Source organism: Caulobacter sp. GW821-FHT10C03 (genome assembly GCF_059415485.1).
This window is the reverse complement of sequence record NZ_JBWKNI010000007.1, coordinates 1-94,786: the sequence shown is the minus strand read 5'-3', so window position 1 is coordinate 94,786 and position 94,786 is coordinate 1. Positions and strand designations below refer to the sequence as shown.

Here is a 94,786-nt window from a genome sequence, read left to right as displayed (position 1 = left end):
GGGCCTGGAAGTCGGCCCTGACCGACAGGTAGCCGCCCACCGAGGTGAGCACCGGGGCCTGGAAGTCGGCGCTGACCCACAGGTAGCCCGTCACTTCGTGGAGGTTGGCGTAGAGCGCGGCGTTGTCGGCCGTGATCGTCAGATTGCCTTCGTGCTTCTGGATGGTCATCGATCAGTCCTCGATGTTGGTGCGGTTGGCGGAGGAGGCGATATCGCGCTGCATGCCTCGGGCGACCCGTTCGGGGTTCACCTGGGCGGCGCGGAGAAATTGGGCGCGGGTCTGCTTGACGGTGAGGCCGTAGGGCTTGCCCAACTCGGCCATTCGCTCGTCGGAAACGGCGGCGATGGCGGCCTTGGCCAGTTCCAGGGCGTCGCGGTGGCGCTGGCGGGCCGCCTTCAGCCGGGCCTTCGTCGACCGGGCCTGTTCGGCCTTGTAGCGGTCAATCTCCGCGTCGATGTTCCCACGCTTGGACAGCGGGACGTTCAGGATCCCGTGGTCGAGGGCCATTACGCAGCCCTCCCGAAAGCCTGAACCGAGGCACCGGCCAGGGCGGCGGCGCGCATGGCGACACTGATGCTGTTGGCGGTGGCCTGGGCGCGGTCGGCTTCGGCCTGATCGCAGGCGGCGAAGACCTCCAGACCCTTGGCGGCGTATTCCTCCGCGCTGCGGCGGAGGCGCGCGGCCTTCTGGACATGAAGGGCGCGGATTTCGATGAGGGAGGGGGTGTAGGCCATGGGTCAGGCCGCCTTTTTCATGGCGGCCGCGGCCTTCTCGGCCGGGGTCATGGTGCGGATCACGCCGCCTTCTTCACGGACGATCACGACGCCCTGAGCTTCAAGACTGGCGGCCAGGGCCTCGGTCCGAGCCAGGGGCGAGTAGATCACGCCCATGCTGGCGTTGAAGCCGGGGTCCTTGCTCTGGTCGAGCGTAGCGGCCGGCGGCGCGGCGCGGCGCGGGCGGTTCAGGCCGAACGCGCGGTCGATCTGCGCGAGGGCGTCCTGCTCGGTCCGGGTGTTGGTGGTGCGCACTGGGTGGCTCCTGTCTCGGTGACAGGACCAAGTTCGCACACAGCGAACTCGTGCGCAACGATTAAGTTCGCAGAGGGCGAACTTTTGGCGCCGCTTGCCGAGGCTTGACCATCATGGCCAAACCGTCGGCAACCGCGGGCGGGCTGTCCCGAAACCTGGGGGCAGCCCCAAACCACAGTTTCGGGCGCTGGAATCGTTTGGCCGCCCGAGAGGCGGCGTTGTCATTGTCGCTAGTCCTTGGGAACGAGCTTGAGGACGCCCTGCCTCTGGCTCCGCATCTGCTGAGCCCAGGTGGAGATCTGTTCTTTGCCGCCGGCGGCAAGCCATTTGCGGCATAGCTCCTCATCGAAGACGTAGGCGCGCGTCTTCCCCAGGCTTGCCTGTCGCACGACCTTGCCTTGTTCGGCGTGCAGCTGTCGCAGGCGGTCGGAAACACGACGAGGCAGTCGGCGCAGGCCTTTCATGTCGGTCAGACCTGCCATGGCGACGACCTTGCCGGCCGTGAGGTCGTAGACGGTAGTCATCTGCAGTTCGGCGAACTTCTTCTCCACTAGCTGCATCACGGTCTGATCGACACTTTGGTTCAGAGCGACCGTTTTCTCGATCTCGGTGACCTTGTGCGACAGCATCCGAGAGATGCCGTCGATCCGGCGGATCAGTTCTAGTGTCGTGGCGTCAAGTTGAGCCGGCGCGGCCGCGCCTTCCATATGCGCCCGCACCACGGTGTTGCACCACATGTGGAATTGAGGGCTGAGATACTTGGCGTAGGCCAGAGCAATCTGCCAGTGGGCGAAGGTGGAGCCGCCCTTGCCGCGCTTCGTGGTCATAACCTGTGTATCGCTCAGGTTATGGGCCAACCCCACGGCCTCCACGAAGGCGCGACCTTCGAAGCGCGCCCAGTTAAAGGGCTCACGGTTCTCCATCGAGCCCGCCGCGCGCCACATGTCGGTGAGCGAGATCATCGCCCCCTTCTCATGGATCACGGCGCCGTTGAAGCTGAGGGCAGGCGCGTTAGCCGCGATCGGCTCAGGACCGGGCGCTGCGCGATAGTCGAAAGGCTTGGGGTCGTGCGCGCCCTCGGCGCGGCTTTTGCGAACCATCTTGGCTTCCAGTGCAGCGACAGGCTCGGGACTGTCGATCACGGTGGAGGCGGCCAGGTCGAAAGTACGCATCGAGCCCGACCGCCACCATCTACGGCGCCGAACTCGCCGCGGCCTGCAGTGAGACCACAAGTCGATTTGCACAAACGTCGGGTCGATCGCAAGCGCAGAACACATCGGCAACACGAGCGCGCCGCGCTTAGGTGAGAACCGATAGGTTCTTCTCTTAGATTCCCTGTCTCTGTCCCTGTCTCTGTCTCTTGGGATCTCAGCGGGATTTCCGCCGGGACCCCCGCCGAGATCCCGTGGCGATCCCATCGGGACTCCCCGTGGGCTCCCGTCGGGAGGTCAGTGTTATTGAATAGATTGGCTTTTTAGAATTTTGCGAGGACTTTTCCGTTCTGGTCGGGCGCTCGCGCGTCTCAGCCATGGGAAATGAAAACAGAATCTGATGCAGTTTCATCAAACAAATGTTTGATGCGATTTTCGGCTGAAAGTGTGGGGCGGGTTCACGCTGGCATGACTGGGTCACGCGGCTGTTTCAGCGCCTCGGATGATGATCCGGCGAGCCTGTCGCGGAGGCACGATTGCCGTAATCTCGGCTGCCCATCGCAGCCGAACGTCCGGAATGGTCGGGCCAGCGATCGACTCAAGATCGTAAAGGCCTGGCGCGGATCCGCGAAGAAGGCGCTTTACGAGAATCCGACCATCTTCCGTTTCGACTACGCAAGGGTAACCGAGCATGTCGGGTCCCGGCGGGGTGCGCTGGTGTTCGAAATAGATCAGTGAACCGTCTTCGGCGAAGGTGTGCATAGAGTCACCTCGCACTTCGAGGGCGACAGAATTGGACGTAGCACCAGGCGGCGGCGGTGCCATGTCCCAGTTGTCGTGGGCCGTGGTCATCACGACGGCCCCATCGGGGTTAGCGCCAACTCGCCCCATGACCCTGACTAGAGCCTCCGACGTACTGCGTGATCCGGAGCCCACCAACTCGCCCACCGAGACCTCGAGGGCTAGCGACAAGCGCTGGAGCATGGAGCCTGGTGGTATAGGGCGCTTTCCGCCCTCCAGATCGCTGACGTAGCCCTTCGACGTGTCGGCGGCGGCCGCAAGCTGATCCTGCGTCATCCCCTTAGCTTTGCGAGCCGCCTTTAGGTTGGCGCCGAAAACCTTTTGATCTTCCATGTTCGCAGTGTGCGAAATGGCGGCAGTGAAGTCGTCACGCTGACAGCGAACAATGCGCTTGTGTTGGAGTTCGCTGTGTGCGAACTTCCGACCCATGGTGAACCCTACAGACATTGCGGACCTGAGAGCGACCGACCTGTCGCACAAGTTGGGGCTGAGCAGGTCCTACGCATTTGAGCTGCTGAACAAAGGCAAGCGCCCCTCGCTGGAGGTGGCGGTGAAGATCGAGCGCGAGTTCGGTGTTCCTGCGGACGCCTGGATTGTCCGCGATGAGCGCGATGGTGCGGTAAGCCCCGAAGTGGGGGTCTGAGCAAATGGGTAGGACACAGAGCGGTCCCGCGCAGGTCGAGCTAGCTGGCCGTCGCTGGGCGTCTTTTGTTGCCCGATTAAAGCCTCAGCTGGCGACCATGTCCGCGCAAATCGCGCATGAGCCACACTTGGCGAGGATAAACATCCGCGCGACCGCATCGCGCCCTGACGGATCGGCAAGGGCTGCGAGGGCCGAGCGCTTTTCCGCCCGGCATTTGAAGCGCTCCCCCTCAATGGCGACCACCTTTTTGGGCGCAGGTGTGGCCAAGGCCTGCCGCGCGCCCGACGGCCGGGCAAATAGCGCGTTGATGCTGATAATCCCGGTCGCCATGCACTACCCCCAAGGTGGCAAGTGGTGCACGGGCTACCGTCAAGGTCAAGCTGCGGCGGGCGTTTTCCGGATCTCTCGGACGAGCGCCTTCACCCAGGCGCGCGCCTGCGCGCCGTCCGCCTCGCCAAGAGGTTCGGCCTCTGCATGGTCCAAGACCCGCAGCAGCGCCATGCCGAAGGCGTCGCGCGCCTGCGGCGTCTGCATTGAAAGCCACGCCGCCAAGACCATTGAGAGGGCTTGGAATTCCGGCGTCGGCTCGGGGGAAACCGGGCTGTCTGTCATGCCCGTTTCTTATCGCAACGGCGAAGCTTTTCCCCGCGCAAAGCATGGTTACCGGCTGCGACACGGTGTCATCGAACGCCGGTTGTTTTCGAAGCCGATGCGACGTTTCGTCGCTCACGTGGCGCGCGAGGCGTAGCCATGACCGGGGCGCAGTTCCAGTTCCCAACGCAGGCCGCGCGGATTGCCCCCCGCCGCGCGGGTCTTTGCGACACCAGCCGTTCGGCTGGTGACCCAGGCGCGCGGGCTCATGCCCCCCGGATGCTCGCGCGCCTACCCCTTTCGCGCACGGCGAAGCGCACGGATGGCTGCAACCATCCGCGCGCGTTCGATCTCGTCGTTCCTTCATCGGCTGGGCGCGATGTCCAAGCCACTCATCATTCCCGCCATTGCCGTGGCGCGATGATGATCCGCCCAGGCCGTCAGGCCCCGGGCGCAGTCCGGTCGCTCGAGCGCGACCTGTCGGTAGTCCACCGTCGTCATCAGAAGCTTGAGCGCTTCGCAGAAGGCCGCGTCGGCCGGCGTTTGCGCTCCAATCCCCATTCGATGGCCCTCCAAGCCACGTCCGCCCCTGTCGTGGAGCACGTCTCCTAATGGCATTGGCGGATCTGACTTTCATGGGGCCAGAACCCTACGAACCTCGCGAGCGGCTCGCGCACTACCTGCGCCGGGCCCTCAACGGCGAGCACCAGGCCAAGCGCCTGGCTCGCCAAATCGACTGCACGCCGAAGACGGCGGAGAACATTCTGAACGGCCACTGGCCGAACTCCCGGCACTGGGCCGCCATCGCTCGCAGCTTCGGCCGCGAAGTGATCGACGCGGTCTTTGCACCTGAGATCGACGAGACGGTCGCTCGCCTTGAAGAAGAGGTCAGAGCGCTTGAAAACCAGCTCCAAGAAGCGAGGGAGCGTCGTCGCAAGGTTGAGGGCGCTCGTCCTCATCTTCCGGCGGGTCTACTTGCAACTGAAGACCGGTCCGCCGCCCGACTGAGCGGCCGCCGGCCCATCGAAACGCGCGCCTTCCGCGGCGCCGACTGAAGCCCACCGCGCCGGGGGCTTCGGCCGGCGCATCAAGAGGGGGCAGCAATGTCCGACATCAAAGACCGGCTCCAGAAGATCGTCGCCGATCAACTGAGCATCACCCACGACAAGATCGTCGAAGGGGCCAGCTTCTCCAGCGACCTCGGCGCCGACAGCCTCGACAGCGTCGAGATCGTCCTCGCCGCCGAAGACGAGTTCGACATCGAAATCAGCGACGAGGCCTGGGACGGGGTGAACACGTTCGGCCAGGCCGTCAATCTCGTCTCCAAGCTGGCGGAGGCGTGACCATGGCTGACGACGCCATCCCCCACGCCGACGTTCTGAACTCCACCGCCCAGGGCCAGTTGAAGTCGATCATCGACCGGGTGAACCGGTTGGAGATCGAGAAGGAAGAGATCGCCGCCCAAATCAAAGAGGTCTACGCCGAAGCCAAGGGCAACGGCTTCGACGTCAGGGTGCTCAAGAAGGTGGTCCGCCTGCTGAAGCAGGACCGCGCCAAGCGTCAAGAAGAAGACGCGATCACCGATCTCTATCTGTCGGCCGTCGAGGGCGGCCTGCCGGCGTTCGAGCCGCAGACCTCGCGCGCCGAAGCGGATCCTGGCGCCGTCACCATTACCGTGACCACAGCGGCCGGCGCCGCCACGATCACGCCGGACGAACTGGCGGTGGGCGAGCGTATTCGCCACGGCGCCGATGCCGAACAGGCGCTCTACGACCAAGCCGTCGCCGTCATCAGGCGGGATGGCAAGGCCTCGACCAGCTACATCCAGCGCCGTCTTCAGCTGAACTACAACCACGCCGCCGCCTTGATGGAGCGGATGGAGCGCGATGGCGTTGTCGGCCCGCCCAATCACGCCGGCAAGCGCGAGATCCTGGTCGCAGTCGGCGAAGCGGCCTGACCATGGACCGCGCCGTTCTCCCCATCCTCATCGGCGATGGCGCCACGACCGGCGCGGTCCCCGCTCTTTTTTCATCGGGACGCCAAGTCTCGGGCAAGACGCCTGCCATCTCGAAACGCACTCGGTTGAGGTCCGTTCATAGCGGCGCCGTGACGAGGGTTGAGCGTTTGCGGCTGCGTTGGGCGGTGGCGATCTACTGCGCCGTCATGTGGGCTCTGCTGGCCTGGGTTTGGTCGTCCTTCTGGAGGGCTGGCCAATGATCATTGAGGCCGCCGCCTTTCTGGCCGCCATGATCGCCCTCTGGTTCCTGTTGGACCGGTGCGGCGACCTCATCGCCAGCCTCGTGATCCGCTGGCTGGAGCGCGTTCCATGACCCGGCCGCGCCCTGTCCTCACCCGCGAGCAGCTGATCGCCAGAGCCGTCGGTCGCAACGCGCCGCAGTTCGGTCCGGCCCTGGCGAAGGCGCGGGGCGACATCCATGCGCGCCTGGCCGCCGAGCTTGCCGCCAATCCCCCCAAGAGCCGGACCTAAGGCCGGCGCCACCCCAAGATTTGAGGTCAACATGACCCGCGTCATCCAACCCTTCGCGGTGCGCCGCGACGCCGCCCACAACCAAGTCTCCTTCCGCCGCAACGACCGGGACCGCCGGCCGGCCCGTGTGGTGCGCTTGCCCAATGACGGTCCCGAGCCGGACCGCCTGATCCGCGCCGAGGCCATCCGCCGGTCCATGGTCAAGCCCCATGAACTCGCCAGCGCGTCGCGCTTTGGCGAGCGCCGGATGAAGCTGCTCCAGGCCTTGAGCCGCGGCGCCTGTTCGATGGACCGGCTCGTCGAGCGGACCGGGATCGGCCGCGACAGCCTCAACGACCTGATCTCCAAGGCCAGCATCGCCGGGCTTCTGGAGAAGGACCGGGCCACCGGCATCGTCACCCTGACCGATGAAGGCCGCGCCGCCCTGCCGGAAGCGGTTCAATGAGCGAGCCCTACGTTTATCCGACTAGAGAGCCGGCGATCGGCAGGCAGTATGAGCGTGGCGCCGAGCCTGTCCACCAACTGCGCGCCGAGGCAGCCCATCGCCGCTATCTCCAAGCGTATGGCGAGGAGCGGGCGTCCGCGATCTTCCTGGGCCAGGACGCCGCGACCAGGGCCGATCTCGCCCGGTGGCGCGCTCTTGGGCGCGGTTGGGGCCTGGCAGCATGACCGCCTCCCACGAAGCTCGGGTGATCCGGAAGGTCGACAGCGAGCGTCAGCGCGCGGAGAAACGGGCCGAGGACGGCCTGCTCGGCGCCATGGTCGCCACCTGCCTGACGGGCCTGCTGGGCGCCCTGACACCTGCCCGCCAGCAGCGCGCCCTGGAGCTGCTGCTTGGCCGCGCCGCCGACCGCTATGTCGAGCTTCGTGGCGACGTGGAGGCTACAGGGTTCCTGGCCGGCCTGTCTGCCCAGCGAGGCCCCGACCTACCCGCGTTCAGCCTCAAGGCCGCCAAGCGCGCCCAGGCTGAACGGCTCTTCGACAACGACAACGGAGGGGAGGGGGCGTGAAGTCCGTCACCATCCACCACGGCGACAGCCGCGAGGTGCTGAAGTCGATCGCTGACGCCAGCATCGACGCCGCCGTCATGGACCCCCCTTATGCCTTCGTGTCGATCCAGAAGCGGTTCGGCAAGGAAGGCTCTGCCGAGGCTAAGAGCGACGGCGCCACCGGCGTCTATCGCCGCGCCTCGGCCGGGTTCATGGGCGAGGCCTGGGACACCGGCGAAACGGCGTTCGACCCAGAGTTCTGGCGGGAGGTGCTGCGGGTCCTGAAGCCTGGCGCTCATCTGCTGGCGTTCGGCGCCGGCCGCGCCGTGCATCACCTCGCCATGGCGATCGAGACTGCGGGCTTCGAGGTGCGCGACCGCATCGTCGAACTGATCGCGGCGGACACGCACGTCGTCAACTTCGTCGCCTCGCTCGACGATGAGCAGCGGACGCAGTTCCTGCGCTGCGTCGAGGACTCGCAGTTCGGGGGCGAACTGGCGTGGATCTTCGGGTCCGGCTTCCCGAAGTCGCACAACGTGCCGCCGCTGTCGGCCCTGGCTTCGGGCCAAACCTTCGAAGGCTGGGGAACGGCCCTCAAGCCCGCGATCGAGCCCATCATCATGGCGCGCAAGCCGCTGTCCGGGTCGGTGCTCGACGGCGTGCTCTCGCACGGCTGCGGAGCGCTCAATATCGACGCCTGCCGGATCGGTCTCGGTAGTGGCGGGCAGCGCGAAGGTGAGGTATCGGCCGATCGCCGCTATAGCGAGAGGGGCTCGACCAACTTCGCCCCAACGCCTGGCCCGCGAGGCGGTGACGCGCGCGGCCGCTGGCCGGCCAATGTCGTCCATGACGGTAGCGATCTCGTCGTGGCCGCCTTTCCAGATGCACCGGGTCAGCAAGCTCCGATTTCAGACAAGCCAGGACCAAAGACCAACGGCGTCTACGGAAAGATGACGAGGGAGGGCGAGGCCTCGGCCAGTCGTCGATACGAGGCGGAGGGCGCTACGAATTTCGCCGCCCTGCCGGGTCAACGTCGTGGCGACACTGGCTCGGCATCGCGCTTCTTCTACAGCGCTAAGGCTGACGCTGATGACCGCATGGGCTCCAAGCATCCGACGGTGAAGCCCATCGCCTTGATGCGCTGGCTGGTCCGAATGGTGACGCCGCACGGCGGCGTGGTGCTAGACGCCTTCGCTGGCAGCGGCTCGACGGGCGTGGCCGCCATGGTCGAGGGCTTCGACTCCATCCTGATCGAACGCGAGGCCAAGTACGTCGCTGAGATCGAACGCAAGGTCGCCTACTATCGCGGTGAGGGGCGGCTGCGTGACCAGGAGGTCCATCGCGCCACGCCACAGGCGGCCAACTCCGACGACCTCCCCCTGTTCGGAGGCGACGCCGCATGATCCGCGCGGAAAAAGCCTTCCTAGATCGCCTGGCCAATCTCGGCATTCGGCGGCCGGACCTCGCCGACCTCATAGGGGCGTCGCCGGGCGTCTTCTCGACGAGGCTCACCCATGAAATGCCGGCCCGTGACCGTGTGATGGCCGAAGCGGTGGGAGAGGCCGAGTCCTACTTTGCGATGTTGGAGGAGGAAAGCCACGCCGACGAGGCGCTCTTGGCGCACCTCATCGTTGCCGTGCGACGGCTGGCCGCCCGGCGCCCGATCGAGCCTTTGTCCGGCCTCCAGCCGCTCTTAGCCGAAGCCGCACTTGAGCGTGCCCCGCTGGAACTGATTCCTCCGGAGGAGCCGGCCCCGCTACCGGAGCCGCCACGGCCCCGATCTGTTCCCGACGGCATGTTCGACATCTTGAAGCGGGTCGGCCGCGCCTATGGCGTTTCGATTTCGCTTCTATCTGGCCCCGAGCGTAGCCGCGACGTCTCCGTCCCCCGCCAGCACGCCATGTGGCTGATGGTCCAGGCCGGCTACAGCCTGCCGCGTATCGGAAAGGTCTTCAGCCGGGATCACACAACCGTCCTGCACGGGGCGAGAGCACACGAAATGCGAACGGCGAAAGCCCTGAAGGAGGCGGCGTGAGTAGGCCCCTGACCCCTGCGGATTGTGACCTGCAGGACTTCCCTTTCATGCCCCTGCATGTGGCCCGGCTACGCGACAGCGACCTCGTCGGCGAGTCCGATCCTGAGGCCTGCTGGTATGCGGTCATGCTCTGGAGCGCGGCCTGGCATCAGGTGCCCGCCGGGTCGCTGCCGGATAGCGACGGCGCTCTGGCGCGGCTGGCCGGCCTGGGCCGGGACGTGAAGGCGTTCCGCAAGCATAAGGCCGCCGCCATGCGCGGCTTCGTGGTCTGCGACGACGGTCGGCTCTACCATCCCATGGTCGCCGAGCAGGCGCTCGTGGCGTGGCTGGAGAAGATCTCTCAACGCATTTCGAGCGGCGCCGGCAACGCCAAGCGATACAAACACGCGTTTGATGCTTCGCCGCTGTACGCGGAGATGGAAGCGGCCGTGGTCTTGCTTGAGGTGCTGAATCCCAAGTCCAAGACCATCGCCAAGGTGCGGCGCGCCCTTGCGGCTAAGGCGGTTGCGGCGAACGACGACCTTCCTGCCAGCACTCCCGACGATCTCCCGCCGGGAGCCCATCGGGACGCCGCCCGGACCCCGTCGGGATCCCAAAAGACAGAGACAGGGACAGAGACAGGGAATCTAACTGAAGAGGGTAAACCCTCTTCAGCGTTGGACGACCCGAACAAGACCGCCTGGGATCTCGCGACAACGATCCTGGTGGAGCGCGGCCGCCTGACCAACGCCAAGGCTCGCGCCTTCTTCGGCGGTCTTCTGGCCCGCAACAAGCTCAACGCCTCCGAGATGCTGACTGCCGTCGTCGGCTGCCAGGTCAAGGGCACCAGCGACCCCCAAGCCTACCTCACCCGCGCCGCGCAGATGGTCGTCCAGCGCCGCGCCGAAATCGCCCGTCATGCGGAGGAGCCCGCGTATGTCCAGCCTTCCAGCAACGCAAAACTCGAACAGCACCAAGCAAATCTTGAGCGGGCTATCGCTGGATCTGAAATCGCTGCTGGGGTCCGAGCAAATCGGAACCCTAGCGACTTCTGATATCGTGGAAGAGATTGTCAAATCGCCGGCGCTGCTGGCCGAATGCCGGGCGGCGCTGCCCGCGATCCGCGCCCGCGCCATCGAGCCACCGACGGACAAACAGCGCGAGGTGATCATCGCGTCGAAGTTCTCGACCTTCCGCCAGCCCCAGCGCTCGAAGACGGAATGGGCGTCGTTCTGGCTCGACTACCATCAGGTGCTCGCCGACGTCTCCGCCTCCGCCCTGGAGGCGGCGATGGACGCGATCCTCCACGATCCGGATATCGAGTTCCTGCCGAAGCCGGCGAAGCTCCGGCAGATCGCTCGCTCGACCGAAAACAAGGCCGTCAGGGCCTATGATCGCGCCCGGCAGGCCGTGGAATTCGAACGGCCGAAGCCGGCCCTGGAAACGCCGTTCAACTTCGGCGCCGTCATCCACCGCCCGCCGCCGCAGCCGAGCGCCGCTGAGCGCGAGCGGATCCGCCGTCAGGCCCGGGATTTCATGGCGAAGGACGAGGCGCGTCGGAAGCGGGAAGCCGCTCGTCGCCCCTCCATGCCCAGCACCGCCGGCGCCGCCGACGAGACAGGCCTGACGCCCGCCATGCGCGCCCATCTGGCCGCCAAGGCCGCGTCCACCAATCCCTAGCCCACCCATCCAGTCGGGGAAAATCATGATCCAACTGAACACCCAGGAGGCCAAGACCCTCCTCAAGCTCTTCGACGGCGAACGCCTCGATCCAGACGATATGGAACGCATGTCGGCCATCGGCCGAAAGCTCCAGAATCATCGCCACCTCATCAACCACTGTGAGGCTGTCGCCCATCCGGAACAGCCGAAGGAGCCTGCATGACCGCGACCAATCGCGAAATCCTGGCCATGAAGCTGGGGCGAACGAACCTCCATGGCTGTAGCGACCTAACCGACGCCGCGTGCTGGGATATCCTTACCCCGATGGGCCGACAACGGGCACTGGAACTGGCGGATGTGGCCCTGCGGGCGTTCACACCGGCGCAGCCGCAGGTCTTCCTAGACTGCGACGGCGTCCTGGCTGATTTCGACGCGTACGCCCTGGATTACTTCGGGATGCCGCCGAGGGCATATGAGGCAAGGATGGGCTCGGACGTGTTCTGGCGCATGCTGGAGGCCAAGGGCGACTTCTACCGCAACCTGCCCGTCATGGCTGACGCACGGGCGCTGTACGAGGGCGTCCGCCACCTCACCCCGACGATCCTGACCGGTTGTCCGCGCGGCAACTGGGCGGAGGCCCAGAAGGTGGCCTGGGCCGAGGAGCACTTCCCAGGCGTGCCCGTCATCACCTGCCGGTCAGCCGACAAGCGCGACCACGCGCGCGCCGGTGACGTCCTGATCGACGACTGGGCCCAACACCGCCACCGGTGGATCGAGATGGGCGGCGTCTTCATCACCCACCACTGCGCAGAGACGTCCCTGGCGGCGCTCTGGGCGCACTATCCGCAACTGCAGACTTCGAGGGCCGCATGACCCAGGACTATACCCTCAATGATCGCGACCTTGAGATGATCAAGGCGCACGTCCGGTGGCCTGTCGCCTTCAGTTCCGACCTGGCCGCCCTCATCAACGCCGTGCGGGAAGGCGAGCGCCCAGCATCACCCCAGCCAATGCCGGTGGTGCCCTGGCGCGAACAGGACGTCGTCTCGTCGATCAAGGAGCTTGAGGCTTGGGATGAAGCCGGCCTGCCGCTCAATGAGATCAAGAACTGGATGAGCTTCGGCGAGTCAGTCGCGTGCGTTCTAGGCCAACTCAAGTACCTGCGCGCCCAAGCCGACGCGAATGTAGTCGTCGACGCCCTGACCAAGGCCGAAGAACGAGGCCGGATCGCCGAGGTGCTGAACGATGGCAGCGGCTTCTGGCGCGCCTGCACCGGCTGCCAGGAAGGCGCAGATGGTCACGTCTCGGAGCGCGACTACCCCTTCAGTGGGACGTTCCGCTGCCAGCCCGGCGGCGGCTGCAGCGAGTGTGGCGGCCTCGGCGTGATCTGGGACGACACCGATTACGGCGACATGGCTGATGCGATGCTGGCCGACGACGCCCGTGACGAGGCGGTCGAAGATTTGGTCCGGGCGGCCTTAGGGTTCATCCCGCCGAACCTCTGCACCGACAATCCGAACGTCAGCGATGACCTAGTTGTGCCGATCGACGCGACGATGGGCGAGCTTCGGGCCTTAAAGGCGGCCGCCGTCACCGCCCAGAAGGCGGAGCTCTAGCGATGGCTGATCCGAACGACCACGCCATCACGGCGCTAGCCTGGACCCAAGCGGCGACCCGCAATCTCGGCGACACCGTCAGTGCCCTAGCTGGCGTGGGCTACAGCGTCGGCCGGGACATCGCGAGAGGGGAAACTGACTTCACTAGGGCGAAGGCGGCCCTCGATGAGGCCTGGACGAAGATCACCGACCACGCCCTGAAGAACATCGCCAGGGCACGAGAGGCGCTCAGCGCAGCGGAGGATGCGGCGATCGAGCAGGCCCGAACTGAGGAGGAGGCGGCGTGACCGACCTCTTCGAAGACCGCGGCGCCGAGTTCTCGCCATGCCGGACGTGGCGCTACCGCTTGTGGCGCACCTGGGACCGCACCCGAGCGCCGCTGGTCATGGTGATGCTGAACCCCTCGACTGCCGACGAGAGCGACAACGACCCGACGGTGGGCCGCTGCGAGGCCCGCGCTCGGCGCCAGGGCTTCGGCGGTCTGGAGGTGCTGAACATCTTCGCGTACTGCGCCACCGATCCGGACGACATGAAGGCGGCGGCCGATCCGGTTGGGCCGCTGAACGATGAGCGCCTGGTCGGCGCGTTCCGACGCGCCTCGTCGGCGGGCTTCGCCCTGCGGGCTGGCGTGATCTGCGCCGGATGGGGCGTCCATGGCGACTATCGCGGCCGGTCGCGAGAGGTCGCCCAACTGGCCGCCCGGGCCGGGGTGGTGCTCCAGTGCCTGGGCGTCACCGCTGCTGGTCACCCGCGACATCCGCTCTACCTGCGCAACAGCGCGCCGTTCATGCCTTGGGAGGGGCGGGGTGCGTGATCTGCTCATCGGCGCGGTGCAACTCATCGGCGTCTCGGCCATGGCCCTGATCACTGTGGCAACGGCCCGTATCGTCCTCGATCATCTAGGCCCGGAAGGGGTCGAGCGCGTCCGCGAGATGCGCAAACGGCTGGAGCGCCGCTTATGACCAAAACCTATGGAGGCGGCGCAGGCGGCGGCAAGACTGCGCGCATGGCGGCAATACAAGTTCAGGCAGCCACAGAGCAGGTCATCCTCGATCGAACGCCGCCTGAGATCGTGCTCTTCGTCAGCTACCACCACGCCATGAGCGCGGGCTTCAAGCGAGACCGGCGTCACCGCCAGAGCGACAACCTCGTGGCGTGGTGGCCCGAGTTGGGCGCCGACGCAGTGCGCGGCCCGTCGTTTGCCCGTGTCACGGTGACGGACGCCTTGCCGCGAGCCGTCTACGGCCGGCCCAACAGCCAGGAGGGGAGGGCCTTTCGCGAGGCCGTCCACTACCTGCGCGAACAGCTTCGCATCCCTCCCATGATCTGGATCGACCTCTGATGACTGAACCCACCATCATCATCGACGCCTTCGGCGGCAATTGCCCCGTTCAGGGGGAGGGCACCATCAACGGCAAGCCTTTCTACTTCCGCGCCAGGGGGCAGGCTTGGCGGCTGAACATCGGTGGCGATGTGGTCATGAAACCGGAGTGGTCCTATGGCGAGCCTTGGGGCGATGAGCCTTACGATGCCGGGTGGATGCCGCTGGAGACTGCCTTCGCCCTGTTCAGGACGGCTGCGCAGCGCTTCCAAGATCTGGCTTGACCTATGATTTGTGGTGACTGGCGAGGCGCTTTCAGTTAGGATGCCGTTTCTCCCGGCGACGATCGGCTGAGAGGTCTGGGTACACCAGGAGCGAGCAACGGGACCGCTCCGAACGGGTTCGATTCCCGCGTGGCCGATCAATCGGGCCGCCAGCGAAAGTTGGCGGCCTTCGCAAAACAACACCACATGCTGCGCCGATGTCTTGGGTAGGCACAACTGCTAGGTCGCTGGCGGCGGGTTTGGTAATCGTTCAAGCCTGACGGGGTGCGTCGGGCGCCCCGGCCTTTGCCGAGGCCCTTCATGACCACCCGCTGCCCCTCGCTTCCCGAAGAGCACCTTCGCGCCCGCCGCCAAGCCAAGCGCGCTGAGCTGGACCGCGCCAGCGCCCTGACGCCGAAGACTGGCTCGCCGCCTCAGGCTGTCTTCGACATGCACCGCAAGGTCCGCGCCGCCCGCCTGAAGGCTGACAGCCTGCGGATCGCCAACCCCAACCCCTCCCGCAAGATCCAGAAGGCGATCAAGGAACACGAGGACGAGGCCCGCCGCTGCGAGTTGCGCGCCAAGGAGTTGATGGACGAGTCCTCGGCTTCCACCTGGGTCCAGGCCGCCAATGACGAAACGGTCGCGCTGGCCGAGGCCCGGGGAGAGGTCGTGGAGCGAGGAAAGCGCGGCATCCGCATCCTGACCCGTGGCGGACTGGAGCAGGCCTATGACGCTGGCTACCTCGCGCCGGCCGATGGCGTGAAGCTGACGGCCGCCGATCTCCACGGCACTGCCCAGGCCTACCGATCCGCCTACGTGAAGACGTCAGGCCTCACCACGCCGGACCGCGAGCGCAGCGGCGCCGGAGATGGCGACGGCTGGCAAACCGCCCTTGTCGATGCGGGCAAGACGCTCGCCACGATGCGGCGCGGCCTCTCCAAGCTGGAAATCGAGGTGCTCGACCGTGTGTGCGGCCAGGACATGCGGGCGCGGGAGGCGGCGACGGTGTTGCGCCGGGGGTTCCCCAAGGTTCGGGCTGGGCTGCGTGATGGACTGCAGGCCGCGACCATGAGCGTCAGAGCTGAGCGTGCCGCCCGGCGTCAGATGCGGAGCATATCCGTAGAAAAATCATGATCGGTGCGGATAACCGGTTGACGATACGGATATCATCCGTATTATAGTCCTCACCGAACGGGGCACCGCCCCACCAGCGAGGACAAGCAGATGACCAGCGCCAACCCCACCATCGTCCGCTACGACGTCACCAACCGCCGGACGGGGAAGACGACCAGCTACAAGACCCGCGCCGCCGCCACCAAGGCGGCCGATCGGGCCGACATCGCCTACGGCGCCATCTGCTGCACGACGAAGGCGATCTGGTCGGACCAAGTCTGAAGGGTAACGAAATTCCGAGCCGCACGGTTGAAGCCCGTAGGAAAGTAGGCCGGCCCTACCAAGGGCCACGCCCGCGTGGTGCTCGGTTTGGGCGAGGGTCGGCTTGTGCCGGCCCTCGTTCTGTTTGAAAGAAGGGCCATGACTGGAGATGAACTGAAAGCCGCCCGCGCCTCGCTCGGCGAGAAATGGGGCTTGGGGCGCCCGCTCTTGATGAGCGAGATGGGCCGCGCCCTTCGTCTGGGCGGGCGGGACCCCGGCGAGAGCATTCGCGACTACGAGCGCGGCGCGACGCGGATCAGTGGGCCGATGTCAGTCGCCGTCGCTATGATGCTGGGTGGAGCTTTGCCGCCCGATGGCATTGAAGGAATTCGCAAGCAGGGCTGATTGACCTCAGCCGTTTTCATGATACGTTCTCGTTAACACGGCGCTCTGCGCCAAGGACGCTCCAGCCGCGAGGCTGGGGCGTTTTTCGTTTGGGGTTACTCCCCCGACTGCGCCGCTGGTCACGATCACTGAGCATCGCGACCCACATCCCCAGCGGACTCCAAGCCTCGTCGGCCTAGCGGTCGGCGGGGCGGCCCATTCGCCGCCGTAGCTCAGATGGTAGAGCGCCTGTCTCGTAAGCAGGGGGCCAGAGGTTCGAGTCCTCTCGACGGCACCACCCATTCGCCCGCCCGACGGTCCGTCCGCACCACGAACCTGCATAGCCAGGGACGCGTAACCGGTCGTGAGCGGGCGAACCCCTTCGAGGATATCCCGATGGCCGAGGCCGCCCCGATCTGCCCGCAGCAGCGCCACGCCGTCTTCCCGGTCCAGCGCGAGCACGTCGCGACTTGGGACGTTCACACCCGTGACGGCCACGGCAAGGAGACCTGCTCCTACTGCGGCAGCCTGCATCCCGACGCCTTCATGGCAGCCGCTGAGTCTGGCGCGCGGCTTGTCCCGACCGACAAGAGTTACAAGGTCTACATCGACCTGCCGCGCGCCGACGAGGGTGAGCCGGTCGTGGTAGGCATGGGCAACACCGAGCCGGGCGGGGCTTGGATCCGGGCGGCCGAGGAGCATCGCGACCTGATCGCCAAGACGTGGAGCGCCGGCGGCGCCGAGCGCGCCATCCAGCGTGGCGAGTGCATCATGATCGGCCAGCAGTCCGCGACCAATCAGCAGAAGTTCTACTTTGAGCACCTCAGCGAGGAGCAGAAGCGCCGCTTCGTCGACCTAATCAACGCGCGCGCTCTGACCTTCGCCGAGCCGGGCGGCTTCTACGTCGCCCCGTTCTTCGTCAGCTTCAGCAAGGCGGCCTGACGCCATGAGCGAAGACGTCCGTCAGGCCGAAGCTGACTTCGCCCAGATGATGGGCAACTTCACCAAGGCCCGCCCGCTGCGCCTGCCGCGCGACCAGTACGACGCCGTCCGCCGCGAGCCGCGCCTCGCCCAGTACCACGACCGCATCAAGCCCGAGCGCCACCTGTCGCGCGGCCGGGCCAGGATCTGACGATGAGCACCGGCGCCGCGCTCTGTATGGCGCTGCTGGCCGCCTATGCCGTCGTCATTCCGCTGATCGGGCTTCTGACCCACCACCCGCGCCGCCCGATCGGCGAGCGCCAACCCGTTTCCACCCCGACCCTGTGTGCGGCGCTGAGGCAATGGCCAGCGGAAGGGGAGAAAGCCTGAGGAGGCCCAGGTATGCCGGCCCCCGCACGACCCATGCCGCCCGCCGAGATCCTGGCGGACCCGCACGTCCACACCTTCGTTCCGGCCTCTGACCTGCCGGACTGGATCGCCGAGACCTTCCTCGATGAGTCCAGCAAGCTCTTCAATCCGGACCACGTCCACCTGAGGCACGCCACGGTGCGGTTCCTCTGGACCACGGTCCCCAACACCCGACAGATGCGCGTCACGCTCGGCCAGTGCGAACTAGGCCAGCCGCGCGCCACGATGGGCAAGTGGCCCAAGGTCCGGGCCGAGCTTCAGCTGCTGGGATGGTTCGGAGAGATCCCAGACTTCCTGATCACCCTCGACGCCAACTACTGCGCCCAGGCCAGCGACGCCGAGTTCTGCGCTCTAGTGGAGCACGAGCTCTATCACGCTGGCCAAGAGCGCGACGGTTACGGCCTGCCGAAGTTCACCCGTGACGGCCGGCCCAAGTTCGCCATGAGGGGCCATGACGTCGAGGAATTCATCGGCGTGGTCCGTCGCTACGGCGCCACAAGCCCCGATGTCAGAGAACTGGTGAAGGCCGCCAACACGCGGCCCGAGATCACCAGCGTCCACATCGCCCAGTCCTGCGGGACCTGCCAGTTGCGCGCCGCCTGAGACCTGAGGACAACCTGATGGCATCTCGCGGCGAACCGAAGCTGAACGACGTCTCGCGCGCCTTTGTCGTGCAAGCCCTGGCCATGTTTGACGCGCCCGGTGTCGTCGCGGCGGCGGTCAGGAAGGAATTCGGCGTCACCATCACGCCCCAGGCTATCGAGGCCTATGACCCGACTAAGCGGGCGGGGGCGAAGCTTTCGGAGAAGTGGAAGGCGCTCTTCGAGGCGACGCGCACGTCGTTCCTGGAAGACTTCGGCAAGATCGCGATCAGTCACCGCGCCGTCCGCCTGCGGGCCCTCCAGCGCATGGCTGAGTTGGCCGAGGGGCGAGGGCAAATCCAGCTCGCCGCCCAGCTTCTGGAGCAGGCCGCCAAGGAAACCGGCAACGCCTTCACCAACAAGCGCGAGGTGACGGGCAAGGACGGCGAACCGCTTCCGACCGCACCGCCAATCGCCATCTATCAGCTGCCCTCGAATGGGCGAGACTGACCGTAAGCCGATCGGGCCTCAGCCTGGTCCGCAAGAGATGTTCCTCGCGACGCCGGCCGACATCGCCATCTATGGCGGCGCGGCGGGCGGCGGCAAATCCTTCGCCCTGCTGCTGGAGCCTCTCCGGCATATGGGCAATCCCAACTTCGGGGCGGTCATCTTCCGGCGCACCACGCCGCAGATCCGCAACGAGGGCGCCCTGTGGGACGAGAGCGCCAAGCTCTATCCCGCCGTGGGTGGTGATCCGAAGGAGGGCGACCTCTGGTGGCGCTTCCCGGCCGGCTCGTCGGTCGCCTTCGCCCACCTCGAGCACGACAAGACGGTCCTGAACTACCAGGGCTCGCAGATGCCGCTGATCGGCTTCGACGAGCTGACGCACTTCAGCGCTAAGCAGTTCTGGTACATGGTCAGCCGGAACCGGTCGACCTGCGGGGTTCGTCCCTACATCCGAGCGACGTGCAACCCGGACGCTGACAGTTGGGTCGCCGAGTTCATCGCCTGGTGGATCAACCAGGACACCGGCTATCCGATCCCGGAGCGCGCCGGCGTCCTGCGCTGGTTCGTGCGGATCGGCGACAAGATTGTCTGGGCCGACAGCCCAGCGGAACTGGCCGAGCACAAGGATCCGACCGGGCAACCCATCCCGCCCAAGTCGGTGACCTTCATTGCCGCCAAGCTGACGGACAACAAGGCGCTGATGAGCGCCGACCCAGGCTATGCCGCCAACCTCATGGCGCTGCCGACGGTCGAGCGCGAACGCCTGCTGGGCGGCAACTGGAAGATCCGGCCGGCGGCCGGCATGTACTTCCAGCGCGGCTGGTGCGAAGTGGTGGACGCGGTCCCCGCCGCCTGCGAGGTCGTTCGCTACTGGGACTTGGCGTCAACCAAGAAGACCGAGGGCAACGACCCGGACTGGACCATCGGGGTCAAGATGGCCCGGGACCAACTCGGGTACCTCTACATTATGGACGTAATCCGGCTCCGCGAGGCGCCGCTGAAGCGCGACCAGACGATCAAGAACACCGCCTCCGCCGACGGTTACGGCGTGACGATTGGCTTTCCGCAAGACCCCGGCGCGGCCGGCAAGTCGGTCGTCAACTACCTGACGCTCGAACTGCAGGGCTACGTCACCAAGTCCGCGCGCGAGAGCGGCGAGAAACACATTCGGTTCGGCCCGTTTTCCGCCCAGGCGGCGGCCGGCAACGTCAAAATCCTCCGCTCTGCGTTCCGCGAGGACTTCCTGGCCGCCCTGGAGGGCTTCCCGGAAGCCGCGCACGACGACGACGCGGACGCCTGCAGCGGGGCTTTCAGCATGCTCGTGATCCCCGACGGCTCGCACCAGTTCGCGTTCGGCTGACCGCATGGCCTTCAAGGACATCCTGACCAAGACGCTGCGCCTGGGCCGCCGGCCGAAAGCGCCGCGCCGCGACACCCTGCCGTTCCCGCTCTGGCTCTGGCCCAACAGCCGAGGATCGAAGCGCCCGGTCTACAAGCCGACGCCGCGCAACCTGCGGGCCTTCTCCGAGACGCCGTACGCCCGCCGGGCCATCAATGCGATCAAGAACCCGATCGCGCGCCTGGAATGGGAAGTGGTGCCGATCCCGGGCGTGGAACTCAACAGCGAGCTTGAGCGCCAAATCGCCGTCGTGAAGGCCTCGCTGGCCAACCCGAACAATGACGACAGCTTCCGGTCCATGACCGAGCAGGTCGTCGAGGATATGCTCTGCGGCGCCGGCGCGATCGAGATGCAGCCCGGCGCGGACCGGATCTGGCTCTTCCCGACTGACGGCCTGGCCATCCAGGTTCACGTCGGCTGGACGGGCGAGCCTAACGAGGCCCGGTACTGCCAGACCTCTGGCTATGGCGCCTACAACGGCGTCGGCGTGAACGGGATCGACCTGCGCAACGACGAGTTGGTCTACATCCGCCCGAACCCGCGAACCTCCACGCCGTTCGGCCTGGGGCCGCTGGAGGTGGCGTTCACCACCATCGCCCGCCAACTGGGCCTGGACGAGTTCGCCGCCAACGTCGCGACCAACGCCAAGCCCTCGTCGATCCTGGACATGGGGGAGGGCGCGACACCGGAGCAGATCACGGCGTTCCGATCCTACTGGATCAACGAAATTGAAGGGCAGGGCACCCAGCCCATCATCTCGGGCAAGGGCGCCAAGGTTCACCGCCTCTTCCCCGAGGGCGACGACGCCCTTCACCCGCTGTTCCAAGAGTACCTGATCCGCACCATCGCAGCCTCGTTCGACCTCTCGCCTCAGAACCTGAACATCGAACGCGACGTGAAGGTGGGCAACGGCGAGACGGCCGAGTCCCGCGACTGGGACCAGGCGATCGTCCCGTGGGCGACCCTCTACGCCTCGTCCATCAGCCGCGAGATCATCCAGGGCCGCCTGGGCTTCAGCCAACTGTGCTTCCGCTTCCCGGCCATTGACGCCGAGGAGGAGGGCCCGCTCAGCGAGAACTACGCCCGCGACTACGAGAACAACGCCGTCACCCCGAACGAGTACCGCAAGCGCAAGGGCATGGCCCCGCTGCCCGGCCAGTTCGGGGACCTGACCAAGATCGAGGCCGACGCGCTCATCGCCCAGACAAGGGCAGAGCAGGCGGCCAAGGACCAACCCCAGAAAGGCGCGCCGGCCAAGCCCGTCGCCAAGACGAAGGACTGACCCGATGTCCCGCACCCTGCACACCGTCTCCATCCTGACCGGCACCACGCTGGCGCAAGAGGATCGGCTGTTCACCGGCCACTTCTCCGTGAGCCACGCCGCCGGCGGCAGCGCTGGCGCGGCGGTCACGGCCGCCTTCGTCGGCGCGCTCCCCGCCGCCTACAACGTCCAGGGCACCCCGAGCCAGGACGCCACGGTCTGGATCAGCGCCAAGACCCAGGCCGGCTTCACCGTGAACATCGCGCCGCGCCTGGCAGCCAGCACCCTGGCCGCTGGCACGGTCGATATCCGCATCACCGCCTAGGAGCCGCGCCCATGCGCTCCACCGAAACCTTCTGAGGCCCCGCCAATGGCCCGTCGAAAAGCCCAGGAAAAGCCCATGACCGACACCGCTGAAGTGGTCGAGACGGCCGAAACTGCCGTGGATCCCAACATCGCTCTGCTGGTGGCCGCTGGCCTGTCGGCGGAAGAGGTGGAGGCCATGTCCGCCGAGGATCGCGCCGCCATGGCGGCCACGCTGCCGCCGGTCGAAGCGGGCGCGGTCACGATCGGCCTGGACCCGGCCGCGCCCGGCGGCGACCAAACCGTCGTGGCCGAGGTCGCGGTGGAAGACGGCCAAGTCACCGAGGTTCGCCTGCTGGAAGACGATGAGGCTGCCGCCGTCTTGGTGCAGCTGCCCGAAGCGGAGGGTGTCGAGGGGCCGGTGTCGCACGCCTGTTTCGTCGACAGCCTGCGCGGCCTGGACGCGCTGGACGGCCACGTGATCTCCGCGCCCGGCCACCTCGAGCAACTGGACGTCCATACCGAGGAATACGTCGGCCAGATCCGGCGCCTGACCGGTGGCGACAAGGGGCTGATCCGCTACGTCCTGACGATGCTCGCCGAGCGCCTGGGCGTCTGATGGCTGGCCGCTACGTCGCCCGCTACCTGACCCCGGAGTGCGCGGCGGCGGTGATCGAGTGGGCGCGCGGCCAAGGCTTCGTGAACATCACGCCGGCCGACAAGCTGCACACCACCATCGCGCACAGCAAAGCCGACTTCGACCTGACGCCAGACGGCGGCGAGGTCCTCGTCTCCGGCGACGACCGCGACATCGTCCCCCTGGGCGACAAGGGCGCGATCGTCCTGCGCTTCCAGTCTGCGGCTTTCACCGCCCGCTGGAGCGAGGCCATCGCCGCCGGCGCCGTCTGGGACTTCGAAAGCTACATGCCGCACCTGACCATCGCCTACTGCGGCGAGCCGTCCGGCGGCCTCGACAGCGTCTCGCCCTTCACCGGCGACCTCGTCTTCGGGCCTGAGGTGCACGAACCCCTGAACGACAACTGGGTCGAGGAGAACGCCATGCTCGCTTCGGCCATGCACCTGGACGGCATCAGCGCCATGGCGCTCAACATGCCGGCCGTGGCCAACCACCCTAACCGCATGCCCTTCTCGGGCGTGCTGACGCAACTCGATGTGCCCTCGGACCGCGCCCCGCACGGCTCCAAGGGCAAGAAGGTGATCCTCAAGACCGCCGCCGCCAAGGCCGCGCTGCCCTCCCTGCTGGGGATGGGGGTCAACTTCACCGAAGACTTCGACGGCCACGACGTCACCGCGAAAATCGGGGTGATCACGGCCGCGACCGTCGAGGACGGGGCCATCCATGTCGATGGCTTCATCTACGCACGCGACTATCCCGCCGCTGCCGCCAGCATCAAGGCCAAGAAGGACGTCCTCGGGTTCTCCTACGAACTCGCGGACATCTACGCCAACGACGAGGGCGGCTGCTGGGGGATCACCCAGTGCGTGTTCACCGGCGCCGCCATCCTCCGCAAGGACAAGGCCGCCTACCAAAACACCTCGCTGGCTGCATCAGCGGATGGAGACCTCAACATGACCGCCGAAGAACTGGCCGCCGCCCTGGCGCTGGCCCTCAAGCCCGTGGTCGACGGCCAAGCCGCCGTCCTGACCGCGGTCCAAGCCCAGGCCGACGCCGAGACCAAGCGCCTGGCCGACATCGCCGCCGCCGCCGAAGCCGACGAGAAGGCCAAGGCCGATAAGGCCAGCGCCGACAAGATCGCCGCCCTGGAAACCCAGATCGCCGACCTGAAGGCCGCCGCCGACAAGGAAAAGCAGCCCGAGCGCAAGACGCACTCGCCGCAGATCGCCGCCCTGATGGCCAAGGCCGACCTGACCGTTCCCGACGGCGGAAAGCTGACGCTCGGTGCGGTCGACGCCGCCCTGGCCAAATCCAACCTGACCACCGTCCAGCGCATGCAGCTCAAGAACGAGCTGGATCGCAACGGCGCCCTGGCCGCCGCCTAATCGGCCGCCGCTCGCAACCCTGACCCCGAGAGGACATCCCCCGATGACGGCCACGGCCAAATTCGACTCGATGAACGCTGCGGCCGACTATCTCGGCAACGGCGCCATCCACGTGAACCTGTACGAGAGCGAGATCGCCGACATCGTGCGCCGCGGCAGCGTGGCCATCGACCGGTTCGACCACGTCCCCGCCGACGGTTCGCCGCACCGCTACTTCGAGCAGACCGCCATCGTGACCGGCGGCTTCACCGACAAGCAGAACATCAACCCGACCGCAGGCGGCCCGACCCGCGTCGAGCGCTCGGCGGCCCTGAAGGCGATCAGCGCCCAGTCGAACTTCGGTCTGTTCGACACCCAGGTCACGCAGCAGCAGGGCAAGTTCGCCTACGTCGAGGCCAAGGACGTCAACGACATCACCAACGCCTGTATCCTGACGGCCGCCGCCGCCGTCTGGACTGGCACCGACACGTCGCTGACCACCCCGACCACCCTGCAGTATGTCGGCCTCCTGCGGCAGATCACCAACCAGTACCAGATCGCCCTGGGCGCCTCGATCATCGACGGCCTGAAGACCAAGGTCGCGGCGATGATGTCGAACACGACCTACGCCCCCCGCCCGACGGCGATCTACATCACCCCGCTGCTGGGCGACATGATCGACCGTGAAGCCAAGGCGGCCAGCATCGACCTGGGCAAGGTGGTCGTGGCCGGCGTGACCGTCCGCGCCATCGAAACCCAGGCCGGCACCCTGCCGCTGATCGCCGACCCGTTCATCGCGCCGGCCACGGACAACAGCTACGGCTTCACCGCCCCCGGTTCGGGCAACTCGAACTACTTCGCGGTCATCTTGACCGAGCCGTGGATCGAGATGGGCTACGTCAATCCGAACGGCGACAAGAACCCGCAGCTGTTCCAACTGGGCCTGCTGGCCGGGCTGCAGAAGCAGTTCGTCGCGGTGTGGTTCAACAACGTGATCGCCAAGGGCGCTAGCTACGCCCACGCCGTCGTGGCCGTCACGCGCCCGACCGTCGCCGTCGGCTAAGCCTCAGCCACACAGCGCTGAACCCTCAGAAGGGCGGTCTTCGGGCCGCCCTTCTGCGTTTCGGAAGGTTCCGATGAAGATCTACCAGCAAGGCCCGCGCCAAGGCGTCTTCGACATGATGGTCTGCCCGGGCGGCCACGAGCCGGCCGAGTGCCCGAGCGACTGGTTCCGCGAAGACGGCTCGCCGATCGCTTTCAACGTCCACTTCGTCAACGGCAAAGCCGAGGTCCCGGGCAATCTGGGCCGTTACATGGTCAAGCACGAGATGGCGTTCCGCTCGCCGCTGATCCTGCCGGCCAAGCCGCAGTTGATCGCCGCCTGATGAACTACATCGCGCTCGCCGACGCTGCGGAGTGGGGGCTCGCCGGGGCGACCCAGCCGATGCTTGATGCGGCCACGGCGCTGGTGAACGCCTATCTTCGCCGACCCGAGGGGGTGGTGTGGGCGCCCGACGCGGCCGGCGCGCCCTGCTACATGGCCGGCCAGACGCCGAACCGCGCCCTCGCGTTGAGCCACGCGATCGTGGCCGGCCAGGCCGCTACCGTCACCGCTCCTCGCTGGGTGGCGAGCCAGGATCTGCTCGGCGAGGTCTTCGTGGTCGATCGGGACGACGCCGACCGGGTGGAGGCGCTCGTCGTTTCGGGCGTCACCGAAACCTCCATCACCTTCGAGCCGTCGGCCTTCGATCACGACGCCGGCGCGTCGTTGGAGGCTGGGCTTGTTCTGCTGGAGGAGCGTCATCTTCCGTCGAAGCGCCCGATCATGCGCATCACGCGCGGCCCGGCCGTTCGGTTGCTCTCTGGAAGAGGGCGCTATGGGTTCGGACGCCGCACGGACCAAGCGCTCGGCATCCCGGCGGACTACGGCCTGATTACCAGCCTGCAGTTCATGGGCGGCCCGCCGTCGTGGATCGGTTTCGACGTCCACCAGGCCAGCGTCAGTGACGCGACCGGTGAGGTGTGGATCCCGGCCGGCGTCTACGGCGCGTCCTTCACCGAGGTCCGGCTGCGCTACGTCGCCGGATGGTCCCAGGCGAACCTGCCGCCCGCCATCCTCAGCGCCACCGCTGCCGCCGCCGCTGCGATCCTTGATGCGCCTGAGATGACCGGCAACATCAAGATCTATCAGGCCGGCGGGACGAAGGTGGAGCGGTTCGCCGACGACCTCCTCGACGCCGCCAGCCGCGCCGCCCTTGAGCCCTATCGAGCCCACGCGTTCGGCTGATGTCGTTCCTCTATCCTCGAACCATCACCATCACGCGCCCCGCGCCCCAGGAGGGGGAGGGGGCGATCGGATACGGCGGCCAGACGCCGGCTATGGCGGCGCCCGTCTCCGGAGGCAACGAGTTGCCGGCGAGCATCCAACTTCGCCGTGAGGGCCAGAAGAGCCCGGTCGGACTGCCCGGCGATGGGACCGCGCCTTACTGGGACATCTTCATCCCGCGCCGCGCCGCCGCGCGCGGCCTCGTCAAGGCCCGGGACATCGTCACCGACGACCTCGGCGAGGTTTATCAAGTCAGCGCCCCCTACTGGGACAGCATGGGTCACCGGCTGCGCTGCATGAAGCTGGAGGCCTGACGCATGGCCGACCTGTCCGACGTTGAGAACGCTCTGCGCGACCTCATCGCGAGCACCCTCTACCCGACAGGCGCGCCGCCATCGGTCGTCGGCTCCGCGGTCGTGGTCTATGCCGGCTGGCCCGACCCGCAGACGCTGGACCGGGACAAGCTGGCCGGCAAAAGCCACGTCTCGATCTACCCCCGGAAAGGCGACCGCAACACCACCCGTCACGAAACGGGATGGCGCGAGGTCGGTCGCAACGCCGCCACTTACACCCTGACCGTCGCGGGCCAAGCCGTCACCGTCGGCGGGGCGGCGCCAAACCCCTACGTGCCGCAGAACATTGTCCTGATCGTCAACGGCGAGGCCGTCGCCTATCAGGCCACCGCCGGCCGTACCGCGGCCCAGGTCGCCGCCAGTCTCGCGGCGCTCATCACGGGCGCGACCGTCGCTGGCGCCGTCATCACCCTGCCAGCGACCGCGCGCATCGGCGCTGCGCGGGTCGGAGTGGTTGGCCAGGCCATGAAGGTGGTCCGCAATCAGGAGAAGTCGTTCCAGATCGTGATCTGGGCGCCGACGAACGCGCTACGGGTTGCCATCGCGAAGGCGATCGACCCGGTACTGTCCGATACGCCGCGCCTCGCTCTCGCGGACGGCTCGATCGGCCGCCTGACCTACCAGTCGTCGGAAGACAACGATTTCGACCAGCGCCAGGGCCTATTCCGGCGCGATCTGAACTACTCGGTCGAGTACGCCACCACGCGCGTCCAGACCTTCGAAGAGATCGTCGTCTCCCAACTGGAGCTGTTGCGGTCATTCGACCTGGTGACGCCCGGCGAGACCCTGCACCTCACCGCCTGAAACCCCCGCCAAAAGCGCCGCCGCTGGGCGGAAGCACCTGCCTGGAGGCCTGAATGACCATCTCCACCCAGGGGAACGTGAACCTGTCTGCGCTGACGGTTCCGGATCTCTATATCAACGTCCAACCGCCGCCGTCGGTGGCCCTGAATGGCGTGCCGGCCGACGTGATCGGCATCGTGGGCACCGCCAACTGGGGTCCGAAGAACAGCCCGACCATCGTCGGCAACCTGCCGGACGCGACCGTGGCCTTCGGCCCGGTCCAAAACCGGAAGTACGACCTCAACACCGCGGTCGCGATCGCCCAGATGCAGGGTGCCAACAACTACCGCTTGGTCCGCGTGACAGACGGGACGGACGTGGCTGCCACCGTCGCGGTGCAGTCCACCTGCCTGACGCTGAACGCCAAGTACACCGGCTCGCGGGGCAACAGCCTCCAGGCCTCGATCGGCCCCGGCACGGCGGCTGGCACCTACAAGGTCTCGCTGGCCCTTCCGGGTATCCTGCCCGAGACCTTCGACAACCTCGCCGCCGGCGCGACGGGCAACGGCATCTGGGTCGCCATCGCCAACGCCATCAACAACGGGGTTTCGGCCACCCGGCCGGCCTCGAACCTCGTCACCGCGACGGCAGGCGCCGGCACCGCGACTCCGGTGAGCGCCACCCTGACCCTGGCCGGCGGAACCGACGGCGCCACCACGATCACCTCGTCAGTGCTTCTGGGTGTCGACACCGCGCCGCGCACCGGCATGTACGCCCTGCGCGGCACTGGCTGCGCCCTGTTCATGCTCGCCGACTGCGACACGGCTGCCAGCTGGTCCACTCAACTGGCCTTCGGCCTGTCCGAGCAGATGCAGGCCGTCGGCGTCAGCCCGGCGAGCGACACCCTGGCCAACATCGCCAGCACCCAGACCAGCGACAGTCCGTGGCTGAAGGTCTGCTTCGGCGACTGGGTGTGGTGGACCGACACCGTCAACGGGATTACCAGGCTGGTCTCGCCGCAGGCCTTCTACTGTGGGCTGAAAGCCTCGATCGGTCCGCACCAATCGGCCCTGAACAAGCAACTGCTCGGTGTGGTGGGAACGCAGCGATCTTACGCCAATCAGCTGTATTCCACGGCCGACCTGACCGCGCTGGCCGCGGCCCGCGTGGACGTCATCACCAACCCGTGCCCGGGTGGTTCGTTCTTCGGTTTCCGCTTCGGTCGCAACACCTGCTCGGACGCGCCGCGCCGCCAGGACAGCTACACGACCCTGACCGACTACATCGCCGTCACGCTCAACGCCGGCGCCGGCAAGTTCGTCGGCCAACTGCTGACGCCCGACGAAATGCGCGAGGCCCAGAACACGATCGGCGGCTTCCTCCAGACGATGTGGGAAGCGGGCCAGATCGGCAGCGCCGACGGCTCGGTCCCCTACAGCGTGACCATCTCGTCGGGAGCGCCCGGCACCGGCACTCAGAAGGCCGTGGTGATGGTCCGCTACTACGACGTCATCGAGTTCTTCGTGGTCGATCTGACCGGCGGAGCCTCGGTCGTCATCCAATCGGCCGCCGCGGCCTAACCCCGACATTCGGAGATCCAAATGCCCGTGAACGGCTACACGGTCGGCAAGGACGTCTCGACCGACATCACCACCTCCTCGGGCGTGGTGCGCTGGAAGGTCAAGACCGGTTTCAGCGCCAAGGCCGAGTACAACGACCAGAAGATCAAGCGCCTAGACGGGATCGTCGATCACGTCGTCACGCCCGACGGCTGGAGCGGCACGCTCGATTTCGAACGGCAGGGCCCCGAGCTGGACGATTATTTCGCCCAGCTGGAGGCCAACTACTTCGCCGGACTCAACAGCCTGCCAATCACCATCACCGAGACCATCACCGAGCCCTCCGGCGCGGTCTCCCAGTACCGCTACACCAACGTGGTGCTGAAGTACGACGACGCCGGCGCGAAGACCGGCGACGCGACCGTGAAACAGAAGGTGGCCTGGTCCGCCTCGCGACGCCTGAAGGTGGCCTGACATGAGCGCTCAACCCAAACTCACCGTCATGACCGACGAGGTGCCGACCCCGTCACAGGTCGTCATCCAAGCGGCGGCCAAGGTGGTCGTCGTGACCGACGCCCTCGGGCGCTCGCTGAAGGTCAAGAAGCTGTCCGGCCTGGGCAAGCTGGACCTCTGCAAGATCCTGGGCGCGGACGGCGCGTCCAACCCGACCGTCATCGGTCCGTGCTCCATGGCCTTCTCGGTGCTGGAGATCGACGGCGAGCCTGTCATGCGGCCCAACTCGTGGGCCGAGATGCGCGCCCTGGTTGGACTGCTCGACGATGAGGGCTTGGAGGCGGTCGAGGCCGCCTACATCGCACACTGGGGGCCGCCGCAGACCGAGGGCGAGGCCGACGAGGCCCTAAAAAACGGGTAAGGCACGTCGATCTCGTCGAGCCGCTCTGGCTTGTAAAGAACGGCGTGCCCTACGACGTCGCGTTCAGTCTCGATGAGGGCGAGCGCCTGGCCTACTGCATCATCATGGGCCAGTTCGAAGGCAACGAGTGGGACTTCGACGCCCGGGCGTGGAAGGAGCGAACATGAGCGACTTTTCCATTCTGGGCTTCGTGTCCCATCTCACCGCCCTGGGCGCAACTATGACGGCCCGAGAGGTCGAGGGGCTGGAGGCCGCCGCCCGCCTGGTCCAGGACGAGGCGGTCAACTCCCTCGGGACCTACCAGCTCCAGAGCGGCCCGTTCGAGGCTTGGCAAGAGCTGGCCAACTTCACCAAGAACGACCGGGTGGCGCAGGGCTATCCGGAGAACGAGCCGGAACTGCGTAGTGGCGACATGGGCCGCAGCATCGAGCACACGATCATCACGCCTGGCCGCCAAGCCGAGGTGGGGTCGAACTCGCAGGTTCTGGAGTGGCAGGAACTCGGCACGGCCAACATGCCGCCCCGCTCGATCCTAGGCGGCGCCGCGGCGCGGATGGAGGACCGGGTCGTCAACCTGCTGGGGATCGGCGTGATCGGTGATCTGGTGGGCGAAGACGTCCACCAGAAGCGCCTGCCGATCTACTAGAAGGGCGGCGCCAGGGCCACGACCACGCCGGCGCCTACAAGCAGGCCGAAGGTGGCCCAGGCAACGAGGCCGGCTGCTTTGGCGACCCGCTGCTTGATCGGCGCGGTGCGCCACCAGCGTATCGCGAGCTCGCGACGGCCAAGCGACCTGATTTCCAATGCTGGGCGTCCAGAACGCCGCGCGCGCCGCTCCTCATAGAAGTCGGCGTCGTCTTCGAACACCTCGACGGCTGGCTCGCCGTGGAGAGCAGCGATTTCGCGCTCGAAAGCGGTTCTGCGGGGCATCTGGTGAAAGTAGCGCACCCGTCGCGGTGCAGAAAGGCTTTGCAGTGAGCAACGTCTACCGGATCGGCGTCAACATCGCGATGGCGAACGGGGTGAGCCCTGTTCTCGGCGTGATCGCGCGCGACCTCATGGGCGTCCACACCCACGTCAACAATCTCCAGGGCGGCCTCGGACGCCTGCGCCTGGCGATTGGCGGCGTGGTCGCCGTCGGCGCGGGGATTGCGCTGATCACCATGTTCAAGGCCCCGCTGGACGAGGCCCGCAAGCTAGAGATGGCGGTCACGAAGTTCGGCAACTTCGGCCTGGGCCCTGAGCGCACCCGTGAGGCGGCCGAGTTCGCCAAGTCGATGAACATCGCCGGCTCAACCTACGTCGAGAACATGCGACGCATGACCGAGGCCCAAGGCGTGTTCCGTGAGGCAGGTCTCGACGGCCCGGCCGCGCTGCGTGGGTCGAAGATGGCAGCGCCGATGCTGGCCAAGATCGCGTTCGCTGGCACCGCCCTGGATCCGGAGAGCGCGGCGCGCCAGGACACCCAGGCCATGGCCATGTTGCGCTTCATCGAAATGCGCGGCGGGGTCAACAGTCCGGAAAAGTTCAACGCCATCGCCAACGCCGGGTTCAAGGCCATCCAGTCGTCGGGCGGCAACATCAACTGGGAGCAGCTGCGCCAGTTCTCGGCCCGCGCCGGCGTGGCGGGCCAGGGGCTCAGCGATGAGGCCCTGTTCGGCAAGCTGGAGCCGGTGATTGGCGAGCTGAAGGGCTCCACCGCCGGCTTCGCGCTGCGAACCGCTTACAATCGCCTCAACGGGATCATCAAGATTCCCAACCAAGTCGCCCACGATCTGGTGAAGAACGGCATCTGGGACGGTTCGAAGGTCGAGTGGAACAGCCAGGGCGGGATCAAACGCTTCAACGGCAATCCGATGCGCGACGGCGAGATGTTCGCCCGCGACCCTGTGGCGTTCTACGAGAAATACATCATGCCCACCTATGCGGGCATGTCTCAGACCGAGCGCGCGCGCCGCAACGCGATGACCTTCGGTTCCACCGGCGGAGCCATGTTCTCCCTGATCGACCGCCAACTGCCGGCCATCCACCATTCTGTGGATGCGCAGCGCAAGGCGCTCGGCGTGGATCAGGCCTACAAGGCGGCGGGCGGCACGCTCAACGGCAAGATCGTCGATATGCATGCCAAGTACGTGAACCTGCAGGCGCGCCTTGGCGAGGCGGTCCTGCCGCTCGCGGTGAAGGGGCTCAACACCTTGATCCCGATCATCGAGAAGGTCACCAAGTGGACCACGGCCAATCCCGGCAAGCTGAAGATCTTCGCCCAGGCGGCGGTCATCATCGGCGCGGCCCTCATCGGCTTTGGCGTGGTCGCTGTCGGCATCGCAGCCTTCGCCGCGGTCGCGGCCGGCGGGACCGTGGGTATCGTGGTGGCCGCAATCGCGGCCGTCGTCGGCGCGGCGACCGCCTTCGTCGTCATGAACTGGGACAAGGTCGCCAACTTCTTCAACGGCGTGAAGACGGTTATCGGGAATTTCTTCAAGTGGATCGCCGATAGCCCGCTTGGAAAGTTCGTTGGCGGCGTGTGGAAGTCCTACAGCGAGACCGCGTCCAAGCCGCTGGGCGTTGAGCGGCCACCCGCTGTGCCGGGTCACGGCTCCGCCGGCGCTGGGGGGCGGGGAGACGTCTATCTCGACGGCCACAAAGTTGGCGCCGTGCTTGATCGGCGCGCCGCCTCAATGGACGCCCAAGCTGATCGCAACCGCAGCGGCTGGGATCCGGGCATGGGCGCCGGCGGCGGTCTTTTTGGGTATGCCTACTGATGGCCGACACCACCGTCACCCTCGGGGACTTCGAGTTCCAGCGCTTCGAAATCCCCGAGGTCATTCCGTTCGGCGGAGAGCAGGCTCTCGTCGTCCACCAGTTGGTGGGCGGCAAGCGCGTAGTCGACGCCATGGGCGAGGCGCCCGAGCCGCTGTCGTGGTCCGGCCGGTTCCAGGGCGAGGGGGCGCTTGAGCGCGCCCGATACCTCGACGGCCTGCGTAAGGCTGGAAAGCCCCTGCTGCTGACGTGGTCGGAGCTTTCCTTCCTCGTCGTCATCCGGCGGTTCGTCGCCAACTTCGAGCGGGCCTACCAGCTTCCCTACCAGATCACCTGCGAGGTGGTGGAGGACCGGGCCGCGCCCGTCACTGAGCTTGTGGTGACCTCCCTCGACGACCAGATGCTTGAGGACCAGGACACGGCCAATGGCCTGGGCGACGAGATCGGCGATAGCCAGCTGAGCAAGCTGCTCACGTCCCTCGACACCGCGGTCAGGAAGGTGTCCGATTTCGCCACCGCGACCCAGGCGACAATCAACTCGGTGCTGGAGCCGATCGCCGCCGTGCAGGCGCGTGTCAATGTCCTCATCGCCTCGGTGGGTAACACCATGGCCAACGTCTCGACGCTGGGCGGCGTATTGCCTTCCAATCCGGTCTCGGAGGTCGTGGCGGGGTTCACGAGCCAGCTTGCGGCCGCTACGCAAGCGCCGCTGCTCTACAATCTTGGCTCGGTGCTCGATCGAATGGGGACGAACCTCGCCGCCGACGGAGTGGCGGGGTCGCTGGTCACGCAGGCCGGTGGCTCGCTCTACCGGATCGCCAGCGAGACCTATGGCGACCCGTCGGGCTGGACCACGATCGCCAAGGCGAACAACTTGCTCGATCCCGTCCTTGAGGGCTTGAACACGGTCCGCGTCCCGCCGACGATGAACGACACCGGAGGCGTGCTGACCGCTTGATGCGGCAGCCGTTTTCGGAGTAGGTTTCAGCTAACACGGCGCGGTGCGCCACGGTCAAAAGGGTCGCCGAGCGCGGCCCTTTTGCATTTCCGGGACATCCCATGCGGAACCAGCTGCCGGCGGTCTCGGCCGCCAGGGCCCCGCGCGGGCTCGTGAAGGTCAACGGCGCTGTGCTGCCAGGCTGGCTGGATTGGGAAGTCGACACGAACGCCTTCTTCAGCGCGGACGGGTTTTCGGTCCGCTTCGCGCTTTCGATGCTGCCGGCTGACCGCGGCGTCGATTGGTGGGCGTCTCAGGCCGAAGTTGAGGTAGATATCCTCGCCGGGTTTCCCGCCGATCCGACGGCGCCCCAGCCGAGCGAGTTCAAGTCGCACATCCTTGGGATGGTGGACGATCTGACGATTGACTGGACGGGCAGGGTGCTTTCGATCTCTGGGCGGGATCTGACCGCCAAGCTGATCGACACCAAGACCTCGGCCAAATACCCGAACCTCACGGCGTCGGAAATAGCGACCAAGCTGGCGGTCGCGCACGGGCTGACGCCGGTCGTGACCAAGACGACGACCAAGGTTGGCCGCTTTTACGAGATCGACCGCGTCAGGCTGCAAAACGAGTCCAGCGAGTGGGACTTGCTGACTTGGCTGGCCCAGGAAGAACAGTTCGCGGTGTTCGTGCGCGGCAAGGAGCTTCACTTTCAACCCAAGCCGAAGGACGGCCAGGATCCATACGTCTTCCGCTGGACGCCCGGCGAGGATGGCGGGCCGCCGACGTTCAACGGTTCGCGCCTTTCGACGTCGCGCAATCTCACCCTGGCGAGGGACATCCGCGTCATCGTGAAAAGCTGGAACGCGAAGTCGAAGAAGGGCTTCAGCAAGACCGCGACGGCGACGAAGTCCAAGAACGCCGTGACCAAGAGCGCGGGGCGGGCGGTTTCTCCGGTGCAGGAGTTCTCCTACACGATCCCGGGCCTGACGCCGGAGCAGGCCACGCAGCGCGCCCAGCAACTGCTGGCCGAACTATCTCGCCAGGAAATGAAGCTCTCGATCGACGGGCCCGCCGACAACCTGCTCGATGTCACCGACGTCCTGAAGGTGGAGGGGACGGGGACCGTGGTCGATCAGAGCTATTTCCCTGACAGCATAGCGCGGTCGATGTCGCGTGACGGTGGCTACAGCTGGCGGATCGAGGCAAAGAACCACTCCCCGGAAAGCGAGGTCAGCCTGTGAGCTTCGCCCGGCTCCAGAACGTGATGAAGCGCCAGGCGCTTCTCGCCGTTGCCTCAATGGCCAAGCCGCGCATGGGCATCGTCTCCAGCTACGATCCGGCGACCTACGCCGCAAAGGTCCGGCTGATGCCGGAGGACGTGGAGACGGGCTGGTGTCCGATCGCCACGATCCGGGCCGGCAATGGTTTCGGCGTCTTCGCGCCACCGAACATCGACGATCAGGTGCTGGTGCTCTTCCAGGAGAGCGCCACAGAAGCGGGCATCATCGTTGGCGCGCTCTACAGCGACGAGGACCGCCCCCAGGCTGTGCCGGCTGGCGAGGTGTTGGTCGCGCATGAGGCCGGCGCCAGCCTTCGCTTCACCGCCGATGGCGTCGTTACGATCACCGCACCGCAGAAGGTGGTGATCGACGCCAACCTGCAGGTGACCGGCGATATCACCGACCAAACCGGCTCTGGCAACGCCGTCACGGTCAAGGCGCACCGCGACGCTTACAACCAGCACAAGCATCAGGTGCTCGCCGTCGGCGCGCCAACCGCGCTCTCGGATCACCTCGCCACCTAGGGGGCGTAATGCCGAACCTGACGGACCTGACCGAGCCGGCGCACAGCTGGGGCGGCGACATCGCTGCGTCAGGAACCGGTGACGTCGCTGTCGCTTCCCTGGTCGAGCGTTCCAAGCAGCGCGTGCTGCGCCGGCTGCTCACTGCGCCGGGAGAGTATCTGGCGCATCCCGACTATGGGGCGGGTCTGCCGGCTTATGTGGGGCAGCTGGCCGAGCCGGCGAAGATCAAGGCCCTGGTGCGCGGCCAGATGCGGCTGGAGGCCACGGTTGCGGCGTCTCCGGAGCCGCAGGTCGCGGTGATCGCGATCACCAACGGGATCTCCCTCCAGATCTCCTACACCGTCGCGCCCGAGCGCATCCCGGCCGTCCTGTCGTTCAATCTGGAGGCCTGACATGGCGGTGACCACCAAGACCTTCACCGATCTGGTCCGCGGGCAGGTGGCGGCGATCCAGGGCGCTGCGGCTGGTCTCGTCGATTTCACCATCGGATCGCTGACCAGGGCGTTCGTCGAGGCCTTCGCTCAGGTCGTGCTCTGGCTCCAGGGCAATATCCTGGCGCTGCTGGCGGCGACCCGCGCGGCAACGTCGTCCGGCGCGGATCTGGACAGCTGGATGGCCGACTACGGTCTGACCAGGCTGCCAGCGACCTATGCCGAGGGTGTCGTCACATTCAACCGCTTCACGGCCACGGCGACGGGGTTCATTCCCGTGGGCGCCCAGGTGGAGACCGCCGACGGTTCGGTGCGCTTCGTTGTCGTCGCGGATGAAAGCGACCCGGCCTACAACGCCACCCAGGGCGGCTACATCGTGCCGGTGGGGCAGGCCACCTTTGACGCGCCAGTCGAGGCGACCACGGCGGGGGCGGGGGCCAATGCCGCAGCCGGCGCGGTCTCGGTCATCGTGGATGCGATCCTGGGGATCGACACGGTCACCAACGCGCTGGCCATGGGCGGTGGCGCGGCGGCTGAAACCGATGCGGCGCTGCGCGCCAGGTTCGTCGACTACATCGCCAGCCTGGCCAAGGCGACCGCTTCCGCGGTGGAGTATGCCGTCAGTTCCATCCAGACCGGCGTCTCCTATGCGCTGAGGGAGAACGAGACCTACGGCGGCGTCGAGCAGATGGGCTATTTCTACGTCGTGGTGGACGATGGCTCGGGCGCGCCGTCGGACACCTTCCTCGATGCGGTGCGCGATGCGATCGACGTGGTCCGGCCGCTGACTTCGACCTTCGGCGTCTTCGCGCCAGTGCTGGTCTCCGCCGACGTGTCGATGACGATCGCGGTGGCCGCCGGCTACACGCCCGCTACGGTCCAAGCCCAGGTCGAGGACGCGCTCGTCACGTATATCGCTGGCCTTGGCCTGGGCGAAGCGCTCGCCTACACCCGGCTTGCGCAGGTGGCCTATGCCGCCAGCGGCGGGGTGTCGAACGTCACCGGCGTTCTGCTGAACGGCGGTGTGGCCGACATGGTCGCCACCGCCAAACAGGCGATCCGGGCCGACGCGGTGACGGTGGATCTGGCGTGATCGGCGATCAGGCCAACATGAAGGCCCGTCTCAAGGGCCTGCTGCCGCGATCCTGGTTCGGCTTGGGCGAGACGCCCGTCCTTGACGGCCTGTTCGAGGGCGCTGCCTGGGCGCTAGCCTTCGTCTACGACCTCTACGCCTACGCCAAGCTCCAGACCCGAATTCTTACCGCCTCGGACGGGTGGGTCGACCTGATCGCCGCCGACTTCTTCGGCGTCAGGCTGCTGAGAGGGCAGGGGCAGAGCGACACCAGCTTCCGTTCTCGGATCATCGCCAACCTGTTCCGAGAACGGGCGACGCGGGCGGGCCTCTCCAAGGTGATCGAGGATCTGACCGGCAACGCGCCGGTGATCATCGAGCCAGGGCGCATGGCCGACACCGGCGCCTGGGACGTCGCCATCTGGGGTTTCGACACTGCGGGGTCCTGGGCCGAGCCGTCGCTCACCTATCAGGCCTTCGTGCAGGTGGAACTGCCGGCGGTTGCCGGCATCCCTTATGTCGCCGGCTGGGATATCGCTGTTGGGGCCTACGACACAGTCTCGGAAATCGAGTGGACCGACGCCTCCATGGTCCAACCGACCGTGAGCGCAGAAGATGTGGCCGAGGCGATCACCAGCGTTCGCCCGGTCGCGACCCGCGTGTGGGTCCGCTTTGCCTACCCCAGAAACTTCGTCGTCCTCGTGACCGAGGGCGCTGTTCCGATCGTCACCGAGGCCGGCCGGCCGCTCGCGATCTGACGACCCTTCTTCCAGGAGCACGTGAATGGACCGCAGCATCGTCTGGCCGGGCGCGATCCCGCGCTCGAACGACATCAACCTGCAGAACCGCAACAGCATGATCGCCGTGGCCAAGCTGGCAAGCGCCGTGTTGGGAACCGGAACCCTGCTCAACGGGCTGGACTGCACCCCGACCAGCCCGGCCTCCATGCAAGTCAAGGTCGGCGCCGGCGAGATCTACGCCCTGGCCAATGTCGATGCGACCTCGTTCGGCTCGCTAGCGGCCGACACCACCCACCAGGTGCTCAAGCAGGGCATCACGCTCGACGGCTACACGCTGTCCTGCCCGGCGCCGGCGACCACGGGCTTCTCGGTCAACTATCTGGTCCAGGTCGCGTTCAGCGAAACCGACGCCGGTGACGAGCTGCTGGCCTACTATAACGCCGACAATCCGTCACAGGCTTGGTCGGGTCCGAACAACAGCGGCGACACCACCAAGACGCTTCGCCGTGACCTCTGCCTGGTGGCGGTTAAGGCGGGCGTGGCGGCCGCGACCGGGACCCAGGTCACGCCGGCGCCCGACGCGGGCTATGTGGCCGCCTACGTCGTGACGGTGGCCTACGGCCAGACCTCCATCGTCTCAGGCAATATCGCCGTCTACAGCGGCGCGCCCTTCATCGGCGAGCGGCTTGGCGCGAAGATCAGCCAAGCGAGCGCCGATCTGCGGTACGCCACCATCGCGGCGGTTCAGAGCGGCTCGCTGGTTTACGCTGCCGGCGCCGGGACCGCGAACGCTATCACCGCCTCGGTGACGCCTGCCGTAACCGGTCTCACGGCGGGCATGGCCGTGCGGATCAAGGTCACCACGACCAACACGGGCGCGGCGACCCTCAATCTCAACGGCCTGGGCGCAGTCGCCATCCAGGACCGCGGCGCAGCGCTCAAGGGCGGTGAGATCGTTTCCGGGCAGACCTACACCTTCGCCTATGACGGCGCGGCTTGGCAGTTCCAGTCGCCCGCCGCCAACAGCACCGGAATGCTCATCGGTGAGATCCGTACGCGGGCCTCGAGCAACGTCCCGGCCGGTTGGCTGGAATGCAACGGCGCGGCGGTGTCGCGCACCACTTATGCCGATCTGTTTGCCGAGATCGGAACGATCTATGGCGCGGGCAACGGCACCACCACCTTCAACCTGCCGGACATGCGAGGCCAGTTCGCCCGCGGCTGGGACAACGGTCGCGGCGTCGACGCCGGCCGAACGCTCGGCACGACCCAGGCCGACGCCTTCCAAGGCCACCATCATTCGATCGACAACGCCCGCCAACAGGGCACCGGAAGCGGCTTCTCCGGCACGGCGGGCGTCAGCCCGACGATCATCACCGACACCGGCAACCCGACCACCGACGGCACGAACGGGACCCCTCGCACGGCCGCTGAAACCCGCCCGACCAACGTGGCGGTGATGTTCATCATCAAGTTCTGACGCCGGACCGCCGCCCCCCAACATCTGCGGCTAACGCCGCCCAAGCTTCTCATGGAGAATGCCGATGAGCATCCCCAACACGGTCGTGCGCGCTGATGGCACCGCTGTGAACGTCGGCGCCGTGGTCATCGCCGATCAAGCGTTCACTCTGGCCAGCGCTCTGGCCTCGATCTCCAGCGGCGGCTCTTCCGACTGGGTGACCGGCATCGCGGCCGGCTCGTACATCTGGGCCCTGACGGCCGGAGCCTGGAACGGCGCGACGATCAAGCTGCAGGTTCTGGGGCCGGACGGCGTGACGGCGCTGGATGTCACCGGCGCAAGCCTGACCGCCAACGGCACGCTTGGCGTCGTCGCTGGCGCGAACGCGTCGATCCGCCTGGCCGCGATCGGCGGCGCGCCCACCGTCATCAACTCCAGCCTGAGCTGAGCCCATGCCGCTTCCCAAGTCCTACGGGCTGGCCAAGGGCTGGCCTATGGCTTGCGGCCAGGCGCCGCAGCCGCCGCGAAACCTCGTGCTGCCCGTAGTCTCCGGACTCGCCAGGGCCGGCTCGGTCGTCACCGTCGGCCAAGGCACGTGGAACGGCGAGGTCACGGGTTTCGCCTATCAGTGGGAGAAGTTCTCGAACGGCGCCTGGGTGGCGATCTCAGGCGCCACGGGCGCGTCCCGTACCGTCCAGGCCGGCGATGGTCCCGTCCTGCGCTGCAAGGTCACGGCCACCAGCGCCAGGGGCTCAGCCACGGTCACGAGCGGCCGCGCGCCCTATCTGGGCGTGGTCGCCACCCGCCATTTCTTCCCGGACGTGCTCGACACCGCGCGCTTCGAGACGATGAGCATGTCGTTCCAGAAGGTGCAGGTCGCGGTGGACAGCGTGGCCTTCGTCGAGGTCGGCTCCTACGTCGGCGCCAGCAACGGCGAGACGCCGATCGGCGCAGACATGACCGTGCACGCCTCGATGGCCAAGGCCAGCACCGGCCCGTGGTCGGAAATCAAGTGGGGCGGCGCCGCGAACGGAACCGTGCCGAGCGGCCAGCGTATCGTGAGCGACTTGCTGGCCTATCCGCTGGCCAAGGGCGACAGCATCTATCCGCGACGCTGGCGTCACTGCGGGGTCGGCGTCCCCTACCAGGCCGACACCATCAAGGGCGGCAGCGACGTGCTGTTCCGAGGCACGACGACTGCGGACCTGACGCTAGGTGGCGCGATGACCGGGGGTATCGCTAGCGTCATGTCCACGCCGGCGGCGATCGTCGGACCGCATAGCGAACCGACTGCCTGGCTCCTTATCGACAGCACCCACTATGGCCGGGGCGACCAGATCGACGCCGCCTATGAGCTGGGAACGCTGTGTCGCTCGATCGGCGACGCGATGCCGTACATCAACGTCGCGCGGCGCACCATGTCGATCGGCCAGCTGAACGCCTCGCATCCGCTGCGCTTCGGCCTGGCCGACTACGCGACCGAGGCTGTCGTGCCGCTGTCGGTCAACGACTTCCTCAACGACACACAGACCCTGGCCCAGGCCCAGGCGCGCTATCTCGCCCTCCTGGACAGCCTGCCAGCGCACCTGCGGATCTGGGGCGTAACCATGCCGCCGTGGACGTCGGGCGACTGGACGACCACGGCCCAGACCGACCTCAGCGGAGGGAAGGTCGCGGCCTATAACGCGTGGCTCCGCACCCTTCCGCATCCGCGCCTGGCCGGTGTGCACGACATCGCCCCCGTGCTGGGCGACGGGACCATCTGGCTGCCGAACTACACGACCGACGGCGTCCACCCCAATCAAGCCGCGAACTTGGCCGTCAAGGCCAGCGGCGCGGTGAACGTGGCTCTGATGATGGCGGCATAGCCGTGTTATGTGGGGCGCATGAAACACCTATGCGCCTGCCTTCAGCACCCATTCGAATTCTGGCTGAACCGCTACCAGACCCTGATCGTGGGCCTGATCGCGGTGGGGGTCGCAATCCAGCAGCTTCGCATCGCTGCTAGACAGGTGAAAATCATGGAAGCACAGCAAGAGCAGATTGAGGCCATCAGGTCCCTGTCACTCACGCGCATGCTCGGCGCGCTGCGCCCTCTGATGGGCAACTTCATCGGCGGAGCGGCCCAAGACACCCTTGGCCGCGACGCCGACGGCTGGCCGATCCGGACCTGGAATCCGGCTTATCTTGAGAACGCAGCCAATGTGCTCGTGGATTGGGACGAAGACGCCGCCCTCTTGGCCGTAGCCGCGAAGCATCCCGACCTGCTGCCGGACTTCAACAAGCTGCTGACCGCGTTCAAGGCCCTGCGCGAGGCGTATCCGCGCTGGAAGGCCAAGCCTTGGGACAACGACGAGGGTCGTGACCCGGCCGTCTACGCCCAGTTCGACGCCTACACGAAGGCCTGGGCCAAAATCGCCCATCAGCTGGACGCCTACGCCTAGCGCGTCAGCGCCCGTGAAAGGCCCCGGCGGATTTGGGACGGTGTTTGCCGGGGCCTTCGCGGTAGTCGTGCGCTGTCAAAGGGGATTTGACCCCTGCTGAATGCTGAGCGGCGCAGCTTGTTCCTGCCGTGCTTCCGAAAACTCGACCTTAGGAGCCGGCATGAACCCGGAAGCCTGGATCGCGCTCGCCGCGGTCGCGATGTCCATTGCTGGCCCGCTGATCGCCTACGGCGCCCTCCGGCAAAAGGTTGCCGACCTGGAGCGGCGCGTGGGCGCGGTGGAGGGGCACGACCGGGCGGTGATCCGTTTGGAGGTTCAGGTCGAGCACCTGATCTCCCTGGTGACCAAGCTAGACGAGAAGCTGGAGGAGCGACCGCAACGCGCTGCGGCCCGCCCGCGGGTGTCGAAGTGATCGGTCGCACTTGGCGGGCCATGCTCGCCGCCGCTCCAGCGCGCTTCTGGGCGCAGGTGGGAGCGGCGATGGCCCTGACCCTGTTCGCCGCCGCAATCGTCCTCGTCCTCTGGATGGGGCCATGGTCGCTCGGCGTCGAGCGGGAGCGGGTTAAGGCGCTCTCCACGATCTGTCTGGCCGTCCTATTCCTGGTGATGGTGGCCCTGGTGGCGATCACCGAGTTGCGGGTCGGCTTCTCCGCCGGCAAGGGCGGCTTCAAGGCGGACGTCGAGCGCGACGACGAGCCCCACACCCTGGCCGTTGAGGGCCAGGTCACCGTGAAGGAGACCGCGCCTTGATCGACGAGCGCTTGAAGGAGTTCGCCACCAACCGGCAATGGCAGTTGATGGAGGCCTATGACGTGCACGGCTCCTACCGGAAGGCGGGCGAGGCCTTGGGCGTCAGCGCGAGCAACATCAGTGACGCCTTCCGCGCGGTGAAGGCGAGGGCGGCGCGCGCAGGATACGCGCCGGGCCATTGGGAGGAGGGAGTGCCGGCCGGCTATACCGTGGGTAAGGTGACCCGCGAGCGCAGGCACGAGGACGGCACGCGAAGCTGGCAGCGCCTCCATCCGGAGGCCGCGTCGATTGAGGCCATCATGGCCCGCTGCGACGAGCGGCTGAAGGACTTCCGGCGCTTCGAGCCGGTGGACCTGCCAGAGCACGCGAACGACAATCTGACGAACTTCCTCGGCCTCTTCGACCTTCACATCGGCGAGAAGATCAGCTCGGACGATCCGGCCGGTTGCTGGGACGTCGCGATCGCAAAGCGGACCATCATCGGCAGCGCCGCGCATGCCCTTGGAGTGGCGCCGAAGGCCGAGCGCCTGGTGCTGTGCTTCGGCGGCGACGCCATGCACTACGACGGGCTCTCGCCGGTCACCCCAACCAGCCGCCACGTCCTGCATTCGGACGGCGATTTCGACGACATGGTCGAGGCCACGCTCGATGTGGCCCTAGCCGTGATCGACGAAGGCCTGCGGACCCACGCCCAGGTCTACGTCATCTGGGCGACAGGAAATCACGATCTGGCCTCGTCGAAGATGATCCGCCGCATGCTTGCCCACATCTACGGTGCCGAGCCCCGGCTGACGGTGGTGAACTCCAAGCTCGACTACTACGCCCTCCGCTTCGGCAAGGTCATGATCGGCGTCCACCACGGCCATGGCGCCAAGCTGACGGACTACGCCGGCATCTTCGCCTCGATGTTCCGAGAGATGTGGGGTCAGAGCGTCTACGCCTACGGCCACCGCGGTCACGAGCATCACATCCACGAAAAGGAGAAGGGTGGGATGGTGGCGGTTCAGCACCCGTCCCTGGCCCCTTCGGACGACTACGCCCTCGGCAAAGGCCTGATCAGCCGCCGGGGCTGCACGCTGATCACCTACCACGACGAATTCGGCGAGGTCGCGCGCAACACCACGCGCCCGGAAATGCTCGCCTTCGGCTGAAGGACCATTCCATGACCGAGATCATCACCCAGGACCGGTTCCGGGCCTTCGCGCCCGGCTGCCCGCTCCCCAACGCCCTGGCCATCGTGTCGGCGCTCGAAGCCGGCCGCGCCGCTGTCGGTCTGACTACCCCGCTGCGGGTCTGCCACTTCCTGGCCCAGGTCGCGCACGAGTCGGGTGGGTTCACGCGGCTGGAGGAGAACCTCTCCTATTCGGCCGAACGGCTGCCGGCCGTCTGGCCCCGCCGCTTTCCCACGGTCGCCAGCGCCGAGCCGTACGCTCGGGCGCCATCCAGGCTGGCCGAGAAGGTCTATGGCGGCCGGGCCGATCTGGGAAACACCCAGCCCGGCGACGGCTGGCGCTACCGAGGCCGCGGCCTGATCCAACTGACCGGCCGGGCCAACTACCGCGCCTTCGGCGTGGAGGATGATCCGGACAGCGCCGCAGAGCCCAAAATCGCTGCGCGCCTGGCGCTGACTTACTGGGGGAAGAAATCCCTCAACGATGAGGCCGATCGCGACGATGTCGAGGCCATCACCCGAGCGGTCAATGGCGGTGTGATCGGATTGACGGAGCGCTCTGCTTGGCTGGCCAAGGCCAAGAGGATCTTCCGATGAAGATCCAGCTTCCCGCCTGGACCGCCCTTCAATGGGGGTTCGGCGCCGTGGCCATCGTGGTCGTGATCGGGGCCGTCGTCGCTCTGGCCTGGAACTTCGACCCCTTCGGACGGCGCAAGGCCGCGGAGGGCCGGGCCGCCACCGCCGCGGTTCAGGCCGATGTCAGCGCCGGCGCGGCCGAAGTGGCCGGCCAGGTCGCCACCAAGACCACCACCATCCAGCGCAAAGCCCAGGAGGCCCACCATGCGCTCGACGCTTCGACAGATCCTGACGGTGACCTGGCTGCTTGGAGCGCTGGCATTGACCGCGTGCGCGACGCCGGCGCGGGGACCGACGATCCCGGTTCCTGAGAACCTGCGCGCCCAAATCCCCGACACGGCCAAGCCCTCCCTGCCGGCTCCCAGCGGGATCCCGCTGGCATCCAGCCCGGAGGCCGAACGGGCCATGATCTGGAACACCTATGTCAAGCCGCTGATGGCCTTCTCGATCGACCAAGAGGCGGTCAAGGAAGCCGAGCGGGCCCGCGCCGACGGCGCCGTGTCGCTGATCGACAAAGCTAATCAGGCCGTCAAGCCGCGCAACTGGATCGACCGCCTGCGCAGCCGTTAGCCGGCCGCCCCACCACGCCACCACCCCCTGAACATCTAGCCCGCCGGGTCACCCGACGGGCCGCAAACCTGTGAGCAAATCATGGTCGACGCGCCCATCCGCACCAGCCAACTACAGGCGATGCAGGCCCTTACCGGCCTCGAAAAGTTGGTGGGGGTGCAGGTCGCTGCGGGCGTGCCGGCGACCGGCGTGGCCCAGGCGCAGGACATCGCGGCGCTGGCTACCCAGTTTGGCGCCGCCAACGACCAGTTCTCGAACGTCAACCCTGAGACAGGGCGGAGCGCGATCGGCGCCGACAAGGCGGAGAACGTGTTCCACATCCTCGACGCTACCGGCGCTGTGGCGCGCACCGTCGAGATGTCGCTGAGCGACGTCGAGGATATCTGCCTGGAGCAGTTTGTGCCGATCGAGTTGCGCTCGCTCGTCTTCAGTGGCGCGTTGGTGGCCGATACCTACGTTCAGCGGATGGTCGCGGCCGCGACCTTCAAGCGCGTCAACAACCTGGCCAACAGAGTTCGAATGAACCTGCCGGCGGCATCGCTGACCCTCTCCCAAATCATCGACATCTCTGTAGGCAAGGTCTCGATCGAGGGCGCGCGGGGGGGGGCGCTGGGTACGATTCTCCAGCGCTCGACCAACTACGGCCCGACGATCCGTGTCGCCGCCTCGTCTGGAGGTAATCTCCTGCCGACGCAGGACGTGGAAATTAAGGGCCTGTACCTGTTTCACGGCTGGGGAACGCCCGAGGCGCCCGGCACGCCCATGACGCACCCCCACATCGTGCTTGCTGGCGTCAACAGCGGGCGTCTTGAGAGCCTCTTCATCGCCGGCGGTATGATCGGCTTGGCATGCTATGGCTGCTCCTTCGTCCATGGCGACAAAATCGCGCTTTCGGGTCAGTACGATCCGACGAACAACGCCGGCGCCAACAACGTCACCGGCCTCCTGCTGGCCTCTGCGGCGCAGTACGGCCTGGGCGTCGCGCCCGGCGTTACCAACCTCTGCACCGAGGTGAACCACACCAACCTGAGCGTTCTGGGGCCGCGGCTGAAGGGCTATCAGAACGGGGTCCTCGTGACGGGGTGCGAGGATTGCGCCATCGACCGGAGTTACCTGGGCAACGCCGCCAGGAACAACCTCCGGATCCAGCAGATGCCGGAGAACGGCATCCTCGAATTCCGGGTGCAGAACAGTTACATTGACGCTTCGGGCGAGCACCCCGTCTGGCTGGGCGGCCCCACCGGCTCGAACAACGCCTACATCGGCGGCTTCAAATTGATGGGCTGTGACGTCAAGGGCCAACTGGGCGACAGCGACACCGGCATCTATGTCGACGGCACCAACCGTGGCGGCGTCTATCCGCAGGCCGTGATCAACATGATGGTCGCCGACTGTGAAATCAGCGGCCACGGCCGGCACGGGATCAACATCCGCGGCGGCCGGGAGATCACGCTGTCGAATCTGAAGGTGCACGGCAACAACTTCGACGACGCCAACGCAGGATCGGCCGGCCTGATCATCGGGCCGAACGTCCGCGGCATCGAGGTTCATGGCGGCCGCTACGGAGGCGGCGCGACCTCCGAGCTGACCGGCTACCAGGACTATGGGATCATCGCCGAAAATGGCGCGACCTACGTCGACATCAAGGGGGCGAACGTCCGCGGCAATCGCATCGCGGGGCTCGTCGATCAGATGGCCGACGCCGGCACGAGCTTCAAGCGGATCACGGGCAACACCGGCTACAACGAGAACCGCTCCGCCGTGGCTCTGAGCGTGCCGGCCTCCGGCGTCGACCTCTACAATCCGTTCGGTTCGCCCGCCACGCTGCTGCTGATCGGCGGCACGGTGTCGAGCATCAAGCTGAACGGGTCGCAGATCGCTTCGGCGACGCCGACCTGGCCCATTCCGGTCGGCCCTGGAGACCGGATCAACCTGACGTACTCGGTGGCGCCGACCGGGATCTGGTGGCCGCAGTAGACCACGCCCGGAGGTTGCGGTAGATTTCCCGCATGGGCTCCAGGATCTTGTTCTACGGCAACTGCCAGATGGGGCGGCTCGCCGAGTGCTTCGGGAAGATCTCCGACTACTTTCCGGACTTTCCCGACAGCGTCAGCTACATCGATGGCGAGCAGCCAGGCGCGCGCGAGGCGCTGGCCGCGGCCGGTACGGATCGCGTCATCTACCAAGTGACGCGCAAGCAGCCTGCGCCGCCGCAAGGCTGCGAAGCTCTGCGGCTGCCAGCTCTCTACTTTCGGCCGCTGTGGCCGTTCGACTCCCATGACGATCGGATCATCCCGGGGGTGCCTGGCCCAATCGCAACGGGCGACCTTCTGGTCAACGAACTGCGACGCTCTGGCCTCCACCCGCTAGAGGCGCGCCGCCGCTACCTTGCCTTCGACTTCAGCGGCAAGTTCGACCTTGATCGCATGATGGACACCCACCGTGCCCGCTACCGCTTCCTCGACGGACTGAGCGACGTCGCCATGGGGGAATGGATCGAAAGCTGGTTCCGTGACGAGCAGATCTTCAACATGTTCTGGCATCCGGCGCCTGTCACCTACAGCCGCCTTGCGGACCCCATATGCGACTTCCTGGGCCTTGCGCCGGAGCACGCTGACATCGCGCGAAAGATCGTTGCGGCGACCGACACCCAGCTGCCGGAGGTGCCGCTTCATCCGAAGGTCATCGACCACTTCGGCGTGAAGTGGGCTCCGCCGGCGCGGACCTATCAGGACTACGTGGCGTCCCTGACCTTCGACCAATGGCTCTGGCGTCACCTGACCTATGAGCCAGGCGCTGCGGCGGCCTGATGTCGGAGAATTTCCACAGTCGCGCTTATGGCGCAGCGGTCAATTCCACGTTCCTCATGAACGGCGGCGCGGCGGTCGCCACGCTCAGCCTGATCGGAGCGCTGGCCGGCAAAGTGGCTTTTGCCGCATGCGCCAAGGTGGCCATCGCCCTGGCTCTATTCAGCTTCGCCTTTGGCATTGCCGTGACTGGGTGGGTGAACATCCAGATCTGGGCGCTTCAGCACCAATACGAAAACGAATGGTACGCCGCCAGGCAGCGACTGAGCGCGGCGAGGAAAATGCATTTCAACCGCTGGCACAGTCGAAATCGAGGGTGGCTGATCGTTGCGACAGGCGCCTTTCTGGTGGGCGTTTTGCTGGCCGGCTTAAGCCTTTTCGCCAGCAGCTGGGGGGCGGGCGCTTAGCGCGCGCACCACGCCGCCACGAGGTCAGCCAGCGCGGCCTCCGCAACTGCAGACGGCGACCGACGGCCAGCTGGGCGGCGTGCCGATCCGAAGGCGCTGGTGATGCAGACGTCCTTTCCGTCGACCTCCCATATGCCGGACCACTTCTGGCCGCGCGCGGTGATGCTGAAGGTGTGGCCGTAGGGGGTGAGCATGGTGAAAGAACGCCCACCGTGCCGCCTCGATCCTGCCCTGAGGCTACTCCTCGTGCGGGTAGGCGAGGCTCTCCAAGCGTCGAGGCGGATCGTCCGCCACTTCCGCCCATAGACGGGCCGTAAGCAGCTCCTGATAGGCCGCTAGCTCTCGGGCGGCCGGGCTGACCGCTAGGGCGGCTGCCAGCCGCCGACGGGCTGCGTGGACCAGCGTGCCGCTCTCGACGCCCGCCAGCTTGTGCATCTCGATCGCGGCGTAGGCGGCGCGAAGCATCAAGCCTTCCTGGGGCTGAACAAGCTCGGCCGAAAGGATCGGCTCTCCAACCGTCCGTTGCAGCGAATAGCCGACGGCCAGTACGCCGCGGCGCACGACCTCGCGCCAGTAGTCGATGGGCTCGCTCATGCGGTGAAAAGGTCAACGGCTGGTGGTGGAAAATCCCTCTCGACGGCGAGGGCGCCGGCGGGCAAGGCCTGAAGGATTTCGGCGGGCGGCCCGGTAAGGTCGAGCCATTCCCGGCCACGCTCACCGGGAAGCACCACGACCTGGCGGTCGTGGTAGGGCGCGATGTCTGGCCCCGGCTCAGTCGTCAGCATGGCCCATGCGCCGTGTTTGACGATGCCGGCGATCCAGAAGAGCGGGCTGGCCGGCATGGTGAAGCGCCAGCGCGTCTTTCGCTTCTGGCCTGGCTGCGGCGCCGTAAACTCATAGAAGGCGTCCGCAGGGATCAGTACGCGGTCGCTTGAGGAGAAGTCGCGCCCCTCGCTGACGAAGTTGAAGACAGGGCCGCGCGGCCCTGGCCAGCCCCAGGGCGTCATCGACACGACCGCCCGGCCCTCGACAAGCCGAACGATCGGAGCCGCCTCGGTCATGCGGATTTCAGGTCGCGGCTCGAAGTTGCTGGCTTGGCCCTCCCACACGACCGGCAGGCGCAGGACCTTCGCCCACGTCTCGAACAGGTCGGCCGTCTTGAGGCTGTAGAGGTTACACATCGTCGGCCCGCCGGTCCCAGCGGCGCAGCACCCACCACCCACGAGGGGCATGTTCCGGGTCGCCCATGTCGACGAAGAGTTCGAAGTGATGGCGCGCATCACTCTCGATCTGCTTGATGTCGTCGGGTGGCGCGCCCTCCTCGAACTGCTCGTGGTCAGGCGCGCGATCGGGCTTCTTCCATTCGGTCATGCTTGAAACGCTACATCTGTGCATCGACATCGACTAGGTCTTTGCGGCCCTGAGCGCCGCACCGGCTGCATCTCAACTTGCGACGGATCTCGTGCGGCATGGTGTGGCCGCCAAGGTTGACGATCGCTTTCTCGCGACTCCAAACGGCGACGTTGCCGCAACGGATGCATCGGATCGTCAACGACGACTTGATGCGCCGCAGGGTTGGCCAGATCTGCGCCACGGGTCATCGACCATTGTGGCCGTAGCCGTAGTGAGCGGGGATCAGCCCCGCCTCCAGCAGGGTGTTGATGACCTCCCAGCGCGCGCGCTCCGGATTGGCCGGCTGGAGCACGCCGCTGAACGTCATGATCGGCATGCGTCCCTGGCACCGAGGGCAGACCGCCTTGGCCTGGATCTGGTCCATGGTGCAGTTCAACAGGGGGCGCGCCCGGCCGAGCATGACGTCGCGCCGCCAGGTCTTGCTTGCGCCGCAGAACTGGCAGCGGAAGCCGATCTCCCAGCCGCGCTCCAGGGCTTCGACCAGACGCACGCCAGCGAAGGTGTCGCTCAGCTGGGCCGCCTTCCGGCGATCGCTGGGGGATGGCTCAGGCACCTGCCGGCGGCTCCACCTGACGCACGGCGCGCCACCAGGGCCAGCGCCGGCCGGCGCCGCGCTGGACCTTCTCCATTTCGAACCAGGCGCTCTCTCCGACGAAATCGGGCACGTCTCCGACCTCGACAAAAGCCGCCGCCGATCGGCTCGAGCCGCCGGTGTTCTGGGGGAAGGTGAAATGCAGCGTCCGGGAATCCGGGTCGGCGGATGACGCTCGAACTCGGGTCAGCTTGGCGATGGTGGTCAGGTAGACGCGTGGGCGTACGCCGTCACGCGCTCTTGAGCGCGGAGGAGAGGGCATTTGTCGGCTCCAGAATGTTCCGCAAATGTTCTCTTCTCGTCGGCCGGAAGAGTCAATCGACCTAGCGTAGGTGCTGGCTTGTTAGGCGGCTAATCTGGCGCCCAGCAAGGTTTGACACTCGCCTGTTAAGTCTTTGAATCGCTTATATGGCCTCAGTAGCGGTTTGACAGCGCATGTGACTGATGGACCTCGCTTTTCGCACGCCCTCCAGGCCTACCACTCTTCTTCCAGCATGGCGGCCCTGCGGCGATCGGCCGGAGACCGTGGCGGCGGCCCGGCGGTCGATAGGGGCATCATGGATTTCACGTGGTCGGCGACCAGCCGTCGGTGCGCGCGAAGGAAGCGACGACCGCGGCCGGTCAGCGCCGCCTGGGTGCTCCAGGCGCCGCCCGCGCTTGCCAGGCCCAGTGCCAGAGCCTGTTCCCAGCACGGATCGTCCAGGAGCCGGTCGTCTTCGGCCACCACGCCGCCGCGGTTCGCCAGCAGGGTCAGAAAGGTCGCGAGATCGGGCTCATAGGCGGGCGGCGTCTTTCGGCGGCCCGCCCAAAGCCCAAGACAGAGCAGGATGATGAAGAGCAGGCCAAAGCCCGTCGCTGACAGTGTCGACACCTTCGCCCCCCGGCAGGTTCACACGCAGTTCAACGCGTCGCACATCCTAGAGTCAAGCGATCGAATTAACTAAACCCTCGCGGTTGTGATGCGTCTGTCGAGTGTCGTTCACGTAGCAATCCGGGGCGGGGCGAGCGCTTTCAGCTGTGGCTGCCCAGGTACTTGCGCACCTCCTCGGCCGACACGCCGGCGTGTTCGACGGCCGTGTGCAGCTGTTCCTCGCTGACGCCCAGGGTTTCGGTCCAGTAGCGGACGGTGCGGGGCTCTTCGAGATCGACGGCGTCACGATCGGCGGCCGCCGCGCGTTCCTCTGGCTGGACGGAAAGATCGGGCTTGCGAGCGGGCGGAATGATCTTGGTCGGATCGGCGTCAGGCATAGCGGGCCTCCTACTACTAGGAAGCCGTAGCGCGGCCGGACGTTCCCCCTCCGGGGACCGCCGCCTCGCCCGCGGGGGGCGGGGAGGGCGAAGCGGCGGTCGGGCGGCCGTCTTCGGGGGAGAGGCGAGGCCGCGAGGAGCGGTCGGCGTCGCGGTGAAGCGCCCGACCAACGCCGTCATGCTGCCGGTCTGGCGGCGTCCCGGCTTGGAGGTCGTCTCCGGCTTTTGTCGAAAGCCGGCGCATCCGTTGCGGGGAAAGGCCGAGACCCCCATTTTTCCCTCGTCGGCCAAGTGCGACATGTTGCCTCTGCAACGGGTCCGGACTTTACGGAAAAGGGCGAAATTCCGTTGTTGCGGCCAAGCTTGCGTAACAGTGGTCGAAAACCGACGTTTTCCTTACTGACTCAATCTTTCCGCGTCCCAAAAGTGGACTTACCGCCACTTTCGATAGAGACGTGTATCGAAATTCCCCGCTCGGGCGAGTGAACCTGTGCGGCGGGCCGTCGCACCCGACCCCTAATACACGTTAATCACTCGGCAATGGCGAGAGCAGCAAGTCTTACGCGAGTGAAAACCTGTTCGAATTTCCAGAAGGGGCGGCCGGACATGAAAAAAATAGCGACTTCAGTTTTCGTCATTGGAACCTTTGCGGTCATGGCGATGTCTGGTTCGGCGACCGCTGCGACGGCGTCGAGTTCCTTTCAGGTCAACTTGACCATCCAGGGCGAATGCAAGGTGCAGTCGGCCTCTAATGTGAGTTTCGGGTCGCGCGGCGTCATCGACGCCAATATCGATACTACCAGCACCATCGGCGTGCAGTGCACGAACTCCACGCCTTACACCGTCGCTCTGAGCGCCGGGGCGGGCACGGGGGCCACGGTGGCCGCGCGCAAGATGACCAGCGCCGCCAACGACACGGTCAGCTACGCCCTCTACCGCGACGCGAGCCGCACCCAGGTCTGGGGCGTCACCCAGAACGTCGACACCCAGGCCGGCACCGGCAACGGCGCCGTGCAGTCCTACACCGCCTATGGCCGCGTCGCGGCCCAGTCCACCCCGGCCGAGGGCGCCTACAGCGACCTCGTCGCGGTGACGATCACCTACTGACCATGCGCGCGGTCGCTCTCCTGGCCGGTCTGGCCCTGGCCGCGCTCGGCGGCGCGCAGGCGACCGCCGCGTCGCTGCGCGTCAGCCCGGTGAGCCTGGACCTGCCCGCCGGCCAGAACGCGACCACCCTGACGCTGCAGAATGACGACGCCGCGGCGCTGAACGTCCAGATCCGGGTCTTCCGCTGGACCCAGGCCAACGGCCGCGACGTGCTGGTGCCCGCCACCGGCGTCGTCGTGAGCCCGCCGATCGCCAAGGTCGACCCGGGCGCCAGCCGCACGGTGCGGGTGGTGCGGCTCGACGGCCGCCCGCCGGAGGCCGAGGAATCCTACCGCCTGATCGTCGACGAACTGCCGCCGCCGCTCAGCGAGACCGGCCGGCAGGTCACGCTGCTGATGCGCCATTCCATCCCTCTCTTCTTCGGTTCCGGTCGCGAGCGGCCCAAGATCGAGTGGCGCCTGCGGCCGTCCGAGGACGGCGGCGCGGCCCTCGTCGGGCGCAACACCGGAACCCGTCGCCTGCGCCTGGCCAACCTGCGCATCGGCGACGCCAGCGGCGCGGTCCTTGCCGAACGCAAGGGCCTTGTGGGTTATGTCCTGCCCGGAGCGGAAGTCTCCTGGCCCGCGGGGGCGTTCCAGCCCGCCGCCGGCGTGCGGCTGATCGCCGACACCGACACCGGGCCAATCGATGCGCCGCTCAAGAGCGACTGAAGCGGTCGCCCTCAGTCTCGCCTTCGCCGCCTTGGGAACCTCGGCTTCCGCTCAGGACCTGCCGCTGCCGGACCTGAAGGCTATCGAGACGATGCGTGAAGACCTTCAGCTGGAAGTCTGGATCAACGGGCGCAACACCGGCCTGGTGGCCGCCGTCGCGCGCGAGGCCGACGGCCGCCTGGAGATGCGCGCCGACGAGATGCGGGCCGTGGGCCTGACCGCCAGCGGCGTGGGGCTGGTGGATCTGTCGGCGCTTCGCGGGCTGTCGGCGGCCTATGACGACGTCGGCCAGCGGCTGATGGTCAATGCCGACATCGACCTGCTCGCCGTCCAGCGCTTCAACCTGGCCGCCAACCGCGATGCGGCCGGGGCGCCGCGCCAGGACCTGGGCGCGGTGCTCAACTACGTGTTCTCCGCCGACGGCGGCCAAGTCGACGATAGCGATGGCCTGGGGGTGGATTCGCTGGGCCTGGCGCTCGACGGCCGCGTCTTCGGCCGCTTCGGAACCCTCTCCAGCAGCGTGGCGGCCAGCCGTGTCGGCGACACGGGACGGGTCGTGCGGCTCGACACGACGTGGTCCTGGTTCGAGCCTCGGCGGATGATGGGGCTGAAGGCCGGCGACTACATCAACGGCGGCTTCGCCTGGACCCGCCCGATCCGGATGGCCGGCTTCCAGCTGCGGCGCGACTTCGCCACCCGCCCCGACATCGTCACCATGCCGTCGCCGCGCCTGGCGACCACGGCCGCCGCGCCTTCGACGCTGGAGCTCTACGTCAACGACACCCGGATCCTCAGCCGACCGGTGGGCGCCGGTCCGATCGAGATCGACGGCCTGCCGCCGGGCCAGGGCTACAGCGACGTGCGCCTGGTCCTGAACGACGCGGCCGGCCGGCAGGTGGCCGTCAGCGCGCCGTTCTTCGCCACGCCCCTGCTGCTGCGCAAGGGCCTGGCCGACTTCTCGGCCGAGGCCGGCTTCGCCCGCCGCGGCTTCGGCGTCGAGTCCGCCGACTACGCCGGTTCGCCCATCGCCTCGGCCAGCCTGCGCTACGGCGTGCTCGACGCCCTGACGGTGGAGGGTCATGTCGAGGCCGGCGGGGGCCTGATCCAGGGCGGCGGCGGCCTGACGGCCCAGGTCGGCGGCCTGGGCGTTGTGTCGGGCTCGTTCGCCGCCAGCCGGACCGACGACGAGAGCGGCGCGCTGGCGGCCGTGGTCTTCGACAGCCGCTTCGCCGGCTTCTACCTGTCGGGCATGAGCATGCGCGCCACGGCGGGCTATCGCGATCTGGCCGCCGTCACCTCGCGCCCCTCGTTCTACCGCAACTGGAAGATGGGCGGCGACGAGCCGCCGCGCGCCATCGACCAGTTCACCGTCTCGACGCCCCTGCGGCTGGCCCTGCTGATGCGCAAGGGCGAAGCGCCTGTGGCCAGCGCCTCCTACAGCGCCCAGACCGCCGCGGCTGGTCCGCGCCGCCAGGTGTGGAGCGGGTCTCTGCGCCATACCTTCGGCGAGCGCCTGACGGCCTATCTCACCGGCTATGTCAGCCGGGGAGAACAGCGCGACACCGGCGCTTTCCTGGGCCTGTCGGTGCCGCTGGGCGCGCGCAGTTCCTCGTCTGCCGGCGTGCAGGTCCAGGGCGACGACACCACCGCCTTCGTCGAGGCCAGCCGGGCCGAGACCCAGGCCGACGGAACCTATGGCTGGCGGGCCCGCATCGAGCAGGGCGCTCACCAGGGTTTCGAGGGGCAGGCGGCCTATCGCGGTCGCAACGCCCGCGTTTCGGCCGCCGCCCAGTACGCCGACGGCGCGGTGCGCGGCCAGCTGCAGGTCGATGGCGCGGTGGCCTGGCTCGGCGGCGTCGCGGCGACCACCAACCGTCTCGAGGGCTCGTTCGCCCTGGTCGAGGTCGGCGCCCCCGACGTGCCGGTGCTCTACCAGAACCAGAAGGTTGGCCGCAGCGACCGCAACGGTCGCCTGCTGGTGCGCAATCTCGAGGCCTTCGACGTCAACCGCCTGTCGATCGACAGCCAGGACCTGCCGCTGGAACTGGAAGCCGCCCAGACCGAGCGCAGCGTGGTCCCGATGGCCAACGGCGGCGCGATCGTCCGCTTCGGCGTCGGCAAGACCCCGCCGGCCGTGCTGCTGACCCTGCATCGTCCGGACGGAAGCTTCGTGCCGCCCGGCGCCGAGGTGATCCGCGCCGGCGTCGCCGAGCGGGTCATCGTCGGCTACGATGGGCAGGCGTTCCTGACCGGGGTGAGCGAAGACGCCGACCTGCGCGTTGTCGTCGAGGATGGAAACGAATGCTTCGCGCGCCTGGTCATCGGCGCCGTCAGCGAGGGAGGCCGGCATGTGGTCGACGCCGTCTGTCGTTAGCCTCTGGCGGGCGCGCCTCGTCGCCCTGACCGGCCTGCTGGTCGCCGCCTTCGTCTGGTTCGGTGCGCCGTCCTCGGCCCAGGCCGCCGCTAGCTGCACGGCCTCGGTCACCAGCGTCAATCTCGGCTCGACCCTCAGTCCGCTGACGGCGGGGACGGTGGACGCCACGGCCAATCTGAACTTCAGTTGCACGGGCCTGACGTCGCTGCTCTCCTACACCCTGTGCCCTAATCTCGACGCGGGCTCGGGCGGCTCGAACGGCTCGGGCGGGCGCTATCTGGTCGGTCCCGGCGGGGCGACCGTGGCGTTCCAGATCTATCAGGATGCCGGCCGCACCCAGCCCTGGGGATCCTCGTCCCTGCTGGTGTTCGGCACGGTGCCGACCATAACCGCCAGTCCCGGCACGGGAACCTCGATCAACGTCAACCAGACCGTCTATCTGCGGCTGACGACCACGACGACGACCGTTCCCGGCGCCTATTCGACCAGCTTTTCCGGTCAGAACTTCTTCTGGGGCCTGAACCTGCTGAGCTGCGCGGGGGTGACGATCGGCTATGCGGTCGTGCCGGCGACCTTCACCTACAGCGCCACCCTGATCCCCGACTGCACGATCTCGACCGGCAATCTCGGCTTCGGAAACGCCGGCGTGCTCAGCGCCGTCAAGGACGCCCAGAGCGCCATGTCGGTGACCTGCACCAAGGACACCCCCTACGCCATCGGGCTGGACAACGGCCAGCAGGGAACCTCGGCCACGGCGCGGCGGATGAAGGCGGGAAGCGAGTACGTCACCTACGGCATCTACCATGACGCGGCGCGCGCCTCGCCCTGGGGATCGACGGCTGGCCAGACAGCGGGCGGAACCGGCACGGGCGGCGCCCAGCCGCTGACGCTCTACGGCCGCGTGCCGGCCCAGACCACGCCGGCGCCCGCGACCTATGGCGACCAGGTGGTGGCGACGGTCACCTACTGATCAGGTCCCCAACCAGATCCCAGGCGAAGGCCCCGCCCTCGAAGCAGTCCGCGCCCCGGCCGATGGCCTCGATCGCCGCCGACATCCGTCCCTCACGACCTAGCGCCGCATCGGCCAGGGCGATCATCAGCCGGTTGGGCGTGGCCGAAGGCGACAGGCGCCGCAGGGCCTGGGCCAGTTCCGCTTCGTCGCGGTCCAGGCGTCGGGCGCAGGCCAGAATGAAGGCCGCCGCCGTCGAGCGGCTGACCCCCGCATAACAATGCAGCAGCAGCGGTCGTTCGCCGGTCCAGCCCTCGGCGAAGGCCAGCAGGGCGGCGATGGTGTCCGCGCTGGGCGCGATCAGGCCGGCACGCGGCTCGGCGATGTCATGGAAGGCCAGATGCAGCCGTTCCACGCCCTCGACCGGCGATAGCTCGGCGGTTGGCGACAACAGGCTGACGAGGTGCGAAGGCCGATGCGCCGCCAGATGCTCGTCCAGCCGGCTCAGCGGGCAGACCGCCAGGATCACGCCAGCACCGCCGCCAGGCCCAGCAGCGCGCCCAGCTCGGCGACCTGCTCGATCCCGCCCAGCACGTCGCCGACATAGCCGCCGATCAGCCGGCGGGAGGGCAGGGCCAGGGCGATGGCGAGGGCGGCCGCCAGCGCCAGGCCGACCAGGGCGGCGGTCGGCGGAACCAGCAACAACGGCCACAGGCCCAGCAGGGCGGCGACCAGCACCTCGGCCGGCTTCACGCCGTCGGGCGCGGGCTTGTACTTGGCGTCGGCGCGGTCGCTGACGTGGGGCAGGGCGGCCATGGCGGCGACGGCCGCCACGCGTCCGACGCCGTGGGCGGCCAGTAGGGCCAGGGCGGCGTTCAGGGGCGTCAGCGTCGCCAGGGTCGCGGCCTTCGCCCCCAGCACCACGACCAGGGCCAGGACGCCGTAGGTCCCGACCCGGCTGTCCTTCATGATCTCCAGCCGCCGCTCGCGGGTCTGGCCGCCGCCCAGGCCGTCGGCGGTGTCGGCCAGGCCGTCCTCGTGGAAGCCGCCAGTCAGCAGGAAGCCCGCGCCCAGGGCCAGGATCGCCGGAACCCAGCCGCTCCACACCTGGCTCGCGCCCAGCAGCACGAGAGCGCTGAGCCCGCCGACCAGCAGGCCGACCAGCGGGAAGTAGCGGGCCGAGCGGGTGATCCAATCGGGCTCGAAGCCGCGCAGGGCCGGGGTCGGCAGGCGGGTCAGGAACTGCACCGCGCAGAGCAGCAGCTGGACCTGCCGGCCGATCATCCCAGCACGTCGGCGAGGTCGGCGACTTCGTTCAGCAGGTTGGCGGCCGCCGCCAGCAGCGGGGCGGCCAGCGCCGCGCCCGTGCCTTCGCCCAGCCGCAGGCCAAGATCGAGCAGGGGCCTGGCGTCCAGGGCCGCCAGCATCGCGGCGTGACCTTTCTCGGCCGAACCGTGGGCGAAGACGCAGTAGTCGAGGGCTTCGGGCGCCAGGCGCACGGCCGCCAGGGCCGCCGCGGTGGCGATGAAGCCGTCCACCAGCACCGGCCGCCGGCGCGCAGCCGCGCCGAGCACCGCGCCTGCCATCATGGCGATCTCGCAGCCGCCGAACTCGGACAACACGGCGAGGGGCTCGGTCGCGTCGCTGCGCTCGGCGGCGCGGGCGATCGCGGCGACCTTGCGGGCCAGACCGGCCTCGTCGTGGCCCGTGCCCTGGCCAACGCAGGCCTCCAGCGGGGCCGGCGCCAGGCGGTGCATGACCAGGGCCGCGGCCGAGCTGTTGCCGATGCCCATCTCGCCGATGGCCAGCACGTCCGCCTCCTGAAGGGCGCGGCCGGCGATTTCGATCCCGCGCGTCAGGGCCAGAGCCGTCTCGTCCGGCGTCAGCGCCGCCTCGCGGGCGGCGTTGCGGGCGCCCAGGCGCACCTTGGCGTCGATCAGGTCGGGATGAGCCGGCAGCTCGGCGGCGACGCCGGCGTCCACGACCTTCACCGACACGCCCGTGGCCTTGGCGAAGGCGTTGACGCTGGACCGGCCGCTCAGGAACAGGCCGATCATCGCCACGGTGACGCTCGACGGATAGCTGGAGACGCCTTCTTCGGTCAGGCCATGGTCGCCGGCGAACACCAGCAGCGCGGTGCGGGCGGCGCGGGGCGAGAGGCTCCCCTCGATCAGGCCCAGCTGGACGGCCAGGTCCTCGATCCGGCCCAGCGACCCCGGCGGCTTGGCCTTGCCGTCCAGCTTGGCGCGCAAGCTGGCTTCCAGGGCGCGGTCGACGGCGGGGATGGCGGTGGGCGTGAAGGTCATTGCACAAGTCTCCAGCCGGCGGCGCAGGCCAGGGCGACCAGCAGCCACAGCAGGGCGCAGGACCGGCGGTAGATCCGCAGGCCCCGGCGCAGGTCGGTCAGGTCGGGCGCGCGGCCGTCGCCGAAGCTCGGGCGCTCCGTCGTCTCGCCGTCATAGCGGGCCGCGCCGCCCAGCTTGACGCCCAGGGCGCCGGCCATGGCGGCTTCCGGCCAGCCGGCGTTGGGCGAGGCGTGCTTCTTGGCGTCGCGGCGCATGACGTCCCAGCCCTTCCAGCCTGCGCCCAGGCAGATCAGCAGGCCGGCCAGCCGCGCGGGGACGAAGTTCATCACATCGTCGGTCCGGGCGGCCGCCCAGCCGAACGATCGCCAGCGCGGCTCCATGTGGCCGATCTGGCTGTCGGCGGTGTTCACCGCCTTGTAGGCGAAGAGGCCGGGCAGGCCGAACAGGGTCAGCCAAGAGGCCGGGGCCACGACTCCGTCGTTGAAGCTCTCGGCCAGGCTCTCCAGCGCCGCCGCCGTGATCCCATGCAGGTCCAGCTCCTCGACGTCGCGCCCGACGATCCGGCCGACCGCGATACGGGCGGCGGGCAGGTCGCCGGCCTCCAGCGGGTCGAGCACGGCCATCACGTGCTGGTGCAGGCTGCGTTGGGCCAAGCCCAGGGTGGCGATCAGCGCCACCGCCAGGGTCGCCAGCAGGCCGCTGTCGAACATCGACTCCAGCGCGCCGCCGATCAGCACCGCGCCGAGGATCAGCAGCGCCACGGTGACGACGCCCAGCTCCCGGCGGCGCAGTTCCGAGGTCCCAGGCCGGTTCCAGCGCCGCTCCAGGGCGTCGATGGCCTTGCCGACCCAGGTGACCGGATGGGGGATGGCCGCGTGCAGGCTCGCCGGATAGCCGACCAGGGCCTCGATCACGAGGGCCAGCGGAGGGGCGAGCAGCAGCGGTTCAGCCATGGCGTCCGACCAGTTCGATCAGCGGGCCGGTCTGGCCCTCCACCACCCTTGCCGTGACTCCGTAGGCCCTGGCCAGGACATCCGGGGTCAGGGCCTCGCGCGGCGGGCCATCGGCGATCAGCTTGCCGTCCACCAGCACCAGCACCCGGTCGGCCAGGCGCGCGGCCACGGCCAGGTCGTGCAGCGTCATGACCACCCCCTGGCCGTCCCTGGCGGCGAAGTCGCGCATCAGGTCCACGGCGTCGAGCTGATGGCCGGGATCCAGCCCCGCCAGCGGCTCGTCGGCCAGCAGCCACGACGGCTCGCCGGCCAGCACCCGGGCGAACAGCGCCCGGCCGCGCTCGCCGCCCGACAGGCTCTTGACCTCGCGCAGGGCCAGATCTTCGAGGTGGGTCTGCTTCAGGGCCTTGGCCACGGCCAGGTGGTCGGCCTCGGAGAGACCGCGCGCGCCGCTGTGCGGGGTGCGGCCAAGGCCCACCAGGGTCTCGACATCGACGGCCCAGGCCACCTCCGGCGTCTGCGGCAGGAAGCCGATGCGGCGGGCCCGCTCGCGATGCGCCAGCGAAGCCAGGGGCGCGCCGCCCAGGATCACGCTACCGGCGTCCGGCTTGCGCAGGCCCGCCAGGCAGGCCAGCAAGGTCGACTTGCCCGCGCCGTTGGGGCCGACGACGGCGGTCACCTCGCCGGGGCGGAACGCCGCGCTGACGCCCTGCAGCACCGGGCGACCGCCCAGGGCGACGGTAAGGTTCTCGGCGGAAAGCGGGGCGCTCATGCAAGCCTCCGGCGCATGGTGATCAGGAGGGCCAGGAAGAACGGACCGCCGACGGCGGCGGTGGCCACGCCCAGCCGCATCTCGGCCGCCGACGGGGTCAGGCGCACCATGATGTCGGCCGCCAGCACCAGGGCCGAACCGGCCAGGGCCGACGGCACGAGCAGCGCCCCAGGCCTATGCCCGACCAGCGGCCGCACCAGGTGGGGAGCGATCAGGCCGACGAAGCCGATCAGGCCCGTGACGGCCACGCTGGCGCCGGAAGCGACGCCGACGCCGACGGCCAGCAGCACCCGCACGGCCGACAGGTTGACGCCGAGGGCCGCGGCTCCGGTCTCGCCAAGGGTCAGGGCGTCCAGCGAGCGCGGCAGGGTCAGCAGCACGGCCAGGCCCGCCACGATCAGCGGCACGGCCAGCCGCACCTCGTCGACGCTGCGGTCGGCCAGCGAGCCCAAGAGCCAGCTGATGATCTCCTGCGCCGCCCATGGGTTCGGCGCCAGCGACAGAGCCAGCGCGACGCCGGCGCTGGCCACGGTGTTGAGGATCACGCCGGCCAGCAGGAAGGTGACCGTGCCGCCGGTCGTGCCGGCCAGGGCCAGCATCAGGCCGACGCCGATCGCCGCGCCCAGCACCGCGCAGGCCGGCAGCAGCCAGGTCGCGGTGAAGGCCAGGCCCAGATAGAGGCTCATCACCGCCCCCAGCGCCGCCATCGACGAGACGCCCAGCACGCCCGGATCGGCCAGCGGGTTGCGGGTGTAGCCCTGCATGGCCGCGCCCGACATGCCCAGCGCCGCGCCGATGGCCACGGCCAGCACGGTGCGCGGCAGGCGCAGTTCGAAGATGATCGCCCAGCGCGGGTCGGACCGGTCGACCCAGGCGCTCCACGGCGCCCAGACGCGGCCGCTCATCAGCGACAGCCCGAAGAGGACCGCCACGGCCAGCAGCAGGCCGGCGATCAGCAGCCAGGTTCGGCGGTTATGGCTCATGCTCGGGCCTTCAGGGCGTTGCGGCGGGCGGCCGCCAGGGTCGCGGCGGTGTGGATCAGGGTCGGGCCGCCGCAATAGAGCAGCCGCTCGGGGAAGGTCTCGCGGGTCATGCGGTGGCTCACCTTGGCCAGGGCTGGGTGGTTGAGCATCCGCTCGGCCCAGGTCGGGGCGTCGGGACGGGCCTGTCCGGCCAGCAGCACCTGCGGCGGATCGGCCAGCAGCCGCTCCAGCGGGACGTTGCCCCACTTCTTGAGGCCGTAGCGGCTGGCGACGTTCTTGAAACCGGTGCGGGTCAGCATCTCGTCGACCAGCGTGCCTTCGCCGGCCGCGAAGCCGTTGGGCTGGAAGACCAACGCCTCCAGCGGCCTCGATCCCGGCGGCGGCGCGGCGTCGGCCAGGGCCCGGTCGATGCGGGCGATCAGAGCTTCACCGCGCTCCGGGTGACCGGCGGCGGCGGCGATGCGGCGGATGTCTTCCTGGTTCTCGGCCCAGCTGTTGGGCACCTTGAAGAGCTCGGCCCGCACGCCTAGCCTCTTGAGAGCCGCGCGGGTGGCGGGCGAGGAGTGGGCGGCGCTCAGCACCACGTCGGGCCTAAGCGCGATCACCTCCTCGGCGCTCTCGTAGGTCATCGGATAGGACTTGGCCCGCTCGGCGATGCTCGACTGCTGCGGATCGCGGGCGTAGTGGCTGAGCGCCGCGATCTGGTCGCGGTCGGCCACCTCGACCAGCACGCCGTCCAGGCAGGGATTGAGGGAGACCAGGCGCGGCTTCTTCGGCGCGGCGGCGCCGAGGCCGACGACAAGGCTAGCCCCCAGAGCGACCCGCCTGCTGAAACCAGTCAAAACTCCACCCCGCGCTGGGCCTTGAAACCCTGCTCGAACGGATGCTTGACCAGGGTCATCTCGGTGACCAGGTCGGCGATCTCCAGGAGCTGCGGCTTGGCGTTGCGGCCGGTCAGGCAGACATGCTTGTCATTGGGGCGGGCCTTCAGCACTTCCACCACCTCGTCGATGTCGAGATAGTCGTAGCGCAGGGCGATGTTGATCTCGTCCAGCAGCACGAAGTCGAGCGTCGGATCGGCGATCATCGCCTTGCTCTCTTCCCACGCCGCCTTGGCCGCAGTGACGTCGCGCTCGCGGTCCTGGGTGTCCCAGGTGAAGCCTTCGCCCATGACGCGGTAACGCACCTGGTCTGGAAAGCGGCTGAAGAACAGGCGCTCGCCGGTCTTCCACTTGCCCTTGATGAACTGCACGACACCCACCTGCATGCCCCAGCCCAGCGAGCGGGCGACCATGCCGAAGCCGGCCGAGGACTTGCCCTTGCCGTCGCCGGTGTGGACCAGCAGCAGACCCTTCTCCAGGGTCTTCGATTTCATCAGCTCTTCACGCTCGGCCTTGAGGGCGCGCATCGCCTCGGCGTGCTGCTCGTTGGCGTTGTCGCTCATCGCGGGGTCTCCAGGGCGGCGGCCAGGCGCGCCCAGTCGGCGTCGAATCCGGGCAGGCCGAAGCGTAACAGGCTCGGGTCGTGATCGAAGGGCCGCGTCAGGATCCCGGCGCGCGCCAGGGTCTCGAAGCGGACGGCTGCGTCGGTCGCACGGGCCAGGCGGAACAGGCTGGTCCCGCCGACCACCTCGAACCCGGCGCGGGCCAAGAGAGCGTCCAGCCGCGCGGCGTCGTCGGCCAGGCTCGCGCGCGTCGCGTTCGCCCAGGCGGTGTCGGGATAGGCCGCCAGGCCCGCGGCCAGGGCGGGGGCGGAGAGGGGCCATTCGCCCAGGGTCTCGCGCAGGCGTCTGGCGAGCGCCGGCCGGGCGATCACGAAGCCCAGCCGAAGTCCGGCCAGACCGTAGAACTTGCCGAACGAGCGCAGCACGATCAGCCGCTCATGGTCCGGCGCGCCGGCGAACGGGGCGACCGACAGCGACGGCTCGCACTCGACGAAGGCCTCGTCGACCACCGCGCCGCGCTGGCCTAGCGCCAGCACCGCCTCGGGCGCCAGGCTGCGGCCGTCGGGATTGTTGGGGTTCACCACCACGCACAGGTCGGCCTCGTCCGGATCGGCCACGACCTCGGAACCGACGCGCCGCCAGGCGAGCGGGTGGCTGGAATAGGTGGGAACCGGCAGGCTGACCCTGCCGCGAGGCAGGATCTTGGGCAGCAGGCGGATCGCCGTCTCGCTGCCGGGCACGGCGACCACCCGGGCGGGATCGTCCACGCCGAAGGCCTTCGCCGCGACGGCCTCCAGCCGCGCTAGGTCGGCCGGATCGGGCAGGCGGCCCCAGTCCTCGAAGGCCTGGGGCGGAACCGGATAGGGGCGAGGATTGATCCCCGTCGACAGGTCCAGCCACGGCGCGGGCGCATCCGGAAAACGCGCCCGCGCCGCCGCCAGGCGGCCGCCGTGTCCGGAAAGGGACGACGGCGAACCGCTCATCAGAACTTCGCCCGGACGCCGGCGAAGGCGCCGCGGCCCACCGAGCCGTAGCGGTAGATGGTCTGGTATTCCTTGTCGAAGAGGTTCTCGACGCGGCCGAACACCTCGAAGGTGTCGTTCAGGGGATAGGCGGCCCGCAGGTCGAAGAGGGCGTAGCTCTTCAGGCGGCGGGTGTTGGTGGCGTTGTCGTAGCTCTCGCCCACGTACTGCACCGAGACGCCCGTGGTCAGGCCGCTCTTCCAGTCGTAGTCGGCGTTCAGGTTGGCCGTCTCGCCGGCGCGGCGCGGAAGGCGCTTGCCGTTGTTGGTGGCCGAACGGTTGATCGGGTCCATGTTGGTGTAGTTCGCCGTCACCTTCAGCGACGAGGTCACCTCGATGGTGGTCTCCAGCTCCACGCCGCTGGTCTCCGTCTTGGCGAAGTTGGCGTAGCCGCCGTAGTTGGGCGGGGTGTTGTTGGAGACGTAGTCGATCTGGTTGGTGATGTCGCGGTGGAACCAGGTCAGGCCCGCGCGCACGCGACCGTTCAGCACGCTGTGCTCGACGCCCAGGTCGACGCTTTCCGACTCCTCGGGCTTCAGGTTCGCATCGCCGTAGATGCTGTAGAGCTGGTACAGCGACGGGGCCTTGAAGCCCTCGCCGTAGTTGGCGCGGAATACCGTCACGCCGCCGTTGGGGCTGTAGGACGCGCCGGCCTGGTAGACCGTGGCGTCGCCGAAGGCCGAGTGGTCCTCCCGGCGCACGCCGCCCGTCAGGGTCAGGCCCTCGACCGGCTGGGCGCGCAGGTGCAGGTACAGGCTGTCGGTGCGCGCGGCGTGGCTGTCGGGCGTCGGGTTCGGTTCCCATTCCGACGGCGAGGCGGTGCGGAACCACGAGCGCTCGGTCTCGGCCCCGAAGGTCGCGCGGAGGATCTCGCTGACCTGCCAGGTGCCCTGGTATTCGAAGCGCTTGTTGGTGCCGCGGGCGTCGAAGGTCTTGGGGACCGACGAGCTGGGATCGAAGTTGTCGCGGTCGGTCTGGGTGTAGCCGAAGCCGAGGCGGTTTTTCAGCGCGCCGTCGAAGGCGCTCAGGCGCACGCCGGCGTAGCTGACCAGTTCCTTGGTCTTGCCGTATTCGGGGCTGTCGGCGAAGGCGTAGGTCGGGGCGGGGAAGCCGTCGAATTCGTTCTTCGAGGCGGCGTAGGACGTGCGCAGGTCGACGGTGGCCCAGTCGGTGACGTTCAGGTCCAGGCGACCGCTGACGCCCGCGTTGCGGTAGCCGTCCTTCTCCTTGCCGCCGTACGACTTGCCGAAAGCCGAGACGCCGTCGGTGGTGTAGTAGGCGCCGGCGATGCGCCAGCCGCCCCAGTCGCCGCCGGCGCTGAGCGCGGCGTTGCCATAAGCGGTGTCGCGCGAGCCGATCTCGGTCGCCAGCTGGGTGGTGAGCGGGCCGCTGGGCGTGGCGGTCAGCAGGTTGACGACGCCGCCGATGGCCTGGCTGCCCCACAGGGTCGATTGCGAGCCGCGCAGCACTTCGATGCGGTTGACGTTGCCGGCCAGCAGGGTGGCGAAGTTGTAGCCGCCGCCGGTCGAGGACGGATCGTTCAGCTTGACGCCGTCGATCAGCACCACGGTCTGGTCGGTTTCAGCGCCGCGGATGCGCAGCTGGGTCGTGCCGCCGACGCCGCCGTTGCGGGTGACGGTGACGCCCGGCGTGCGCGACAGCAGGTCGGAGATCACGACGGCCTGGGCCTTCTTTAGGGCCTCGGCGTCGATCACCGTCATGCTGGTCGAGACTTCCGACAGCTTTTCGGGCTCGCGACCGGCGGTGACCACCACCTGATCGACTTCGGCCACGGCCGTATCGGCGAAAGCCAGGCCAGGCAGGGCCAGGGCGGGAACTGCGGCCGCCAGGGCCAGCAGGGAAACAGGGCGCATGTCATTCCTCCGTGCGCGACAAGAAGGAGCGTGTTCTCGTGAACACGCCCGGACCGAAGCGTCGCCATGCGGGAAGACCCGATCGTACGGCGCACCCCGGCCGGACGAAGGACGACCGCGACAGGCAGGTCTCCTGGCTCGCGGGTCATCGTTGCTGCGCGTCGCCTTCCCAGTTCTCTTCCGAAGAACAGACCCAGTGGCATGTGACGCGCGAACTCGCCGCTTACAGTTGCGGGGGCAGCCCGGGTTTCACACCCGAGTTCCCTTTTCATCCTCTTTGGGAGGAACCTGTCGCGCCGGCTGGACTATAGGGTGCGCCGCACACCGTCAATCTGGAGTTCCCCGTTGTCACTGACCCTGGTTCTAGGCGGCGCCCGCTCGGGTAAGAGCGCTTTCGCGCAAGGGGCGGCCGAGGCGAGGGCCGCCGCGGTCGGCGTCCGACCGGTCATGATCGTCACCGCCCAGGCCTTCGACGCCGAGATGGAGGCGCGCATCGCCCGCCACCAGGCCGATCGCGGCCAGGCCTGGACCACCCTGGAGGCGCCTTTCGATCTCGCTTCCGCCTTGCGCGGCCTACCGCCGGGCGGCGTGGCGGTGGTCGACTGCCTGACCCTTTGGTTGACCAACCTCATGCTGGCGGAAAAAGATCTCTCGACCGAAGCGGCAGCGCTGGTCGCGGCGGCCTCGGCCTTCGATGGCGAGCTCTGGCTGGTGTCCAACGAGGTCGGCTGGGGTGTCGTGCCTGACAACGCCTTGGCCCGCAGGTTCCGCGACGAGGCCGGCCGGCTGCATCAGGCCCTGGCGGCCGCCGCCGACGCCGTCGAACTGGTCGTCGCCGGACTAAGCCTGCGGATGAAGTGATTCCCGACGCTCTCGCCCCGATTGCTCAACTTTCGGCGATGCGACGATTGCGCACGCAGACACCGGGGGCGCAGGCATGGTTAAGACCTATTTACACATTCGAATTCACTTAATTCGACGGGCGGGCTGCCATGCGACGGATCCTCATCGCCGAAGACGACATGCTGCTTGGCGGCGTCTACGAGGTCCTGCTGGAAGAGGCGGGGTTCGAGGTGCTGTGGAGCCGTGACGGCCAGGAAGCGCTGGAAGCCTTCGACGCCTTCGCGCCCGACCTGCTGATCACCGACAACGCCATGCCGCGCATGACGGGCGCCGAACTGATCCGTTCGCTCGAAGGGCGGGGAACGCCGGTGCTGATGGTCTCGGCCAGCGATCCGAGCGTGCTGCAGGTCGAGCCCGACCAGTGGCTCGAAAAGCCGGTGACGCCGGCTCGCCTGCTGTCGGCCGTGCGCGCCATGCAGCGCGCGGGCGTTCAGGCCGCGGCCTGAAGTCCCACCGCCACGGCGGTCGCGAACAGTCCCAGACCCAGACCCCAGGCGGCGCAGAAGGCCAGGGTGGGGTGGCGCTGCCACCAGCGCGGCTGGGGAACCCCCGTGATGGTCTTGTCGGTCATGCGGTCGTCTCGCGTGGTCGTCGATAAACCAACGCGAGACGCCCCGCCTTCAGTTCCCTCTAGCCGCCGAAGCCGCGCGAGCCGCCGCCGAAGCCGCCGCGCGAGATGACGCTGCTGCGGCTCTGCACGCGGGTCGGGGCCTCGTAACGCGACGGGGCGTCGAAGCTGTCGGTGCGCACCCGGCTGCGGCCGGTCAGGTAGTCGCGCGACACCGGATAGCCCGAGCCGCTGTAATAGGTGCCGTCGCGGTCGCGATACATCGGCGCGCCGCGATAGCCGCGGTTGCTCATGCCTTCCAGCGCCTGGCCGATGATGAAGCCGGTCAGCAGCGGGGTGAAGAAGCTGCCGCCGCCGTTGGCCTGGCTGCGCGGCACGCACTGGTCGACGCCGTAGCGCTCCTCGCAGCTCTGCTGGTCGGAGAACTTGGGCGCGTTCTCGGCGCTGGCCTTCTGGGCCTCGTCATAGGCCGTCTGGCACTGGTCGGCCGTGAAGTCGCCCGAGGCCTTGCACTCGTCGAGATTGGCGAAGCTGGAGGCGTCGACCTTCTTGCCCGAGACGGCCGCGGGGGGATCGCCCCACTGGGTGGCCGAGCCGGGATCGTCGCACGCGACCAGGGTGAAGGCCGAGCCGGCCATCAGGCCCGTCAGCGCGACGGCGCTCGAGCGCTTGCGGCGGCGGGACGGGGCGGGGGAGTGGGCGTTCATGTCCGGCCTCACGAGGTCATGCAGGCGGCGTTCAGCAGGCCGACGGCCAGCGAGATCGAGGCCAGATAGACGCCGGCGGCGACCTCGGCCTTCTCGATCCGGTCGATCAGGTCCTTGAGCACCGTGAACCGCACCAGGGTGAAGGCGGCGATCTGGATGACGGCGGCCAGCAGGGCCCAGGCGGCGAACTCCAGCAGGCTGACGGTGTGGCTGAGCGCGGAAGCCAGCGGCAGCACGTAGCCGACCACGGCGCCGCCCAGGGCGATGGCGGCGGCGACGTTGCCCTCGCGGATCAGCTTGGCCTCGTTGTAGGGCGTCACCGCCTGGTAGACGATCTTGAAGATCACCGTGAACACGCCGGCGGCGACGAAGGCCACCAGGAAGGCCAGGGCGCTTTCGCCGAAGGCTTGGACGTCGAACATCTCTAGTTTCCCCTATGGACCGTGGTTCAGGCGCGGAATTCGCCGACTTCGAGCGGCACGCCGATCATGGTTTCGAACGAGACCTCGCGGTCCTCGGTCTCCATCTCGATGGCCAGCAGCAGTTCGCGGCCCTCGCCCGGAAGATCTCGGGCGAACAGCATGCAGGTCTGGAAGATTCGCCGGTCCGGGATCCCGTCCCGGTCGTCGTGCAGGTCTTCCCAGAAGGTCACGGGCTCCTGGCTCTCGGCTTCCTCGCCGAACCAGAAGCGGTGGTATTCGGGCAGGCCGGCGGGCGTGAAGGTCCGGGCGCGCAGGCGCTTGCCCCAGGCGTCGCGATCGGCGCGGCTGCCCGGATAGGCGCTGTCCCAGGGGACGAACAGGGTGACGTCGGTCAGGCGCTGACCCTCGCGGTCGTCGGAGACCGCCTGAAACATCACGTGGTCGTCGGTGTAGAACCGGTGCACGAAGCCGCCGTCCTTCAGGTCCACCAGGCCCTGGGCGGTGATCTCCAGCGTGTCGTGGTCGAGCGGGAACTTGCTGTCGGCGCCGAAGCGCTTCCAGGCCAGAGGGTCCAGCCAGACGGTCCGCCCCAGCGTCACGTTGCGGATGGCGGGCAGGGCCGACTCGGGAGCGGGCTCCTTGCGGCCGAATAAGCGACTGAACATGGCTGGTCCCTGAAAGAACGCTCCCTCATGTACGGCGCCAGCCTGCGCTGTAAAAGGGGCCATGCTCGCTCTCGACGACTGGCCTTCGGTCTCCCATCTTGTATGAAACGGCCAAGATGGCCCGCGAAGAGGATGACGACCCGATGAGTCAGACGCCCTGGACTGTCCGCTCCCTGAAGGCGGCCCTGGACGAAGCGCCCGGCGTGGGCGCCGACGAGCTGAGCGTGCGGGTGCTGGAAGGCTCCGACCCGATCCTGCTGGTCACCATGCACTGGCAGGGCGACCTCGAGATCTATGTCAGCGTCAGCGACCAGCAGATCGCCGCCTCGGCCCTGCTGTGGCCCGTCGACGAACAGGAAGACCGCCACGCCTTCAACGAATTCCTGCTGAAGGCCCAGAAGCTGGTGCCGCTGTCGAACTTCGGCATCAGCGCCGTCGGCGGCCGCGACTACTACGAGCTGTTCGGCGAGCTTTCGACCACGACCTCGATCGAGGATATCGTCATCGAGCTGCGCACCCTCGCCGAAAACGCCATCGAGGCCGCCTCGGATCTGCGTACTTCGTTCTCCACCGCCGCCTGACCCTAACCGAAATTTCCCGGAGCCCTCCGATGTCCATCTGGCGCAAGCTGTTCACCCTGGGTCGCGCCGGCGCCCACGAAGCCACGTCCGCCGTCGTCGACGCCAACGCCATCCGCATCCTCGACCAGGAGATTCGCGACGCCGACACGGCCCAGGCCAAGGCGCGCGACAACCTGGCCACCCTGGTCGCCCGTCGGCGCATCCAGGAGAACGACGTCAAGAGCCTGCGCGAGCAGGTCGCCAAGTACGAGAACTCGGCCCGCGCCGCCGTCACCAAGGGCGACATGGACCTGGCCCGCCAGGTGGCCCAGCGCATCGCCGACCTCGAAAGCGACATCGCGCTGAAGGAGCCGCAGATCGGCGGCATGCGCGAGGCCGAGGATCAGCTCCACACCGCCATCGCCGCCACCGACCGCCGCATCGACACGCTCAAGCGCGAAGTCGAGGTCGTGAAGGTCAATGAGTCGGTGCAGCGCGCCCAGGCCGCCGTCACCGCCCGCGGCGCGGGCGCCGGCGCGTCCCTCGGCTCGGCCGCCGACAGCCTGGCGCGCATCAAGGAGCGCCAGATGGTCCGCGGCGAGAAGATCAAGGCCGCAGGCGAACTGGAAGACCGCCGCACCGGCGCGGATCTCGACGAGAAGCTGCGCGTGGCCGGCATTCTGCCCGGCCAGTCGTCGGCCGACGACATCCTGGCCCGCCTCGCGCCGCAGCCGGCTCCGCTGCAGATCGAGGACAAGGCCGCCGACGGTTCGAAGACCGAATAGGACCCCGCGTGCGCCGTCTTTCCCTGACCCCGCGCCCAGACTGGCGCGAGAAGGCCGAAGCCATCGGCTTCGTCTACCACCACACCGGCGGACAGGCCTATTGGGACGAAGGGACGGCGTACGCCTTCACCCTGCGCGAGATCGAGGAGGATCTGGAGCCGGCCGCGGCCCAGCTTCACGACCTGTGCCTGGATCTCGTCGACGAAGCGGTCGCCAGCGAAGAGCTTCTCGAGAAGCTGGCGATCCCGCCCGAGCACTGGGACTTCGTCGCCGCCTCCTGGCGCGCCAAGGAGCCGTCCCTCTACGGACGGTTCGATTTCGGCTATGACGGCTCCGCGCCGCCCAAGCTCTACGAGTACAACGCCGACACCCCCACCAGCCTGTTCGAGGCCGCCACCTTCCAGTGGCTGTGGCTCGAGGACCTGCTGGCGCAGGGCGCGCTGCCGGCCGGGACCGACCAGTTCAACAGCCTGTTCGAGGCCATGCGCGAGCGCTTCGGCGTGCTGTTCCCCAAGGGCGGCTTCGTGCACTTCGCCAGCGACGCCGACGCCGTCGAGGACCGCCAGACGGTGCGCTTCCTCGAAGATCTGGCGTCCCAGGCCGGCCTGGACCCCAAGTTCGTGGCCATGGACGCCATCGGCCTGAACGAGGAGGGCCAGTTCGTCGACACCGACGGCTACCTGCTGCAGGCGGCGTTCAAGCTCTATCCCTGGGAAGACATGCTGCGCGAGCCCTACGCGGCCAACCTCGCGACGGCGAAGGTCCGCTGGCTGGAGCCGCCGTGGAAGGCGATCCTGTCCAACAAGGCGATCCTCCCGCTGCTGTGGGAGCGCCACAAGGGCCACCCCAACCTGCTGGAGGCCTATTTCGAGGGCGACCCGGCCGCCGCCAATCTCGGCGCCAACTATGTGCGCAAGCCGCTGTTCTCGCGCGAGGGCGCCAATGTCGAGATCGTCGGGGCGGGCGCCGAGCCGGTGCTCGACCAGGGCTACGGAGCCGAGGGCGCGATCGTCCAGGCCTTCCACCCGCCGCCCAGCTTCGACGGCAGGCATCCGGTGGTCGGCGCCTGGATCGTCGGGGCCGAGCCCGTGGGCATGGGCATCCGCGAGGACGACAGCCAGGTCACCAAGAACCTCGCGCGCTTCGTGCCGCACATCATCGAGGGCTGAGCCTCCCCCGGGTGGGGAACCACCTCTCCGTAAAATCCCCGCGAAAGCGGGGACCCAGGCTTTTTCTGAAACGCGGGGCGCTCGACGATAAAGCACCTGGGCCCCCGCTTTCTCGGGGGATTTACGGATGTGGGGGAGGGCGAGGCTCGTGCTAGGCTCCCCCAAATGAGCGACTCCAACGACCACGGCCCGCCGGGCGAGACCCCGATCCAGCGCGCCCTGCGACTCAAGCAGGCGGCGCTGGCCGCCCGTCCCAAGCCGCCGCGCGGCGGTCGCTTCCAACGTGAGCAGGCCAACCGTATCGCGGCCGGCTCCTCCAAGCCGTGGAACAGCTGATGGCCGGTCTCAAGGACAAGCGTGGCTTCATCGACAAGGAGCGCCTCGACCTCTCCGAGCGCCAGGCCGTCGAATATTGGATGAAGCGCTGGGGCGTCACCCGCGACCAGCTGACCGCCGCCCACCGCAAGGTCGGCAAGATGACCAAGGACATCGCCGCCGAGCTCGGCAAGAAGCGCTGAGCGGCGAGGGGCGCTCGCCCCCTCGCTGGCCCCATGAGTCCGTCCCGCGACTCCCGCTGTGCGATCACAATCCAAATCGGCGACGCGCGGTGGTCGTCCGCCAGTCCCGAAAAGGCGGCGTGATTGTCCGTGTGGCGACGTTTCGTGCCTTTGAAATGGCGAGCGCCGTCAAACTGCGATCAAGACAACGTTGTCATAGCAATGATTTGCTGAATTCTTGGCAAAACTGCGGGAACGCAAAGCGCAGGTGGACGCGTTCTTGGCCAAAATGCTAGGGAGGCCACGGATATTGCACTGCGGGATTCAAGAACGCGGTCATGTTCCAGGGCGAGACGACCCCGATAGAGGGCGCGGCCTTTTTTCACTTTATCGCAGGGTGAATTCAAAATGCCGGTTGAGACGCTGACGAAGTCCCTTTGGGTCTATTCGTTCGGGGGAGGCGGCGCCGATGGCGACGCTTCGATGAAGAACCTCCTTGGAGGGAAGGGCGCGAATCTCGCTGAGATGTCGTCGCTGGGCCTGCCCGTTCCGCCTGGCTTTACGGTCACCACCGAGGCCTGCGTCCACTATTACAGCAACGGCAAGCAGTACCCGGCCGAGCTGGCCGGACAGGTCGCCGCAGGCCTGGCCAAGGTGGAAGCCATCACCGGCAAGCGCTTCGGCGACGTGACCAACCCGCTCCTGGTGTCGGTGCGCTCGGGCGCCCGCGCCTCGATGCCGGGCATGATGGACACCGTGCTGAACCTGGGCCTCAACGACGAGACCGTCGAGGGCCTGGCCAAGCTGTCGGGCGACCGCCGCTTCGCCTACGACAGCTACCGCCGCTTCATCCAGATGTACTCGAACGTCGTGCTCGACCTGGAGCACCACATGTTCGAGGAGATCCTCGACGACCATAAGGACCGCCTCGACGTTCACGTCGACACCGGCCTCACCGCCGACGACTGGGCCGCGGTCATCAAGGACTACAAGGCCGCCGTCCAGAACGAGCTGGGCAAGCCGTTCCCGCAGGACGCCCAGGAGCAGCTGTGGGGCGCCGTCGGCGCCGTGTTCGCCAGCTGGATGAACGACCGCGCCAAGTTCTATCGCCGCATGCACGACATCCCCGAAAGCTGGGGCACGGCCGTCAACATCCAGTCGATGGTGTTCGGCAACATGGGCGACACCTCGGCCACGGGCGTGGCGTTCACCCGCAACCCGTCCAACGGCGACAACCGTCTCTACGGCGAGTTCCTGATCAACGCCCAGGGCGAGGACGTCGTCGCCGGCATCCGCACCCCGCAGTCGCTGACCAAGGCCGCCCGCGAAGAGATGGGCGACACCTCGCCGTCGATGGAAGAGGCGATGCCGACCGTCTTCCAGCAGTTCAAGACCGTGGTCGAGACGCTGGAACGCCACTACCGCGACATGCAGGACATCGAGTTCACGGTGGAGCAGGGCGTGCTCTACATGCTGCAGACTCGCAACGGCAAGCGCACCGCCAAGGCCGCGCTGAAGATCGCCGTCGACATGGCCGCCGAAGGCGTGATCAGCAAGGAAGAGGGCGTTTCGCGCGTCGAGCCGGCCTCGCTGGACCAGCTGCTGCACCCGACCATCGATCCGGCCGCCCACCGCGACGTCGTCACCGTCGGCCTGCCGGCCTCGCCGGGCGCGGCCACCGGCAAGATCGTCTTCGACAGCGACGAGGCCGAAAAGGCCGCGGCCAATGGCGAAAGCGTCATCCTCGTTCGCGAAGAGACCTCGCCGGAAGACATCCACGGCATGCACGCCGCCCGCGGCATCATCACCGCCCGCGGCGGCATGACCAGCCACGCCGCCGTCGTGGCGCGCGGCATGGGCCGTCCCTGCGTCTCCGGCGCCGGCGACGTGTCGATCTTCGCCAAGGAAGGCCTGTTCCGGGCCAAGGGCCGCGAGTTCAAGGCCGGCGAGATCATCACCATCGACGGCTCCACCGGCGAGATCCTGGCCGGCGCGCCGAAGATGATCGAGCCCGAGCTGACCGGCGACTTCGCCACCCTGATGGGCTGGGCCGACCAGGTCCGCCGCCTGAAGGTGCGCGCCAACGCCGAGACGCCGCTCGACGCCAAGACCGCCCGCCAGTTCGGCGCCGAAGGCATCGGCCTGTGCCGCACCGAGCACATGTTCTTCGACGACACCCGCATCGCCGCGGTGCGCGAGATGATCCTGGCCGACGACGAGGCCGGTCGCCGCACGGCCCTGGCCAAGATCGCGCCCTTCCAGAAGGCCGATTTCGTCGAGCTCTTCACGATCATGGAAGGCCTGCCGGTCACCATCCGTCTGCTCGACCCGCCGCTGCACGAGTTCCTGCCGCACACCGAGGAAGACGTGCAGGCCGTGGCCCAGGCCACGGGTCTCGACGCCGCCAAGCTGCTGCGCCGCGCCAAGGAGCTGCACGAGACCAACCCCATGCTCGGCCACCGCGGCTGCCGCCTGGGCGTCTCCTATCCCGAGATCTACGAGATGCAGGTCCGGGCCATCGTCGAGGCCGCCTGCGAGATCGCCAAGTCGGGCAAGGCAGCGCCGGTGCCGGAAATCATGCACCCGCTCGTCGCCAAGGGCGAGGAGATGAAGTACCTGCGCGAACTGACCGACCGTGTCGCCAAGGCGGTGCTGGCCGAGCAGGGCGTGGACCTGAAGTACACCGTCGGCACCATGATCGAGCTGCCGCGCGCCGCCCTGCGGGCCGGCGATCTGGCCGCCAACGCCGAGTTCTTCAGCTTCGGCACCAACGACCTGACCCAGACGACGTTCGGCATCAGCCGCGACGACGCCGGCAAGTTCCTCGGCGCCTATATCGACAAGGGCATCTTCGAAAAGGACCCCTTCGTCAGCCTCGACCAGGAAGGCGTCGGCGACCTGATCCGCATCGCCGCCGAGCGCAGCCGGGCCGTGCGTCCGGACGCCAAGCTCGGCATCTGCGGCGAGCACGGCGGCGATCCGGCCTCGATCGCGTTCTGCGAAAAGGTCGGCCTCGACTACGTTTCCTGCTCGCCCTACCGCGTGCCGATCGCCCGCCTGGCGGCGGCGCAAGCGGCCCTGGCCGGGAAGTAGGGAAGGGGTCTCTCCTCGAGACTGCGACAACTTGAAACGGCCCCGCTCCACGAGCGGGGCCGTTTTTCGTCATTCGCCCGCTTGCACGAACATCGATAGGAAGCTATCTAAATAGATAGCAAGCTACCTATCGTTCTTCGAGCATCGTTCCATGACCGACGTCCGCATCCTCAGCGAGCGCACCTTCACCGGCGCCATCCTGCGCTTGGCGCGCATCTACCGCCGCGAGGTCAACCGCGCCCTGGCCGAGCACGGCCTGTCCGACGCTCGCGCCCTGCCGGTGCTGCACATCGCCCGCGCCGGCGGCGGCATCCGCCAGGGGGTGCTGGCCGAGGAGCTGGGCGTCGAGGGACCGTCCCTGGTCCGCGTGCTCGACCAGCTGTGCGCCGCCGGCCTCGTCGAGCGCCGCGACGACCCGGCCGACGGCCGCGCCAAGACCCTGCATCTCACCCCCGACGGCCAGGCCCTGGCCGTGATCGCCGAGGACACCGTCCAGTCCGTCCGCTCGCGCCTGCTGGTCGGGGTCAGCGACGAGGATCTTTCCGCCACCCTGCGCACCTTCGCCGCCTTCGAGGCGGCGCTGGAAGCCGCCAACGGGCAGGGGGCTTAAGTCCCCGCCATGCCCAAGTTGGATCGGTGGACGCTGCTGTTCTCGCTGAACAGCTTCGCGGCCGCCATGCTCGCCCTCTGGATCGGTTTCGCCGTCGGCCTGCCGCGTCCGTACTGGGCCATGACCACGGCCTATATCGTCAGCCAGCCCCTGGCCGGCGCCGTGCGCTCCAAGGCGCTCTACCGCGTGCTCGGCACCATGCTGGGCGGCGCGGCCGCCGTCGCCCTGGTCCCGGCCCTGGTCAATGCGCCGGTCCTGCTGTGCCTGGCCTTGGCCCTGTGGGTCGGCGGCTGTCTGGCCGTCTCGCTGCTGGACCGCACGCCGCGCAGCTATGTCCTGATGCTGGCCGGCTACACCGCCGCCATCATCGGCTTTCCGGCCGTCAGCCAGCCGTCGGCCATCTTCGACCTGGCCGTCTGGCGCGTGGTCGAGATCGGCCTCGGCATCGTCTGCGCCACCCTGGTCCACAGCCTCGTCTTCCCCCGTCCGGTCGGCACGGTGCTGCGCGCCCGCCTGACCGCTTGGCTGGGCGAGGCCGACCGCTGGGCGCTCGACGTGCTGAAGGGCGCCGACGCCCAGGCCTTCGCCCGCGATCGCCGCCACTTGGCCGCCGCCGCCAGCGAGATCCAGATGCTGGCCGTCCACCTGCCGTTCGACACCTCGCGCCTGCGCGAGACCACCGGCGTCGTCCGCGCCCTGCACGAACGCCTGCTGATCCTCATCCCGCTGCTGTCGGGCCTGTCCGACCGCATGCTGGCCCTCAAGGACGTCCGCGACCCGGCCGCCCGCCGGGCGCTCGACGCCGTCGTCGCCTGGATCGAGGCCGGGGCCACGCGCGGCCCCGGGCTGGAGCTGATAGACCACCTGCGCGCCGAGGCCGCCACGCGCCGCGGCGGCGACTGGAACGCTCTGCTGGTCGAAAGCCTGCTGGTGCGTCTGGCCGAGACCGTCCAGGCCCTGGCCGAGGGCCACGCCCTGATGGTCCGCTTCGAGAACCCCGACGCCCCGCTGTCGCCGGCCCTGGCCGCCGCCACGCTCACGGCCGCCCGCCGCCGCATGCACAGCGACTTCCCGCTGGCGCTCCTGTCAGGAGCAGCGGCCGCCATCGCCGTCCTGCTGTCCTGCGCCCTATGGATCGTCTCCGGCTGGGGCGACGGCGCCTCGGCCCCGGTCATGGCGGCGGTGTTCTGCTGCTTCTTCGCGGCCATGGACGACCCCGTGCCGGCCATCCGCAGCTTCGGGATCTTCACCCTGGTCTCGCTGCCGCTGTCGGCGCTCTACATGTTCGCCGTGCTGCCGGCCATCGACGGCTTTCCGCTGCTGGTCCTGACCCTGGCCCCGCCGCTGCTGTTCATCGGCCTGTTCATTCCCAACCCCAAGACCATGGGGGCGGCGCTCGCCGTGCTGATGGGCTTCTGCAACGCCATGGCCCTGCAGGAGACCTTCAGCGCCGACTTCGCCAGTTTCCTGAACGTCAATCTGGGCCAGTTCGTCGGCCTGGGCGCGGCGATCTTCGTCACCGCCGCCATGCGCTCGATGAGCATCGACGCCGGAGCCCGCCGCCTGCTGTCGCGCACCTGGAAGGGCCTGGCCCGCCTGGCCCGCGCCCGCAACGCGCCCGAGCCCGCCGCCTTCGCCGCCACCCTGGTCGACCGCCTGGGCCTGCTGACCCCCAAGCTGGCTGCTGTCGGTGAACGCCATGACCTCGTCGGCGTCGACGTCCTGCGCGACCTGCGTGTCGGCATGAACCTCGTCGCCGTCCAGGGCGCGCGGGGCGAGGTCTCGGGCCCGGCCCGCGCCTCCCTCGACGCCGTGCTCGACGGGATCGGCGACCACTATGCGGCCCTGTCGGCCGGCCGCCGCCAGCCGCCGCACGCCGACCTGCTGGCCTGTCTCGACCAGGCCCTGACCCGCATGGGCCAGACCGTTTTCGTACCGGGCGGCGTCACCGGCCTCGTCGGCCTGCGCCGCAACCTCTTCCCCGACGCCCCCGCCTTTAATCCGGAGCCCGCCGCATGATCGGCGAATACAACATCGACGGCGTCTTCCTGTCGTCCGTCCTCGTCTCGGCCGTGGCCGCCCTGGCCGCCACCTTCGTGCTGCGCCGCGTGCTGTCCTGGACCGGCGCCTACCGCCTCGTCTGGCACCCGGCGCTCTTCGACACCGCGCTTTTCGTCATCCTCTGGGCCGCCGCCGTGGCCCTCGTCCGTCCGTAGAAAACCATGCCCCAGCTCAAGACCATCCTCCCCCAAGCCGGCCGCGTCGCGGTCACCCTGGCCGTCGTCGCCGTCGCCGGTATCGGCGGCAAGCGCCTCTGGGATCACTACCAGGTCGATCCCTGGACCCGTGACGGCCGCGTCCGCGCCGACATCGTCCAGGTCGCCCCCGACGTCTCGGGCCTGGTGACCGACGTCCAGGTGGTCAACGACCAGACCGTCAAGGCCGGCCAGCCGCTGTTCTATGTCGATCGCGACCGCTACGCCCTGGCCGTCCGCCAGGCCGACGCCGCCGTCGCCGCCCAGAGAGCCCAGTTGGCCCAGGCCCGCCGCGAACTGGCCCGCAACCGCGTCCTGGGCGACCTCGTCGCTGGCGAGGTCACCGAGCAGAGCCTGGCCAAGGTCGAGCAGGGCCAGGCCGCCATGGCCCAGGCGCAGGCCGCCCGCGATCTGGCGGCCCTGAACCTCAAGCGCACCCTGGTCACGGCCCCCACCGACGGCTTCCTGTCGGACCTGACGCTGCGCACCGGCGACTACGTCACCGCCGGCAAGCCGGTGCTGGCCCTGATCGACAGCCGCTCTTTCCGGGTCGAGGGTTATTTCGAGGAGACCAAGCTCAAGGGCCTGCACGTCGGCCAGAAGGTCGATGTCCGGGTGATGGGCGAGGACCGTCCGCTGCACGGCCACATCCAGTCGATCGCCGCGGGCATCGAGGATCGCGACCGCGCCGCCGGGGCCAGCCTGCTGCCCAACGTCAACCCGACCTTCAGCTGGGTGCGCCTGGCCCAGCGCGTTCCGGTCCGCGTCGCCCTCGACGAGACGCCGAAGGACCTGCGCCTGATCGCCGGCCGCACCGCCACCGTCGCGGTGCTGGGGCAAGGCGTGCGGGCTGCAGGGGCGAAGCAATGAGCACGCTCCGCACCCTCGGCGCGGCCGCCTCGCTGCTGGCCCTGGCCGCCTGCACCACCGTCGGCCCCGATTACAAGCGCCCCGACGCCGCCAAGATCAACGAGCCGGCCGCCCAGGCGCCGTTCATGGGCGCGACCAACGCCGCCGTCAGCCAGGACCCGGTCCCCGAAGGCTGGTGGAAGCTCTATGACGACGAGACGCTGAACGGCCTCGTGCAGGAGGCGCTGAGCGCCAACACCGACCTGCGCGTCGCCGCCGCCAACCTGGCCCGTGCCCGCGCCGTGGCCGGCGAGGCCGACGACGCCGGCGGCTTCTCGGCCGGCGCCTCCGCGGCGGCGATGCACGCCCGCGAGTCCGGCGAGCAGTACCTGCTGACCGAGCCCCTGCCGGTCGAGAACCTGGCCGACGCCGGGGTCAAGGTCTCCTACCAGGTCGATCTGGTCGGCCGGCTCAAGCGCGCCGCCGAGGCCGCCCACGCCGACGAAGACGCCAGCCAGGCGGCCCTGGATCTGGCCCGCGTCAGCGTCGCCGCCGACGTCGCCCGGGCCTATGTCGAGGCCTGCTCGTCGGGCCACGAGATCCACGTCGCCGAACAGACGCTGGATCTTCAGCGCAAGAGCCTGGACGTCACCAATCGGCTGATCGCCGCCGGCCGCGGCACGGCGCTGGACGCCACCCGGGCCCGCGCCCAGGTCGAGCTGCAGCGCGCCGCGATCCCGACCTTCGAGGCCCGCCGCAAGGCCGCGCTCTACAAGCTGGCCGTCCTGACCGGCAAGCCGCCCGTCGAGTTTCCGAAAGCCGTCGAGGCTTGTGCGTCGCCGCCGAAGCTGTCGCAGCCCCTGCCGGTCGGCGACGGCGCGGCGTTGCTCAAGCGCCGTCCGGACGTCCGCCAGGCCGAGCGCACCCTGGCCGGCGCTACCGCCCGCATCGGCGTCGCCCGCGGCGCGCTCTATCCGAACATCAGCTTTGGCCTGGGCGCGGGCACGACCGGCCTGCTCGCCGATCTCGGCCAGCCCGCCGCCAACCGCTGGAGCCTGTCGGGCCTGGTCTCCTGGACCCTGCCGGGCGAGGGCGAGCGCGCCCGCATCCGTGGGGCCGAGGCCGGCGCCGACGGGGCCCTGGCGAAGTTCGACGGCGTGGTGCTGAACGCCCTGCGCGAGACCGAGACCAGCCTGACCGCCTACGCCCACGAACTCGACCGCAACGCCGCCCTGCGCGCCGCCCGCGACGAGGCCGACAAGGCCGAACGCCAGGCCGCCACCCTCTACAAGGCCGGCCGCACGCCCTACCTGCAGGGCCTCGACGCCCAACGCACCCTGGCCGGCGCCGAAGCCGCCCTGGCGGCCTCCGACGCCGCCGTGGCCGCCGACCAGGTCAACCTGTTCCTGGCGCTCGGCGGCGGCTGGGAAAACGCGCCGGCGGTGAAGGTGGTGCAGGCCCAACGCTAAATCCCTCTCCCCGTACGATCCCCGTGAAGCGCTGGCGCCTTATCCCTCTCCCCTTGCGGGAGAGGGTGGCCTCGCGGAGCGAGGTCGGGTGAGGGGTCTCTCAGAACTGAAAGCCGCGTGCGGCGGTCAGGCCGGGCGCGATGTCGGATGTCTGAGAGACCCCTCATCCGACGGCCTTCGGCCGCCACCTTCTCCCGCAAGGGGAGAAGGATCAGCCGACGCGTTCGCTCCAGAGATCCAGATCCGCCTCATGCCCGATCAGCGCCAGGCCCGAGGCGATCGACTCGAACTCGCCGCCGCTCTCGATGCGTTCGGCCCCGAACCTGCGCAGGAAGATCTCGCGCACCGCGGGCACGAACGACGAGCCGCCGGTCAGGAACACGCGGTCCACGCCGTCGGCCGCCAGGCCCGAGCGCTCCAGCGCCTGGTCCACGGCCGTCTCGATGGCCTTCAGCTCCGGGGCGATCCAGGCCTCGAACTCGGACCGCGCCACCTCGCGCTCGATCTCCACCGAGCCGGCCTTGAACGAGAACAGCGCGCGCTCCTGGCTCGACAGCGCCTCCTTCAGGCCCGAGACCGAGCGGTAGAGGGCGTAGCCGTGGTTGTCGTCCAGCACCTCGATCAGCCGGCTGATCTTCTCCGGCTCGACCGCCGTGCGCTCCAGGGCGCGGATGTCGCGCATGTCCTTGGAGGCCCGCAGCATGGCCAGCTGGTCCCAGCGGGCAAAGGCGGTGTAGTAGCGCTGCGGGATCGGCAGGCGGCTCGACATCGCCTTGTAGAGGCTGCCCTTGCCAAGCTCGGGCGACACCACGTTGTCGATGATCCGGTAGTCGAAGGCGTCGCCGGCCACGCCGACGCCCGAGCGGGCCAGCGGCACCGACCGCAGCTGGCCCTCATGGCGCTCGAACCGCACGATCGAGAAGTCGCTGGTGCCGCCGCCGAAGTCGGCCACCAGCACCGTGGCGTCCTCCTTCAGCTGGCGGGCGAAGAAGAAGGCCGCCCCGACCGGCTCGTGGGCGTAGCGGATGTCGGAAAAGCCCAGTCGCTCGAACGCCGCCTCGTAGCGGCGCAGGGCCAGGGCCTCGTCGGGATTGCCGCCGGCGAAGGTCACCGGTCGGCCGACGATCACGCGAGGCGGCAGGTCGCTCATCTGGCCGCCGGCGTGGTCGCGCAGCTTGAACAGGAACGCGGCCAGCAGGTCCTCGAACAGGTAGCGCCGGTCGAGGATCTTGGTCTCGGTGAAGGCCGCGCTCGCCGCGAAAGTCTTGAACGACTGGACGAAGCGCGTCTCCAGCGGGTCCTCGACATAGGCCTCGATGGCCCAGGGGCCGGCCTCGATGACGCGCTCGGTCGGCCGGCCGTCGGGGCCGGCGACCGAGTGGAAGCTCAGCGCCGAGCGGAAGGCGAAGATGTCCTTCTCGCCGACGGGAAAGCGCACCAGGCGCGCGGGACCGCCGCCATCGGCGATGGCGACGACGGTGTTGGTGGTGCCGAAATCGATGCCGATCGTCGGCTGGACGGCGGACGTCATGGGAAAGCTCGGGCCGGGGAGGGGCCGTGCGTCCTACAGCCATCAGCGCGGGGGTCAAGCGACTTAACGGGGTTTTTACGCCGCAGTCGAAAAACTGGGTTCGGCAACCGTGAATCCGGCGCGGACTTAGACAACATCCGGGGGGAAACAGACATGAAGCTCGACGATCTCAAGATCGCCTCGAAGGTCGCCCTGCCGGCCGTCGTGCTGGGCGCGGCGGTGCTGGCCTGCACGGGCCTGGGCGTCTGGCAGCAGAAGAGCCTGGACGCGGCCACTAGCCGCCTGGTCGAGCACCGCGCTCCTGCCGAGGTGCAGTCGGCGCGCTTCAGCCGCCGCCTGGCCATGATGGGCCACGCCGCCCACCGCACCGTCACCTATGACGGCGGCTCCCAGCAGGCCCAGGCCGCCTCCAAGGAACTCGACAAGGTCTATGGCGAGGGCAAGGACAGCCTGGCCAAGATGACCGCCTTCGACCCCGCCGTCGCCGGGAAGACCGAAGGCTTCGCCGCCCGCATCGACGCCCTGTACGGGGATGCGCGGGCCGCGGCCGACAAAGGTTTGTCCAATGATGACACCGGTGCCATGTCGCATCTGGCGGCGATGGATCCTGCCATCGATGGCCTGGCCAAGGATGTGAAGGCCTGGGGCGACGGCTATCACGAGCAGACCGACGCCATGGTCGCCGCCGCTCGGTCCAAGGCCGAGCGCGGCGTGCTGCTGACCCTGCTGTTCGGCGTCGCCGCGGCGCTCGGCGGCGTCGCCTTCGCCCTGTGGATCGGGGCGGTGAAGATCTCGCGGCCGGTGGCCGGCCTGTCGCGCGCCATGAGCGATCTTGCCGAAGGCCGGCTGGAGGTCGCCGTGGCCGGCGCCGGCCGTCGCGACGAGGTCGGGCAGATGGCCCGCACCGTCCAGGTGTTCAAGGACAACGCCCTGGCCCTCAAGAGCGCCCAGGCCGATCAGGCCCGCACCCGCGCCGCCGGCGACGAGGAACGCGGCCGCAATGAGCAGGCCCGTGAAGCGGCCGCCAGCGAGCAGGCCTTCGTCATGGAGCGGATCGCGCAGGGCCTGTCGCGCCTGTCTCGCGGCGATCTGACCGTGCGCGTCGCCGAGGCCTTCCCCGACGGCTATCGCCAGTTGCGCGACGACTTCAACGCCGCCATGGGCCATCTCGACGAGGCCATGAGCCAGATCCTGTCGGCCGTCGACGGCATCGGCCGGGGTTCCGACGAGATCGCCGCCGCCGCCGACCACACCGCCCGCCGCAGCGAGCAGCAGGCCGCCAGCCTGGAAGAGACCGCCGCCGCTCTCGACGAGATCACCGCCACCGTCCGCCGCGCCTCGCAGGGCGCGGGCGAGGCCGCTCGGGTGGTCGGCTCGGCCCGGGGCGAGGCCGAGCGCTCGGGGCAGGTGGTGCGTGGCGCCGTCGAGGCCATGACCGGTATCGAGACCTCCTCGCGCCAGATCGGCCAGATCATCGGTGTCATCGACGAGATCGCCTTCCAGACCAATCTCCTGGCTCTCAACGCCGGCGTGGAAGCCGCCCGGGCGGGCGAGGCGGGGCGCGGCTTCGCTGTCGTCGCCCAGGAGGTCCGGGCGCTCGCCCAGCGCTCGGCCGACGCCGCCAAGGAGATCAAGACCCTGATCTCGACCTCGGCCCGCCAGGTCGACGAGGGCGTCAAGCTGGTCGGCCAGACCGGCGAGGCGCTGGAGGGCATCGTCTGCAAGGTCGGCGAGATCGACGCCCTGGTCCGCGAACTGGCCGCCTCGGCCGGCGAGCAGGCCACCGGCCTCAACGAGGTCAATGCGGCGGTGAACCAGATGGACCAGGGCGTGCAGCAGAACGCCGCCATGGTCGAGGAAGCCAACGCCGTCGCCCACGCCCTGAAGAGCGAGATCGCCGGGCTGGTCGAGATGACGGAACGCTTCCGGGTGTCCGGTGCGGGGCAGGCGCGCGGCTACCGCATGGCGGGGTAAGGGTCAGCGTTCGCGGGCGGCTAAACGAGCTTCAACGTTTGCACGGAGCTCTGCCATGACTTCCTCGACGGAGTAGGAAACGCCGGTACGCTCATATTCTTCGAGGGACTCAATGGCTTCGACCCAGTCATCATCGATAGCGTTGAGGACGAAGGCTTCGGGCGTCACGCCGGCCGCTTCGGCGGCGAGGCGAAGGCGCTCGGCGCGTTCGGGATCGAGATGGATGTCAGCGCCGTCGGCCATGAATGAAGGATCGCTCCGGCGAAGCGGGGCGTCAACGTTCGGTTCGCATTGACTTTTCCTCCGCGCGCCCGTCCTTGGCGCGCTCACTTGGAAGGGCCGGATCTTGGAACAGTTCGACGTCGTGGTGCTGGGAGCCGGCGCGGCCGGCATGATGTGCGCCATCGAGGCCGGCAAGCGCGGGCGCTCGGTGCTGATCGTCGACCACGCCAAGGCGCCGGGCGAGAAGATCCGCATCAGCGGCGGTGGCCGCTGCAACTTCACCAACATGGGCGCGACGCCGGCCAACTTCCTGTCGGCCAATCCGAAGTTCTGCGTCTCGGCCCTGCGTCGTTATCGGCCTACCGACTTCATCGCGCTGGTCCGCAAGCACGGGATCGATTTCCACGAAAAGACCCTGGGCCAGCTGTTCTGCGACGACTCCGCCAAGGACATCATCGCCATGCTGCTGGACGAGATGGAGCAGGCCGGCGTCGTGCTGCGGCTGGAGACGAGCGTCGAGGGCGTGGCCAAGGACGGCGAGGGCTTCGTCGTCACCCTGTCGAGCGGACCCGTCGCCTGCGCCTCGGTGGTGGTCGCCACCGGCGGCAAGTCGATCCCTAAGATGGGCGCGACGGGTCTGGGCTACGAGATCGCCCGCCAGTTCGGCCTGGCCATCGTCGAGACCCGTCCGGCCCTGGTGCCGCTGACCTTCGAGGCCCGCACGCTGGAGCGCCTTTCGCCGCTGTCAGGCGTCTCGGTCGACGCCGTGGTCAAGAGCGGCAAGACCAAGTTCCGGGAAGGCATGCTGTTCACGCACCGGGGCCTGTCGGGGCCGTCGATCCTGCAGATCTCGTCCTACTGGCGCGAAGGCGGCGAGATCGTCGTCGACATGGCGCCGGGGACAGACGTCTTTTCGACCTTGAAAGCCGAACGCTCGATCAACGGCCGCCGGGCGCTGCATACGGTGCTGGGCGAGATCGTGCCCAAGCGCCTGGCCCAGAAGATCGTCGAGGACGAGGGCGTGACCGGCAACATCGCCGACTGTTCGGACAAGGTGCTGGCCCGCGTCGCCGGGGTCGTGAGCGCCTGGACCTTCAAGCCGGTGGGCTCGGAAGGCTATCGCACGGCTGAAGTGACGCTGGGCGGTGTCGACACCGACAGCCTGGATTCGCGCAGCATGGCGGCCAAGGCCGTGCCGGGGCTCTACTTCATCGGCGAGGTCGTCGACGTCACCGGGTGGCTGGGCGGGTATAACTTCCAGTGGGCCTGGGCGTCGGGGTGGTGCGCGGGGCAGGCGGCCTAAGAAAAGCCCCTCAGTCGCTGGGCGACTGAGGGGCTTTCGAAGGCGGACTATTTCTTCTTGAACGGCTTGGGCTTGCCGGCGAAGTCGCTCTTGCCCTTGAAGGGCTTGGGACCCTTGAACGCCGGCTTGTCGCCGAAGGCCGGCTTGGCCTTGTAGGGCTTGGCCGGAGCGTCGCCGAACGCCTTGGGCGCGCGGGGCTTGTATTCGCGCGGGCCGTCGGCGTTGTCACGGCCCTCGGCGCGGGGCTTGTAGGCCCGCTTCGGCGCGCCGTCGCTTTCGGTCGGCGAATAGGGACGCGGAGCGGCGTCGCGATCGCGCGGCTTGAAGTCGCGGGGCTTGTCGTCCCGGGGCGGACGCGGCTTGTATTCGCCCTTGGGCTCTTCGCCGCGGCCATACGGCTTGGCGCCGCTTACGCCGTCGCGGTCGTAGCCGCCCGGACGCGGGGTGTGGTCGCGCGAACCCGGGGCGTTGGCGCGGGGGCCGCGCGGCGCGTCATCGTAGTTGCGCGGCGGACGCGGGGCGCGCGGAGCGTCGCCGTCGAACTCGCGACGCGGGCCGCGCGGAGCAGGCGCGGCGGTCGGGGTGATCGAGACGTCTTCGCGAACGGTCGACTGGACCGCCGCGCCGAACTTCACCGCCGCCTCGGCCGAGATCTCGAACTTGGTGTCGTAGTCGAAGATCCGGATCGAGCCGATGTCCTTCTTGGTGATGTGGCCCTGGCGGCAGATCAGCGGGATCAGCCACTTGGGATCGGCGTTGCCGCGACGGCCGACGCTGATGCGGAACCACTCCGAGCCGTCCATGCTGGTGCGCGGTTCGCGCTCGGGACGGTCGCCGAAATCACGCGGGGCGAAGTCGCGGTCGCCGCGGGGTTCGCGCGAACGCGGACCCGGATCGGCGCCGTGGCGCGGGTCGTCGTAGATTTCTTCCGGGGCCGGCAGCTTGGCGCGGCGGGTGCGGATCAGGGCCGCGGCGATCTCGGTCGGGGTGCGCTTGGCCAGCATGGCCTCGGCCAGGGCCAGGTCTTCCTCGTTCGAGGCCTCGGCGAAGATCGGGTCGTCGAGCAGGCGCTCGGTGTCCTTGGCGCGGATCTCGTCGGCGCTCGGGGCGCCGCCCCAGACGCCTTCGACGCCGGCCGCGAACAGCAGCTGTTCGGCCTTGCGACGGCGGGTGTAGGGCACGACGAGCGCCGAGACGCCCTTCTTGCCGGCCCGGCCGGTGCGGCCCGAACGGTGCAGCAGGGTAGCCTTGTTGACCGGCAGTTCGGCGTGGATGACGAGGCCCAGGTCGGGCAGGTCGAGGCCGCGGGCGGCGACGTCGGTGGCGACGCAGACGCGGGCGTGGCCGTCGCGCAGGGCCTGCAGGGCGTCGGCGCGTTCGCGCTGGCTCAGTTCGCCCGACAGGCCGACGACGTCGAAACCACGCTCGCGCAGCTTGCTGTGCAGCGAACGGACGCTTTCGCGGGTGTTGGCGAACACCAGGGCGCCGGGGCTTTCGAAATAGCGCAGCAGGTTGACGACGGCGTGCTCGGTCTCGTTCGGCGCCACGCGCACGGCGCGGTACTCGATGTCGCGGTGCGGCTCGTTGCGGTCGATGGTGTCGATGCGCAGGGCGTCGGTCTGGTAGTTCTTGGCCAGGGCGATGATGTCGCGCGCCAGGGTGGCCGAGAACAGCAGGGTGCGGCGTTCGGCCGGGGCGGCGTCGAGAATGAACTCGAGGTCTTCGCGGAAGCCCATGTCGAGCATCTCGTCGGCCTCGTCGAGGACGGCGACCTTCAGCTCGGACAGATCCAGGTGGCCGCGCTCGATGTGGTCGCGCAGGCGGCCCGGGGTGCCGACGACGATGTGGGCGCCGAAGTTCAGGGCGCGCTGCTCGCGACGGGCGTCCATGCCGCCGACGCAGTTGACGACGGTGGCGCCGGCCTGGGCGTAGAGCCACTCCAGTTCGCGATTGACCTGCATGGCCAGTTCGCGGGTCGGGGCGATGACCAGGGCCATCGGCAGGCCGGCCTTGGGCAGGCGCTCGGCGTCGCCCAGCAGGGTCGGGGCGGCGGCCAGGCCGAAGGCCACGGTCTTGCCCGAGCCGGTCTGGGCGCTGACCAGCAGGTCGCGGCCTTCGGCGTCGGCTTCCAGCACGGCGGCCTGGACGGGCGTGGGCTCAGCGTAACCTTGAGCGGCGAGAGCCCGCTCAAGAGCGGGGTGAGAGGCGGGGAAGGGCATGTCGGTCCAGTTCGATTCTGCAGGCGGCGGCACACAAAAACGCCCGCGGCCTGCGCCACGACCAAATTACGACCCCGATGTCCCGGACCCGTCTGATTGGTCACTTGTCATGAAAATAAACTCCTCCGGTCGCCAAAACGAGGCGCTCGGGCGACCGAGGAAGTTTGGAAAGGCGCGTTAAGACGCCAATCTGCCTCGAAAGGCAAGAGCCGGCGGATAATTAGCCCCCACTGCGGCGCTTTGGCCGCAGCGTTTGGTTAAATAAAAACGCCCCGCCCGGATGGTCCGGACGGGGCGCCGTTCAAGTGATGCGCAGCGCGATCAGCTCTTGGGCGGAGCCATGTTTGGCAGCTTGCTGGCCGTGGCCTTGTTGGCTTCATGCTGGGCGGGCGGCAGCGGGATCAGGCCGCGGCCCTGCAGGTAGCCGCCCCGGCCGGTGGCGGCGTCGGAGACGAACTCGGCCAGGTATTCCTTCAGGCCCGGTGTCACGCCGACCTGGCCCTTCTTGACGTAGATGTAGAGCGAGCGCGACAGCGGGTAGCTGCCGTTGGCGATCGCCTGCGGGGTCGGCTTCACGCCGTTGACCGCCGCGCCCTTGATGACGTTGGCGTTCTCTTCGAGGAACGAGAAGCCGAACACGCCCAGGGCGCCCGGGGTCTTGGTCAGGGTGCCGACGATGGCGTTGTCGTTCTCGCCGGCGTCGATCCAGCCGCCGTCCTTGCGCAGCGGGTCGATCTTGGCCTTGAAGGCCTTCTCGTCGCTGTCGTGCAGCGACTTGGCGGTCGGGAACTTCTTGGCGCCGTTCTCGATGGCCAGCTCGACCCAGGCGTCGCGGGTGCCCGAGGTGGGCGGCGGGCCGTAGACCAGGATGCGGTTGGCCGGCAGGCCGGCGCCCACATCCTTCCAGGTCTTGTAGGGGTTGGCCACGAACTGGCCGCCGCGGAGCGCGTTCTGGGCCAGGCCCAGATACAGGTGCTCGAGCTTGAAGTTGTAGTCGGGCGACTTCTTGTCCATCGCGATGACGATGCCGTCGAAGCCGATCTTGATCTCGACGATGTCCTTGACGCCCTTGGCCTTGCAGGCCTCGAACTCGGACTTCTTCATCGGACGCGAGGCGTTGGCGATGTCGGGGAAGCCCTCGCCCATGCCGCCGCAGAACATCTTGATGCCGCCGCCGGTGCCGAGGCTCTCGACCTTGGGCGACTTCTTGCCGGTCTTCTTGGCGAAGTTTTCGGCGACGCGGGTGCTGAACGGGAAGACGGTCGAAGAGCCGGCGGCCCAGACGTAGTCACGGGCGGCGTGGGCGCTGGGCGCCAGGGCCAGCAGGCCGAGCGCGGCGGCGGCTCCGAGGAAGGCTTTCATGGACGACATCCTGATGGTCGGCTTGGGGCCACGGGAATCATTGGACGCGTTGAAGGATCTGGGGGAGCGATCCTTCAACCTCGCCGCGCGCAGACTAGCGGCGGCGAGGCCGGCTATTTGTCACAGTTCGACGACAGATTTGCGACACCGTCCAGGAAAACGTCCGATCACGGATCAGGATGCGTCGGCCGGCGGGTGGCGATCGAGGATGTCGAGCACCTTCTCCTTCGGGCGGGCCAGCACCGCGCCCTTGGGCGTGACGACGATCGGGCGCTCGACCAGGATCGGGTGCTCGACCATGGCCGCCAGGATCGTGTCGTCGGACGTCGCCGGATCGGTGAGGCCCAGTTCCTCGGCCGGCGTGCCCTTGACGCGCAGCAGGCCGCGGGCGCCGAGGCCGGTGCGGACGGCGAGGTCCTTCAGCTGTTCGAGCGCCCAGCCGGCCTTCAGATATTCGACCACGGTCGGCGCGTAGCCGGCGGCCTCGATGGTCGCCAGGGTGTTGCGCGAGGTTCCGCACTTGGGATTGTGGAAGATGGTGACGGGGAAGTCGGTCATGCGGGCCTCTCGATGCTTTGACGAGGCAGATAGCAAGTCGGTCGGCCGGTCGCCACGACATGCGTGACGCTTCAGGATAGTAGTTGCGATTCACTCGCAATAATGCGAGGAGGGCGCCCCCGACCGGAGAGGAGCGCCCGATGCGCGACGACCGGGGTCTGGAAGACCCGCCGCCTTCACTCGATGAGCTCCTTTCGGAGCCGATCGTCCGTCTGCTGATGCGTCGGGACGGGGTGGAGGAGGGCGAGGTCCGCAAGCTCATCGCCCGCGTCGCCCTCCGCCGCAAAGTCTAGAGCCCGCGTAGGATCAGGTTCGGCAGCACGCTGTTATCCCACTCGGGCGTCTTGGGCGGGCTATCGCCGACCCGCAGCACGATCAGGCGCTTGGACGGCACGATGTAGACCACCTGGTTCGAGTTGCCGCAGAAGAGATAGAGGTCCTCGGCGGCGTAGGGCTCGCTGTGCAGGATCTTGGGCCAGGGCAGGTCCGGCGCGGCCCAGCCGCGGCGCTCCAGATAGGGCGCGCCGATATAGACGCCGAGGCCATAGTGCGGGTTCTGCTCGGTCGGGGTGCGCATCTCGCCCACATAGCCCTCGGGCAGCAGGCGGGTTCCGGCGTGGACCCCGTCGTCGAGCAGCAGGATCGCCAGGCGCAGCCAGCTTTCGGCCGGCAGCAGGATGCAGCAGCCCGAATGGGCCAGGCCGCCCGGACGGTCGACCCAGATCTGGCCTCCCGGCGCGTCGATGGGCTTGAGCACCTCTTCGGAGATGAACTCGGCGTAGCGGCGGCCGGTGGCGCGCTCGATGACCAGGGCCACCAGCTCCGAAGTGGCGTTGGCGTAGTCGTACCGGCTGCCCGGCGTATGGACGAGCGGGTAGTCGTTGATCAGCACGTCGTCGTGGCGCGGGTGCAGATAGGCGCGGTTCAGCACGTTGGACGGATCGGTGCTGAAGCCCTGGGGCAGCAGGCCGGTGCGCATGTCGAGCGTGTGGCGCACCAGGATGTCGGCCTTGGGCGTGCCCTTCCACTCGGTGATGAAGTCGGCGACCGACTGGTCCAGCGACTCGATGACGCCCAGCGCCAGGGCGCGGCCGATGGCGGCGGCGGTCAGGGGCTTGGCCAGCGACTTGGACGCCAGCAGCGACGGGCGGGCCGCGCCGGCGAAATAGGTCTCGCGTTCCAGCACGCCGTCGCGCCAGACCATGAAGGCCTTGGCGTTGCTGTCCTTGGCGTAGGCCTCGGCCGCATCGAGCGCCGCGGCGTCGATCGTGGCCGTCGCGGCGGCCGGAATCAGCGTGCGCCCAGCCGCGCCGGGCACGGGCTCCAGTGTGTCGTAGGTCTCCTGCGGAGCGTTGGCGGCGGCCTGAAAGCGCTGAAGATACAAAGCCTCGTCGGCTGACGTTACGGAAGTTTCAGCGGTCATCTCGGGCTCCGACGTTATGTGAGCCTGACCGTAATTCCACGAATTGCCACTTCGTTGACCGCGTGGTCAAATATCCGCCCTGCGAAAGAGCAGGCGACGCACAAAAGACGACTCCGACCGTGGCGGGGCTTCGTTGCGCTATCCGGCGAACGGATAGTCGGGACGTGGTTTCCGCCAGACCCTCGCCGCCACGGTCTGGAGTTCGCGTGAATCTGGAGGAGGCGTTTCTATGGAAAAAGGTGTGCCGATCAGGGCCATCAGCCGCTGCATCTCGGTGCTGCAGGCGATCAACCGCCGTGGTTCGCTGTCGATGATGGAGATCGCCCAGACCTCGGGCGTGCCCTATCCGACGGCCTGCCGCATCGTGCAGACCCTGCTGCACGAGAAGCTGATCGAGCGGGAGCCGGCCCGGAAGCGCTATCGACCGACCATGCTGGTGCAGTCGCTGTCGCACGGGTTCCAGGAGAGCGATCGCCTGGTCGCCTGCGCCCGCCCGCACATCGTCGACCTGACGGCCAAGGTGACCTGGCCGGTGTCGATCGCCACCCGGGTCGGCCAGCAGATGATGATCCGCGACTCGACCCACACGATGACGTCGCTGACGCTGAACAACTATTACCCCGGCTACACCCTGCCGATCCTGGAGAGCGCGGCGGGCAAGGCGTATCTCGCCTTCGCCAGCCCCGACGAACAGGCGGCGGTGCTGGAGGCGTATCGGCGCGGCGAAGGCCAGGTCGATCCGCTGACGCTGCAGTACGCGGAGTCCGGCGGCATGTTCTCCGACATCATCGAGGCCGGCTGGGCGACCAAGGGGCGCAATCCCTATACCGCCACTCCGGGCAAGACCTCGTCGATCGGCGCGCCGATCTTCAACAGCGAGGGCGTCTGCGGGGCGCTGGTGCTGGTGTTCTTCAGCTCGTCGATGAAGATGCCGGACGCCGTCAAGCAGTACGGCGACAAGCTGAAGTCGGCCGCGGCCGCCATCAGCCGCGACCTGTCGGAGCCGCTGTCCCGCGCCGCCTGATGGCGCGGGCGAGCGCCTCAGGCGGTCTTCTCGGGCGTGGTCCATTGCGGATAGCGTCCCATCAGGAGGATCAGCGCGCCGCTGGCGACAAAGCCGGCGGCCGCGATCGCCAGGGCGCGGCCGTAGCCGCCGTCGTGGTCGTAGAGGGCGCCGATCCCGATCGCGCCGATCGGCACGCCCAGCGAGATGGCGATGCCGATCAGGGCGTAGACCGCGCCGTACGAGCGCATGCCGAAATAGCGGGCGACGAAGAAGGCGGCGACGTCGACTTCGCCGCCCTGCGCCGCGCCGATCAGCAGCACCGCCAGCACGGCCAGCGGCCATTGGCCGTGGCCGATGGCCAGCAGGCCCACGCCCAGGGCCGGCAGGACGAGGGCGATGGCGGCGGGGATCGGGGCCCAGAAGCGGTCCACCGCCCAGCCGACGACGATGCGCCCCAGCGCCACCGAGACGGCCAGCAGGGCCACCAGCCAGCCGGCGACGCGGGCGTCGAGGCCCTGGTCGGTGAGGATGGGCTGAAGTTGGCTGATCACGCCGGTCAGGCCGGCCGTGGCCAGCAGGATGGCCAGCGACAGGATCCAGAAGCGGCCGGTCTTCAGGGCCTGGCCGGCGGTCAGGCCGACCTGGGAGACGCGCTTGGCTGCATCGATCTCGGTCGCGGCGGCGCCGTGCTTGGCCAGCCAACGCGGACGCTCCCAGAGCGCGAAGAAGACGGTGGGCAGGGCGACGAACAGCGACAGTCCCGCGAGCGTCGCATAGCCGCCGCGCCAGCCGTGATGGGCGATGACGAAGCTGAGCAGCGGCGCGCTCAGCGCCGCGACCAGCGAGACGCCGGTCAGGGTCAGGCCCAGCGACAGGCCGCGGCCCTTTTCGAACCAGGTGTTGACCGCGCGGGTGTAGCCGATCGGGCCGGTGCCGCAGCCCAGGATCACCAGAAGGGCGAAGAGGCCGTAGAAGGCGCCCAGCGACGGCGGCATGGCGGCCAGGCCCAGATAGACGGCTGCCAGCAGGACGATGGAGACCATCGCCACCGGCCGCACCCCGACCTTGTCGATCAGCCAGCCGAGCACGGGGGCGACGAACAGGGCGGCGAGCGCCGCGCCCTGGGCCTGGGCGATCTTGCCCCGGCTCCAGCCCAGATCGGTCTGAAGCGCCTTCACGAAGAGGGAGCCGACATATTGCTGCAGGCTGATGCCGCAGCCGACCCCGATCCCGGCGGCCAGCACCACGCGCCAGCCCTTGCGGAATTCGTCCCGAACCTCGCTCACGCTTCAAATCCCCCAATAGCCCCATTGGAGCATCCGACGGCTCGCGCGCGGCGCGCCATCGCTTCGCGCGGCTTGATCGACAGGCGGGGAGGGCGCGCGGGAAAGCGGCGGCCAGGCCGCCCGCGCTTCAAAACAGATCCCAGTTCATATCGACGGAGTTTCCCATGGCGGACGCCAGCGACGCAGCGATCTTCGGCCCTTCGCAGGAGGCTCTCGCCTTCCTCGCGCAGACCCATGGCCAGCTGATTGGCGAGGCCTTCGTCGAAGGGCGCGGCGAGACCCTGATCGAGGTCGAGAACCCGGCGACGGAGCAGACGATCGCCAAGGTGCGCGCGACCTCGGCCGAGGATCTCGACCTTGCCGTCGCCGCCGCCCGCAAGGCCTTCAAGGGCTGGAGCCGCACGTCCGGCGCCGACCGCGCCCGGATCATGCTGCGCTTCGCCGACCTGCTGGAGCGCGACGCCGACAAGCTGGCCGAGATCGAGGTGCTCGAGAACGGCATGCCGATCGCCCTGTCGGGCGCGACCATCAAGGGCTTCTGCGCCGACTATGTGCGCTATTACGCGGGCCTGGCCACCAAGCTGGAGGGCTCGACCATCCCGGCCCGGGCCAACGGCCGCGAGGCGCTCGATCTCCTCGTCTATACGGTGCGCGAGCCGGTCGGCGTGGTCGGGGCGATCGTGCCCTGGAACGTGCCGGTGTCGATGATCATCCTGAAGCTGGCGCCGGCCCTGGCTTCGGGCTGCACGCTCGTCTTGAAGAGCGCCGAGCTGACGCCGCTGACCTCGATCCTGGTGGCCCGGTTGTGGCTGGAGGCCGGCGGCCCGCCCGGCGTGTTCAATCTGATTCACGGCCTGGGCCACGAGATCGGCGCGGCCCTGGTTTCGCACCCCGGCGTCGACAAGATCACCTTCACGGGCTCGACGGCCGTGGGCAAGGAGATCGTCCGCGCGGTCAGCCATGACCTGAAGCGGGTTTCGCTGGAGCTGGGCGGCAAGTCGCCGTTCGTGATCTTCCCCGACGCGGATCTCGCCGACGCCATCCCGTCGGCGGCCCTGGCCTGCTTCTTCCTGTCGGGCCAGAACTGCATGGCCGGCACGCGCCTGTTCGTGCACGAGAAGGTGCTGGAGCCGGTGCTGGAGGGCCTGGCCCAGACGGCGGCCTATCTGAAGGTGGGGCAGGGCCTGGATCCGACGACGATGATCGGTCCGTTGGTCTCGGCCCGGCAGAAGGGCCGGGTGCTGGAGCATGTCGAGGCCGCCGCCGCGCAGGGCGCGCGCCTGACCTATGCCGGCGGCGTGCCGGACGGCCCCGGCCACTACGTCGCCCCGACCATCTATGCCGACGTCAGCCCCGACATGCGCCTGGCGCGGGAAGAGGTGTTCGGCCCGGTGCTGGGCGTGCAGGCGTTCGGCGACGATGACGAGGCGCTCCTGTCGGCGATCAACCAGACGACCTACGGCCTGTCGGGCTCGGTCTGGACCAAGGACCTTTCCCGCGCCCACCGCATGGCCCGCGCCATCGACAGCGGCCAGGTCGGCGTCAACATCCACGCCGCCCTGAGCCCCGAGACCCCGTTCGGCGGCAACCGCCAGTCCGGCTGGGGCCGCGAGTTCGGGCGCGAGGGCATCGACTCGTACCTGAAGACCAAGGCCGTGAGCGTGAACCTGGGTCCGATTTGATCCTTCTCCCCTTGCGGGAGAAGGTGGCGGGCCGCGAGGAACCTCCCCCTGTGGGGGAGGCGATCGCGCAGCGATCGGAGGGGGGTGTTGGTGCGGGAATGGCCGACGCCTCGAAAGCTGAAAACGGCCCCCCACCGGCCTTCGGCCGCCTCCCCCACAGGGGGAGGTTCCTTGGGCGCATGGCTTCTCGATCTCACGCGCCAAGACGCTGAGTTGTCGAAGGAGAGCGGAGCGCCCGGGCGACGCCCGGAGGTGCTTTGTGTTGTTACCGTTTCGACGAAGCCTAGACGCTCCGCGCGGT

General features: G+C 68.3%; 120 protein-coding genes, 1 tRNA gene, 2 pseudogenes and 1 riboswitch. Of the genes and pseudogenes, 87 read left to right on the top strand and 36 right to left on the bottom strand.

Annotated elements, in window-relative coordinates; all coding sequences use genetic code 11:
* Positions 1–172: 172 nt before the first annotated feature.
* From AC07NG_RS11420 to AC07NG_RS11400, 5 genes are all read right to left on the bottom strand, one after another.
* Complete coding sequence (locus AC07NG_RS11420) at positions 173–508, bottom strand: hypothetical protein (RefSeq protein ID WP_494594132.1); 336 nt, start codon at positions 506–508, stop codon at positions 173–175.
* Positions 508–735, bottom strand: coding sequence for a hypothetical protein (locus tag AC07NG_RS11415; protein ID WP_494594130.1), 228 nt, complete (start codon positions 733–735; stop codon positions 508–510). Before AC07NG_RS11415 ends, AC07NG_RS11420 begins: the two co-directional genes overlap by 1 nt.
* A gap of 3 nt (positions 736–738) precedes the next feature.
* Complete coding sequence (locus AC07NG_RS11410) at positions 739–1,029, bottom strand: hypothetical protein (RefSeq protein WP_494594128.1); 291 nt, start codon at positions 1,027–1,029, stop codon at positions 739–741.
* A 230-nt stretch (positions 1,030–1,259) separates the two neighbouring features.
* Complete coding sequence (locus AC07NG_RS11405) at positions 1,260–2,201, bottom strand: KilA-N domain-containing protein (protein WP_494594126.1); 942 nt, start codon at positions 2,199–2,201, stop codon at positions 1,260–1,262.
* 456 nt (positions 2,202–2,657) lie between these two features.
* Positions 2,658–3,410 (bottom strand): XRE family transcriptional regulator, encoded by a 753-nt coding sequence (locus AC07NG_RS11400; protein WP_494594124.1) that lies wholly within the window; start codon positions 3,408–3,410, stop codon positions 2,658–2,660.
* Here AC07NG_RS11400 and AC07NG_RS11395 point away from each other — a divergent pair.
* The gene (locus AC07NG_RS11395; RefSeq protein ID WP_494594122.1) at positions 3,409–3,624 is read left to right on the top strand and encodes a helix-turn-helix domain-containing protein; all 216 of its coding nucleotides are present in this window, start codon (positions 3,409–3,411) and stop codon (positions 3,622–3,624) included. The genes AC07NG_RS11400 and AC07NG_RS11395 overlap by 2 nt on opposite strands.
* An 84-nt stretch (positions 3,625–3,708) precedes the next feature.
* On the opposite strand, the gene AC07NG_RS11390 is transcribed toward AC07NG_RS11395, so the two are convergent.
* The gene (locus tag AC07NG_RS11390; RefSeq protein WP_494594120.1) at positions 3,709–3,954 is read right to left on the bottom strand and encodes a hypothetical protein; all 246 of its coding nucleotides are present in this window, start codon (positions 3,952–3,954) and stop codon (positions 3,709–3,711) included.
* Between the two features lie 45 nt (positions 3,955–3,999).
* Positions 4,000–4,236 (bottom strand): hypothetical protein, encoded by a 237-nt coding sequence (locus AC07NG_RS11385; protein WP_492854786.1) that lies wholly within the window; start codon positions 4,234–4,236, stop codon positions 4,000–4,002.
* A 590-nt stretch (positions 4,237–4,826) separates the two neighbouring features.
* Here AC07NG_RS11385 and AC07NG_RS11380 point away from each other — a divergent pair.
* The 44 genes and pseudogenes from AC07NG_RS11380 to AC07NG_RS11165 all read left to right on the top strand — a co-directional run bounded on the left by AC07NG_RS11380 (position 4,827) and on the right by AC07NG_RS11165 (position 30,272).
* Positions 4,827–5,270 carry a hypothetical protein gene (locus AC07NG_RS11380; RefSeq protein WP_494594118.1) on the top strand — a complete coding sequence of 148 codons (444 nt, stop codon included), beginning with the start codon at positions 4,827–4,829 and terminating at the stop codon, positions 5,268–5,270.
* A 48-nt stretch (positions 5,271–5,318) separates the two neighbouring features.
* Positions 5,319–5,558, top strand: a complete 240-nt coding sequence (locus tag AC07NG_RS11375) for an acyl carrier protein (protein ID WP_494594116.1) — start codon at positions 5,319–5,321, stop codon at positions 5,556–5,558.
* A 2-nt stretch (positions 5,559–5,560) separates the two neighbouring features.
* Positions 5,561–5,818 (top strand): annotated as a pseudogene (gapR, locus tag AC07NG_RS11370) (nucleoid-associated protein GapR); the annotation flags it as partial.
* A gap of 159 nt (positions 5,819–5,977) precedes the next feature.
* Positions 5,978–6,172 (top strand): annotated as a pseudogene (locus tag AC07NG_RS11365) (DNA translocase FtsK); the annotation flags it as partial.
* Positions 6,173–6,541: 369 nt separating this feature from the next.
* Complete coding sequence (locus tag AC07NG_RS11360; RefSeq protein WP_494594114.1) at positions 6,542–6,703, top strand: hypothetical protein; 162 nt, start codon at positions 6,542–6,544, stop codon at positions 6,701–6,703.
* Positions 6,704–6,734: 31 nt separating this feature from the next.
* On the top strand, positions 6,735–7,148 hold the full coding sequence (locus tag AC07NG_RS11355; RefSeq protein WP_494594112.1) for a hypothetical protein: 414 nt from the start codon (positions 6,735–6,737) through the stop codon (positions 7,146–7,148).
* The gene (locus AC07NG_RS11350; RefSeq protein ID WP_494594110.1) at positions 7,145–7,372 is read left to right on the top strand and encodes a hypothetical protein; all 228 of its coding nucleotides are present in this window, start codon (positions 7,145–7,147) and stop codon (positions 7,370–7,372) included. Before AC07NG_RS11355 ends, AC07NG_RS11350 begins: the two co-directional genes overlap by 4 nt.
* Positions 7,369–7,713, top strand: a complete 345-nt coding sequence (locus tag AC07NG_RS11345; RefSeq protein ID WP_492854796.1) for a hypothetical protein — start codon at positions 7,369–7,371, stop codon at positions 7,711–7,713. The genes AC07NG_RS11350 and AC07NG_RS11345 overlap by 4 nt, the downstream gene beginning before the upstream one ends.
* Positions 7,710–9,095 (top strand): DNA-methyltransferase, encoded by a 1,386-nt coding sequence (locus AC07NG_RS11340; RefSeq protein ID WP_494594108.1) that lies wholly within the window; start codon positions 7,710–7,712, stop codon positions 9,093–9,095. The genes AC07NG_RS11345 and AC07NG_RS11340 overlap by 4 nt, the downstream gene beginning before the upstream one ends.
* On the top strand, positions 9,092–9,727 hold the full coding sequence (locus AC07NG_RS11335; protein ID WP_494594106.1) for a helix-turn-helix domain-containing protein: 636 nt from the start codon (positions 9,092–9,094) through the stop codon (positions 9,725–9,727). Before AC07NG_RS11340 ends, AC07NG_RS11335 begins: the two co-directional genes overlap by 4 nt.
* A gap of 47 nt (positions 9,728–9,774) precedes the next feature.
* Positions 9,775–10,761: a hypothetical protein gene (locus tag AC07NG_RS11330; protein WP_494594104.1), complete on the top strand. Its 987-nt coding sequence runs from the start codon at positions 9,775–9,777 to the stop codon at positions 10,759–10,761.
* On the top strand, positions 10,643–11,386 hold the full coding sequence (locus AC07NG_RS11325; RefSeq protein WP_494594102.1) for a hypothetical protein: 744 nt from the start codon (positions 10,643–10,645) through the stop codon (positions 11,384–11,386). Before AC07NG_RS11330 ends, AC07NG_RS11325 begins: the two co-directional genes overlap by 119 nt.
* Positions 11,387–11,411: 25 nt before the next feature.
* Positions 11,412–11,591, top strand: a complete 180-nt coding sequence (locus AC07NG_RS11320; RefSeq protein WP_494594100.1) for a hypothetical protein — start codon at positions 11,412–11,414, stop codon at positions 11,589–11,591.
* A complete protein-coding gene (locus AC07NG_RS11315) occupies positions 11,588–12,241 on the top strand; it encodes a 5' nucleotidase, NT5C type (RefSeq protein ID WP_494594098.1) in 654 nt (217 codons plus the stop codon). Before AC07NG_RS11320 ends, AC07NG_RS11315 begins: the two co-directional genes overlap by 4 nt.
* Complete coding sequence (locus tag AC07NG_RS11310) at positions 12,238–12,984, top strand: hypothetical protein (protein WP_494594096.1); 747 nt, start codon at positions 12,238–12,240, stop codon at positions 12,982–12,984. The genes AC07NG_RS11315 and AC07NG_RS11310 overlap by 4 nt, the downstream gene beginning before the upstream one ends.
* Positions 12,985–12,986: 2 nt before the next feature.
* Complete coding sequence (locus tag AC07NG_RS11305) at positions 12,987–13,271, top strand: hypothetical protein (RefSeq protein ID WP_494594094.1); 285 nt, start codon at positions 12,987–12,989, stop codon at positions 13,269–13,271.
* A complete protein-coding gene (locus AC07NG_RS11300) occupies positions 13,268–13,798 on the top strand; it encodes a DUF1643 domain-containing protein (protein WP_494594092.1) in 531 nt (176 codons plus the stop codon). Before AC07NG_RS11305 ends, AC07NG_RS11300 begins: the two co-directional genes overlap by 4 nt.
* Positions 13,791–13,946 carry a hypothetical protein gene (locus AC07NG_RS11295; RefSeq protein ID WP_494594090.1) on the top strand — a complete coding sequence of 52 codons (156 nt, stop codon included), beginning with the start codon at positions 13,791–13,793 and terminating at the stop codon, positions 13,944–13,946. Before AC07NG_RS11300 ends, AC07NG_RS11295 begins: the two co-directional genes overlap by 8 nt.
* Positions 13,943–14,326 carry a hypothetical protein gene (locus tag AC07NG_RS11290; RefSeq protein WP_494594088.1) on the top strand — a complete coding sequence of 128 codons (384 nt, stop codon included), beginning with the start codon at positions 13,943–13,945 and terminating at the stop codon, positions 14,324–14,326. The genes AC07NG_RS11295 and AC07NG_RS11290 overlap by 4 nt, the downstream gene beginning before the upstream one ends.
* Positions 14,326–14,589, top strand: coding sequence for a hypothetical protein (locus tag AC07NG_RS11285; protein ID WP_494594086.1), 264 nt, complete (start codon positions 14,326–14,328; stop codon positions 14,587–14,589). The genes AC07NG_RS11290 and AC07NG_RS11285 overlap by 1 nt, the downstream gene beginning before the upstream one ends.
* Positions 14,590–14,889: 300 nt before the next feature.
* A complete protein-coding gene (locus tag AC07NG_RS11280; RefSeq protein WP_494594084.1) occupies positions 14,890–15,705 on the top strand; it encodes a hypothetical protein in 816 nt (271 codons plus the stop codon).
* Between the two features lie 90 nt (positions 15,706–15,795).
* Entirely contained in the window at positions 15,796–15,966 is a 171-nt protein-coding gene (locus AC07NG_RS11275; RefSeq protein ID WP_494594082.1) for a hypothetical protein, read from the top strand.
* A 138-nt stretch (positions 15,967–16,104) separates the two neighbouring features.
* Positions 16,105–16,350: a hypothetical protein gene (locus AC07NG_RS11270; protein WP_494594080.1), complete on the top strand. Its 246-nt coding sequence runs from the start codon at positions 16,105–16,107 to the stop codon at positions 16,348–16,350.
* A 201-nt stretch (positions 16,351–16,551) separates the two neighbouring features.
* Positions 16,552–16,627, top strand: a tRNA-Thr gene (locus tag AC07NG_RS11265).
* A 98-nt stretch (positions 16,628–16,725) separates the two neighbouring features.
* Positions 16,726–17,271 carry a hypothetical protein gene (locus tag AC07NG_RS11260; RefSeq protein ID WP_492854807.1) on the top strand — a complete coding sequence of 182 codons (546 nt, stop codon included), beginning with the start codon at positions 16,726–16,728 and terminating at the stop codon, positions 17,269–17,271.
* A 4-nt stretch (positions 17,272–17,275) separates the two neighbouring features.
* Positions 17,276–17,461, top strand: a complete 186-nt coding sequence (locus tag AC07NG_RS11255; RefSeq protein WP_492854808.1) for a hypothetical protein — start codon at positions 17,276–17,278, stop codon at positions 17,459–17,461.
* A gap of 2 nt (positions 17,462–17,463) precedes the next feature.
* Positions 17,464–17,640: a hypothetical protein gene (locus tag AC07NG_RS11250; protein ID WP_492854809.1), complete on the top strand. Its 177-nt coding sequence runs from the start codon at positions 17,464–17,466 to the stop codon at positions 17,638–17,640.
* Between the two features lie 12 nt (positions 17,641–17,652).
* Positions 17,653–18,282 carry a putative metallopeptidase gene (locus AC07NG_RS11245; protein ID WP_494594077.1) on the top strand — a complete coding sequence of 210 codons (630 nt, stop codon included), beginning with the start codon at positions 17,653–17,655 and terminating at the stop codon, positions 18,280–18,282.
* Positions 18,283–18,299: 17 nt separating this feature from the next.
* Positions 18,300–18,770, top strand: a complete 471-nt coding sequence (locus AC07NG_RS11240; RefSeq protein ID WP_494594075.1) for a DUF2280 domain-containing protein — start codon at positions 18,300–18,302, stop codon at positions 18,768–18,770.
* Between the two features lie 37 nt (positions 18,771–18,807).
* On the top strand, positions 18,808–20,127 hold the full coding sequence (gene terL, locus AC07NG_RS11235) for a phage terminase large subunit (protein ID WP_494594073.1): 1,320 nt from the start codon (positions 18,808–18,810) through the stop codon (positions 20,125–20,127).
* Positions 20,128–20,131: 4 nt separating this feature from the next.
* Entirely contained in the window at positions 20,132–21,448 is a 1,317-nt protein-coding gene (locus AC07NG_RS11230) for a phage portal protein (RefSeq protein ID WP_494594071.1), read from the top strand.
* 4 nt (positions 21,449–21,452) lie between these two features.
* The gene (locus AC07NG_RS11225) at positions 21,453–21,752 is read left to right on the top strand and encodes a hypothetical protein (protein ID WP_494594069.1); all 300 of its coding nucleotides are present in this window, start codon (positions 21,453–21,455) and stop codon (positions 21,750–21,752) included.
* Positions 21,753–21,827: 75 nt separating this feature from the next.
* Positions 21,828–22,349, top strand: coding sequence for a hypothetical protein (locus AC07NG_RS11220; RefSeq protein WP_494594067.1), 522 nt, complete (start codon positions 21,828–21,830; stop codon positions 22,347–22,349).
* A complete protein-coding gene (locus tag AC07NG_RS11215) occupies positions 22,349–23,752 on the top strand; it encodes a hypothetical protein (protein WP_494594065.1) in 1,404 nt (467 codons plus the stop codon). The genes AC07NG_RS11220 and AC07NG_RS11215 overlap by 1 nt, the downstream gene beginning before the upstream one ends.
* A gap of 43 nt (positions 23,753–23,795) precedes the next feature.
* Positions 23,796–24,794 carry a hypothetical protein gene (locus tag AC07NG_RS11210; protein ID WP_494594063.1) on the top strand — a complete coding sequence of 333 codons (999 nt, stop codon included), beginning with the start codon at positions 23,796–23,798 and terminating at the stop codon, positions 24,792–24,794.
* A gap of 73 nt (positions 24,795–24,867) precedes the next feature.
* Positions 24,868–25,116, top strand: coding sequence for a hypothetical protein (locus AC07NG_RS11205; RefSeq protein WP_494594061.1), 249 nt, complete (start codon positions 24,868–24,870; stop codon positions 25,114–25,116).
* Entirely contained in the window at positions 25,116–26,018 is a 903-nt protein-coding gene (locus tag AC07NG_RS11200; protein ID WP_494594059.1) for a hypothetical protein, read from the top strand. Before AC07NG_RS11205 ends, AC07NG_RS11200 begins: the two co-directional genes overlap by 1 nt.
* The gene (locus AC07NG_RS11195; RefSeq protein ID WP_494594057.1) at positions 26,018–26,371 is read left to right on the top strand and encodes a hypothetical protein; all 354 of its coding nucleotides are present in this window, start codon (positions 26,018–26,020) and stop codon (positions 26,369–26,371) included. The genes AC07NG_RS11200 and AC07NG_RS11195 overlap by 1 nt, the downstream gene beginning before the upstream one ends.
* Before the next feature lie 3 nt (positions 26,372–26,374).
* A complete protein-coding gene (locus AC07NG_RS11190) occupies positions 26,375–27,214 on the top strand; it encodes a hypothetical protein (RefSeq protein WP_494594055.1) in 840 nt (279 codons plus the stop codon).
* A gap of 53 nt (positions 27,215–27,267) precedes the next feature.
* Complete coding sequence (locus AC07NG_RS11185; protein ID WP_494594053.1) at positions 27,268–28,773, top strand: phage tail sheath protein; 1,506 nt, start codon at positions 27,268–27,270, stop codon at positions 28,771–28,773.
* A 21-nt stretch (positions 28,774–28,794) separates the two neighbouring features.
* Positions 28,795–29,226, top strand: a complete 432-nt coding sequence (locus AC07NG_RS11180) for a hypothetical protein (RefSeq protein ID WP_494594051.1) — start codon at positions 28,795–28,797, stop codon at positions 29,224–29,226.
* A gap of 1 nt (position 29,227) precedes the next feature.
* Positions 29,228–29,626, top strand: a complete 399-nt coding sequence (locus AC07NG_RS11175; protein WP_494594049.1) for a hypothetical protein — start codon at positions 29,228–29,230, stop codon at positions 29,624–29,626.
* Positions 29,627–29,670: 44 nt separating this feature from the next.
* A complete protein-coding gene (locus AC07NG_RS11170; protein ID WP_494594048.1) occupies positions 29,671–29,793 on the top strand; it encodes a hypothetical protein in 123 nt (40 codons plus the stop codon).
* Positions 29,790–30,272, top strand: coding sequence for a hypothetical protein (locus AC07NG_RS11165; protein WP_494594046.1), 483 nt, complete (start codon positions 29,790–29,792; stop codon positions 30,270–30,272). The genes AC07NG_RS11170 and AC07NG_RS11165 overlap by 4 nt, the downstream gene beginning before the upstream one ends.
* Here the strand turns inward: AC07NG_RS11165 and AC07NG_RS11160 are convergent.
* Positions 30,269–30,556, bottom strand: a complete 288-nt coding sequence (locus AC07NG_RS11160) for a hypothetical protein (RefSeq protein ID WP_494594044.1) — start codon at positions 30,554–30,556, stop codon at positions 30,269–30,271. The genes AC07NG_RS11165 and AC07NG_RS11160 overlap by 4 nt on opposite strands.
* Positions 30,557–30,600: 44 nt before the next feature.
* Between AC07NG_RS11160 and AC07NG_RS11155 the strand changes: the two genes are divergently transcribed.
* The 20 genes from AC07NG_RS11155 (at position 30,601) to AC07NG_RS11060 (ending at position 47,620) form a co-directional block, all read left to right on the top strand.
* The gene (locus tag AC07NG_RS11155) at positions 30,601–32,388 is read left to right on the top strand and encodes a phage tail tape measure protein (protein WP_494594043.1); all 1,788 of its coding nucleotides are present in this window, start codon (positions 30,601–30,603) and stop codon (positions 32,386–32,388) included.
* Positions 32,388–33,344: a LysM peptidoglycan-binding domain-containing protein gene (locus AC07NG_RS11150; protein WP_494594041.1), complete on the top strand. Its 957-nt coding sequence runs from the start codon at positions 32,388–32,390 to the stop codon at positions 33,342–33,344. The genes AC07NG_RS11155 and AC07NG_RS11150 overlap by 1 nt, the downstream gene beginning before the upstream one ends.
* Before the next feature lie 101 nt (positions 33,345–33,445).
* Positions 33,446–34,570, top strand: coding sequence for a hypothetical protein (locus AC07NG_RS11145; protein WP_494594039.1), 1,125 nt, complete (start codon positions 33,446–33,448; stop codon positions 34,568–34,570).
* Positions 34,567–35,133 carry a phage baseplate assembly protein V gene (locus AC07NG_RS11140; protein ID WP_494594037.1) on the top strand — a complete coding sequence of 189 codons (567 nt, stop codon included), beginning with the start codon at positions 34,567–34,569 and terminating at the stop codon, positions 35,131–35,133. Before AC07NG_RS11145 ends, AC07NG_RS11140 begins: the two co-directional genes overlap by 4 nt.
* An 8-nt stretch (positions 35,134–35,141) precedes the next feature.
* On the top strand, positions 35,142–35,525 hold the full coding sequence (locus AC07NG_RS11135; RefSeq protein WP_494594035.1) for a hypothetical protein: 384 nt from the start codon (positions 35,142–35,144) through the stop codon (positions 35,523–35,525).
* Between the two features lies 1 nt (position 35,526).
* A complete protein-coding gene (locus tag AC07NG_RS11130; protein WP_494594032.1) occupies positions 35,527–36,657 on the top strand; it encodes a baseplate J/gp47 family protein in 1,131 nt (376 codons plus the stop codon).
* Positions 36,654–37,394, top strand: coding sequence for a UCP028438 family phage-derived protein (locus AC07NG_RS11125; RefSeq protein ID WP_494594030.1), 741 nt, complete (start codon positions 36,654–36,656; stop codon positions 37,392–37,394). Before AC07NG_RS11130 ends, AC07NG_RS11125 begins: the two co-directional genes overlap by 4 nt.
* A 25-nt stretch (positions 37,395–37,419) precedes the next feature.
* Positions 37,420–38,856 (top strand): tail fiber protein, encoded by a 1,437-nt coding sequence (locus tag AC07NG_RS11120; RefSeq protein ID WP_494594028.1) that lies wholly within the window; start codon positions 37,420–37,422, stop codon positions 38,854–38,856.
* A gap of 64 nt (positions 38,857–38,920) precedes the next feature.
* The gene (locus tag AC07NG_RS11115; protein WP_494594026.1) at positions 38,921–39,283 is read left to right on the top strand and encodes a hypothetical protein; all 363 of its coding nucleotides are present in this window, start codon (positions 38,921–38,923) and stop codon (positions 39,281–39,283) included.
* 4 nt (positions 39,284–39,287) lie between these two features.
* Positions 39,288–40,703, top strand: coding sequence for an SGNH/GDSL hydrolase family protein (locus tag AC07NG_RS11110; protein ID WP_494594024.1), 1,416 nt, complete (start codon positions 39,288–39,290; stop codon positions 40,701–40,703).
* An 18-nt stretch (positions 40,704–40,721) separates the two neighbouring features.
* Positions 40,722–41,279 carry a hypothetical protein gene (locus AC07NG_RS11105; RefSeq protein ID WP_494594022.1) on the top strand — a complete coding sequence of 186 codons (558 nt, stop codon included), beginning with the start codon at positions 40,722–40,724 and terminating at the stop codon, positions 41,277–41,279.
* A gap of 160 nt (positions 41,280–41,439) precedes the next feature.
* On the top strand, positions 41,440–41,691 hold the full coding sequence (locus AC07NG_RS11100) for a hypothetical protein (protein ID WP_494594020.1): 252 nt from the start codon (positions 41,440–41,442) through the stop codon (positions 41,689–41,691).
* Positions 41,688–42,029, top strand: coding sequence for a hypothetical protein (locus AC07NG_RS11095; RefSeq protein WP_494594018.1), 342 nt, complete (start codon positions 41,688–41,690; stop codon positions 42,027–42,029). Before AC07NG_RS11100 ends, AC07NG_RS11095 begins: the two co-directional genes overlap by 4 nt.
* On the top strand, positions 42,026–43,180 hold the full coding sequence (locus AC07NG_RS11090) for a hypothetical protein (protein WP_494594016.1): 1,155 nt from the start codon (positions 42,026–42,028) through the stop codon (positions 43,178–43,180). The genes AC07NG_RS11095 and AC07NG_RS11090 overlap by 4 nt, the downstream gene beginning before the upstream one ends.
* 11 nt (positions 43,181–43,191) lie before the next feature.
* Positions 43,192–43,797, top strand: coding sequence for a glycoside hydrolase family 19 protein (locus AC07NG_RS11085; protein ID WP_494594014.1), 606 nt, complete (start codon positions 43,192–43,194; stop codon positions 43,795–43,797).
* Positions 43,794–44,147, top strand: a complete 354-nt coding sequence (locus tag AC07NG_RS11080; RefSeq protein ID WP_492854848.1) for a hypothetical protein — start codon at positions 43,794–43,796, stop codon at positions 44,145–44,147. Before AC07NG_RS11085 ends, AC07NG_RS11080 begins: the two co-directional genes overlap by 4 nt.
* Positions 44,041–44,406, top strand: a complete 366-nt coding sequence (locus tag AC07NG_RS11075) for a hypothetical protein (protein ID WP_492854849.1) — start codon at positions 44,041–44,043, stop codon at positions 44,404–44,406. Before AC07NG_RS11080 ends, AC07NG_RS11075 begins: the two co-directional genes overlap by 107 nt.
* Positions 44,407–44,487: 81 nt before the next feature.
* Complete coding sequence (locus tag AC07NG_RS11070; protein ID WP_492854850.1) at positions 44,488–46,383, top strand: hypothetical protein; 1,896 nt, start codon at positions 44,488–44,490, stop codon at positions 46,381–46,383.
* A gap of 32 nt (positions 46,384–46,415) precedes the next feature.
* Positions 46,416–47,216: a WcbI family polysaccharide biosynthesis putative acetyltransferase gene (locus AC07NG_RS11065; protein WP_492854851.1), complete on the top strand. Its 801-nt coding sequence runs from the start codon at positions 46,416–46,418 to the stop codon at positions 47,214–47,216.
* Positions 47,216–47,620, top strand: coding sequence for a hypothetical protein (locus AC07NG_RS11060; protein ID WP_492854853.1), 405 nt, complete (start codon positions 47,216–47,218; stop codon positions 47,618–47,620). Before AC07NG_RS11065 ends, AC07NG_RS11060 begins: the two co-directional genes overlap by 1 nt.
* 237 nt (positions 47,621–47,857) lie before the next feature.
* On the opposite strand, the gene AC07NG_RS11055 is transcribed toward AC07NG_RS11060, so the two are convergent.
* From AC07NG_RS11055 to AC07NG_RS11025, 7 genes are all read right to left on the bottom strand, one after another.
* A complete protein-coding gene (locus AC07NG_RS11055) occupies positions 47,858–48,214 on the bottom strand; it encodes a hypothetical protein (RefSeq protein WP_492854854.1) in 357 nt (118 codons plus the stop codon).
* On the bottom strand, positions 48,211–48,801 hold the full coding sequence (locus AC07NG_RS11050) for an SOS response-associated peptidase family protein (protein ID WP_492854855.1): 591 nt from the start codon (positions 48,799–48,801) through the stop codon (positions 48,211–48,213). Before AC07NG_RS11050 ends, AC07NG_RS11055 begins: the two co-directional genes overlap by 4 nt.
* Positions 48,794–48,991, bottom strand: coding sequence for a hypothetical protein (locus AC07NG_RS11045; RefSeq protein ID WP_492854857.1), 198 nt, complete (start codon positions 48,989–48,991; stop codon positions 48,794–48,796). The genes AC07NG_RS11050 and AC07NG_RS11045 overlap by 8 nt, the downstream gene beginning before the upstream one ends.
* A 226-nt stretch (positions 48,992–49,217) precedes the next feature.
* Positions 49,218–49,586: a hypothetical protein gene (locus AC07NG_RS11040; RefSeq protein ID WP_492854858.1), complete on the bottom strand. Its 369-nt coding sequence runs from the start codon at positions 49,584–49,586 to the stop codon at positions 49,218–49,220.
* Entirely contained in the window at positions 49,579–49,887 is a 309-nt protein-coding gene (locus tag AC07NG_RS11035) for a hypothetical protein (RefSeq protein ID WP_492854859.1), read from the bottom strand. The genes AC07NG_RS11040 and AC07NG_RS11035 overlap by 8 nt, the downstream gene beginning before the upstream one ends.
* A 213-nt stretch (positions 49,888–50,100) precedes the next feature.
* On the bottom strand, positions 50,101–50,496 hold the full coding sequence (locus AC07NG_RS11030; protein ID WP_494594008.1) for a hypothetical protein: 396 nt from the start codon (positions 50,494–50,496) through the stop codon (positions 50,101–50,103).
* Positions 50,497–50,636: 140 nt separating this feature from the next.
* Positions 50,637–50,873, bottom strand: coding sequence for a DUF3606 domain-containing protein (locus AC07NG_RS11025; RefSeq protein WP_494594006.1), 237 nt, complete (start codon positions 50,871–50,873; stop codon positions 50,637–50,639).
* Between the two features lie 540 nt (positions 50,874–51,413).
* Between AC07NG_RS11025 and AC07NG_RS11020 the strand changes: the two genes are divergently transcribed.
* The 4 genes from AC07NG_RS11020 to AC07NG_RS11005 are packed head-to-tail and all read left to right on the top strand — an operon-like array spanning position 51,414 to position 56,034.
* Positions 51,414–51,980: a Csu type fimbrial protein gene (locus AC07NG_RS11020; RefSeq protein WP_494594004.1), complete on the top strand. Its 567-nt coding sequence runs from the start codon at positions 51,414–51,416 to the stop codon at positions 51,978–51,980.
* A 2-nt stretch (positions 51,981–51,982) separates the two neighbouring features.
* Positions 51,983–52,690, top strand: coding sequence for a fimbrial biogenesis chaperone (locus tag AC07NG_RS11015; protein ID WP_487291558.1), 708 nt, complete (start codon positions 51,983–51,985; stop codon positions 52,688–52,690).
* Positions 52,668–55,064, top strand: coding sequence for a fimbria/pilus outer membrane usher protein (locus AC07NG_RS11010; RefSeq protein WP_494594002.1), 2,397 nt, complete (start codon positions 52,668–52,670; stop codon positions 55,062–55,064). The genes AC07NG_RS11015 and AC07NG_RS11010 overlap by 23 nt, the downstream gene beginning before the upstream one ends.
* Positions 55,039–56,034, top strand: a complete 996-nt coding sequence (locus tag AC07NG_RS11005; RefSeq protein WP_494594000.1) for a Csu type fimbrial protein — start codon at positions 55,039–55,041, stop codon at positions 56,032–56,034. The genes AC07NG_RS11010 and AC07NG_RS11005 overlap by 26 nt, the downstream gene beginning before the upstream one ends.
* Here AC07NG_RS11005 and AC07NG_RS11000 read toward each other — a convergent pair.
* Genes AC07NG_RS11000 through AC07NG_RS10955 form a run of 10 tightly spaced genes read right to left on the bottom strand, consistent with a single transcriptional unit; the run spans position 56,024 to position 65,367 of the window.
* The gene (locus AC07NG_RS11000; RefSeq protein ID WP_494593998.1) at positions 56,024–56,542 is read right to left on the bottom strand and encodes a tyrosine phosphatase family protein; all 519 of its coding nucleotides are present in this window, start codon (positions 56,540–56,542) and stop codon (positions 56,024–56,026) included. The genes AC07NG_RS11005 and AC07NG_RS11000 overlap by 11 nt on opposite strands.
* On the bottom strand, positions 56,539–57,297 hold the full coding sequence (cobS, locus tag AC07NG_RS10995) for an adenosylcobinamide-GDP ribazoletransferase (protein WP_494593996.1): 759 nt from the start codon (positions 57,295–57,297) through the stop codon (positions 56,539–56,541). Before cobS ends, AC07NG_RS11000 begins: the two co-directional genes overlap by 4 nt.
* The gene (gene cobT, locus AC07NG_RS10990; RefSeq protein ID WP_494593994.1) at positions 57,294–58,319 is read right to left on the bottom strand and encodes a nicotinate-nucleotide--dimethylbenzimidazole phosphoribosyltransferase; all 1,026 of its coding nucleotides are present in this window, start codon (positions 58,317–58,319) and stop codon (positions 57,294–57,296) included. Before cobT ends, cobS begins: the two co-directional genes overlap by 4 nt.
* Positions 58,316–59,272, bottom strand: coding sequence for an adenosylcobinamide-phosphate synthase CbiB (gene cbiB, locus AC07NG_RS10985; protein WP_494593992.1), 957 nt, complete (start codon positions 59,270–59,272; stop codon positions 58,316–58,318). The genes cobT and cbiB overlap by 4 nt, the downstream gene beginning before the upstream one ends.
* The gene (locus AC07NG_RS10980) at positions 59,265–60,044 is read right to left on the bottom strand and encodes an ABC transporter ATP-binding protein (protein WP_494593990.1); all 780 of its coding nucleotides are present in this window, start codon (positions 60,042–60,044) and stop codon (positions 59,265–59,267) included. Before AC07NG_RS10980 ends, cbiB begins: the two co-directional genes overlap by 8 nt.
* Positions 60,041–61,027 carry a FecCD family ABC transporter permease gene (locus tag AC07NG_RS10975; RefSeq protein WP_487291566.1) on the bottom strand — a complete coding sequence of 329 codons (987 nt, stop codon included), beginning with the start codon at positions 61,025–61,027 and terminating at the stop codon, positions 60,041–60,043. Before AC07NG_RS10975 ends, AC07NG_RS10980 begins: the two co-directional genes overlap by 4 nt.
* Positions 61,024–61,869: an ABC transporter substrate-binding protein gene (locus tag AC07NG_RS10970; protein ID WP_494593988.1), complete on the bottom strand. Its 846-nt coding sequence runs from the start codon at positions 61,867–61,869 to the stop codon at positions 61,024–61,026. The genes AC07NG_RS10975 and AC07NG_RS10970 overlap by 4 nt, the downstream gene beginning before the upstream one ends.
* Positions 61,866–62,471 (bottom strand): cob(I)yrinic acid a,c-diamide adenosyltransferase, encoded by a 606-nt coding sequence (gene cobO, locus AC07NG_RS10965; RefSeq protein ID WP_494593986.1) that lies wholly within the window; start codon positions 62,469–62,471, stop codon positions 61,866–61,868. The genes AC07NG_RS10970 and cobO overlap by 4 nt, the downstream gene beginning before the upstream one ends.
* Positions 62,468–63,454 carry a threonine-phosphate decarboxylase CobD gene (gene cobD / locus AC07NG_RS10960; protein WP_494593984.1) on the bottom strand — a complete coding sequence of 329 codons (987 nt, stop codon included), beginning with the start codon at positions 63,452–63,454 and terminating at the stop codon, positions 62,468–62,470. Before cobD ends, cobO begins: the two co-directional genes overlap by 4 nt.
* Complete coding sequence (locus AC07NG_RS10955) at positions 63,454–65,367, bottom strand: TonB-dependent receptor plug domain-containing protein (protein ID WP_494593982.1); 1,914 nt, start codon at positions 65,365–65,367, stop codon at positions 63,454–63,456. Before AC07NG_RS10955 ends, cobD begins: the two co-directional genes overlap by 1 nt.
* 106 nt (positions 65,368–65,473) lie before the next feature.
* Positions 65,474–65,674, bottom strand: a riboswitch (cobalamin riboswitch).
* Positions 65,675–65,712: 38 nt separating this feature from the next.
* Here AC07NG_RS10955 and cobU point away from each other — a divergent pair.
* The gene (gene cobU / locus AC07NG_RS10950) at positions 65,713–66,228 is read left to right on the top strand and encodes a bifunctional adenosylcobinamide kinase/adenosylcobinamide-phosphate guanylyltransferase (protein ID WP_494593980.1); all 516 of its coding nucleotides are present in this window, start codon (positions 65,713–65,715) and stop codon (positions 66,226–66,228) included.
* Positions 66,229–66,359: 131 nt separating this feature from the next.
* The gene (locus AC07NG_RS10945; RefSeq protein ID WP_487291572.1) at positions 66,360–66,716 is read left to right on the top strand and encodes a response regulator transcription factor; all 357 of its coding nucleotides are present in this window, start codon (positions 66,360–66,362) and stop codon (positions 66,714–66,716) included.
* Here the strand turns inward: AC07NG_RS10945 and AC07NG_RS10940 are convergent.
* From AC07NG_RS10940 to AC07NG_RS10925, 4 genes are read right to left on the bottom strand one after another with little or no spacing between them, the layout of a single operon-like run.
* Positions 66,701–66,841 carry a hypothetical protein gene (locus AC07NG_RS10940; RefSeq protein ID WP_487291573.1) on the bottom strand — a complete coding sequence of 47 codons (141 nt, stop codon included), beginning with the start codon at positions 66,839–66,841 and terminating at the stop codon, positions 66,701–66,703. The genes AC07NG_RS10945 and AC07NG_RS10940 overlap by 16 nt on opposite strands.
* Positions 66,842–66,900: 59 nt before the next feature.
* Positions 66,901–67,545 carry a DUF1190 domain-containing protein gene (locus AC07NG_RS10935; protein WP_492854874.1) on the bottom strand — a complete coding sequence of 215 codons (645 nt, stop codon included), beginning with the start codon at positions 67,543–67,545 and terminating at the stop codon, positions 66,901–66,903.
* Between the two features lie 8 nt (positions 67,546–67,553).
* The gene (locus AC07NG_RS10930; RefSeq protein WP_487291575.1) at positions 67,554–67,967 is read right to left on the bottom strand and encodes a DUF350 domain-containing protein; all 414 of its coding nucleotides are present in this window, start codon (positions 67,965–67,967) and stop codon (positions 67,554–67,556) included.
* Positions 67,968–67,993: 26 nt separating this feature from the next.
* Positions 67,994–68,632: a YjfK family protein gene (locus AC07NG_RS10925; RefSeq protein ID WP_110118567.1), complete on the bottom strand. Its 639-nt coding sequence runs from the start codon at positions 68,630–68,632 to the stop codon at positions 67,994–67,996.
* Positions 68,633–68,775: 143 nt separating this feature from the next.
* On the opposite strand from AC07NG_RS10925, the gene AC07NG_RS10920 reads away from it, so the two are divergent.
* The 11 genes from AC07NG_RS10920 (at position 68,776) to AC07NG_RS10870 (ending at position 79,919) form a co-directional block, all read left to right on the top strand.
* Entirely contained in the window at positions 68,776–69,213 is a 438-nt protein-coding gene (locus AC07NG_RS10920) for a YjfI family protein (protein WP_110118568.1), read from the top strand.
* A gap of 29 nt (positions 69,214–69,242) precedes the next feature.
* Positions 69,243–69,977: a PspA/IM30 family protein gene (locus AC07NG_RS10915; RefSeq protein WP_494593976.1), complete on the top strand. Its 735-nt coding sequence runs from the start codon at positions 69,243–69,245 to the stop codon at positions 69,975–69,977.
* 8 nt (positions 69,978–69,985) lie between these two features.
* Entirely contained in the window at positions 69,986–71,146 is a 1,161-nt protein-coding gene (locus AC07NG_RS10910; protein ID WP_494593975.1) for a glutathionylspermidine synthase family protein, read from the top strand.
* A gap of 165 nt (positions 71,147–71,311) precedes the next feature.
* Complete coding sequence (locus AC07NG_RS10905; protein WP_494593973.1) at positions 71,312–71,482, top strand: hypothetical protein; 171 nt, start codon at positions 71,312–71,314, stop codon at positions 71,480–71,482.
* Positions 71,482–71,664: a DUF3606 domain-containing protein gene (locus tag AC07NG_RS10900; protein WP_110118570.1), complete on the top strand. Its 183-nt coding sequence runs from the start codon at positions 71,482–71,484 to the stop codon at positions 71,662–71,664. The genes AC07NG_RS10905 and AC07NG_RS10900 overlap by 1 nt, the downstream gene beginning before the upstream one ends.
* A 387-nt stretch (positions 71,665–72,051) precedes the next feature.
* A complete protein-coding gene (gene ppdK / locus AC07NG_RS10895; protein ID WP_494593971.1) occupies positions 72,052–74,736 on the top strand; it encodes a pyruvate, phosphate dikinase in 2,685 nt (894 codons plus the stop codon).
* Positions 74,737–74,977: 241 nt separating this feature from the next.
* Positions 74,978–75,346 carry a MarR family winged helix-turn-helix transcriptional regulator gene (locus tag AC07NG_RS10890; RefSeq protein ID WP_494594314.1) on the top strand — a complete coding sequence of 123 codons (369 nt, stop codon included), beginning with the start codon at positions 74,978–74,980 and terminating at the stop codon, positions 75,344–75,346.
* A 9-nt stretch (positions 75,347–75,355) separates the two neighbouring features.
* The gene (locus tag AC07NG_RS10885; protein ID WP_494593969.1) at positions 75,356–77,365 is read left to right on the top strand and encodes an FUSC family protein; all 2,010 of its coding nucleotides are present in this window, start codon (positions 75,356–75,358) and stop codon (positions 77,363–77,365) included.
* Complete coding sequence (locus tag AC07NG_RS10880; RefSeq protein ID WP_110118573.1) at positions 77,362–77,562, top strand: DUF1656 domain-containing protein; 201 nt, start codon at positions 77,362–77,364, stop codon at positions 77,560–77,562. The genes AC07NG_RS10885 and AC07NG_RS10880 overlap by 4 nt, the downstream gene beginning before the upstream one ends.
* Before the next feature lie 6 nt (positions 77,563–77,568).
* Positions 77,569–78,471, top strand: a complete 903-nt coding sequence (locus AC07NG_RS10875) for an efflux RND transporter periplasmic adaptor subunit (protein ID WP_494593967.1) — start codon at positions 77,569–77,571, stop codon at positions 78,469–78,471.
* On the top strand, positions 78,468–79,919 hold the full coding sequence (locus AC07NG_RS10870) for an efflux transporter outer membrane subunit (RefSeq protein WP_494593965.1): 1,452 nt from the start codon (positions 78,468–78,470) through the stop codon (positions 79,917–79,919). Before AC07NG_RS10875 ends, AC07NG_RS10870 begins: the two co-directional genes overlap by 4 nt.
* Positions 79,920–80,130: 211 nt before the next feature.
* Here the strand turns inward: AC07NG_RS10870 and AC07NG_RS10865 are convergent, their stop codons facing one another.
* The gene (locus AC07NG_RS10865; RefSeq protein ID WP_494593963.1) at positions 80,131–81,450 is read right to left on the bottom strand and encodes an Hsp70 family protein; all 1,320 of its coding nucleotides are present in this window, start codon (positions 81,448–81,450) and stop codon (positions 80,131–80,133) included.
* Between the two features lie 153 nt (positions 81,451–81,603).
* Here AC07NG_RS10865 and AC07NG_RS10860 point away from each other — a divergent pair, with 153 nt between their 5' ends.
* Positions 81,604–83,424, top strand: coding sequence for a methyl-accepting chemotaxis protein (locus AC07NG_RS10860; protein WP_494593961.1), 1,821 nt, complete (start codon positions 81,604–81,606; stop codon positions 83,422–83,424).
* A gap of 3 nt (positions 83,425–83,427) precedes the next feature.
* On the opposite strand, the gene AC07NG_RS10855 is transcribed toward AC07NG_RS10860, so the two are convergent.
* Positions 83,428–83,667 (bottom strand): hypothetical protein, encoded by a 240-nt coding sequence (locus AC07NG_RS10855; RefSeq protein WP_494593959.1) that lies wholly within the window; start codon positions 83,665–83,667, stop codon positions 83,428–83,430.
* 103 nt (positions 83,668–83,770) lie between these two features.
* Between AC07NG_RS10855 and AC07NG_RS10850 the strand changes: the two genes are divergently transcribed.
* The gene (locus tag AC07NG_RS10850) at positions 83,771–84,949 is read left to right on the top strand and encodes a BaiN/RdsA family NAD(P)/FAD-dependent oxidoreductase (protein ID WP_494593957.1); all 1,179 of its coding nucleotides are present in this window, start codon (positions 83,771–83,773) and stop codon (positions 84,947–84,949) included.
* A gap of 47 nt (positions 84,950–84,996) precedes the next feature.
* On the opposite strand, the gene AC07NG_RS10845 is transcribed toward AC07NG_RS10850, so the two are convergent.
* From AC07NG_RS10845 to arsC, 3 genes are all read right to left on the bottom strand, one after another.
* On the bottom strand, positions 84,997–87,168 hold the full coding sequence (locus AC07NG_RS10845) for a DEAD/DEAH box helicase (protein WP_494593955.1): 2,172 nt from the start codon (positions 87,166–87,168) through the stop codon (positions 84,997–84,999).
* Between the two features lie 321 nt (positions 87,169–87,489).
* Positions 87,490–88,530: a substrate-binding domain-containing protein gene (locus AC07NG_RS10840; RefSeq protein ID WP_110121881.1), complete on the bottom strand. Its 1,041-nt coding sequence runs from the start codon at positions 88,528–88,530 to the stop codon at positions 87,490–87,492.
* Between the two features lie 174 nt (positions 88,531–88,704).
* Positions 88,705–89,088, bottom strand: coding sequence for an arsenate reductase (glutaredoxin) (gene arsC / locus AC07NG_RS10835; RefSeq protein ID WP_494593953.1), 384 nt, complete (start codon positions 89,086–89,088; stop codon positions 88,705–88,707).
* 140 nt (positions 89,089–89,228) lie between these two features.
* On the opposite strand from arsC, the gene AC07NG_RS10830 reads away from it, so the two are divergent.
* Entirely contained in the window at positions 89,229–89,381 is a 153-nt protein-coding gene (locus AC07NG_RS10830; RefSeq protein WP_494593951.1) for a hypothetical protein, read from the top strand.
* Here AC07NG_RS10830 and AC07NG_RS10825 read toward each other — a convergent pair.
* The gene (locus AC07NG_RS10825) at positions 89,378–90,511 is read right to left on the bottom strand and encodes a serine hydrolase domain-containing protein (RefSeq protein ID WP_494593949.1); all 1,134 of its coding nucleotides are present in this window, start codon (positions 90,509–90,511) and stop codon (positions 89,378–89,380) included. The genes AC07NG_RS10830 and AC07NG_RS10825 overlap by 4 nt on opposite strands.
* A gap of 229 nt (positions 90,512–90,740) precedes the next feature.
* Here AC07NG_RS10825 and AC07NG_RS10820 point away from each other — a divergent pair, with 229 nt between their 5' ends.
* Positions 90,741–91,535 (top strand): IclR family transcriptional regulator domain-containing protein, encoded by a 795-nt coding sequence (locus AC07NG_RS10820; RefSeq protein WP_487292569.1) that lies wholly within the window; start codon positions 90,741–90,743, stop codon positions 91,533–91,535.
* A gap of 17 nt (positions 91,536–91,552) precedes the next feature.
* On the opposite strand, the gene AC07NG_RS10815 is transcribed toward AC07NG_RS10820, so the two are convergent.
* The gene (locus tag AC07NG_RS10815) at positions 91,553–92,803 is read right to left on the bottom strand and encodes an MFS transporter (RefSeq protein ID WP_487292568.1); all 1,251 of its coding nucleotides are present in this window, start codon (positions 92,801–92,803) and stop codon (positions 91,553–91,555) included.
* Positions 92,804–92,967: 164 nt separating this feature from the next.
* Between AC07NG_RS10815 and AC07NG_RS10810 the strand changes: the two genes are divergently transcribed.
* The gene (locus tag AC07NG_RS10810; RefSeq protein ID WP_494593946.1) at positions 92,968–94,485 is read left to right on the top strand and encodes an aldehyde dehydrogenase family protein; all 1,518 of its coding nucleotides are present in this window, start codon (positions 92,968–92,970) and stop codon (positions 94,483–94,485) included.
* Positions 94,486–94,786 lie beyond the last annotated feature (301 nt).

What these genes read in the sequence shown, in the direction of transcription:
- AC07NG_RS11250 (WP_492854809.1), top strand. Translation starts at nt 17,464, where the DNA reads ATGAGCACCGGCGCCGCGCTCTGTATGGCGCTGCTGGCCGCCTATGCC.
- AC07NG_RS11165 (WP_494594046.1), top strand. Translation starts at nt 29,790, where the DNA reads ATGAGCGACTTTTCCATTCTGGGCTTCGTGTCCCATCTCACCGCCCTG.
- AC07NG_RS11280 (WP_494594084.1), top strand. Translation starts at nt 14,890, where the DNA reads ATGACCACCCGCTGCCCCTCGCTTCCCGAAGAGCACCTTCGCGCCCGC.
- AC07NG_RS11190 (WP_494594055.1), top strand. Translation starts at nt 26,375, where the DNA reads ATGGCCGACCTGTCCGACGTTGAGAACGCTCTGCGCGACCTCATCGCG.
- AC07NG_RS11210 (WP_494594063.1), top strand. Translation starts at nt 23,796, where the DNA reads ATGACGGCCACGGCCAAATTCGACTCGATGAACGCTGCGGCCGACTAT.
- AC07NG_RS11150 (WP_494594041.1), top strand. Translation starts at nt 32,388, where the DNA reads ATGGCCGACACCACCGTCACCCTCGGGGACTTCGAGTTCCAGCGCTTC.
- AC07NG_RS11240 (WP_494594075.1), top strand. Translation starts at nt 18,300, where the DNA reads ATGGCATCTCGCGGCGAACCGAAGCTGAACGACGTCTCGCGCGCCTTT.
- AC07NG_RS11180 (WP_494594051.1), top strand. Translation starts at nt 28,795, where the DNA reads ATGCCCGTGAACGGCTACACGGTCGGCAAGGACGTCTCGACCGACATC.
- cobO (WP_494593986.1), bottom strand. Translation starts at nt 62,471, where the DNA reads ATGAGCGACAACGCCAACGAGCAGCACGCCGAGGCGATGCGCGCCCTC.
- AC07NG_RS11115 (WP_494594026.1), top strand. Translation starts at nt 38,921, where the DNA reads ATGAGCATCCCCAACACGGTCGTGCGCGCTGATGGCACCGCTGTGAAC.
- AC07NG_RS11395 (WP_494594122.1), top strand. Translation starts at nt 3,409, where the DNA reads ATGGTGAACCCTACAGACATTGCGGACCTGAGAGCGACCGACCTGTCG.
- AC07NG_RS11415 (WP_494594130.1), bottom strand. Translation starts at nt 735, where the DNA reads ATGGCCTACACCCCCTCCCTCATCGAAATCCGCGCCCTTCATGTCCAG.
- cobS (WP_494593996.1), bottom strand. Translation starts at nt 57,297, where the DNA reads ATGATCGGCCGGCAGGTCCAGCTGCTGCTCTGCGCGGTGCAGTTCCTG.
- AC07NG_RS11070 (WP_492854850.1), top strand. Translation starts at nt 44,488, where the DNA reads ATGGTCGACGCGCCCATCCGCACCAGCCAACTACAGGCGATGCAGGCC.
- AC07NG_RS10980 (WP_494593990.1), bottom strand. Translation starts at nt 60,044, where the DNA reads ATGAGCGCCCCGCTTTCCGCCGAGAACCTTACCGTCGCCCTGGGCGGT.
- AC07NG_RS11325 (WP_494594102.1), top strand. Translation starts at nt 10,643, where the DNA reads ATGTCCAGCCTTCCAGCAACGCAAAACTCGAACAGCACCAAGCAAATC.
- AC07NG_RS11385 (WP_492854786.1), bottom strand. Translation starts at nt 4,236, where the DNA reads ATGACAGACAGCCCGGTTTCCCCCGAGCCGACGCCGGAATTCCAAGCC.
- AC07NG_RS10870 (WP_494593965.1), top strand. Translation starts at nt 78,468, where the DNA reads ATGAGCACGCTCCGCACCCTCGGCGCGGCCGCCTCGCTGCTGGCCCTG.
- AC07NG_RS10920 (WP_110118568.1), top strand. Translation starts at nt 68,776, where the DNA reads ATGAGTCAGACGCCCTGGACTGTCCGCTCCCTGAAGGCGGCCCTGGAC.
- AC07NG_RS11110 (WP_494594024.1), top strand. Translation starts at nt 39,288, where the DNA reads ATGCCGCTTCCCAAGTCCTACGGGCTGGCCAAGGGCTGGCCTATGGCT.
- AC07NG_RS11075 (WP_492854849.1), top strand. Translation starts at nt 44,041, where the DNA reads ATGCGCTCGACGCTTCGACAGATCCTGACGGTGACCTGGCTGCTTGGA.
- cobT (WP_494593994.1), bottom strand. Translation starts at nt 58,319, where the DNA reads ATGACCTTCACGCCCACCGCCATCCCCGCCGTCGACCGCGCCCTGGAA.
- AC07NG_RS11015 (WP_487291558.1), top strand. Translation starts at nt 51,983, where the DNA reads ATGCGCGCGGTCGCTCTCCTGGCCGGTCTGGCCCTGGCCGCGCTCGGC.
- AC07NG_RS10935 (WP_492854874.1), bottom strand. Translation starts at nt 67,545, where the DNA reads ATGAACGCCCACTCCCCCGCCCCGTCCCGCCGCCGCAAGCGCTCGAGC.
- AC07NG_RS11360 (WP_494594114.1), top strand. Translation starts at nt 6,542, where the DNA reads ATGACCCGGCCGCGCCCTGTCCTCACCCGCGAGCAGCTGATCGCCAGA.
- AC07NG_RS11330 (WP_494594104.1), top strand. Translation starts at nt 9,775, where the DNA reads ATGCCCCTGCATGTGGCCCGGCTACGCGACAGCGACCTCGTCGGCGAG.
- AC07NG_RS11045 (WP_492854857.1), bottom strand. Translation starts at nt 48,991, where the DNA reads ATGACCGAATGGAAGAAGCCCGATCGCGCGCCTGACCACGAGCAGTTC.
- AC07NG_RS11270 (WP_494594080.1), top strand. Translation starts at nt 16,105, where the DNA reads ATGACTGGAGATGAACTGAAAGCCGCCCGCGCCTCGCTCGGCGAGAAA.
- AC07NG_RS11315 (WP_494594098.1), top strand. Translation starts at nt 11,588, where the DNA reads ATGACCGCGACCAATCGCGAAATCCTGGCCATGAAGCTGGGGCGAACG.
- AC07NG_RS11390 (WP_494594120.1), bottom strand. Translation starts at nt 3,954, where the DNA reads ATGGCGACCGGGATTATCAGCATCAACGCGCTATTTGCCCGGCCGTCG.
- AC07NG_RS11085 (WP_494594014.1), top strand. Translation starts at nt 43,192, where the DNA reads ATGACCGAGATCATCACCCAGGACCGGTTCCGGGCCTTCGCGCCCGGC.
- AC07NG_RS10885 (WP_494593969.1), top strand. Translation starts at nt 75,356, where the DNA reads ATGCCCAAGTTGGATCGGTGGACGCTGCTGTTCTCGCTGAACAGCTTC.
- AC07NG_RS11335 (WP_494594106.1), top strand. Translation starts at nt 9,092, where the DNA reads ATGATCCGCGCGGAAAAAGCCTTCCTAGATCGCCTGGCCAATCTCGGC.
- AC07NG_RS11380 (WP_494594118.1), top strand. Translation starts at nt 4,827, where the DNA reads ATGGCATTGGCGGATCTGACTTTCATGGGGCCAGAACCCTACGAACCT.
- AC07NG_RS11290 (WP_494594088.1), top strand. Translation starts at nt 13,943, where the DNA reads ATGACCAAAACCTATGGAGGCGGCGCAGGCGGCGGCAAGACTGCGCGC.
- AC07NG_RS11195 (WP_494594057.1), top strand. Translation starts at nt 26,018, where the DNA reads ATGTCGTTCCTCTATCCTCGAACCATCACCATCACGCGCCCCGCGCCC.
- AC07NG_RS11200 (WP_494594059.1), top strand. Translation starts at nt 25,116, where the DNA reads ATGAACTACATCGCGCTCGCCGACGCTGCGGAGTGGGGGCTCGCCGGG.
- AC07NG_RS10915 (WP_494593976.1), top strand. Translation starts at nt 69,243, where the DNA reads ATGTCCATCTGGCGCAAGCTGTTCACCCTGGGTCGCGCCGGCGCCCAC.
- AC07NG_RS10860 (WP_494593961.1), top strand. Translation starts at nt 81,604, where the DNA reads ATGAAGCTCGACGATCTCAAGATCGCCTCGAAGGTCGCCCTGCCGGCC.
- AC07NG_RS11205 (WP_494594061.1), top strand. Translation starts at nt 24,868, where the DNA reads ATGAAGATCTACCAGCAAGGCCCGCGCCAAGGCGTCTTCGACATGATG.
- AC07NG_RS10865 (WP_494593963.1), bottom strand. Translation starts at nt 81,450, where the DNA reads ATGACGTCCGCCGTCCAGCCGACGATCGGCATCGATTTCGGCACCACC.
- AC07NG_RS10905 (WP_494593973.1), top strand. Translation starts at nt 71,312, where the DNA reads ATGAGCGACTCCAACGACCACGGCCCGCCGGGCGAGACCCCGATCCAG.
- AC07NG_RS11225 (WP_494594069.1), top strand. Translation starts at nt 21,453, where the DNA reads ATGTCCCGCACCCTGCACACCGTCTCCATCCTGACCGGCACCACGCTG.
- AC07NG_RS11355 (WP_494594112.1), top strand. Translation starts at nt 6,735, where the DNA reads ATGACCCGCGTCATCCAACCCTTCGCGGTGCGCCGCGACGCCGCCCAC.
- AC07NG_RS11060 (WP_492854853.1), top strand. Translation starts at nt 47,216, where the DNA reads ATGTCGGAGAATTTCCACAGTCGCGCTTATGGCGCAGCGGTCAATTCC.
- AC07NG_RS10975 (WP_487291566.1), bottom strand. Translation starts at nt 61,027, where the DNA reads ATGAGCCATAACCGCCGAACCTGGCTGCTGATCGCCGGCCTGCTGCTG.
- AC07NG_RS11305 (WP_494594094.1), top strand. Translation starts at nt 12,987, where the DNA reads ATGGCTGATCCGAACGACCACGCCATCACGGCGCTAGCCTGGACCCAA.
- AC07NG_RS11310 (WP_494594096.1), top strand. Translation starts at nt 12,238, where the DNA reads ATGACCCAGGACTATACCCTCAATGATCGCGACCTTGAGATGATCAAG.
- AC07NG_RS11145 (WP_494594039.1), top strand. Translation starts at nt 33,446, where the DNA reads ATGCGGAACCAGCTGCCGGCGGTCTCGGCCGCCAGGGCCCCGCGCGGG.
- AC07NG_RS10830 (WP_494593951.1), top strand. Translation starts at nt 89,229, where the DNA reads ATGCGCGACGACCGGGGTCTGGAAGACCCGCCGCCTTCACTCGATGAG.
- AC07NG_RS11160 (WP_494594044.1), bottom strand. Translation starts at nt 30,556, where the DNA reads ATGCCCCGCAGAACCGCTTTCGAGCGCGAAATCGCTGCTCTCCACGGC.
- AC07NG_RS11275 (WP_494594082.1), top strand. Translation starts at nt 15,796, where the DNA reads ATGACCAGCGCCAACCCCACCATCGTCCGCTACGACGTCACCAACCGC.
- AC07NG_RS11405 (WP_494594126.1), bottom strand. Translation starts at nt 2,201, where the DNA reads ATGCGTACTTTCGACCTGGCCGCCTCCACCGTGATCGACAGTCCCGAG.
- AC07NG_RS10945 (WP_487291572.1), top strand. Translation starts at nt 66,360, where the DNA reads ATGCGACGGATCCTCATCGCCGAAGACGACATGCTGCTTGGCGGCGTC.
- AC07NG_RS11320 (WP_494594100.1), top strand. Translation starts at nt 11,412, where the DNA reads ATGATCCAACTGAACACCCAGGAGGCCAAGACCCTCCTCAAGCTCTTC.
- AC07NG_RS11005 (WP_494594000.1), top strand. Translation starts at nt 55,039, where the DNA reads ATGTGGTCGACGCCGTCTGTCGTTAGCCTCTGGCGGGCGCGCCTCGTC.
- AC07NG_RS11020 (WP_494594004.1), top strand. Translation starts at nt 51,414, where the DNA reads ATGGCGAGAGCAGCAAGTCTTACGCGAGTGAAAACCTGTTCGAATTTC.
- AC07NG_RS10840 (WP_110121881.1), bottom strand. Translation starts at nt 88,530, where the DNA reads ATGAAAGCCTTCCTCGGAGCCGCCGCCGCGCTCGGCCTGCTGGCCCTG.
- AC07NG_RS10855 (WP_494593959.1), bottom strand. Translation starts at nt 83,667, where the DNA reads ATGGCCGACGGCGCTGACATCCATCTCGATCCCGAACGCGCCGAGCGC.
- AC07NG_RS11175 (WP_494594049.1), top strand. Translation starts at nt 29,228, where the DNA reads ATGAGCGCTCAACCCAAACTCACCGTCATGACCGACGAGGTGCCGACC.
- AC07NG_RS11215 (WP_494594065.1), top strand. Translation starts at nt 22,349, where the DNA reads ATGGCTGGCCGCTACGTCGCCCGCTACCTGACCCCGGAGTGCGCGGCG.
- AC07NG_RS11185 (WP_494594053.1), top strand. Translation starts at nt 27,268, where the DNA reads ATGACCATCTCCACCCAGGGGAACGTGAACCTGTCTGCGCTGACGGTT.
- AC07NG_RS10875 (WP_494593967.1), top strand. Translation starts at nt 77,569, where the DNA reads ATGCCCCAGCTCAAGACCATCCTCCCCCAAGCCGGCCGCGTCGCGGTC.
- AC07NG_RS11135 (WP_494594035.1), top strand. Translation starts at nt 35,142, where the DNA reads ATGCCGAACCTGACGGACCTGACCGAGCCGGCGCACAGCTGGGGCGGC.
- AC07NG_RS11345 (WP_492854796.1), top strand. Translation starts at nt 7,369, where the DNA reads ATGACCGCCTCCCACGAAGCTCGGGTGATCCGGAAGGTCGACAGCGAG.
- AC07NG_RS11400 (WP_494594124.1), bottom strand. Translation starts at nt 3,410, where the DNA reads ATGGGTCGGAAGTTCGCACACAGCGAACTCCAACACAAGCGCATTGTT.
- AC07NG_RS11375 (WP_494594116.1), top strand. Translation starts at nt 5,319, where the DNA reads ATGTCCGACATCAAAGACCGGCTCCAGAAGATCGTCGCCGATCAACTG.
- AC07NG_RS11350 (WP_494594110.1), top strand. Translation starts at nt 7,145, where the DNA reads ATGAGCGAGCCCTACGTTTATCCGACTAGAGAGCCGGCGATCGGCAGG.
- AC07NG_RS11025 (WP_494594006.1), bottom strand. Translation starts at nt 50,873, where the DNA reads ATGCCTGACGCCGATCCGACCAAGATCATTCCGCCCGCTCGCAAGCCC.
- cobD (WP_494593984.1), bottom strand. Translation starts at nt 63,454, where the DNA reads ATGAGCGGTTCGCCGTCGTCCCTTTCCGGACACGGCGGCCGCCTGGCG.
- AC07NG_RS11065 (WP_492854851.1), top strand. Translation starts at nt 46,416, where the DNA reads ATGGGCTCCAGGATCTTGTTCTACGGCAACTGCCAGATGGGGCGGCTC.
- AC07NG_RS11260 (WP_492854807.1), top strand. Translation starts at nt 16,726, where the DNA reads ATGGCCGAGGCCGCCCCGATCTGCCCGCAGCAGCGCCACGCCGTCTTC.
- arsC (WP_494593953.1), bottom strand. Translation starts at nt 89,088, where the DNA reads ATGACCGACTTCCCCGTCACCATCTTCCACAATCCCAAGTGCGGAACC.
- AC07NG_RS11230 (WP_494594071.1), top strand. Translation starts at nt 20,132, where the DNA reads ATGGCCTTCAAGGACATCCTGACCAAGACGCTGCGCCTGGGCCGCCGG.
- AC07NG_RS11010 (WP_494594002.1), top strand. Translation starts at nt 52,668, where the DNA reads ATGCGCCGCTCAAGAGCGACTGAAGCGGTCGCCCTCAGTCTCGCCTTC.
- AC07NG_RS11130 (WP_494594032.1), top strand. Translation starts at nt 35,527, where the DNA reads ATGGCGGTGACCACCAAGACCTTCACCGATCTGGTCCGCGGGCAGGTG.
- terL (WP_494594073.1), top strand. Translation starts at nt 18,808, where the DNA reads ATGTTCCTCGCGACGCCGGCCGACATCGCCATCTATGGCGGCGCGGCG.
- AC07NG_RS11255 (WP_492854808.1), top strand. Translation starts at nt 17,276, where the DNA reads ATGAGCGAAGACGTCCGTCAGGCCGAAGCTGACTTCGCCCAGATGATG.
- AC07NG_RS10925 (WP_110118567.1), bottom strand. Translation starts at nt 68,632, where the DNA reads ATGTTCAGTCGCTTATTCGGCCGCAAGGAGCCCGCTCCCGAGTCGGCC.
- AC07NG_RS11285 (WP_494594086.1), top strand. Translation starts at nt 14,326, where the DNA reads ATGACTGAACCCACCATCATCATCGACGCCTTCGGCGGCAATTGCCCC.
- AC07NG_RS11080 (WP_492854848.1), top strand. Translation starts at nt 43,794, where the DNA reads ATGAAGATCCAGCTTCCCGCCTGGACCGCCCTTCAATGGGGGTTCGGC.
- AC07NG_RS10955 (WP_494593982.1), bottom strand. Translation starts at nt 65,367, where the DNA reads ATGCGCCCTGTTTCCCTGCTGGCCCTGGCGGCCGCAGTTCCCGCCCTG.
- AC07NG_RS11220 (WP_494594067.1), top strand. Translation starts at nt 21,828, where the DNA reads ATGACCGACACCGCTGAAGTGGTCGAGACGGCCGAAACTGCCGTGGAT.
- AC07NG_RS11035 (WP_492854859.1), bottom strand. Translation starts at nt 49,887, where the DNA reads ATGCCCTCTCCTCCGCGCTCAAGAGCGCGTGACGGCGTACGCCCACGC.
- AC07NG_RS11245 (WP_494594077.1), top strand. Translation starts at nt 17,653, where the DNA reads ATGCCGGCCCCCGCACGACCCATGCCGCCCGCCGAGATCCTGGCGGAC.
- AC07NG_RS10810 (WP_494593946.1), top strand. Translation starts at nt 92,968, where the DNA reads ATGGCGGACGCCAGCGACGCAGCGATCTTCGGCCCTTCGCAGGAGGCT.
- AC07NG_RS10900 (WP_110118570.1), top strand. Translation starts at nt 71,482, where the DNA reads ATGGCCGGTCTCAAGGACAAGCGTGGCTTCATCGACAAGGAGCGCCTC.
- AC07NG_RS11105 (WP_494594022.1), top strand. Translation starts at nt 40,722, where the DNA reads ATGAAACACCTATGCGCCTGCCTTCAGCACCCATTCGAATTCTGGCTG.
- AC07NG_RS10825 (WP_494593949.1), bottom strand. Translation starts at nt 90,511, where the DNA reads ATGACCGCTGAAACTTCCGTAACGTCAGCCGACGAGGCTTTGTATCTT.
- cbiB (WP_494593992.1), bottom strand. Translation starts at nt 59,272, where the DNA reads ATGGCTGAACCGCTGCTGCTCGCCCCTCCGCTGGCCCTCGTGATCGAG.
- ppdK (WP_494593971.1), top strand. Translation starts at nt 72,052, where the DNA reads ATGCCGGTTGAGACGCTGACGAAGTCCCTTTGGGTCTATTCGTTCGGG.
- AC07NG_RS10845 (WP_494593955.1), bottom strand. Translation starts at nt 87,168, where the DNA reads ATGCCCTTCCCCGCCTCTCACCCCGCTCTTGAGCGGGCTCTCGCCGCT.
- AC07NG_RS11420 (WP_494594132.1), bottom strand. Translation starts at nt 508, where the DNA reads ATGGCCCTCGACCACGGGATCCTGAACGTCCCGCTGTCCAAGCGTGGG.
- AC07NG_RS11055 (WP_492854854.1), bottom strand. Translation starts at nt 48,214, where the DNA reads ATGAGCGAGCCCATCGACTACTGGCGCGAGGTCGTGCGCCGCGGCGTA.
- AC07NG_RS10820 (WP_487292569.1), top strand. Translation starts at nt 90,741, where the DNA reads ATGGAAAAAGGTGTGCCGATCAGGGCCATCAGCCGCTGCATCTCGGTG.
- AC07NG_RS11050 (WP_492854855.1), bottom strand. Translation starts at nt 48,801, where the DNA reads ATGTGTAACCTCTACAGCCTCAAGACGGCCGACCTGTTCGAGACGTGG.
- AC07NG_RS11120 (WP_494594028.1), top strand. Translation starts at nt 37,420, where the DNA reads ATGGACCGCAGCATCGTCTGGCCGGGCGCGATCCCGCGCTCGAACGAC.
- AC07NG_RS11100 (WP_494594020.1), top strand. Translation starts at nt 41,440, where the DNA reads ATGAACCCGGAAGCCTGGATCGCGCTCGCCGCGGTCGCGATGTCCATT.
- AC07NG_RS10880 (WP_110118573.1), top strand. Translation starts at nt 77,362, where the DNA reads ATGATCGGCGAATACAACATCGACGGCGTCTTCCTGTCGTCCGTCCTC.
- AC07NG_RS10940 (WP_487291573.1), bottom strand. Translation starts at nt 66,841, where the DNA reads ATGACCGACAAGACCATCACGGGGGTTCCCCAGCCGCGCTGGTGGCAG.
- AC07NG_RS10930 (WP_487291575.1), bottom strand. Translation starts at nt 67,967, where the DNA reads ATGTTCGACGTCCAAGCCTTCGGCGAAAGCGCCCTGGCCTTCCTGGTG.